Below are 115,343 nucleotides of genomic sequence, written 5' to 3'. Positions count from 1 at the left end.
TGCTTGGTGATCGCTGTCGAGACATCCGGTGGTTGCAGACCCTCGGCGATATCGCCGCGCACCGTGATCGTGGGCACTCGATCGCGCCAGCGCATGATCGGCTCCTCCATCCGCACGTCGACCTTGCCGACCTGCGACAGCGGAATGCGCTGCCCGTTCGCGCCGGCGAGCGTGAAGTCGCCGAGGCGGGCCGGGTCGAGCCGCGCATCGCCGGCCGAGCGCGCGACGACCTGCACGGTCCGAATATCCTCGCGCACGGCAGTGACCGGCACGCCGGTGAGCAGGAACTGCAGTTGCTGCGCGACGGCGCTGGACGTCAGCCCCACCGCCTGCAAGCGATCCTGCTGCAACGTGAAGTGCAGCGTCGGCGCACGCGTGCCCCAGTCGGCATTGACCGTGCGCATCATCGGGCTGCCTGCCATCAGGTGCTGAACCTCGACTGCGATATCACGCAGCTTGTCCGGATCGGGGCCCGTGATCCGGTAGGCTACCGGGAACGGCGAATACGGGCCGAACACGAGTTGCGTGACGCGCACCCGTGCTTCGGGTGCAAGACCGTCGGCGATCGTCCGCCGCAGTCGCGCCTTCAGCGCATCGCGTTCCTCCTGACTGTCCGTGCGAATCACGATCTTCGCGAACGACGGATCGGGCAGTTCCGGTCCCATTGCCAGGAAAAAGCGTGGCGCACCCTGGCCGACATAGGCGGTAACGATCCTCGCTTCCTTTTGCTTGGCGAGCCATGCCTCGACCTTTGCCGTCGCGGCGCTCGTTTGCGTGATCGAAGTGCCGTACGGCATCTGCACTTCGACCAGCACTTCGGGTCGATCGGAGATCGGGAAGAACTGCTTCTTGACGACCGCCATGCCGAGAATGGCCAGCACGAACAGGCCGACGACCGACCCGGCGACCAGCCATTTGCGCGCGATCACGCGTGCGAGCACCTGGCGGAAACGGTTGTAGCGGGGCGTGTCGTAGATCGCGTCGTGACCGCCGTCGACCTTCTTGAAGTCCGGTAGCATCTTCACGCCGAGGTACGGCGTGAAGACCACCGCGACGATCCACGATGCGATCAGCGCGATTCCCACGATCCAGAACATGTTGCTGGTGTATTCGCCGGCGGTGGAGCGTGCGAAGCCGTTCGGCATGAAGCCGACCGCGGTCACCAGCGTGCCGGCCAGCATCGGCGCGGCCGTATGGCTCCACGCATAGGCCGACGCGGCCACGCGGCCGTAGCCTTCCTCCATCTTCACGACCATCATTTCGATCGCGATGATCGCGTCGTCCACCAGCAGCCCCAGCGCGAGGATCAGCGAGCCGAGCGTGATGCGGTCGAAGTTCTTGCCGGTCGCGGCCATCACGACGAACACGACGGCCAGCGTCAGCGGCACGGCCGCGGCGACGACGAGGCCCACGCGCCAGCCCATGCTGACGAAGCTCACCAGCATGACCACCAGCAGCGCGGCGAAGAACTTGACCATGAACTCGTCGACGGCCGAGCTGATGTTTACGGCCTGATCGGTGACCTTGGTGAGGCTCATGCCGAGCGGCAGCGCGCCATTGATCGCGCCGACTTCGCTGTCCAGCGCGTGGCCGAGATCGAGCCCGTTCCAGCCGTCGCGCATCACGATGCCCAGCAGCAGCGCGGGTTCGCCGTTGTTGCGGATCATGAACGTCGCCGGATCTTCGTAACCGCGCTCGACGGTGGCGATGTCCGACAGTTTCAGCGTGCGGCCCTGCGAGACGATCGGCGTGTCGCGAATCTTCTGCAGCTTGTCGAACGCGCCGTCCAGCCGAATGAAGATCTCCGGCCCGCGGGTCTCGACGGAGCCGGCGGGCGTCAGCGCATTCTGGCCGTTGAGCGCGGCGAACACGTCCTGCGGGCTGACGCCGAGCGTCGCGAGCCGGTCGTGCGACAACTGCACGTAGATGCGTTCGGCCTGCTCGCCGACGATGTTGACCTTCTTCACGCCCGGCACATGCAGCAGCCGCTGGCGCAGCGTTTCCGCATCGCGCACCAGCAGGCGCTGCGGTTCGCCCTTCGCCTTCAGCGCGAACAGCGCAAAGGTGACGTCCGCGTATTCGTCGTTGACCAGCGGCCCGATCACGCCGGCCGGAAGGTTGCTCGCCTCGTCGCCGATCTTTTTCCGCGCCTGATAGAACTGCTCCTGCACTTCCGACGGGGGCGTGCTGTCGAGCAAGGTCAGCGTCGTGAACGCGAGGCCGGGCCGCGTATAGGTTTCGGTCCGGTCGTACCAGCGCAGCTCCTGCATGCGCTTCTCGATCTTTTCGGCAACCTGGTCGTGCATTTCCTGCGCGGTGGCGCCCGGCCATGCGGTGACGATCGTCATCACCTTGACCGTGAACGCCGGGTCTTCCGCGCGGCCGAGCTTGAAGAACGAAACGAGCCCGGCCAGCGAGATCAGGCAGATCAGGAACAGCGTGATCGCGCGCTCGCGCACGGCGAGCGCCGACAGATTGAATCGACCTTCGCTCACGGCCGTGCTCCCTCGTTGGCCGCCGCGACGGTCTGACCGGACATCCGGACCTGTGCGCCTTCGTGCAGCAACTGCGCGCCGAGCGCGACGACCCGGTCCCCTTGCTTCAATGCGCCGGACACGCGGGCGCTGTCGTCGTCCAGACGCTCGACCGCGACCGGCCGCCACGCCACCCTGGCCGGCTCGCCCGCGACCACCCACACGCCGGGCCCTTTGCCGGCGTCGAGCAGCGCGCCGATCGGCACCTGCAGGCCGCCCGCCAGCGTCGCACGCGCGTCGGGGATCTCGATCGTGACGGTCGTGCCCAATGGGGCGTCGGCCAGCGCGCCTTGCAGCACATAGCGCGCTTCGAAGGTGCGCGTGCGGATATCCGCGGTATCGGAGAGCTGGCGCAGCGTCGCGGGAACGCTCACGCCCGGCTTGCCGAACAGCTCGGCTTGCGCGGCCGAGCCGATGGCGGGGCGCAGGGTTTCCGGCAGCTGGATCACGGCTTCCCGGCTACCGGCGTGGGCGATGCGTACCACCGGCTGGCCCGCGCTGACGACCTGGCCCGGCTCCGCCAGCGTTTCCATGACGACGCCGTCGCCGTCCGCGACGAGCTGCGCATAGCCGGTCGCGTTGCGCGCGACGTCGGCGTCGGCCCCGGCAGCGCTCAGCTGCGCTTTCGCGGCATCGGCCGCCGCCTTGACCTGGTCATACGCCGATGCCGAGATTGCGCCGGTGCCGCGCAGGTCGCGGTAGCGGGCTTCGTCCTCGGCAGTCTGCCGCGCGCGTGCCCGCGCGGCCGCGACGGCCTCGTCGCGTGCGCGCGCCGCGAGTTTCAGGTCGACGGGATCGATCCGCATCAGCGGCTGGCCGCGCCTGACGGTTTGCCCGGCGTCCACGAGCCGCTCGAGCACCTTGCCGGACACACGAAACCCGAGGTCGCTCTGCACGCGGGCGGCGACGGTGCCGGTAAACGAGCGGGACGCGGGAGCCGCTGCCTGCACGATGGCGGTACGCACGAGCGGCGCCTCCGTGCGCGGATCGGAAGGCGCTTTTCCGCTGCAAGCGACTAGCGCAAAGGGCAGTGCGGAAGCGAGTGCGGAGAGAGCGAGGCGACGCCGAAGCATGAAAGTCCCATTGGCGAAGTGATCGGGACTTTCATTGTGGTTCCAGTGACCAAATTAGTCAATAGTCACAAACGGTGCCGCATCACGGCGACAGGCTGCGAAGCACGAGGCTGGACAGTTGGGCGGGCGCGACGTCGGTCGTGTCGAGGTTGTACTGCAACAGCAGCGGATTGAGATACGGCCGCATGACCAGGTAGATCGCCATCGCGGTTTCATCGAGCGGCGTCTTGCGCTCGAAGTCGCCGCTTTGGCGGCCTTCCTGCAGCACGTCCTGCAGCAGCGTCTGCACGCGCGCTTCGTACGCCTGCACCGACTGCCAGTTCCCGGTGGCGGCCGATGCGGCGATGTCGTACAGCTTCCGATCGCGGAAAAACAGCCGGAGGCTCGCTTCGGTAAAGACCCGGAACATCCGCCGCAGCTTTTCGGTCGGCAGGCCGGCGTCGGCCACGGCCGCCCGGACGTCGGTTTCGATCTGGTGCAGGCAGTTCGCGCAGATCATTTCGCCGATCGCCTGCTTCGACTCGAAGAACTTGTAGATATATGCCTTCGAAAAGCCGATGGACTTGGCGAGATCGGACACGGTCGTTTTTTCATAGCCGTACCGGCTGAAGTGCTCGGTGGCGGCGGCCACGATCTGATCCCGTACGTCATGGTCGGCCGGACCGCGTGCGGGGATCGGGGAAGGGGCGTCTTTTTTCATGGGCTGCGGGCTGACAGGAATGGACAACGAGTGACTATTTGGTATTATAGTCACTACCGGATTCTTGCGAAGACCCTCATGCTACCCAAACCCATCGTTGCCGCGGTTCTTGCCGCTGCTCTGTCGGCCGGCTGCGCCGTCGGGCCCGACTACGTGCAGCCGGATCCGGCCATGCCGGAGCGGTTCCAGGGCCAGGCCGCCGTGGAGCAGCGGCACGCGGCCGCCGAAGCCGAACTCGCGACGTGGTGGACGGGTTTCGGCGATCCGCAATTGACGCAGTTCGTCACGCTCGCGCTCGCGCAGAACCTCGATCTTGCGCAGGCCGCAGCTCGCGTCGCGCAGGCCCGCGCGGCGCTAGGGTCGGCGAACGCCGCGCTGTTGCCGTCCGGCAATGTCAGCGGCCAGGCCGCGCGCGTTTACCAGTCTGTCGAGACCCCGTTGGGACGGGTGTTGAATTCGACGCCCGGTTTCGACCGTTACGGCAACGACTATGAGGCCAATTTCAGCGCGAGCTGGGAACTCGACGTGTTCGGCGGCCTGCGCCGCGGCCGGGAAGCGGCGCTCGCCGACTATCGGGCCTCGGAAGCGGGGGCGGTGGCGACGCGGCTGGCCGTCGCGGCGCAGACCGCGGACATTTACATCGTCATTCGCGGGTTGCAGGGCCGTCTGAAGGTCGCGCGGCGCCAGGTGCAGACGCAGCAGGATCTGCTGTCGACCATCAATCTGTTGTATGGAAAAGGTCTGGCGGCGGAGCTTCAGGTCAGGCAGGCCGAAGGCGCGCTGGCCCAGGTTCGCGCATCTGTCCCGGTGCTGGAAGCGGCGCTGGACGCGTCGATGAATGCGCTCGATGTGATGCTCGGTTCGCAGCCCGGCACGCATCGGGCTGAACTTCTGGACGACGGTGATATCCCGGTTGCTCCGCAGATCGCGACGATGGGATCCCCGCGAGAGCTGCTCAGGCGCCGGCCCGACCTGCTCGTGGCCGAGCGTCGCGTCGCGGCGTCGAACGCGCGCATCGGTGTGGCCATTGCCGAGTATTACCCGAAGTTCTCGCTGAGCGGGCTGATCGGCAGCGCAACGACAATCGGCGCGGGCAACCTGTTTTCCGGCGGCGCGAATCAGGCTGCCGGCGTGCTCGGCTTGCGCTGGCGTCTGTTCGACTTCGGCCGGATCAATGCGCAGATCGCGCAGGCAAAAGGACAGGAGGCCGAAATGCTGGCCGCCTACCGGCTCGCCGCGCTGCACGCCACCGAGGACGTCGAAAACGCGTTCTCGGCGCTCGTCAAGCGCGAGGAGCAGGCTACCGTTCTGGCCGACGGAGTGAACTCGCTCGGCAGGGCGCGGGCGGCATCGTTTGCGGCCTACCAGAAAGGCGTCGTCAGTCTGATCGAGGTCTTGCAGGCCGATGAAAGCTTGCTGCGTGCCTCCGATGAGCGCGTGCAGGCGCAAACAGAATCGGCACGAGCAGCGGTTGCCGCGTTCAAGGCACTCGGTGGCGGCTGGCAACCTGGCGCATTCGAAGCGGTCGCCGCTCGATAGCGGCCGTATATGCCAGGGAGTTACCGGGAACGCGGCTCTTGTTCCTTGCCGGGATGAGGACTTTGCCGCAGCGCTACCGCGATAGCGCCCACTATGTCATCTGTGCCGTGCGTGGCACTGCGCGGCGAGGCGACCGGGCATGCGACCTGCTCCTGGGTGTGCAGCGCTTGCATACGGGACCGAACCCCGGGCATGCGTCGCGATCCGACATTCATATCCGGGAGGCGCCATGCAAGAATCGAACGATCCTTCCCGCGTCCGGCAGGACGCGGGCGGCGAACTCAGAGCCGGCGTCGCAGCGGCGTACCGGCCGGCGCGCCATCCCGTCACGCGCCTCTTCGAACGCTTTGCGTCGCACGTGACCGTGTGGGCCGGTTCGCCGGTCGCGTTCGGCAGCGCGGTCGCCGTCACGGTGATGTGGCTCTTCACCGGGCCGCTCTTTCACTATTCGGATGCGTGGCAGCTCGTCATCAATACCGGGACGACGATCATCACGTTCCTGATGGTGTTCCTGCTTCAACGCAACCAGAACCGCGACAGCGTCGCGCTGCATCTGAAGCTCGACGAGCTTCTCGCGGTCACGCACGCGGCGAGCGACCGGCTGATCGGGATCGAGGACGCATCGGAGGAAGAATTGCGCGCACTCGCGCAGACCTACCTCGACATGGCGAAGCGGGCCGCCGAGCGGGAAGGCGAGCCGGCCGGCAATCCGCCCGAATCGTGACGGGGAGAATGGGGGCGCGGTACGGCTGCGGAACGACCGGCACGAGAGCTGCGGACGTTTTTTCAACCGGTTGTCATTTCTGTTGCGGCATCGCAGATCGCAACGCATCCGCGCGGTGAATGCCGGTTGCGCGTCGGTTGCAGTCGGCGTGTTCGTGCGGGGGAAGTCGCGCTGCAGACGACCGATCTCTGCCTGTTGCACAAGGCGCCGGGCGGAGGATGGCAGACCGGCGGCGCGTAAGGGGCGGCACGCGCGCAACAGCCGGTGGGCAGTTGATCGACGCGTGCGCTCGTGCGGCGCACATGTGGCACGCGACGCAACGCGCCGGCACGGATTCGGCGCTAATCCCAAGCGTGCTTGCTGAACTGATAACCCTTGCCGCGGATCGTTTTGATTCGCTTCGGTTCGAGCGCGTCGTCACGCAGTTTGCGGCGCAGCTTCGAGATGTGACAGTCGATCGTGCGATCGAGGCCGTCGAACTCGATGCGGCGTAACAGCCGCGTCAGGTCTTCCCGGCTGACCACCTCGCCGGCGCGGCTGGCAAGGGCCCACAGCAGGTCGAATTCGGCCGAGGTAAGGCGAGGCGCGCTACCGTCAGGAAGATGAGCTTGGCGATCCGACCGGTCGATGGAGAACTTGCCGAACGCGAATCGCTGGGGCGATTCCGGCGCGCAGTCGGCCGGCCGCATGCGTAGCCGTCGCAACTGCGCGTTGATCCGCGCGAGCAGAATGCGTGGCTCGATCGGCTTGCGGAGAAAGTCGTCCGCGCCGAATTCCAGGCCGAGCAACTCGTCGAACTTTTCGTCGCGTGCCGTCACCATGATGACGATGCCGCCATATTGCGTGCGTGCCTCGCGGCAAATCTCGAAGCCGTCCTTGCCCGGCAGGTTGATGTCGAGAAGCACGAGGTCGGGGCAACTCGCGACGATCGTGGATACGGCGTCGGTACCGTCGAACAGCGTGTCCACCTTGTACCGATGCTTGCGCAGATAGTCTGCGATCAGCGCGGACAAATGGACGTCGTCTTCGACGAGCAGGATTCGGATGGGCATCGGTAAACGAGGAGGCAATGCGGGAAAATGGCCGGCGGTTAGTGCCAGTCCGAACGCGTGGTAGCCGAAGCAAGTTGCATGATACTGCGCAAGATTCCGACAGAATGTGACGAAATATGCACCGTTCTTTGAACAGATATGAACGGAAATCATCACGCCGCCTTGCGGAAAAGCGAATGGATGACGGTGTGGAATCGTGTCGTCCGCGAACGGCTCGATGTTCGGGTGAAAAGAGTCTGAGCGACATCCGGCGCGGAGCCGGCAGGGAATCCTGACGAGACGTCGTTCGGGCGAAAACGTTTGCGGAAAACCGCTTGCGCGAACGTCACTTGTGCTGGCCAGCCCGAGGCCCGTAAAGTTGTTCGACATATCATTACAAAATATTACGTACGCAGCGGCGTATGGCTCCCTACAATCCTCGCAACTGATGGGCGTGCATGCTGCATTGCGGCTTCCGCTTTGTCGTCAAAGGGCTTGCGGCGACGAAAGAGGTCGCCGATAACACGCAATTGCCCGCATCAGCACGCTACTGCCGGCATTGAACGCATGTGGATCGGTGCTGACGTCGCATGAGCCTTCGAGGAGCAAGCATCCGGACCGTACGATGTATTAACAGGAGTGCGAAATGACGCCGCTGCAAATCATCCAGAATCTCGACGTGCTCACGAACGCGATCGAAGTCGCGGTCGCCCGGGCCGACTGGAGCGAGGCTGTCCGGGCTGCTGAAGCACGTTCAACGTTCGTGATGACGCTTGCGCCGGATCAACCGGACGAGGTTCGTGCGGCGATCGGGAGAATGCAGGAGACTGATATCCGGATTTCCATCGTCGCACGGGAAACGTTGGTGGCACTCGTCACCGAGGGCTGGATTGCGCGGTGCGGAGCCCGGCTGCCGACGCATGCGCTGGCGGCGAAGCCGATGTCGCCCGGGGCGGATGCCGTGGCATCCCGAAACCCTTCATTTCCCGCATGAGCGTTACTGCCCGGGCGACGCACATGCTCAATACGCGGACAGGTCTCTGGAAGTGCCTGTCGCGGGTCAACGTTTCGGTGGCGGTATGCGATTGCGAAAACGCGTCAATTATGTCGATGCGACACGGTGGTTCGTCGCCGGCGACCATGATCGAGTGGAGAACCGTCAACGCATGTGGGCGGTCGCCACACCGGAAGGTTGGCGTTCGGTGAAGCCTGGTGGCCAGATATTGACGGACGAAACGGGAATCCCGTGACCGATGGCGATCAGGATGCCGTTATCGCCATGAGCCTCCCGAGGGCCTGTCATGTAGCCCGTACCTGGCTAGTTACCTAACGATGATCTGATCTTCGATCAGAGCGGGTTGCCCTGGTTCCGGCACTCACCCTGGAATTGCCCGGAACCCCTTTCGCCGGCCCCGAAACGGGCCGGCTTTTTTTCAGAGGTTCGATCAACGATAAAAATATGATCATGTAGGACGCCAAACCATATGGCGAGTGCGTCTGAATTGTCTGCGGCAAGCGATGATGACTGTTTTGATATTCAAGGTAAGTAAGGCCATCCATGGAATCGTACGCACGATCGGTACCAGTGGTGATGTACCGACACGTTTCACCATCGCCCGGCGAGTTCAGCATAACCCCGGAGCACTTCGAATCGCAGATGCACTGGCTGGCGCGTAACGGATACGTCACGTTAACGGCGGACGAATTCGCGTGCTTTCTACACGGCGCGGCCATGCCCGAGAAGTCGATCCTGCTGACGTTCGACGGCGGTTATCTGGACAACTATGTGCATGCTCATCCGTGCCTTGTGCGCTATGGCCTTAACGCGATCATGTTTCTTGTAACCAGTCGTGTCCAGGACGGGCCCGCTAGATCCTTTTTCAGTCGTGCTTCCGGTGAGGAACATTCTCATGCGGAGTGCGAACGCCTCGTTCTGATCGGGCAAGCCGACGATGTAACGGTACGCTGGAGTGAGATCGACATCATGCGGGCGGCTGGTACGTTCGAATTTCACAGTCACACGCACAGTCACCTGCGGTGGGGCCAGTTGTGTACCGATCCGGGCGACAAAATCGATCGCATCCGCACGGACATCGAGACTTCAAAGCGTACCCTGACCGAGAAAATGGGCGTGGCATCAGCGCATTTGTGCTGGCCAGAAGGCTGCTACGACGGTGACTGTATCGACGCTGCCCGAGCGGCCGGGTTCGAATACCTCTACACGACACGCAACACTCAGCGCAACGTTCCGGGTAGCGCCCCGTACCAGATTCATCGCATGACCGATAACGGAAAGAATGGAGAGTGGCTGGCGCGAAAGGTGCAGCAATACCAGCACGAGCAGTGGGGGCGATTGTCGTAAACCCCGAAGCAAACGATTGGCGGCCGTCACGTCATTCAGGCTGCACGGCGCGGGACGATAAAGAAGGAAACCGAACTTTATTCCGCTTAACGGGGAGAAACATCATGAATGTCAGACCGATGACGGTACGGGCAAAACTCGCGGTTGCCTTTGGTCTGCTCGCCGGGCTGGTGGTGCTGGTATCGGGATTGGCGTTGCACGCGTTAAGCGACGCAAATGACAAGTTCGCCCTGTATGTGCATGGCGTGACCGCGCGCGCCAATGCCGTGGGACGGGTACGCAGTGCGGTCGACCGACGCGCGATCGCCGCGCGCAATCTGGTCCTGGTTACCAAGCCTGCCGATCTGGAAATGGAAAAGGCTGCCGTAACGCAGGCGCATGAGGACGTGCGGGTACGTTTGAAGCAACTGAACGATCTGATGGCCGGCGCAACAGACACGACGGACCAGGCTCGTAGCCTGGTGGCCGATATCAATCGCGTGGAGAGCGAGTACGGTCCGGTGGCGACCGACATCGTGAGCCTTGCGCTTGACAACAAACGCGACGAAGCGATCATGAAGATGAACGACCAGTGCCGTCCGCTGCTCGCAGCGCTGGCCAAGGCGACCAGAGCGTATGCGGAATACACGAACGAGCGTGCCGAGCACCGGGTTCAGGAGGCAGCAGACCAGTATGCCGCGCAGCGCGCGCTGCTCGTCGGCATCTGTCTGGCCGCGCTCGCCGCAGCTGCTGTTGCAGCGCTGCTGATCACCCGCAGCGTGACGCGGGCACTCGGCGCGGAGCCGGCCGAGCTCGGCGGCGTCACGCGGCGCGTGGCGGGCGGAGATCTGAGCCCGGTGCCGGGTGCACGGGTCGCGCCACGTGGGAGCGTGCTCGCCTCGATGGGCGAGATGCAGACGAGCCTCGTGCGCCTGATCGGTCAGGTCAGAACCTCGGCGGACAATATTGCCACTGGCACGAGCCAGATCGCTTCGGGTAACCAGGACCTGTCGTCGCGTACCGAGCAGCAAGCGTCGTCGCTGCAGGAGACCGCCTCGAGCATGGAGGAACTGACCTCTACGGTGAAACAGAACGCGGAAAACGCGCAGCAGGCAAGCGCGCTGGCTACGAATGCATCCGCGGTCGCGCACAAGGGTAGCGCCGTGGTCGGACAGGTCGTGGAGACCATGACCAACCTCAGTCATAGTTCGACGAAGGTCGCGGAGATCACCGGAATCATCGAGGGCATCGCGTTCCAGACCAACATCCTGGCCCTGAACGCCGCAGTGGAAGCCGCGCGCGCGGGCGAGCAGGGGCGCGGCTTCGCGGTTGTGGCGAGCGAGGTTCGAAGTCTCGCGCAGCGATCGTCGAGCGCTGCGAAGGAGATCAAGGACCTGATCAATGCGTCGGTGCAGAAGATCCACGACGGCTCGACGCTCGCGGGTGAGGCTGGCAAAACGATGGTCGAAGTCACGCAGGCGGTGGCCCGCGTAACCGATATCATGGGCGAGATCGCAGCGGCCTCGAGCGAACAGAGCCGGGGTATCGAGCAGGTCAACCAGGCGATCACTCAGATGGACGAAGTCACGCAGCAGAACGCCGCGCTCGTGGAGGAGGCGACAGCGGCCTCGAAGTCGCTGGAGGACCAGGGCCGTCAGTTGACCGAGGCGGTGGCGTTCTTCCGTGTCGATGGCGCGCCTGCCGGCATGCCGGTGCGATCGCAGCCGGAGCCGGTGCGGCCTGCAGCTCCTCGGGCCCTGGCCGGCAGGAAGACCTCTGCGTCGGTCGTGCGGACGTCCGTGCCGGCAATGTCCGCTGCCGGCGCGGCTGATGCCTGACACGCCTTCCAGGCGGCCCTGCCGCCGACAAACGGGGAAAGACCGATGGATGGCGTAGTGAAGGGGCCGCGGAAGAACGTCCACAACAGGAAGCGCCGACGGAATCACGCCGCGTGCTCCGAGATCAGGCGTCGTAGCCCACACGCTCGAAGGCCTTCACGCGCGCCCGATCGATGCCCTGCACGATCGCGCCAAGCAGTACCGCGTCCGTTCCCGTCGCGGAGATCGCGAAGTCGGGTACCGGGATCGGCAGCGACGCCGACAGGTGTGCGCGGATCGCTGGCAGAAGCAGCGCACCGCTGCGACCAATGCCGCCCGCCAGCACGACGAGCGCGGGATCGAGCACGGGAATGATCGACGTGAGTCCCCAGGCGAGCTGACGCGCTTCTTCGGCCACGCATCGTTGTGCGCGCTCGTCTCCGGCATTGGCCGCGACGAAGACTTCCTCGGCACTCGACACCTCGAGTCCGCATCGCCGCGCATCGGCGACGATGCCGTTTGCCGCCGCGAATGATTCGAAGCCGTGTCGTGGGCCGTCGCCAGTGCCCCCGCCGACGGAGGGCGCGGGGGGAAGCACCGCGATCTCGCCCGCGAACCCGTGCGCGCCCCGATGCAACCTGCCCCCGGCCACGATGCCGATACGGATACCGGTACCAATCGACATGAACACGAAATTTTCGACGTCGCGCCCGAGTCCGTACCGCTGCTCGCCCAGCGTCGCCAGGTTGATGTCGTTCTCGATCACGATACCGGCGCCGAGCGCCTCGCGCAGTGACGGGATCAGCCCCGGGCGCTCCCAGTCCGGCAGGTTCGGCGCAAGGCGCAACCGGTCGCTGGCCGCGTCGAGCACCCCGGGTGAACCGATTACGGTCACCAGTACGTCGTCGCGCGGCACCTTCTGTTCGTCGAGCATGGCGTCCACGATCTCGACGATGCGCGCGACCAGTTGCGTCACGCGCGAGGGTGTGCGCTTTTCCAGCCGCGCGATGACGGTACCCGTCAGATCGGCAACCGCACCGCGAATCCATTTTGCGCCGACGTCGATGGCGACCACGAACCCGGCCCGCGCGCGCGGCGCATACAGCCGCGGCGAACGCCCTGCGTTGCCGGCACGCACGCCGGTCTGTTCGACCAGACCCAGGCGTTCAAGATTGCCGAGCGCAGCCGACACCGTGACCTTCGATAGGCCAGTGCTCGCGGCCAGCTGCGGACTGGATGCGGGGGCGAGCGACAGCAGGTGCTGGTAGATCGCCCATTCATTGCCCTGACGGACGAATACCGGCCCCCGGGTAACAGGGACGGTCTGGATAGCTTTCGGGGTGTGGTGGTTCATGCGGGGCGTGATTTGCGGGATGGCCGATCCTATCAACGACCCGTCACGCGGGGCAAGCCAATCCCGTGATCAGGATGCGTGAGCGGGCGCGGTAGTCGGAAGGCAACCAGGTTATTTTGGCGCAATTGCATTTGTAAAGAATCTTTCCTATCATTCGTGGCGTGACACCGACAGCGAGAAGCGGTGCCGACCGGAGCAGTTCCGAACGATGAGACGCGGTACGAGCCATATGGAGACACGATGAGCGATTCAACCTGGCAGGACCCCGCCGGTACGCGTGCAAACCCCGCGCAGGCACCCGGAGACGACGGGCCGCAGTTTCGACGGTCGGTCGGACTGTTCCCGGCGATTGCCGTCAACATGATCCAGATTTGCGGCGTGGGTCCGTTTCTGACCATCCCGGCGATCGTCGCGGTGATGAATGGACCGCTCGCCGTGATCGGCTGGATTTTCGGTGCGCTGCTCGCGATGAGCGATGGACTGGTATGGGCGGAACTCGGCGCAGCGATGCCCGGGGCAGGGGGCACGTACCTGTACGTGCGCGAGGCGTTCCAGTACCGCACCGGCAAACTGATGCCGTTCCTGTTCGTCTGGACCGCGATGCTGTCGATCCCGCTGATCATGAGTACTGGCGTCATCGGCTTTGTCCAGTACCTCGGATTTTTCCTGCCGAACCTCGCGCCTTGGCAGACGCATGCCATCAGTATCGCCGTCGTCGCGGTCGTGGTTCTGGCGCTGTATCGCCGTATCGAATCGATCCGTGCGCTGAGCGCGGTGCTGTGGATCATCATGGTCCTCGCCGTCGGCCTGACGACCGCTGCCGCCTATTCCGATTTCCACCTGGACCTCGCCATGTCGCTGCCGCCGGATGCGGGCGATATCGGCAAGTTCTTTACCGGCCTCGGCGCGGGCCTGATCATCGCCATCTATGACTATGCCGGCTATAACACCACCGCGTACATGGGCGACGAACTGAAGAACCCCGGCCGCGTGATGCCGCGTTCGATCATCGTCTCGATCATCGCCATGATGGTGTTCTATCTCGCGATGAACATCGGCGTCATCGGCACGGTGCGGTGGCAGGACGTCGCGAAGTCGACCTCCGTTGCATCGCTCGTCGTGTCGCGCAATTGGGGGCATGGGGCTGCGGCGTTCGTCACGGTCCTGATTCTGATAGCGGCGTTCGCCTCGGTGTTCGCCGGCTTGCTCGGAGGTTCGCGAGTGCCGTTCCATGCAGCACGCGACGGCGTGTTTCTCTCCGCGTTCGGCCGACTGCATCCGCAACACAACTTCCCCCATGTGGCGTTGCTGGTCATGGGCGTAGTGACGGCGGCCGGAACGTTCTTCGACCTGACCACGGTGATCAATATGCTGATCGCAGTGGCGGTGTTGCTCCAGGCGGTCGCCCAGATTGCGGCGCTGACCGTGCTGCGCAGGCGTCAGCCGGCCCTGCACCGCCCGTACCGACAATGGCTGTACCCGATACCGAGTCTCGTCGCGCTGGTTGGATGGCTGTACGTCTTCTACGCGACCGATCACCGGTCGCAGCTCATGTCGACAATCTGGATCGCGCTGGGCCTGATCGCATTCTTGATTTGGGCGCGCGTCGCACGGCAGTGGCCGTTCGGCCCGAAGCATATTCGCGAAACCTTCCTCGAGCGACAAAAGTCCGCCGCCAGCCACTGAGCCTCCGATGAACGCATACGACCTCCCGGCAGACCGGCCTGTCAATACCAGCGACGACGGCTTCGCACTGGCTATCGATTTCGGCGGCACAAAGATCGCGATGGCCACGACCACGCAGTCGGGACACCGTCTGCACGAGACCGAAATCCCGACCCTGGCCCAACAGGGTGCGGATGCGGTGATGCGGCGGATGTTCGAAGCCGCATGGGGACTGATCTCCCGGACCGTCGTCACGCTCGGTGCGCCGCTTCGTGCGGTCGCCGCCGTGACGCCCGGCATCGTCGAGCGGGACGGCATCCGCCTTGCGCCGAACAACCCCGGCTGGGAGCGGCTCGTGCTCGCGGACCAGCTGCGCGAAGGCTTCGAGGTCGAATGCGTGGGCGTCGAAACTGATGTCAAGGCTGCGGCGCTCGCCGAGGCGCGATGCGGCGCACTCGTCGGTATCGATTGCGGCTTGTATCTGAACCTGGGAACCGGACTGGCAGCCGCTGCGGTCATCGGCGGAAAGGTGCTGCGCGGGTCGCACGGTGCCGCCGGCGAGATCGGATATCAGTTGCGCGGAGTGCCGGGGGAAGCGCCATTTGCGGAAGGGGGCGCTCCGCTCGAAGATTTCGTGTCAGGTCGGGCGATCGGCGACCGGGCCAGCAGGATGCTCGGTCGCCCGGTTACGACGCGTGACGTGTTCGACCTGAGCCTGACGGATCCGCAGATGGCACGCCTGCTCGACGATACGCTCGCGGGCCTGAGCGCACATGTGGCGAATATGGTGCTTCTTCTCGATCCATCGCGGGTCGTTATCGGCGGCGGTATGTCACGGATACCGCGGGTCGCGGATGAAATCCGGACCTGCCTCGCGCGCGCCGTTCCCTACCCGCCCGAGGTAACGGTTTCGGCCTTCGGGCGTGGCGCGGCGCTGCGAGGCGCGGTCGCGCTCGCGCGGGACATCTGGAACTCCCGTCATCCGTCATTGCCGCTGCCTGCTCAACCCGAAGGCCGGTTTCAAGTACTCCTCTCTTAGAGAGGGGCTCGACAAGAGCCAATGGGTTGTTGGCTTTTTCAGCATCCTGTTCACCTTGGTCATCGCGACAGACGGGCAGGGGGATATGCTGACCAGTCTGCTCTGACGTCGCCGCTGCGGCCGTTGGCATGGTGCCGGTGGCCACGGCGGCGACGCGTGCCGTTATCAGAACTTCTGGACGAGCGCGACGCGACCGACGAACTGGTTCTTGCTCGTTGACGAGCCGTTCGAACCGACGATGGCCGGCTGATCGAGACCGGTGCCGGTGTTCGAGTTCGCGTGCTGCCACGCGCCCTGGACGTAGACGGACGTGCGCTTGCTGAGGCTGTAGTTCGCCATCAGGGCAAGTTGAATCCAGTTGGCGGTGGCGTCCCCGCCAGCGCCGTTGAAATGAGCGTTCGTGTACGCGGCCGAACCGGCCAGGTAAAATTCCGGACGCACGAAATACTGCCCGTTTACCTCGAAGTTGTTGAACTTCCACGAATTCCAGCCGGTGCCGATGCTGGATACGTACGCGTTTGCGACTGGGTTGTATACGTCGGTGTGCGAATACGCGAACGCGACGTTCGCGTTGTTCGCGAACGTCCACTTGACGCCAGCGTCGATGTTCTGCTGCGACGTTGCGGTGAAGACGGCGTCGCTGGTCAGCGCGCCGCTCTGGTTCGGGGCCTGCGCACCGCCGTTGTTCGTTTTCATGTATGCGGCGGCAGCCGAGAAGGCACCCATCGTATAGCTCAGCGCGGTGCTGTAGTTGCGGTTGTTCGCGGAGCCTGGCGTGTTGCTGAAACTGTACGTCGCTTCAGCCTGCAGGCCGGCGAACACGGGCGACACGTACTTGATCGTGTTGTTCGGACGAAAGCTGGTGTCGGCGTTGTCGTTGTCGAACGGATGCGCAGCGAAGTCGCCGATCGCGCCGCCGGCTCCGGTGAACGGGGCCCACAAGTCGACAGTCGCGTCGTTCTGGCGACCCAGCGTCAGCGTGCCCGCCTGCGTCGACGCCAGACCTACGTATGCATTGCGGCCGAACAGGCGGCCACCTTCGTTCGACTGGCCGTTACTACCGTTGAACCCGCTTTCCAACGTGAACAGTGCGCTCAGGCCGCCGCCGAGATTCTCGGTGCCCTTCATCCCGAACATCGATTCCTGCGTGTTGCCGCTGACCATCGCGAATGCGTGACTCCCCTGGGCGTTCGACGTGAAGTTCACGCCCATGTCCATTGCGCCGTATAGCGTCACGCTACTCTGCGCATGCGCCGTACCGGCCGCGAGCGATGCCGCCAAGGCGACTTCCGCCGTGAGATATGCCTTCTTCATGCTTTACTCCTCCTGTTTGACTGACCCCGTTGACGTCCACGGTGGCAACACCGGGAGATCGACTGCTTTGTTTGAAGCGTCACTGCAAACTTGTTGCCGGATACTTCGGCATCGACGTGTCAGGCCCTCTGCGGGTGAAGCAGAGAGATCGCGGCGGCGACCGGCCATGGTCGTGCGCCGTCGTTGACTTACAACCCGCCCTAAAAGGCAGAAGCGAGGAACGCTCGTTCTCCGCGGGCAATTTAGTTCAACGAAGTTATCGGCATCGACGTACTCCAGTTGGTCGAGGGCGGGCCTCAACAATCGAACCCGGGGATACGGAGCGACCTTTTCGAACCGGCCACCAGACAAGATCAATAGGCGCCACGCTATCAGTCAAAAAAATCCAATGCAATCACAATCGTGATGTTTTTTGATCCGATTGAGGTCGCCGGATGAGTGGTGCCTGCGCTTCGTGCTCGAAAGGCCTCGGTTCCACGGCGAAGTCGATCGTCGAAACGCGAGAAGCAGCGCCACAAGATCGGTCGATACGTCAGACGTTTCCACGCCGTCTCTCTCGAAGTGGAGCTTGCCAGCCGGCGCTGTCGCACTGGTCCGCGGCTGCCTGCGCCGCTTGGACTTGGGCCTTGCGGGATGAAGGCAACCTCGCTGCCGGCCTCTTGAATCAAATAAAGTCAAAATACTGATTGAATTTGATTTTTCTGGGGTGTATCTTTCCCTTCCATCACCCCCACAACCAGTACAGGAGGCAGCAAGATGAAAAGAAAAATGCTTATGGCGGCCATCGTGGCCGTCGTGCTTTCCGCCGCTCTGCCGGTCGGCGCTCAAGCGGCAGTGCCACTGACGGGGGAGACGGTTACCGTTTTGCTGCCGCCGTGGGCGACGTTGCCGAAAGGGATGACCGACCGTTTTACTGCGCAGACCGGCATCAAGCTGAGTCTGCAAACGCTGGGCTGGGACGAAATCAGAACGAAAATCATCACGGCATCGATCGCCGGCAGCCCGCCCGCCGACGTCACCGAAATCGACTGGTCGTGGGTGGGTCAATTCGGTTCGTCGGGCTGGTATGCCCCCTTGAATGCTTCTGTTGATGCGGCAACGGCCAAGGACTTGCCTGCAACCTCGATTTTTACCTATGACAAGAAACTAATCGGCGTTCCTTATAACAACGATTTTCGCCTTCTCATCTTCAATCGCGAGCAGTTGAGCGCGGCCGGTATCGCCCAGCCGCCGAAGACGCTGGCTGAATTGCTTGCCGATGCCAAGACCATCAAGGAAAAAGGGATAGCGAAGTTTCCGATTGCGCTTCCACTCTCGGCGACGGAAGGCACCGCGACGGCCTGGTACCTGCTCACCAAGGCCTTCGGCGGGGACCTCTTCGATAACGATCTGAAGCCGTCGTTCACGTCGCCCGACTCTGCCGGCTACAAGGCGCTGGCATGGGAAATTGGCGCGCTCAAGGCAGGGCTTGTCGATCCAGCGTCGACCGGCCTGAAGGACGTCGAGGTTCAGGAGCTCTTCAAAAACGGGCAGGCGAGCTTTGACGTTGCGGGTTGGGCCGGAAATCTTTCCGTCTACACGGATCCGTCGAAGTCGAAGGTGGCGAAAGCAGCCGAAGGCGCGCTTATGCCGACGGTGTCCGGAAAGACGCGAACGTTTGGGTTGCCGGAGGCTATCGGCATTCCTGCGGCATCTACGCACAAGAAAGCGGCTGAAGTCTTCATTCGCTGGTTCGTCGCGCCCGAGAACCAGATGGAAAGCTACACGGCTCTTGGAAACTTGCCGACTCGTACCAGTGTACTGAAATCGCTCGACGACAGCGGCAAGCTCGCCAGCGGAAAGACACTCCTCGCCCAGGCCGCCGTCGTCGAACCGCTTTTCAAACAGGGAACGCCCGGATGGTATCCGCAGTTCAGCAGCGCGGTTTCCACCGCGATCAATCAAGCCGCGAAAGGGCAGCTCACTGTCGATGCCGCCATCAAGCAAATTGCTGCTCAAACGGCTGAAGCCAAAAAGCAGTGAGCTGATCGCTTAGGAACAGAGCCATGACCTCCGAAGTCGTCACCTCCGAGACCGTCCCATTTCAGGTTGACAAGCGTTCGACCTTCAACGGCGAACGCTGGTTGGGATTAGCCTTCGCGGCGCCCATCGTCCTCATCATGGGATTACTGGTCTTCGGTCCCGTTTTAGTCACTCTGTGGGATAGCTTGCACAGGGTCGACCCCATGCGGCCTGGAACGCCGTTCATCGGCCTCGCGAATTACTGGGCATTGATGAGCGACTCCCGCGTGCGGCATGCGTGGGTCAATACGATGGAATATGTCGTATTTGCAGTCGTTCTGGAAACGGTAGGAGGTCTGGCTGCAGCTTTATTGCTGAACAGGATTACCTGGGGCCGACGTTGGCTGCTGGCCGCCGTGGTTCTGCCGTGGGCGTTGCCGCCGGTAGTCAACGCAATCGTGTGGTCGTGGATTTACAACCCGAGCTATGGGCTCCTCAACGGTGCCCTGCAATCCGCCGGACTGATCGGTTCGTATCACGTCTGGTTCAACGACCGCACAACAGCATTGCTGCTTGTGGCGCTGGTCCACGTCTGGCGAATGCTGCCGCTGACAGCGGTTATCTTGCTGGCGGCATTGCAGAGCATCCCCGCGGAACTCTATCAGGCGGCTCGTCTCGATGGCGCTGGTCCAATTCGCATGTTTTCAAAAGTGACCTTACCGCTGATTTCGGGTGGACTCGCTATCGCGCTGAGTCAATCGACGGTTTTCGCATTCAATCTGTTCGATGAGGCATGGATCCTGAATGGATCAAGCCTGGACACTCGCCCGGTGCTTGTTCAGGTCTACATGTCCGCTTTTCAGGACCTTCGATTTTCGTACGGCATGGCGCTGTCGGTTCTCGTCATGTTTGCTTCCCTGTTGATCTCGCTTGTCTATGTTTTGCGCGTCTATCGCGAAACGAGGTACGACTGATGCGCGGCTCATTTCTTTCCCGCTTTGGCTTGCTGATTTGCGCGACTGCTTTGTTGATATGGTCGCTAGGGCCCGTGTATTGGGCGCTTGTCACAAGCTTGACGGCGCCGACGGACCTGGTATCGGCGTCGCCGCACTTCTTTCCGCCGCATGTGACGTTCGAGCACTATCGCGAACTTCTTGGAGCATCCAGTTCGTTTCAGGGAAGCGCGGTGCAATCCGTATGGCCGCAGTTCAGTCGGGCGCTTGTCAATAGTCTGATTACGTCCCTGCTGGCAACGGTCGTCACCGTCGCGCTTGCCGCGATTGGGGCTTACGCGTTTGTTCGTCTCAAGTTCCCAGGTCGAAATGTCATTTTCGTCATGGTGGTCGCGTCTCTGGCTATTCCGGCTTATACGGTCATGATTCCGCTTTACAGGCTCATGGTGTCGTTGAAGCTTATCGATACCTACTTTGGCGTCACGATGATTTATGTGTCAGCGTTTCTGCCGCTTGCGCTCTGGCTTATGCGAAGCGTGTACCAGTCGCTGCCGTTGTCGTTGGAGGAGGCCGCGTGGATGGACGGCGCAGGTCGTACGTACACGCTGTTCAAGATCGTCCTTCCGCTGGCTGCGCCGGGACTGATAGCCAGTGCGATTCTCACGTTCCTGAGTGCCTGGGGGCAGTTCATGATTCCGCTGGTTTTTTCGCCGACCCTGGCGACCAAGCCCCTGACCGTCCTCATTCCGGAATTTGTCAGTCGCAACTATGTCGACTACGGGCTGATGAATGCGGCCGGCATGCTCGCCATCATTCCTCCGATCATCGTCGTGCTTTTTTTGAACCGCTTCCTTGTTCAGGGCCTCATGGCCGGATCAGGCAAGTAGCGTCTCTTTGCAAAAAGGAATTAACCAATGAATGTGACCGAACGCGTTATCCAGGAACAGTTTCAATTCTGGCCGGCGGCACTTGCCACGCCGTCTCTTGAACCGACCGATTGCAAGTTCGTGATCGTCGGCTGCGGCACTTCGTATCATCTCGCTCAAAGTATTGCCGCGTCGTTCAGTCTTCGCGGGTCGAGTGCGATCGCCGTGCCCGGAGGGGAGTGGGCACGGCGCCGGCGCGCCTATGTTGCGAGCGATGCGAATGTTCACGTCATTGCGTTGTCGCGAAGTGGCGAGTCGACCGAGACGGTACAGGCGCTTGAAGTCAGCCGGGCCGCCGGTATTAAGACGACCGCGATCACGTGCGAAGCCGACAGCAGCATTACCCGTCATGCGGACTCGGTTGTCTTTGCAGAGACCCATCCGGGCGAAGGCATCGTGATGACGTCATCGGCGAGCTTGATGTTGATAATGGGTTTGCGTCTGGCGGGCGTGACGCTCGAAGGTAGCGTCGTGAACGACGCCATGGCGACGATGGGAAAACTTGACAGGGCTCTTCCCGGTGCGTTGGCGGGACGATCCCACTTCGTCTATCTGGGTGCGGGCCCGATGTATGGAATTGCAGGTGAAGGCAGCATCAAAGTACAAGAGATGAGTCTGAGCTATGCCCATACCTATCACACGATGGAGTACCGGCACGGGCCTGTCAGCCTTGTGGACGACAAAACGCTGGCCGTTCTGCTTTACAGCCCGGACACTCGTGACGAGGAGGCAAAGCTGGCGGAGGAGTTGATTGAAAAGGGAGCGATGGTCTTGGGTTTCGGCGGGCCTGGAAGTGTAGAAATCGAACTCCCGGGGGCGGCTGAAAGCCGGGCAATCATGGTGCTTCCCGCCCTGCAGATTCTGGGCGAGCGAGTCGCCGAACTGCGCGGCCTCGACACAACCGCTCCGCGTCATTTGAACAAGGTCGTCACGCTATAACACCTGACAAGGGTGGTGTGTTGGTGTGCATCCAAGCCACCATCGTAAAACTTTGAAAGGAGGTGTCTCGTGGCAAATGTCGAGATCACCAACGTTAGAAAGAATTATGGAAACCAGTCGGTCATCGAAAGCGCGAACATTTCGATTCGGGACGGCGAATTTGTGGCGCTTGTCGGCGCATCCGGCAGCGGTAAATCGACGCTGTTGCGCATGATTGCCGGCCTGGAAAGCATCACGGATGGAAAGATCTTCATTGGTGAACGGTTGATCAACAATCTTCCGGCCAAAGATCGGGACATCGCCATGGTTTTTCAGAGCTACGCACTCTATCCTCATCTGAGCGTAGCGGAAAACATGGGGTTCAGCCTTCAAATTCGCGGAACGGCGAAGGACGAAATTAAAAAGGCAATCGGTGAAGCCGCGGAAATACTGGGGCTTACCCCTTATCTGCATCGCCTTCCCAAACAATTGTCGGGCGGCCAACGTCAGCGCGTGGCGATGGGGCGCGCGATCGTCCGCAAGCCCCAGGTGTTCCTGTTCGACGAGCCTCTATCGAACCTGGACGCGCAGCTACGGGTGCAAATGCGCCGGGAAGTCAAATCCCTCCAGCAGCGGCTCGGGACAACCTCGATCTATGTCACGCACGATCAGATCGAAGCGATGACGATGGCCGACAGGATCGTCCTGTTGAACCACGGTCATATTGAACAGGTGGGTGTCCCGCTCGACCTTTACGATCGCCCGGCGAATCTGTTTGTTGCGCGATTCATCGGCTCTCCCGCAATGAACCTGATGGAAGGATCGATCGTGCAACAGCAGGGGCAAACGTATGTCGACATCGATGATGGAATCGTCATCGCGCTCGGAAAGGATGTGCCGGTTGAATCCGGTACGAAAGTCGTTTGCGGCATCAGACCCGAGCATTTCAATATCGCCGAAGGAAAGAGTGCGCTAAGCATCGACGTTTCCACCATTGAGGCAACCGGGGCGGAGTCGCATCTGCACGGGACAATCGGCCGGCACCCGGCCACGCTGATTCTCGGGGGGCGGAATCGTATCACGCATGGCGGCTCGATCCCGTTGACTGTCGCCGCCGAGGACATTCACCTTTTTGATCTGAAAACAGGTCGACGCTTCGATTTCGCACCGGGATGCAGAACATGAACAGTACTCTGGTGCAATCCATGACGGGCCGAGCTGGCAACGTCGGGCGCCTGGGTTTTTTCTCCGTCTGTACGGCCCATCCGGTAGTGATCGAGGCGGCGCTTCGGCACGCACTCGTTCACGACGTAGACGTGCTGATCGAAGCGACTTGCAATCAGGTAAACCAGGAGGGCGGTTATACGGGAATGACCCCTGCCGCCTTCCGGCAGTTTGTCGCGCAAATCGCGCTAAAGGTTGGCTTCAATACGGAACGCCTGATCCTGGGCGGCGACCATTTGGGACCGACCCCGTGGAAGAAACTTTCGTCTGATGTTGCGATGGCGCGCGCCGAGGTGATGATTGCCGATTATGTACACGCGGGGTTCCGCAAGTTACACATCGACGCCAGCATGGGCTGTCACGGAGAGCCTGAGATGCTGTCGGACGAAGTCGTTGCTCAGCGTGCAGTGCGGCTGGTTCGCTCCGCAGAAGCCGCCGCTTCTCGGGAGGCCCCGCCGCTATATGTGATCGGTACAGAGGTTCCGGTACCAGGCGGGGCGCTTGAGGTAATCGATCATCTTGAAGTAACGCGACCGTCAGCTGCAAAGCGGACGATCGACGTCCATCGCGCGGCATTTGAACAAGCTGGACTCTCTGCGGCTTTCGATCGGGTAATCGGCGTAGTCGTCCAACCCGGCGTCGAATTTGGCCACCAGAACGTCATCGTGTATCGCCCGGAGCGAGCACGTGATCTTGGCGCGTTGCTTTCAACGGGACATGGGTACGTCTTCGAGGCGCATTCGACGGATTATCAGCCGGCCGGCGCATTGGCCGAACTGGTTCGAGATGGATTCGCCATCCTGAAGGTTGGTCCGGGTCTTACCTTTGCGTACCGCGAAGCGCTCTATGGGCTCGACGCGATTGCGCAAGTGCTCGCTCCGGTGCCGGAATCGGAAACGTTGACGGCGTCGATGGAACGCCTCATGGTAGCCAGGCCGGAACACTGGGAGAAGTACTATCACGGTACCGAGGATGAAATTCGCGTACAGCGGCACTTCAGTTACAGCGACCGTATCCGTTACTATTGGGCATTGCCGGAAGCGCAGGCAGCGGTGAACGCGTTGCTGGAACGTCTTGATGGCATGACGGTACCCGAGACGCTGGTCAGCCAATACCTGAGTGCGCTATATCCGGCCGTCCGGTCAGGCGCTATCCAGGCGACGCCCGCGGTTTTGCTGGAATATGCGGTCAGCCAGGTATTCGACACCTACCACAAAGCGGTGACTGGTCCCTAACGCGCGCCGGCATCGAATAGCGTGGTGAAGCCAGGGCTTGAAGCTTGCTATTGATGCTGTCTGTATATCGCGATGAGATATGAAAACGAACCGATTAGATGCCATTAGGCACCATTTGTATTCGAACGGCGAAACCTCGATTCAGGCGCTTGCCGAAGGGGTTGGCGCATCCTTGGCGACTATCCGACGGGATCTTCAGATTCTTGAGGAGCAAGGCGTCATCGAACGTAGCCATGGTGGCGCTCGCATCTCGAAGGGAGTGGATACCGAGGTCGCATTCGAAGTCCGCGAAAATCAGCATCTGCGCGAAAAAAGAGCAATCGCGGCGGCGGCTTATGACCTCTTGACGCCGAATAGTGCTGTGTTCCTCGATGCCGGAACGACTGTCTTGCAACTGGCTCACCTGTTACGGGTCAATCCGATCCCGTTGACCGTCGTGACAAATGGTCTGGTCGTTGCGCACCGATTGATGAATGTGCCGAAGGTGCGCGTCTCGCTCATAGGCGGACAACTGCGTAACGAGAATGCGTCGATGGTGGGTCCGGCGGCCGAGTTGGCGCTCGATCGACTGTGGCTGGATCAGTTGTTCCTGGGAGCCGGTGCAATTGGCGACGATCACAAAATCTACAGCATGGATTCCGCCGAAGCCAGCATCAACGAACATATGATCGAAAGAGCGGCGAGTACGATCGTTCTTGCCGATGCGAGCAAATTCAGTCGGCGCTCCACATTCCTGGTCGCAGAGCTGAATAGTCGAATGCGCGTGATTTCGGATGCGTCCTTGCCTGCGGAGGAGCAGTCGAGGCTGAGGAAGGCGGGCATCAATTTAATTACCGTCGAGAGCACGGGAACAGATTCCGGCCATCGGGCGAGTGGTTCATGATGTCTGCCCCGGAGTTCGTGTTGGGGATTGATGCCGGGGGCACAAAGACGTTGCTGGCGATTGCCGACCGTTCAGGTGTAGTCCCGTTTGTTACCCAAGGGTCTACGCTTGATCCGAACGGCGGCCCTGTTTGGATCCGGGAAATCGCGCGTCTCGTCGATTCTGCTGCCCGTTATATGCCCCACGTATGCGCCGCAGCGGTGGGGCTCCCGTTCTTCGGGGAGGTGGAAACAATTTCTCAGGCACAACGTGACACGTGTGCCGGCCTGTTTCCCATGAACCACGAGGTCGTCAACGATGTTCAGGTGGCCTTCGACGGGGCCTTTGCGGGCCGGGGCGGGGTTTTGCTTTTGGCTGGCACAGGCTCGATGGCGTGGGCCGGTGACGGCAGCGGTGCAGACATAAGGATTGGCGGTTGGGGCGACGCATTTGGCGACGAAGGAAGCGCGTATTGGATTGGTCGGGAGGCGCTGTCGGAAGCCACACGCGCATTGGATGGGCGTGGACTTGATGTCGACTTTGCGCACTTGCTGCTTGACGGGCTGCGTCTTGCCGAAGCGGATCTGATTGGCTGGTCGTATGCCGATGCGGCGCGGAGATCGCGGATTGCAGGCGTGGCAAAACTCGTAAGCGAGATTGCGCTGGTCAACGAGACAGCGCGCTCAATCCTGGCGCGTGCAGGTGATCAGCTTTACGAGCACGCGAAAGTGGGCTTCGAGCGAAGCGGTTTGCCGAAGTCTGCCGACTGGAGTTATGCCGGGGGCGTGTTCGCCAGTGAAGTGGTTCTGAGTCACCTGATTTCCCGGATTGGCCGCGCGCCTACGCTACCGTCGTTGCCGCCAATCGGGGGCGCACTGTTGAGAGCCGCGCGTATTTGCAGATGGGACACAGACGCTGCATGGGTTGGCAGTTTGGCGAGATCGCTTGTAAGCGCTTACTAGATTCCGCGTCCGGAAAATGTCGAAGTCATAGTACGCGACCATCTGGAGTCAAATGCGAGAGCCTTTGACATTCTACTCATTGCGCGCAACCTGAAGGCGCTCGAGCGGGAGCCCGCCTAGTCACACAGTTGTGAGAAGACGCGCGCAAACGTCGCGTCTTGTCAATAACGGAGGCGAAACTCATGGACTGTCAGAGGGGACCTCGGGGCGCCGCGTGTGGCAACCGGGACCTATGCCGCCGCGACTTTCCATGCCATACGGCGTAACATTTTCCTAGCCAGAGAATCTGGCCGTCATCTGGATTTGAAAATCTCAGCTGTTCAGCGCGGAGGTAGGTCCCATGCATGTGCCCCCTGGCTTTTCGATTGTTACGCCATACATCTTTGTCGATGGTGCCGAGGCGTATATCGCTTTTCTTGAGCATGCCCTCGGCGGGAGGGAGAGAGGGCGCAGCTTGCGCCCCGATGGCAAGATCGCGAATGCCCAGATTTCCTTCGGGCCCTCGACGGTGATGGTAAGTGAGGCCTTGACTGAGTTTCCGGCGAGCAGCGCGGCATTTTACCTTTATGTCGAGGATGCCGATCGCGCGGTCAAACAAGCCGTTGCCAGTGGTGCGGAACTCGTGATGGCGGTCGCTGACATGCCCTACGGCGATCGCCAGGGGGGCGTCCGCGACATTGCTGGCAATATCTGGTGGGTTTCGCAGCGTCTTACGGCTGAGCCATACTTCAAAGCCTGATCGAGTCACGAATCCAACAGGTATCCGCCGATCTTGGGTTTCCTGATTGAACGAATGATCGAGTTCAGTGCGGCTGTGTCTTCTCTTTGGGGTAATCGTACTTTTCATGCGAAAAATGGCGGTTTGGACGGAAAATCCCACACAGGAATTTCCGTAGTCGCCGTGTGCCATCGTTCGATGCGGACGTGTTGAAGTCGGTAGCCTCGGTGGGTATTCCGGCAGAATGTGACGAAATCTGCATCGTTCGTTGAACATATCTGAACGAAAATCATCGCTGCCGTGCGGAAACGCAAATGGATGACGGTGTGGAATCGTGACGTCGAACGGTTCGGTGTTCGGGTGAAGTGATTCAGAGCGAGATCCAGCGCGTAGCCGGTAGGGAGCCCCGACGAGGCGTCATTCGGGCGGAGATGTTTGCGGAATACCGCTTGCGCGAACGTCGCCTACGCGGGCCTCAATCCGAAGCCCGGTAAAGTTACTCGACATATCATCACAAAATATTACGTACGTAGCGACCTATGGCTCCCTACAATCCTCGCAACTGACGGACGTGCATGCCTTGCAGCGGTTTCCGCTCTGTCGTCAAAGGGCTTGCAGCGACGAAGGCGGTGACCGATACACGCGGTTGCCCGCATTCGGCGCGCCACAGCCGGCATTGAACGCATGTGGAGGTGTTGACGTCGCACGGGCCTTCGAGGGGCAAGCATCCGGACCGTACGATGTATTGACAGGAGTGCGAAATGGAACCGCTGCAAGTCATCCAGAATCTCGATGTGCTCACGAATGCGATCGAAGTCGCGGTCGCCCGGGCTGACTGGAGCGAGGCCGTCCGGGCCGCGGAAACACGTTCAAGGTTTGTGATTGCGCTTGCGCCCGATCAACCGGACGAGGTTCGCGCGGCGATCGGGAGAATGCAGGAGATCGATGTCCGGATCTCCACCGTTGCCCGGGAAACGTTCGAGGCACTCATCGCCGAGGGCTGGATTGCGTTGTACGAAACCGGGCCGGCGACGCAGGTGTTGGCGGCGCAGCCGCTATCGCCCGGGGCGGATGCGATGGCATCCCGGTCCCCTTCTTTTCCCGCATGAGCGTCACTACCCGGGCGCCCATGCTCAATACGCGGACAGATCTTTGGAAGTGCCTGTCACGGGTTAACGTTTCGGTGGCGGTATGCGATTTCGAAAACGCACCAATTATGTCGATGCAACACGGTGGTTCGCCGATGGCGACCATGATCGAGTGGAGAACCGTGAAGGCGTGTGGGCGGTCGCCACGCCGGAGGGTTGGCGTTCGGTGAAGCCTGGCGACTGGATATTGCTCGACGAGCGCGGCAACTGCTGGCCGATGGACGACAGGCTCTTTGCGAATTTCTACGAACCGGTTGCGGAGTGAGTGCGGCTGAAGCACACGGGCCGCAAGCGGATGCGGCACGCCCGCGATAGCGGGTGCGCCGTCGTGCTTACCGGCTCGCGCGTGAAAACAGCAACGAATCGGTGTCGTTGAACCTGATGCGCACCGGATCGCCATAACCGGTTTTCTCCGCGACGCGGATCGACGCGACGTTGGTCGGCGCGATCAGACACACGCTGCGTTCGAACCGCTGCTGCGCATCGAGCCACGCGAGCGCGGCCGCGAGCGCCTCGGTCGCATAGCCGTTGCCGTGCGCCCACGTCGCCAGCGCCCAGCCGGCTTCCGGCACACCGCGAATCGACGGCTCGACGAGCCGGTGGAAATCGGCGAAGCCGAGATCGCCGACGTAACGGCCCGACGCCTTTTCGCGAATCGCCCAGTAGCCGTAGCCCAGCAGCGGCCACAGTCCGCGATATGCGAGCAGGCGCATCCACGAGTCGCGCGGCGCGGACGGCTCGCCGTTGAAGATGTGCGCGACGACGTCCGGCTCGGCCCACATCGCGGCGAGCGCGTCGAAGTCGCCGAGCGGATGGCCCTCGAGGACGAGGCGCGGCGTGTCGAGGACGGGCGGGGAGGCGACGGGCGGCGGGACGTTCGACGTCATCGGGCATTCCATGGGCAGGAAGGGGGGAAGGCACGCGGGCCGGCCGCGCGGAACGTGCCGGTACGATACCGCGGAATCCGCCCGCGCGGCCGCTACTTCAGGCTTTTCAGGAAGGACCGTCCTGCGGACGTGATCGAAATGCCGGAGCGGCCGTGCGGCGGATGGCTGGCGAAGCCCGCACCGACGAGTTCCCGCGCGATCGACCAGCCGAGCGCCGGCGCATCCCGGCCGTAGCGAACGTCGGCGAGGCGTTCGAGTGCCCAGACGGCGGACGCCGACAGGTTGGGGGCGTTTGACGTGTGTTGGTCGCTCATGACTTCCTCCGGGAATGGGTGTGCGGTGTGGATCGCGGCAGCGCGGCTGCGGAATGCGGCGGCGGGCATTCCGTCATCGGGCGCGTGTCTCGCGGCGTGAGCGCATCGGCAGCAGCAGGTCGACGCGCGACGGGGCGGAGGGCGGCACGCGGGTCAGCCCTCCTGCAGCAACGGCAGCAGCGCCTGAAGCGCCGCTTCCTCATCGGGCCCGGCGGCCAGCACCTGGGCGGACGTGCCGCCGCGCAACTCCAGCGCCGCGATCGCGGCGTCGTTTTTCGCGTTGCCGCGGCACCCGTTCACGATCAGCACGATGTCGCTTTCGAAGCGGCGTGCCGCTGCGACGACCGCGTCCCTGGCCGCGCCCGCGCGGGTCCGGTTCCACGCGGTGCCGATTTGAAGGTAGACGACGGTTGCCACGTTTTTTTACGAAAGCCTCTGGTTGAGTCGTCGGGGGCAGTGCGCGGCGCCGAGCCCGCAGTGCGCGAGAAACGCGCGAAACGCGGTTTCCCACGCGGCGTCGCGCAAGTCGATGTCGATGCCGGCGAGTCGTTCCATTTCCGGGTTGACGAACACGGCGCGCAGCGATCGAGGCGGCACGCCGCGCGCGAAGCAATGGTCGTCGGCATCGAGCAGCAGGTGCGGATGGCGCCGGAACCGCACGCAGGCGACCGAGATCGGGTCCGTCACGTGCCGGGCCGATTCCGCCGGATACACGAAAGCCAGGTGGATCTCGGCCGCCGCGAGCTGAGCGCCGACGTCGTGGAAGCGATGAATCAACTGGAAGCCGCGTTCGACGCCGCGCCCGACGCCCACGACGACGATCGGCCGGTTTTCCGTGATTTCCCGAAGCGTAACGGGGCGCCGATCGGGCCGCAGTAGTGCACCATCCAGCTCGAACATGTCGACATCCTCAGCGAAACCGCCTGCAAGTCCGATGAACGGCGGAAAGCGAGGATTATAGTACAGCGATGGAGAACATGTGTATTGTATTATAATGCCGTGTGCAGCAAATGCTGCACGCACCCGTTTTTTCGACTCGAACCTTACCCGATGGATGCTGCAATGAACGCCGCCCCTGCCTGCCCGCAATGCGCGATGGAAAACACCTACCCGGACGGCACGCTCTACGTGTGCCCGGACTGCGGTCACGAATGGTCGGCGACGGCCGGTGCCGAAGCCGGCGATGAAGCGGCCGGCGACGTCGTCAGGGACGCGAACGGCAACGTGCTGTCGGACGGCGATTCGGTCGTGCTGATCAAGGACCTGCGCGTGAAGGGCTCGTCGATCACGCTGAAGATGGGCACCAAGGTCAAGAGCATCCGGATCGTCGGCGGCGATCACGAAGTCGACTGCAAGACGGACGCCGGCGGCTTCATGCTGAAGGCCTGTTTCCTGAAGAAGGTGTGATTGCGCGCGTGCGCCGCCGCGGCGGCGCTTCGTTCGCGCGGCCGGCCGCCCGTGCTTCGGGCGGCTTCGACTGTTTGACTACCCGGGCATAACAAGCATGGCAGAGGATCGAACCTCCTACGATGCGTTCGTCAGATTCCTGTCGACGCCGTTGCGCGATGGCCGGCCGTTCGTGCTGGAGACGCGCCATGCGGTGTCGCTGCACTTCGATCATCTCGCCACGCAGAGCTTCATGTCGCTGAAGAATCCGGCCGCGCTCGCGCTCGGCTATACGCGCGTGATGATGGGCTTCCTGTTGCTGCAGCCCGCGCCCGTGCGCATCTGCATGCTCGGGCTCGGCGGTGGCTCGCTGGCGAAATACTGCCACCGGCATCTGCCCGATACGGCGATCGATGCGGTCGAGATCAATCCCGAGGTGATCGCGCTGCGCGACGTATTCAGGATTCCTGCGGACGATGCGCGCTTCAGGGTGGTGTGTGCCGACGGCGCGGACTACATGACGGAGGCGGACGTGCGCACGGACGTGATCCTGCACGACGCGTTCGTCGCCGAAGGCATGCCGGGCCGGTGCACGAGCGCCGCCTTCTTCGCGACGTGCCGCGAGCGGCTGAACGACGCGGGTGTGCTCGCGATCAACTTCACCGACGACGATCCGGCGCTGCCGCTGTACCTCGAGCGGCTGCGCGCCGTGTTCGGTGCGTCGTATGCGCTGGTCCCGTGCGGTGACGACAACAACTTCATCGCGTTCGCATGGAAGGGCGGCGATCGCTTGCCGTCGTTGCGCATCCTGCTCGAGCGCGCGCTTCAGTTCGCCGTTGCCGGCGAACTGAAGCTGGCTTCCACGGCCCGGCGGCTGAAGAGCGGCGCGGGCATCGATCCGGCGCGGCTGGTCTGGCGCGAGCAAGCGCCCGGGCGCTGGGAAATCGGGGCTTGACCCGCGGTTACTTCATGCGCTTGCCGAGCGGGCTCTTGGTCTTGTAGGTCACGCCGTGATGCTCGAGATACTCGCGGATCAACTGACGTACGACTTGCGACGGCGTGAGATCCTGCGCCGCGCAGAGCATCTCGAATGCTTCCTTCTTGGCGGGATCGATCAGGACGGTCAGGCGGGCGGTTTTCGTTTCCATTGCGCGGACAGGTCGGCGGATATGTTAATCAAATTATAATACATCTGCTTTCGGCGTCACGGCCGAAACGGGTTGTCCGGCCGGTTGCCGTGCGGTCCGGTCATCCATCCGGACGGCCCGCCGGGATGCGCCCGCACGGGTCGGGTTTTGCGCCGGCTCAGGGCCGGCGATCGAGCCGGCAGAACCAGGTCAGCACGTCGTCGGCCACGGGCACGATCGCGAGCATGACGAGCATGCCGGCGAGCGGTACCGTCGACACGTAGCCGACATACTTGAAGCCGATCGCGCCGGCCAGGCCGCCGACGAAGAACGACGCCAGCATCGTGGCGTGAATCCTCAGCTTCGCGCGGTTGGCGACAACCGCATGCATGTCCACGTCAATGGCCGAGCGGTTCCAGTAAAACAGCTTGCCCAGTTCGATGCCGAGGTCGGTCACGATGCCGGTCATGTGCGTCGTGCGGATCTCCGCGCCCGACAGCTTCGTGATCATCGCGTTTTGCAGCCCCATGATGAAGCACAGCAGGATCACGGTCACGGGCACGAAGAACGCCTCCCACAGCGCGAGGTGGCTGCCGAGCAGCCCGAACAGCAGGAGCAGCACGGCCTCGACCAGCAGCGGCAGCACGTACTGGCTGTGCAGGCCGCGGCGGCGCCCCCAGTTGACGAGCACCGCCGAGCAGCCGGCGCCGACGAGAAACGACGCCAGCGAACTGATGCCGGCCAGCGCGAGCGGTATGTCGCCGAGCGCCGCCTGGTCGGCGATCGCCGAGACGATGCCGCTCATGTGCGACGTGTATTGCCTGACCGCAAGGAAGCCGCCCGCGTTGGTCGCGCCGGCGACGAACGCGAGCGAAAAGCCGAGCTGGCGGTTCGCGGTTGCGCTGCGGTGTTTACCCGTCAGGCTTCGAAAGTACTGCGCTGGCATAGGGGCTTCGCTCAATCGCCGGGATCGCGGGCGCGGACATGGCCGGACGGCGCCCTTCGGGCCGAACGGGCGGCCCGCGAAGGCGCCGGCTTCCTCGAATCATGTGGCTTGTATGATAATGCCATTATCATATCCTGTTAGCCAGCTTTGGCTTTCGATGCAATAATGCAAGTGGAGCCGGCGCGCCTGCCGTCGCCGTTCCATGCCCCCGTTCAACCCGAGCGTACTGGAGACAATCCGGATGGCACCCGTGCCGGTCGTCCATTTCGTGCTGCTGGTCGTGGCTGCCTGGCTCGCGATCGGCGCGCTGGGGCTCGGGGCGCTGCATCGCACGCGGGTCGTCGCGCACGGGCTGTTTCCGCTCGGTGCGCTGGGCGGGCTGCTGCTGGCGGCCGCGGGGCTCGCGGGCGTGTTTGCCGAGCCGTCCGTCGCGGTGCTGCCGATCGGGCTGCCCGACCTGCCGTTCCATCTGCGGCTCGACCGCCTGTCCGGCTATTTCCTGTTCGTGCTCGGCCTCGTCAGTGCCGGGATCGGCGCGTTTTCCGCCGGCTACTTCCGCAAGGGCGAGGGCGCCGCGCCCGGGCTCATCTGCTGCGAATATCACGTGTGCGTCGCGAGCATCGCGCTCGTGCTCGTCGCGGACGACGCGTATGCGTTCATGGTCGCGTGGGAAACGCTGACGCTGTCCGCGACCTTCCTCGTGATGACCAACCACCGGATCGGCGAAATCCGCCGTGCGGGCTACCTGTATTTCCTGATTTCGCATGTCGGCGCGCTCGCGCTGCTGCTGTGCTTCGGCATCCTGCAGGCGCGCACCGGCGATTACACGTTCGCGAACATGCGCACCCAGTCGCTCGATGCAACCTGGGCGTCGCTCGCGTTCCTGCTCGCGCTCGTCGGCTTCGGCGCGAAGGCGGGCGTATTTCCGCTGCATGTGTGGCTGCCCGATGCGCATCCGGCCGCACCGTCCCCCGTGTCGGCGCTCCTGAGCGGGTTCGTGCTGAAGGTGGGGCTCTACGGGCTGCTGCGCACCGTGTTCGACCTGCTGCACGTGCAGATCGCGTGGTGGGGCGTGCTGCTGCTCGTGCTCGGCGGCGGCACCGCGCTGCTCGGCGTGGTCTTCAGCACGATCCAGGTCGACATGAAGCGCCTGCTCGCCTATTCGTCGATCGACAACATCGGCCTGATGTTCGTGTCGCTCGGGCTCGCGGTGCTGTTTCGCGCGTTCGGCATGACGACCCTGGCGGCGCTCGCGCTGACCGCGATGCTCTATCAGGTCGTCGCGCATGCGGCATACAAGAGCCTGCTGTTCCTGGGGACGGGCGCCGTGCTGCACGCCACCGGCGAGCGCAATCTCGGCAAGCTCGGCGGGTTGATCCGTTTCATGCCGTGGACGGCCTGGGCCGTGCTCGCTGGCGTCGCGGCGAGCGCGGGCCTGCCGCCGATGAGCGGTTTCGTCGCGGAGTGGCTGTTGCTGCAGGCGTTTCTGTTTACGCCGGGCCTGCCGGATTCGGTGCTGGCGATGACGGTGCCGATCGCGGCCGCGCTGGTGGCGATGTCGGCCGCGCTCGCCGGCTACACGATGGTCAAGTTCTTCGGCATCGTGTTTCTCGGGCAGCCGAGGGAAGCCAAACTGAGCCGCGCCCGCGACGCGAATGCGTGGGAGCGGCTCGCGTTCTGCTGGTTCGCGGCGCTCAGCGTGCTGCTCGGGCTGATGCCCGCGCAGTTCGTCAAGCTGCTGGATCCGGTCACGCGCGGGCTCGTCGGCGCCGGCGTCGGCGCGGACAATCACGGCTGGCTGCTGCTCGTGCCGGTGTCGACCGCGCGCGCAAGCTACATGCCGGCCGTGTTCATGCTGTTTTTCGTCGCGTGCTGCGGGCTTGCGTGGCTGCTGGTGCGGCGCTTCTACCACGGCCGGCTGCGCCGCGCCGCGCCGTGGGGTTGCGGTTTCCCGTTTCCGACCACGCGGATGCAGGACACGGCCGAGGGGTTCGGGCAGCCGATCCGCGAGATCTTCGCGCCGCTGCTGCGCATCGAGCGGCAGGTGCCGTCGCCGTTCGACGCGCAGCCCGCGTACCGGGTGTCGGTCGCCGATCGCACCTGGCTGCTCTACGAGCGCATCGCGGCGATCACGCTGCGCGCGGCCGAATGGGCGGGCCGGCTGCAGACAGGCCGGATCGCCGTCTACCTGACCTACAGCTTCGCGGTGCTGATCCTGCTCCTGATGCTGGTGAGAAGATGGTGACCGTCTCCGGCGTGGCATCGCAGATCCTCGAGATCGTGGTGGCGCTCGCCGCCGCGCCGCTGCTGTCCGGCTGGATCAACCAGTGCCGCGCGTGGCTGCAGAACCGGCGCGCGCCGTCGGTCTGGCAGCCGTACCGGATGCTCCACAAGCTTTTCAACAAGGAATCGGTCGTCGCGCATGGCGCGAGCGCGGTGTTCCGCGGCGCGCCCTACGTCGTCTGGGCCGCGATGACGCTCGCGTGCGCGATCGTGCCGACGCTGTCGACGGAGCTGCCGCTGTCGCCCGCCGCGGACGCGATCGCGCTCGTCGGCCTGTTCGCGCTCGCGCGCGTCGCGCTGTCGCTCGCCGCGATGGACATCGGCACGGCATTCGGCACGCTCGGTGCGCGGCGCGAGATGCTGATCGGCTTCCTCGCGGAGCCGGCGTTGCTGATGGTTCTGCTGTCCGCGTCGCTGATCACGCAGTCGACGCTGCTGACGAGCATCGTCGGCACGCTCGGGCGCGGCGAGCTCACGCTCTATCCGAGCCTGGCGTTTGCCGGCATCGCGTTCACGCTGGTGTCGCTCGCCGAAAACGCACGGCTGCCCGTCGACAATCCGACTACCCACCTCGAACTGACGATGATCCACGAGGCACTGCTGCTCGAATACTCGGGGCGTCATCTCGCGCTGATGGAATGGGCGGCGAGCCTCAAGCTGTTCGCCTATTCGTGCATCGGCCTCGCGCTGTTCGTCCCGTGGGGCATTGCCGAGGCGGGTAATCCGCTCGCGCTGCTGCTGGCGGTGCCGGTGCTGTTCGTCAAGCTGATGGCGGGCGGCGCGGCGCTCGCCGCGGTCGAGACCGTCAATGCGAAGATGCGGCTGTTCAGGGTGCCCGAGTTTCTCGCCACCGCGTTCCTGCTCGCGGTGATCGGCATGCTCGTGCACATCCTGCTGGGGGCGTGAATGCACGGCTACGCGACGCAACTGATCAACTTCCTGGCGGCGCTGCTGCTGATCCTGTCGTTCGCGATGCTGAGCCAGCGACGCACGCTGTCGCTGATCCATCTCTATACGCTGCAGGGCGTCGCGCTCGTGTCGGCCAACCTGATTCTCGGCGTGCTGACGGGCGACGCGCACCTGTTCGTGTCCGCCGGGCTGACGCTCGTGCTGAAGGTCGGCGTGATCCCGTGGCTCCTGTATCGGCTCGTGCGCCGGCTCGACGTGCGCGCCGACGTCGAACCGCTCATCAATATCCCGACCACGCAGCTGATCGGCATCGTGCTGGTGATCGTCGCGTTCAACGTCGCATCGCCGATCAGCCAGCTCGCGACCTCGGTCGCGCGCGGCGCGCTCGGTATCGCGCTCGCCTGCGTGCTGCTGTCGTTCATGGCGATGATCACGCGCGCCAAGGCGATTCCGCAGGTGATCGGCTTCCTGTCGATGGAGAACGGGCTGTTTTTCGCGGCGACGGCCGCGACCAACGGGATGCCGATGATCGTCGAGCTCGGCATCGGGCTCGACGTGCTGGTCGGCATCCTGATCCTGGGCGTGTTCATGTTCCAGATCCGCGAGCAGTTCGACAGCCTGGACATCCATCACCTCGAGACGCTCAAAGATGAATGAGGCCCATGTCGTGCTCGCCGTGCTCGGCCTGCCGCTCGCGGCCGCCGCGACGCTCGCGTGCGTGCGGTCCAGCCGCGTCGCGCGCAACCTGAACGCCGGCTTCAGTTTCGCGACGTTCGCGGCGACGCTCGCGCTCGCCGCGCACACCGTCGAAAACGGCCCGTCGAGCGTGTTCGACGGCGCGTTCTTCGTCGATCCGCTCAACGTCTACCTGGTCGCGCTGACCGCGTTCGTCGGCTGGACGACGTCGTTGTTCTCGCGTCCGTACATGCAGGTCGAGGAGGATCGCGGCCGGATGACGGCCGCGCGGATGCGGCTCTATCACGCGATGTATCAGCTCTTCATGTTCGCGATGCTGCTCGCGCTGCTGACCGACAACCTCGGCGTGCTGTGGGTCGCGATGGAGGCGGCGACGCTGGCGACCGTGCTGCTCGTCAGCGTCTACCGGACGGCCGCGAGCCTCGAGGCCGCGTGGAAGTATTTCATCCTGTGCGGCGTCGGCATCGCGCAGGCGCTGTTCGGCACGATCCTGCTGTACCTCGCCGCAAGCCGGCAGCTGGCCGGCGGGGATGCGCTGCTGTGGACGAGCCTCGTCGCGGTCAAGGCGCACCTCGACCCGACCATCGTGTCGATCGCCTTCGTGTTCCTGCTCGTCGGCTACGGCACGAAGATCGGCCTCGTGCCGATGCACAGCTGGCTGCCGGACGCGCATGCCGAAGGCCCGACGCCGATTTCGGCGGTGCTGTCCGGCCTGCTGCTGAACGTCGCGCTGTATGCGGTACTGCGCTGCAAGGTGCTGGCCGACGGCGCGCTCGGCAACGGACTGCCGGGGCGGCTGCTGGTCGGGTTCGGGCTCGTGTCGGTGCTGGTCGCGTCGTTCTCGCTGTTCCGGCAGAAGGACGTGAAGCGGCTGTTCTCGTATTCGTCGATCGAGCACATGGGGCTGGTGACGTTCGCCTTCGGCCTCGGCGGCCCGGTCGCGACCTTCGCCGGATTGCTGCACATGACGGTGCACTCGCTCGTCAAGTCGGCGATCTTCTTCGCGGTCGGCCATGCGGCGCAGAAGGCCGGCACGCAGGCGATCGACGGCATTCGCGGGCTGCTGCAGGTCAGCCCGACCGTCGGCTGGGGGATGATGCTCGGCACGCTCGCGATTCTCGGCCTGCCGCCGTTCGGCGTGTTCGCGAGCGAATTCCTGATCCTGACGACCGCGATGAACACGCTGCCGTGGACCGCGCCGCTGCTGCTGCTCGGGCTCGCCGTCGCCTTCGCGGCGATCTTCGCGCGCGTGCAGCGGATGGTATTCGGCGGCACGACGACGGCGAAACCGCTCGGACACCGGCCGGCGCTGTTGCCGGTGTTCGTCCATCTGGCGCTCGGCCTGATGCTCGGCCTGTACGTGCCGCCTTATCTGGCGACCTGGTATCGCCAGGCCGCGACGATGCTGGCGGGGTGACGCATGCGACTCGAATCGATACCCAGGGAGGCCGCGGTCCCGCTCGAATGCCGGGCGGGCCAGGTGCGCGCGGCGCTGATGGAAGTCGACCCGGCGGGGTGGCTCGAGACGGCGCGCGTCGCACGGTCGGAGCGGAGCCGGCTCGTCGCGATGTGGGGCGGCGAAGCGCGCGACGCGGGTTTCGCGGTGAATGCCGCGTACGAATGCGACGACGGCATCCTGTGGGTGCGTCTCGCGACCGGGCGGCAGCCCGACGCCGGCGGGGATTTCCCCGACCTGGCGCCGCTGTTTCCGTCCGCCGCCCGGATGCAGCGGGCGATCTTCGACCTGACCGGCCTGAGCGCGCGCGGCGCGCAGGACGCGCGGCCGTGGCTCAATCACGGCAATTGGCCCGACGACTATTTTCCACTGCAACGATCGGCGACCGGTGTCGAGGCGTTCGAATCGAACGAGGCGAACTACCGGTTCGTGCCGGTGGCCGGCGACGGCGTGCACGAGATCGCGGTCGGGCCGATCCACGCCGGCATCATCGAGCCGGGACATTTCCGGTTTTCGGTCGTCGGAGAGAAGGTGCTGCGCCTCGAGGAACGCCTCGGCTACGCGCATCGCGGCGTCGAGCGACTGTTCGAGCGGACGGCCGCGTCGAACGGCCATCGGGTCGCGGGCCGGATCGCCGGCGATTCGACCGTCGCGTTCTCGTGGGCCTACTGCATGGCGCTCGAGCACGCGTGCCGCACCGCAGTGCCTAAGCGCGCGCTGTATCTGCGCGCGCTCCTGCTCGAACGCGAACGCGTGGCGAATCACCTGGGCGATCTCGGCGCGCTCGGCAACGATGCCGGGTTCGGGTTCGGTCTCGCGCAGTTTTCCCGGCTCAAGGAGGACTGGGTCCGGATGAACGATCGCGCGTTCGGACATCGATACCTGATGGACCGGATCGTGCCCGGCGGCGTGGCGGTCGACGTCGGGCACGACAGCGTCGCGAGCCTGTCGGACGCGTGCGAACGCATCGAACATGACGTGCGCGTCATGCGGACAATCTACGAAGACCAGTCGGGGCTGCAGGACCGGTTCGTGGGCACCGGCAGATTGACCGCCGAGGTCGCTGCGCACTTCGGCGTGCGCGGCCTGGCCGCCCGTGCCAGCGCTCACGCGTTCGACGTGCGCGCGGCGATGCGGTCCGCGCCGTACGACGAGGTCGCCGTCAACGCGGCGAGCGATCCGCGCGGCGACGTCGCCGCACGCGTGGCCGTGCGGTTCGCCGAGATCGACGAATCGGTGCGCGTGATGCGCGTGCTGCTGGCGAATCTGCCGGCGGGCCCGGTCGCCGTCGAGGTGGCGCCCGCCGCGGCGCCTGCCCGCGGGATCGGCTGGGTCGAGGGATGGCGCGGCGATATATTCGTCGCGCTCGAGACGGAAGCGGACGATGCGATCGCGCGGTGCCATTGCCACGATCCGTCGTGGCAGAACTGGCCGGCGCTCGAACATGCGATCATCGGCAATATCGTTGCCGATTTTCCGTTGATCAACAAATCGTTCAACCTGAATTACGCGGGGCACGACCTCTGATGTGGCAGCTTATCCGGCAATTTGCGCGCACCGATTTTCCCGACGAGCCCGTGCCGGCAGCGGAGGACGCGTGGCGTCGCGAGGAGGGGCGCATCCGGCAGGACATTCTCGATCTGCTCGGGCGAGCGCTCTGCATCCGGCAGATCGACGCGGGATCCTGCAACGGCTGCGAGCTGGAGATCCATGCGCTGAACAACGCCTACTACAACATCGAGGGGCTCGGCATCAAGTTCGTCGCGAGTCCCCGCCATGCGGACCTGCTGCTCGTGACCGGGCCCGTGACGCTGAACATGCGGGCAGCCGTGCTCGCCGCATACGACGCGACGCCGGCGCCGAAGCTCGTCGTCGCGGCCGGCGAGTGCGCGTGCACGGGCGGCATCTTTGCCGACAGTTATGCGGTGTGCGGCCCGGTTGCGTCGATCCTGCCGGTCGACGTGACGATTCCCGGCTGCCCGCCGCCGCCTCGCGACTTGCTGCGCGGGATCCTGACGGCCTGCCGGGCGCGCGGCGCTTGATGAGGCGGACCGTGGCGATTTTCAGCGCGTTCGTTCGGGGATCCTACGATCATCGTGCCGCGGCAGGGCGTGCGACGCGACGGGCGCCGGGAACGCGGCAGAATCCTGTTTTCATCCCCGCTTTTATCGGCTGGCGAGCCGGATATCCGGCTCGTTCGCCATGACTTCGACTCCTGCTTCATGACACCTGTCAAATTCATTCTTCGCTACACGGCGATCCCTTTCACGGCCATCGTGGCCGTGGTGATCTGGACCGTCATACCATCGTCGAAAGAGATCGATGCGAGACAATATGCGGCGCTGTCGCGTGCGTATGCAAGTTTCCCGCTGCCGTTCCGGCACGAGATCTCGGAAGCGATGGACCACGGCCGGATCAACGACCGGCGCTACCAGGCACTCGTGCGCGATTCGCTGGGCAACGGCGTCGCGCTGGACTGGCCGGCATCAGGCGTCGGCGGCATCGCGGACGAACGACAAAAACTGGCCGAACTGATTCAGGCCGATTCGGATCTTCAAAGGCAACACCCATGAAAACCCTGCTGGTCTCCGTGGCATTCGCGATGATCATCGCGAGCCTGATTTTCGCGCTGTATTTCATGAATCACGATCGCGGCAAGTCCAAGCGAATGGCGTGGTCGCTCGCGGCACGCGTCGGGCTGTCGGTCACGCTGTTTCTGTCGCTGCTGATCGCGTACAAGCTCGGCTGGATCGAACCGACCGGATTGCCGATAGGGCGTTGAGCGGGCGTTGAGCGGGGCATGCCCCGCTGCATGCGGGGCGTTTTCTCAAATGCAAGTTTGATTCAGTAATCGAGGTGTTGTGATAAGAATACTTATCCCGATGCGATTGATGCGAATGAAGGCGATTGACGGAATTGCAGCAACGCTTGCGCGGCTGAAGCGGGTTTCGGGTTTCAACAGAAGCGGTAACGACCGGCGCAACGGCGCTAGCTGCCCGACTCGTTGGTCATGTCATGGCGATACGCGCGTGGCGAGCAGCCCACGATGCGCTTGAACGCATGGCCGAACGCGCTATCCGAGTCGTAGCCGAGCGTCTGCGCGATTGCCGATATCGATGCGCTGGAGCGTCTCAGCTCCCGCATCGCGAGCTGTATCCGCCAGCGCAGCACGTATTCGAGCGGCCCGAATCCCAGCCGCCGCTTGAAATGCAGCGCGAACGTCGAACGCGATATGTGGCAGCAGGTCGCGAGTTCGTCGACGGTCCAGCGTCGCGCGGGGGCCGCATGAATGGCGGCAAGCGCCGCGCTCACCCTCGAATCCGCGAACCCGGCGAGCCATCCGACATCGCCGTTCGCGCCGTCGTCCACGTAGCGCCGCAGGATCTGCACCAGCATCATGTGTCCGAGATGCCGAACCATCAACGACCCGCCCGGCGGCGACGCGACGAATTCATGCGCGAGTTGCTGCAGCGCCCAGCGCAGCACGGCCGCCTGCTCGGAGTCGCCGCTCACGACGACCACGGGCGGCAGGCTGCCGAGCAGCAACGGCATGCTCTCTTCGTACGAGAAGCGGCCGCCGATCAGGAAGCAATCCGCCGGCTCGCCATAGTGTGCGATACCGCGATCGACATGCCGGTACACGTCGGCGGCCGGCACCGGCGCGACCGACGGATCGCTCGCCAGCGAAAATGCCCGCGGCGCCGCCAGCAGGAAACAGTCCCCCGTGCGCAGCCGGATGGGTGGCCCCGCGCCGTCGACGCTCAGCCAGCAGCTCCCTTCGACGACCGCGTTGAACTTGATTCCGTCGGGCGGCGGAATGGCGACCGCCCAATCGCCGCCGGCTCGCAAGCCGATGAAATACGAATCGCGCGTTTCCAGCAGCGACAGCACCTCGGATAGTGGATCCACGCGTTATCTCCGGACGATCTCGACGAAAAACCGGATTCTATTGCATTCACAGTCCGGGTGCGTGATCGGAGAATGACTTCGTGCAGCGACGTGACCGACGGGCGGTCGCGTGCTTCACGCATCGTTCCTGGAGCCTTCAATGACGAGCAGGCAGCAACCCCTTCATTCCGGATTCGGCGCCGCGTCGACGGCAAGCGACGTGCTGGCCGATCTCGACCTCAGCGGCAAAACCGCGATCGTCACGGGCGGCCATTCGGGCCTCGGCCTGGAAACGACGCGCGCGCTGGCGCAGGCCGGCGCGAACGTCGTCGTTGGCGCACGCAACCCCGCTGCCGCGCGCGAAGCGACGCGCGGCTTGCCCGGCGTGGAGATTGCGGCACTCGACCTCGCCGATCTCGCGAGCGTGGCCGCATTCGCCGCGCGGTTCGTCGATGCGCGGCGCGACGTGCATATCGTGATCAACAGCGCGGGCATCATGGCGTGTCCCGAGACGCGGGTCGGCAATGGCCGGGAAGCGCAGATGGCCGTCAATCATCTCGGTCATTACGCACTCGTCAACCGGCTGTGGCCTGCGCTCGCGCACGGCCACGGCGCCCGCGTGGTCGCGGTGTCGTCGCTCGGGCATCGGCTGTCGCCGATTCGCTGGGATGACATTCAGTTCGCGCACGGCTACGACAAATGGCTTGCGTACGGACAGTCGAAGACCGCAAACGCGCTGTTTGCGGTGCAACTCGATGTGCTCGGCGCCCGGTTCGGCGTCCGCGCCTATTCGCTGCATCCGGGCAAGATCGCGACGCCGCTGCAGCGACATCTGACACGCGAAGAGATGATGGCGCAAGGCTGGGTGGACGAGCACGGGGCACCCATCGATCCGACTTTCAAGACACCTGCGCAGGGTGCGGCGACGCAGGTATGGGCAGCAACGTCGCCGCGCCTCGCCGGTATCGGCGGCGTCTACTGCGAGGATTGCGACGTCGCGGTGGTCACGCGGGGAAACGAGGAAGCGGGCGTGCGGCCACATGCGATCGATCCCGAGGAGGCGGCACGTCTGTGGACATGGTCGGCGGAATTGACGGGCGTCGATGCCTTTGCGGTGCGCCGCTGACGCAAGTGTTCACGCGGATCAACGCGTTGAAACCGGACGCTGAGCGACACCTTCGGTCGTGCGGCCGATGCGCGAGAGCAGAAAGCCGCTTATCCGCGCGCCTGAAGAAGCGCGCGGCTCATCTCAGCGATCGGCATCGACGCAATCGAGTTCAGCAGGCGGATTTCCCCGGCATCGGGGCGGGCGATCTCGCGCACTTCGTCGAGCGTCTGCGCGACGCTGCGATCGAGCGGTTCGAGAAAGCGCCGGAGCTCGCTTTCGGCCGCCTTCTCCTTGAGCCCGAGCGCATTGCCGAACGCGATCAGCGCGCCCATGTCGATATCGGAGAACCGCGTCGCCGTGCCGAGCGGCATCGTCAGTTCGCAGTGCGGCCAGTGATCGCCGCGATGGTCGGGCCGGTGCGTGGGCGTGTGATAGACGACCGTGCTGACGATGTCGTAGAACGGCGCAAGCCGGTAGCCGCGCGCGTCGACGAAGAACGACAGGTTTTTCAGGTGCGCGTCGCCATTGCCGATCACCACGTTGAAGATCGTCCAGCGGAACACCGACAGGCGCGCGCGTGCGCGCGTGCTGGTCTGCCCGATCGCGCGGCCGAGTTCCTCCGCGTTCGCGCGCTGGTACTTGAAGCCGCGATCGTAGTTCAGCAACTGCATCGCATCGATCGTGTGCAGGCGACTGGCCGGCTCCGACGCGGTATCGCGGTCGAAGCGGTCGATCACGTAGCACGCGGACGGCGCGCGAAGAAAATGCACGTCCGGAACGTCGAGGCCCATCCGCTTCGCGAGCTTCATGCAGAAGAACTCGTTGATCGCCGAATGCGGATAGCCGGCGGCGCGCATGTCCGGCTTCAGCAGATGCATCGACGGCTCGCTGCCGACCGGTTCGAACAGCGCATAGTCCGGCGCGTCGCCGCGCAGGATCAGCAGCAGCTTCTGCTGCGCGCCGGCCGCCGACATGCGCTTGGGCGCGGTGGCCGTCAGCGCGTGCTCGGGCATCGCCTGGATGCGGCGCTCGAGTTCGTCGAGCCCAAGCGGCTGCATGCTGCCGGCCGCTTCGTGCTCGCCTTCGGCCAGCAGCGTGAGCGCGCCGGCCGATTCGCGCCCGAAGTAGGCGAGCAGGCCCCATGCGTCGGCGGCATCGACCTGCGCCTCGCGCGCGAGCGACGTCCGCATGCCTTCTTCGGGCAGCAGGTTGTCGAAGAACCACTGGACCGGGCGATCGGTCGAGCTGTCGGTGAAGGTACCGGCGCGCAGCGCGAACGCGGGCGACAGCGGGTACGCGTGCGGCGAGGCGAGCCACTGCGCGTCGTACGCGAACGACCAGATGCCTTTGTCGTCGGTCAGCCTGCCCATGCGCAGCCCGTTCGCGGACGCGATCAACGTTCTAGCCGCCATGGCTGCTCCTGCGGCGTCGAGCGGCCTTGAGCGCGTTTTCCGCCGAAATCTCGATCGACGATTGCGCGAGCAGACTTACGCCGAGCTCGCCGAGCAGCAGCAGCACCTTGCCGATCTGGGCGGTCGGCTTCCCGGCTTCCACCTGGCTGATGAATTTCGGCGAAAGCCCCGTGGCGTTCGCGAGTTCGTCGCGCGTGAACCCCTGCTGGAGCCGCACGGCGCGAATGAGGTTGGCGAGGGCGCCGATCGTGTTGACGGACCGAGTCTCCGGCATGACGTTCTCCGTGCTTCGTATCTGAGCGGGAACAGTATTGCACAATTTGCGGGTTCGGGCATTGATTCGTATTCGTTCGGAAACGAAAGCGCTCAGCAGGTGACTGGATAATTGTTTCGTTCCCGATCGGGAACCGGATGGCACGGAATCGCGGGCGGCGGCACTTCCGTATCCGGGCGGATACGTGATTGGCGCGCACGACGGGGCCGGCCTGCCGCGCGTGCAACCCGGGCACGGGACGGCGTGCATCGACGCTGACGCGACGTTGTGTTCGTCCGGACCGACATGAGCGTGCACGCCAGTCCGACGATCGTACGGCGCGCGTCAATGCCGCCGTGCAGCGGTCGGCAACGCGCGTCGACATCGTTGGAATGGCCGCGGCACGTCAGTCCATTCCGTGACCCGTCACCCGATCGACATGACTGAAGGTTCCGATCGGACGGTTTCGCGCGCGGCGCAACCGCCCGTTGCCGCACGTATGCCCGAGCAGCGATCTTTATGACCGCGGCAGATAAACGTATCCGAATCGCTTCGTTGACGCATCCCGGCACGCACTCGTAGATTCGCGTTTTGACCGAATCAGGGGCCGTGCCGTGACGACTACCGCCATCCGCGACGCCGCAACGCTTTCCGCCGGGCATCCGCCCGCATCGCGGCCAGGCGGTGCGGCGCAGCGCTTCGACATCGTTCCGTTCGACGCGCCGCTCGGCGCCGAAGTGGTCGGCCTCGACCTGTCGCGGCCGCTGGACGCCGACGGTTTCGCGCGTATCCATCGCGCGCATCTCGACCATCACGTGCTGGTGTTTCGCGACCAGCGCATCACGCCGGACGAGCACATCGCATTCAGCCGCCGCTTCGGCCCGCTGCAGATCCATGTGCTGCACCAGTTCGCGCTTGCCGGCCACCCGGAGGTGCTGATCGTGTCGAACATCGTCGAGAACGGCAAGCCGATCGGGCTCGGCGACGCGGGCCATTTCTGGCATTCCGACCTGTCGTACAAGGAGAAGCCGAGCCTCGGTTCGCTGCTGCACGCGCAGGAATTGCCGGCGGAGGGCGGCGACACGCTGTTCGCGAACATGCATCTCGCGTGGGACACGCTGCCGGCCCATCTGCGCCGCGCGATCGAAGGGCGGCGCGCCGAGCATACGTATCTCGCGCGCTATGCGGAACTGCAGGCGCGCAGCCCGTGGCGGCCGAACCTGTCGCCCGAGCAGATCGCGCAGGTCGATGCGGTCGTCCATCCGGTCGTGCGCACGCATCCCGAAACGGGCCGCAACGCGCTGTTCGTCAGCGAGCATTTCACGACGCGCATCGTGGGCCTGCCCGACGACGAAAGCCGCGCGCTGCTCGACGAACTGTTCGAGCACAGCGTGCGCGCCGAACACCTGTACCGGCACCGGTGGCGCGAGCACGATCTCGTGTTCTGGGACAACCGTTCGCTGATGCATCTCGCCGCCGGCACGCCCGACCATCTGCGCCGCAAGCTGTACCGCACGACGATCGAAGGCGACGCGCCTTTCTGAGCCGCGTGCCGCGTCATTCTTCCGCCCCATTCCGACCGGAGTTCCGATGTCGTTTTCGTTTTTGCCGGCGCGCCGCGCGCTGGCGGCCACGCTCACCGCCGCGCTCGCGTTTGCGGGCACGCTCGCACCGCATGCGGCGCACGCGGAAGGCCGCATCCGCATCGCCGAGCAGTTCGGCGTCGTCTACCTGATGCTGAACGTCGCGCGCGACCAGCAACTGATCGAAAAGGAAGGGCGCAAGGCCGGCATCGACATCAAGGTCGACTGGGTGCGGCTGTCGGGCGGCGCGGCCGTGAACGACGCGCTGCTGTCCGGCGCGGTCGATATCGCGGGAGCGGGCGTCGGGCCGCTGCTGACCGTGTGGGACCGCACGCGCGGCCGGCAGAACGTGAAGGGCGTCGCGTCGCTCGGCAATTTCCCGTATTACCTCGTCAGCAGCAATCCGAACGTGAAGACGATCGCCGACCTCGGCGCGAAGGACCGCATCGCGGTGCCGGCGGTCGGCGTGTCGGTGCAGTCGCGCGTGCTGCAGTACGCGGCCGCGAAGCAGTGGGGCGACAAGCAGTTCGACAAGCTCGACGCGCTCACGCAGGCGATTCCGCACCCCGACGCGACGGCCGCGATCCTCGCGAACAGCAGCGTGATCACCGGTCACTTCGGCAATCCTCCGTTCCAGGAGCAGGAGCTTGCCGGCAACCCGAACGCGCATATCGTGCTGAACTCCTATGACGTGCTCGGCGGCCCGAGCTCGGCGACCGTGCTGTACGCCACCGAGAAATTCCGCGACGACAACCCGAAGACCTACCGCGCGTTCGTCGCCGCGCTGGCCGACGCCGCGCGGCAGATCGCGGCCGACCCCGAGCGCGCGGCCGATACCTATATCCGCGTGAACGCATCGAAGATCGATCGTGCGCTGCTGTTGAAGATCCTGCGCAATCCGCAGGTGCAGTTCAAGACCGCGCCGCAGAACACGCTGCCGCTCGCGCAGTTCATGCATCGCACCGGCGCGATCCGCAACGAGCCGAAGTCGTGGCGCGACTACTTCTTCGACGATCCGGCAACCGCCGGCGGCAGTTGAGCGGTGCCGCCGCTTCGACGCCGCGATCGACGCTTATGCGTCGGCACGGTTTCGATATGCGCAATCGTTGGTTGGTCCGCGCGACGCCCGGCCGTATGTTGACGCTTTACCCGCAAGAGATTCGATCGTGAACGCCACCTCTCCCCGAACCTGGCTGCCGCCGTATGCGGCGCGCGGCGGCGCGTCGCCCGCCGCCCAGGCCGCGCCCGACGCGCGCGCGGCGATCCGGCCCGCGCAGGCCGGCGCGCACAGCGAACGCCTGCTCGCCATCGACCGCGTGAATCTCGCATACCGGAGCGGCGCGCGGATCGTTCGCGCGACGCACCAGGTGAGCTTCGACGTGTACGGCAGCGACCGCTTCGTGCTGCTCGGCCCGTCGGGTTGCGGGAAGTCGACGCTGCTGAAGGCGATTGCCGGCTTCATCGAGCCCGTGTCGGGTTCGATCGCGCTCGACGGCCGGCCCGTGCGCGGGCCGGGGCCCGACCGCATCGTGGTGTTTCAGGAGTTCGACCAGTTGCCGCCTTGGAAGACGGTCGTCGAGAACGTCGCGTTTCCGTTGCGCGCCGCCGCGAAGCTGTCGCGTGCCGAAGCACGCGAACGTGCGCTGCACTATCTCGACAAGGTCGGGCTGGGCGCATTCGCCGAAGCGTATCCGCACACGCTGTCGGGCGGCATGAAGCAGCGCGTCGCGATCGCGCGCGCACTGGCGATGCAGCCGCGCGTGCTGCTGATGGACGAACCGTTCGCCGCGCTCGACGCGCTCACGCGTCGCAAGATGCAGCAGGAACTGTTGCGGCTATGGGACGAGTTTCGCTTCACGCTGCTGTTCGTCACGCATTCGATCGAGGAAGCGCTCGTCGTCGGCAACCGGATCCTGCTGCTGTCGCCGCATCCGGGCCGCGTGCGCGCGGAACTCAACAGTCACGAGCATTCGCTCGACAGCGTCGACACCGGCGACTTCCGCGACAACGTCGCGCGGATCCATCGCCTGCTGTTCGATACCGATGCAACGAACGCGCCGACGACGGAGGATGCCGCATCATGAGCACGATCGATCCGGTCCTGCCGCCCGTTCGCGCCGAATACGAACGCACGCTCGACACGCTGCCCGACGCCGAACGCGCGGCGCCGGCCCCGCTGTTGCGCCGCATCGCCGGCGCGGGCTGGTTTCGCCGCAGCGTCATCGCGCTCGTGCTGATCGCCGCATGGGAGATCGTCGCGCGCATCGTCGCGAACGATCTGCTCGTGCCGACCTTCGGCGCGACGCTGGCCGCGTTCGTGCAGGGCATCGAGTCGGGCGAACTGCTCGTGAAGACGGGCATCTCGATGTCGGTGCTGCTGCGCGGCTACGCGCTGGGCGTGTTCTTCGCGTTTGCGCTGACGTCGCTCGCGGTATCGACGCGCATCGGCCGCGACCTGCTGACGATGCTCACGTCGATGTTCAATCCGCTGCCGTCGATCGCGTTGCTGCCGATCGCGCTGCTGTGGTTCGGGCTCGGCACCGGCAGCCTGCTGTTCGTGCTCGTGCACGCGGTGCTGTGGCCGCTCGCGCTCAGCATGTACACGGGTTTCGCCGGCGTGCCGGCCACGCTGAGGATGGCCGGGCGCAACTACGGCCTCACGGGCCTGCGCCAGATCGCGCTGATCCTCGTGCCGGCCGCGCTGCCGTCGATCCTGTCGGGCCTGCGCGTCGGCTGGGCGTTCGCGTGGCGCACGCTGATCGCGGCCGAGCTCGTGTTCGGTGCGAGCGCGGGGCAGGGCGGGCTCGGCTGGTACATCTTCCAGAACCGCAACGAGCTGTATACCGACCGCGTGTTCGCGGGTCTCGCGGCCGTCATCGTGATCGGCCTGCTCGTCGAGAACCTCGTGTTCGACACGCTCGAACGCGCGACCGTGCGGCGCTGGGGCATCCAGCACTGACGCGATGGTGCGCCGCCATTCCCGGCGCGCGCATAACAAAAGCTGAAATCGGTTTTTCGCGCGCGTCGGGTGCGTCCCTATACTTTGCGATGCCGCGCGTGCGCCGTGTCGCGAATGCCTCGACCACGCGACGCAGCGACGCTCCCGATCTTCTCGCATAAGGAACCGCCGAATGACTGCCCGTGATGCCGTCGACCCGCGCGACGCGTTGCACGACGCGCTTGCCGCACTGCCCGATCTCGCGAACGCGATCGGGCAGGATGCCGCGCAACGCGAGGCGCGTCGCGAGCTGCCGTTCGAAGGCTTCGCGATCTTCCGGCGCTCGGCGTTGGGCGTGCTGCGGATTCCTGTGGCGCGCGGCGGCCTCGGCGGCACGCTGGTCGATCTGTTCGACACGATCGCGACGCTGGCCGCGGCCGATTCGAATCTCGCACACGCGCTGCGCATCCACTACGACATGACCGAGACGCTGCGGCTGTCGCCGCGCACGCCGTTCAACGACGTGCAGCTCGAACGCGCGCTGGCCGGCGCGATCTTCGGCGGTGCGTCGACCGAGCGCGGCACGTCGCGGCCCGGCGAGAACACGACCGTACTGCGCCGGGACGGCGCTCATCATCGCGTGACGGGGCGCAAATACTATTCGACGGGCACCGCGTTTGCCGATTTCGCGCGCATCAACGTGGAGAACGAGCAGGGTGATGCGCTTGCCGTGATCATTCCGGTCGCGCGCGACGGCGTGCAGGTGCTCGACGACTGGGACGGGATGGGGCAGCGCATGACCGCGAGCGGCAGCCTGCTGCTCGACGACGTGCAGGTGTTCGCGGACGAAGTGGCCGCGCGCGACGGTGCGTCGCTCGTCGGCCGCCATTGCGGCGCGCTGCGGCAGCTTCATCTCGTCGCGACGGGTGCGGGCATCGTGCGCAACGTGGTCGCCGATGCGCGCCGCTACGTGCTCGCGCACGGCCGCCCGGCGCTGCACAGCCCGGCGCCGACCGCGCGCGACGATCATTTCATCCAGCAGATCGTCGGTGAACTGTCCGCGCACAGTCACGCGATCGATGGGCTCGTGCGCGAAAACGCGCGGGCGCTCGACCGCTCCGCCGACGCGATCGAGGCCGGCGACGCCGATGCGCATGTGCTCGTGCTCGACAGCGCGCTCGCGACCGCGCGCACGCAGTTGATCGTCAGCAAGCTCGCGTTGCATGCGGCCGAGCGGCTGTTCGAAGTCGGCGGCGCGTCGGCGACGGCGCGCGAACACAACCTCGATCGGCACTGGCGCAACCTGCGCACGATCTTCAGCCACAACCCGTTGCTGCACAAGGCGCGCGTGATCGGCGACTACGAACTGAACGGCGTGACGACGCACCTGACCGAAGGGCGCGTGTTCTGATCCTGCCGCGCGCGGCCATTGGCAGCTCGTCGGCACGGCGGGGCAGATCGTCGACCAGCTCGAGGAGCGGTTCGTGTGCTACGGCGCCGACGGCTACAACGTGATGGCACCGACGCTACCCGGCGGGCTCGACGGTTTCATCGCGCTGGTGCTGCCCGAACTGCGCCGCCGCCGGTTGTTTCGCAGCGACTATGCGGGTCGCACGCTGCGTGACCACTTCGGGTTGTAGCGGCCAGTGCGTCGCGCTGCAGCGGCGCGCGAGGTGTCCGGCGCCTGACTGACTTCAGCGCCGCAACCCGGCGTCGCGCAGCAGCGGCAGCACGCGCTCGCCGAAGAAGTCGAGATCGGGCTTGAAGTCGTAGAAGCTCAACTGGATCCCGTCGATGCCCGCGCGGTGCAGTCGCACGATGGTGTCGGCGACTTCGTCGGGCGAGCCCGTGATCGAGATATTGCCGCCGATCGCGCGTGCCGCTGCCTGCGAGCGCTGTTCGAAGCCGCCGCGCCACGCATGCGCGTCGCTGTCGAAGCGGTGGAAGCTGCCTTCGTCCGCGTGCGCGACGATCGCGTCGCGGTACGCGCGCGCTTCGGCCGCCGTCTCGCGGCAGATCACGAGCGGATTGAGCAGCGTGCGGATCGTCCGGCCGCGTGCCGCGGCGGCCGCCTTCACGCGTGCGGTATGCGCAGGCAGCGCGTCGAGCGCGAGGGCGACGTCGGGGCCGGCCGGGCTCGTGACGAACACGATGTCCGAATAGCGCGCCGCGAAATCGATGCCGGCGTCGGAGCCGGTCGCGTTGATCAGCAGCGGGCGGCCGTAGCGCGGCTTCGGCGTCACGAATGCGCCGCCCAGGCGCCAGCTCGACAGTGCGGGCGCGTAGCTGAAATTGTCCGGTTGCGCCCACAACTGCTGGACCGCGTCGAGGAATTCGGCGGCCATCTCGTAGCGCCGGTCGTGCTCGATCCGGTTCCAGCCGAACATCTCGTGCTCGATCGCGCGATGGCCGGTCACGACGTTGATGCCCCAGCGCCCGCGCGAGATGTGATCGAGCGTCGCGGTGAACTTCGCGAAATGCAGCGGATGCCACGGCCCGTAGAGCACATGGCTCGTCGCGACGAGGATGATCCGCTCGGTGCGCGCGGTCAGCGCGGCCAGCGTCATGAACGAGTCGAGTGCCTGGCCGTCGAACACGCCGCCGTAGCCGCCTTTCGGCAGCCACTGCGACAGCGCGAACACGAGATCGAAACCGAGCGCCTCGGCGCGCGCGACCAGGTCGGCGTTGTAGTCGAAGGTCCAGTCGGTCGAGCGCGGCAGCGTCGATGCGCTCCATCCGCCGGCCTGGATCGGCAGGAACAGCCCGAGCATCAGCGGCTGCGCGAGCGCGCGCGACACGGGGCTGTCGGGGAAGTCCGCCGGCGAGCGGACGTCGACGAACGGCGACGGTGCGACGGGCGCGGCGAGGGTGGTTTCGCTCATGACGGGTTCCTTGCGGGGTGTGTGCGCGCTGAAGCCGCACGAAGACGATACGCACGCGCTGCGGCGGTTCGCGCAGGAGCGATTGCGGATTGCACGGAGAGCGGATCGCGCCGCGTCATAACCGGCCCGGCCTCGGATCGGGCACGAAGCCGTCGCGGTTCGGCATCTTCACGCGCGGCAGCGTGCGCGCATCGAGCCGCGCGTCATCGGGCACGATGCCGTTCAGGTGCAGCACGTATGCGGTGACCGCGTAGACGTCGTCCGCGCTCAGCGATTGCGGCGCGTTGTACGGCATCGCACGGCGGATGTAGTCGAACAGCGTGGTCGCATACGGCCAGTAGCTGCCGACGGTCTTTTTCGGTTTTGCACCCGCGAGCGAGCCGAGGCCGCCGACGAGCGGATCGCCGACGCCGCCTTCGCCGCCGGCGCCGTGGCACATCGCGCACTTGTCCGCGAACACATGGCCGCCGCGCGCAACCGTGCCCGCGCCGGGCGGCAGGCCGCTGCCGTCGGGCGCGACGTCGATGTCCCACGCGGCGAGCGCCGCGCGGTCGACCGGCTGCCCGAGGCCGAAGCCTGTGCCGAATGCGTTCGACACGACCACGGACGCAGCGAGCAGGCAGGCGAGCGGCTTACGCATTGCGCACCTCGCCGTCCGTGCCGACGCGCCAGTTCTGGATGCCGTTGTAGTGATACTGCGAATTGAGCCCGCGCGCGGCGACGAGCGCGTCGCGGGTCGGCTGCACGTAGCCCGTGTCGTCGGTCGCGCGGCTTTGCAGGTCGGCCGGCTCGCCGTTCCAGACCCAGTCGGCCTCGAAGCGCGTCAATGCGCGATCGCGCACGTCGCCGGCGAGCCGCGCGGGTCGCCACGTGCGGCCGCCGTCGGTCGATACGTCGACCGCGCGAATCCGGCCGCGGCCCGACCACGCATAGCCGCCGATCGGGTGATAGCCGTGCGCAGCGAGCCGATGGCCGGCCGACGGCCGCGTGATCACCGACTTCGCGTCCATCTCGAACACGAACTGGCGCGCGCAGCCGCCGGGCAGCAGGTTCGTATATTTCGACGTTTCCTCGCGCGTCATCTCCGGCGCGCGAACCAGCTTCAGCCGCCGCAGCCACTTGATGTTCGTGTTGCCTTCGAAGCCCGGCACGATCAGCCGCACCGGGTAGCCGTTCTCGGGGCGCAGCCGCTCGCCGTTCTGCGCATAGACGACGAGCGCGCGCTCGAGGATCCGGTCGAGCGGCAGGCTGCGTGTCATCGCCGCGCCGTCGGCGCCTTCGGCGAGCAGCCAGCGCGCGGACGGGTCGATGCCGGTTTCGTCGAGCAGCGTCGACAGCCGGACGCCCGTCCATTCGCAACACGACAGCAGCCCGTGCGTGAACTGGACGGGCAGCCCGCTCGGGCCGTTCCATTCGCTGCCGGTGTTGCCCGAGCATTCGAGGAAGTGGATCCGCGATTCGGACGGGAAGCGCAGCAGGTCGTCGAGCGTGAACACGCGCGGCTCGCGCACGAGGCCGTGCACGACGACGCGATGGCGCTGCGCATCGATCTCGGGCACCCCGGCGTGATGACGCTCGTACACGAGGCCGTTCGGCGTGAGGTCGCCGAACAGGTCGGCGAGCGGCGTCATCGACGAGCCGGAGCCGGGCAGCACAGGCGTGCGGGCGCTGCGGCGGATCACGTCGCGTTCGTGCGGGCCCGGCACGCCGTACGGCGGCGACAGCAGCGGCGCGCCCGGCGAACGGGTCCACGGCGGCACGTCCAGCGGGGAGAGCGGCTGGCTTGCGAGCGCGCCGCCGGCAGGCAGCAGCGCGGCGGCCCATCCGCCGGCGAGCTGGTGCAGCGCCGCGCGCCGGCCGGGGCGCGGCGGGCGGGAAGGAACACGGGAATCGGTCATGGTCGAACGCGTATCGCGTGCGGCGGCCGCACGCGGGGAAACGGACATTCTCGGCAACCGGGCGCAACGCGGCAAACAACGATTCCCGCTTTGCTTATCGTGCTTATCGCGCCGCGCCCGATGCGCGTGCCGTCAGAACTTCACGCGCAGCCCGCTGACGATCGCGACCTGGCGGTTCGTCGACGACGCGCTGCCGATGTTCGAGATCGCCGCGACCTTGCGATAGCCGCCCGACGTTGCCGTGCTCGGATCGCCGGCCGCGAGCTGGTAGATGCCGGACAGGTAGAGATCGGTGCGCTTCGACAACGCGTAGTCGAACCCGAGCGTGAACTGGTGCCAGCGCGGCTTCAGCGTCTGGCCGCCGGTGCCCGGCAAGCCGCTCGCGCGCCCGTCGGTGAACGTATAGACGCCGATCAGCGTGGCCGCCGGCGTGATCTGGACACGCGCGTTCACGTCGTAGTTGTTGAACTTGCGCGACGAGCCGTCGACATAGTCGAGCTGCGTGTGGCTCCATGCGAAGCCGAGCGTCGCGCGGCCGAGCGCGTAGTTCGCGCCGACGGCGCCGATCTGCTGCCTGAGCACGCCGCCGTTCAGCCCGTAGAAGAACGCGCCGCTGTAGTCGTTGCCGGTGGTCGAGGTCGCGCCGCCCACCGCGCCGCTGGTATTCGACGTCGCGTTCGGATGATTGAGCCGCACGTAGCCGCCGCCGACCGACAGCGGGCCGTTCACGTAGTTCGCCGACACGCCCCACGCGTTGTTGTTCGAGAAACCGGTGCCCGCGCCGCCGTTCGCCTGGTTGCTGAACGCATAGAGCAGGTCGGCCGTGAAGCCGGCGATCGTGTCGCTGCGGAACTTCACCGCGTTGTTGAGCCGGAAGCTCTGGTTCAGGTTGTCGTTGTCGCCTACGTGCGTGGCCGGCGACCAGAAGCCGGACCCCGAGTACTGCGCGACGAGATCGGTGATCGGCTCGTACTGGCGGCCGAACGTCAGCGTGCCGAGCCCCTTCTTCGCGAGGCCCACGTACGCGGAGCGGCCGAACAGGCGGCCGCCCTGGCCGAGCCCGCCGTCGCTCGGCCGGAACCCGCTTTCGAGCGTGAAGACCGCCTGCAGGCCGCCGCCGAGATCCTCCGCGCCTTTCAGGCCCCAGCGGCTGCCGCTCAGCTTGCCGCTCGTCTGCTGGATGTTGCTCGCGCCGCCCTGGTTGTTCGTATAGGCGATACCGGCATCGACGACGCCGTACAACGTGACGGAACTCTGCGCATGCGCGCCGACCGAACCGATCGAAACCAAACCCAGGACTACCGATTTTTTGATCATGACCATCCTCTGTTTTTATGACTACGTCTGCGAGGATCACGATGCTATTGACGACGGGCGCCGCGCTGAACGGTCGATCCGTGGTTTGCAAATCGCTGCGCGGCGGATTTGCAATGTGCGTCGCCGCACGCTCGACACGTGCGTCGCGATCGCGTCCGGCGCACATGCTGCGGCGAACGCATCGCACCGACGGCGAACGTCGAGCGCTGCAAACGTGCGGCTGCCGTCATATCGATCGATGAAATCGTTCGATGTCCGCAATGCATGCGGTTCGGCTCGCGATGCTTTTATGCAACGCCCCCTGTGCGGCGAATGGCCGATGCGCTATGCACGGCCGCATATCGATTTCGCAAAACGTTGGTAGGGCAGCGCGATGCGTGACGGTAGAGTCGGGCATCCGGTCGCGGGCCGGCATGCTCCGGGAACACGAGGGCGCCGACGCGCGCGTTCGTCCCGGTCGTACAACGAACACGGGAGCCGTTTGACATGAGTCGCGATGTGCTGTTTTTGCTGGAGCCGGGCTTTAGCGATCCGAAGCATCCGGGCCGACGCTTCGTCTGTCCGCATGGACTGTCGATCGAAGGGCTGCTGGCGAGCGCGCCCGACCGCGCCGGCCGCATCGACGTGAAGCGAATCGGTTTCGAGCGGCCGCGGCACGCGGTGATCGACGCGCTCGACGACGCGCACCAGGGCCTGCCGGTGCTCGTGCTCGGCCGCGACCAGCCGGCGCCCGACGACGCGCAGACGCTCGGCGACGTGCGCTTCGTCACCGACGCGCGGCGCATCCTCGAACTGCTGGCCGAACGCCACGGGTTTCCGGTGCTTCATTGATGCGGTGGTTTTCACTTCTGATCCGATTCCGATCCGACTGACAGGAGCATCCGATGTCGTCAATTTCGGCGGCGCGCCGCCGCCTGCTGCTCGCCGGTGCCGCGGTCGTGTCGGCCCCGTTTTCCTCAAGGGCCGCGTTCGCCGCGCCGGCCGTCAATGCCGATCTCGCCGGCACGACGTTGCGCGTCGCGACCTACAAGGGCGGCTGGCGCGCGCTGCTGCAGGCGGCCGGCCTCGGCGACACGCCGTACCGGATCGAATGGCGCGAGCTGAACAACGGCGTGCTGCACATCGAGGCGCTCAATGCGGATGCGCTCGATATCGGTTCGGGTAGCGAAATTCCGGCGGTGTTCGCCGCGCGCCAGAAGGCCAATGTGCGGTTCATCTCCCGCGCACGCGAAGACCTGAACAACCAGGTCACGCTCGCGCGCAAGGACACGCCGATCCGGAGCATCGCGGAACTGAAGGGCAAGCGCGTCGGCTACGTGCGCGCGACGACGTCGCACTATTTCCTGTATCGCCAGCTGGCGGAGGCCGGCCTGAGCTTCGACGACATCCAGCCGATCAACCTGTCGCCGACGGATGGCCTGTCCGCATACGATCGCGGCGACATCGACGCGTGGGCGATCTACGGCTACAACGGCCAGCTCGCGCGCAATCGCTACGGCGCGCGCGTGCTGAAGACGGGGAAGGGTTATCTGTCGGGCAATTTTCCGGTTTACGCGAACCCGCGCACGCTCGACGATGCGCGCCGTCGTGCCGCGACGGGCGATTTGCTGCTGCGGTTCCGGCACGCGTATGCGTGGGCGAACGGGCGTTTCCGCGACTATGCGCTCGTGCAGAATCGCGAGACGCGCGTGCCGGTTGCCGATCTCGTCGCGATGTTCGAGCAGCGCAGCGACGACTATGCGCTGCTGCCGGTGACGCCCGACGTGGTGGCGCAGCATCAGCAGGTCGCGGATGTGTTCGCTCGTATCGGCGTGCTGGACGGACCGGCGAATGTCGCGCCGTTCTGGGATACGTCGTTCAATTCGCTGGTTGCGGCGGGTACATGACCGGTCCCGGCGCTCGAATGAAACCGGCGCCTGGTTCAAGCACTTGAAAAATAAAAGGTTGCGCCGACGCTTCGCCAGTCGACGGCGACGTGGCGGAGACCATCGCATGATCGAACGATGCACCGCGCATCCGATGGCCGGTCACGCGCGCCCCATGATCCGGGTGCCGAGCGAGATGCCGAGTTCGGACAGCGACGCATTGGCGGCAAGCTGACGGGCCTCCCAGCGCGACAGCGCGGCGTCGAACGCGGGGCCGTGCACGACGCCGCGCAGCGCATCGGCGAGACCGACCGCATTCTCAGCCGCTTTCGCGACGCCGGCGGCCGTATGCGGCCGGACGAGGCAGGCCGCGTCGCCGAGCAACACCGCGCGGCCGAAAGCCATGCGGTCGACCGCGAGATCCAGGATCGCCTGCGCGAACGGCGCTTGCGTCGCATCGACGAGCGCGGCGAGCGTCGGCGCAAGCATCCGGCGGCCGGCATCCACGAGTTCGAGCCGGTTGTCGTCCCGCATCGCGCCGGGCGGCAGCGACCCGTCGCGCTGCGTGCCGTCCTGCGCGAGGAACAGCGACGGCAGGCGATCCGCTGCGAGCCGCCGGTACCAGACCCAGTTCACGCGCCGCTTGCCCGGTTCGATCGCGCCGTCGCGGCCGGGCACCAGATAGGTCAGGAACAGATGCGCGTCGCCTTGCTGAAACGTGAAGCGGTCGCGCAGCACCCGCAGCACCGTGTCGGGAAGCAGGTGCTCGTCGACGAGCCCGCGCCACGCGACATAACCCGCGTACGCGGGCCGCGTTTCGGGAAGCAGTTGCGCGCGGACGTTCGAGCGGCCGCCGTCGGCGCCGACCAGCAGGTCGGCCTGCTCGACGCGGCCGTCCGCGAAATGCGCGATCACGCGGTCGCCTTCCTGCGCGAACCGCTCGAACGATACGCCGGCGTGCACGACGCCGGCCGGCAGCGCGCGCTTCAGGGTCGTGTAGATCACGTTCCACGCGGTCTGCGTTTGCGGCATGTGCAGGCGTTGCACGATCCGGTCGTGCTCGTCGAGATAGATCCGGTCGACCGAATCGACGCCCGCATCGCGCGGCACGGGCACGCCGCCGAACGTGAATGCGCGTTCGATCGGCGCTTGCAGCACGATGCCGCCGCCGCGGCTGTCGAGGTCGTTCGGCGATTGCTCGAAGACCTTGACGCGCCATCCGGCCGCGCGCAGCGCGGTGGCCGTGAAAAGGCCGCCCACCGATCCGCCGATGACGACCGCCAGCGGGCCCGAAACGTCGCTCATGGTTCCTTCCTCCCGATGATCCGTCGCGCGCGGCGGTTCAGCCTTCCCAGTGCTTCAGGAAGTCGAGCAGCAGCGCGTTCACGCGCTCCGGCTGCTCCTCCTGCGGCAAGTGCCCGCACTGCGCGATCGGCTCGGCACGCAGGTTCGTCGCCATGCTCTCCCATACGGATTTCATGTCGAACATCTTGCCGACCGCATAGAAATCCTCGCCCCAGATGGCCATGGTCGGGCATGCGATCCGGACGTCCGCATCGACGAGATCCTGCTTCACGTCCTCCGCGTTCGCGCGATAGTCGGCCAGCGCGCCGCGCACGGCGCCCGGACGCCGATACGCACGCACGTACGTGTCGAACGCGTCGCCGGAGATCGCGTGCGGGTTGTAGCACCAGTCGGAGAAGAAATAGCTCAGCCATTCGGCCTCTTTGCCGGCGATCAACGCCTCGGGCAAATCCGGCACCTGGTGGAACAGGAAGAACCAGTACGCGCGCGCCGTTTGCGCGGTCATGTTCTGCGCGACGATGCGCGTCGGCACGTTGTCCATCACGACGAGCCGCTCGACGCGCTCGGGGAAGTCTTTCGAGAAACGCGTCGCGACGCGCGCGCCGCGATCGTGCCCGACGAGCGCGATGCGGCCGATGCCGAGCGTGTCGAGCAGTTCGGCGAGGTCGCGCGCCATGTTGCGTTTGTCGTAACCGGCGGCCGGCTTGTCGGTTTCGCCGTAGCCGCGCAGGTCGGGCGCGATCACGCGGTAGCGCTGCGCCAGCGCGGGGATCTGGAAGCGCCACGCGAAGCTGGTTTCCGGGAAGCCGTGCAGCAGGACGACGACGGGCCCGCTGCCGGCATCGATGTAGTGCTGGCGGATGCCGTTCGCGGTGACGGTGTGATGGGTGATCGAAGGCGTGGCGATGGTCATGTGACGGTCCCTGTTCGGTTCGTCCCGCGCACGGCAGGCGTGGGCGCGAATGCCTGTCGAGGATAGGCGAAGCGCGCGGTGCGCCGGATAAATTGTTCTGAATTCGTCTGGCGGCGCGCACGGCCGGCATCGGCCGCTTCGTCACGATCGCGCCCTGGCAGGATGGCCGGTGTCCGCTGATCCTCGCGTGATTCGCGCCGCAAACGGCGGTCCGACGATCGGCACGACCAACGAAGGCGCCAAGGCGTAAAAATGCAGGATGCGAATTCGACCGTCGTCGAGCGTCGCGCCGCGATTGCACGCGATCCGAGCGCGATCGCCGGCCGCCGCCGCGTCACGCGCGCCGGCGGCGCCGGCCGGTCGCGCCCGACGCGAGCTGCTTCAGCGCGGCGGGTGTGCCGTGCAGGAATGCGTCGATCAGCCGTTCGATTTCGGTGTCGAGATCGTCGGGCACCGGCAGGCCGTAGACCCATTTGCGGACGCCGAAATAGAAGATGCTCGCGTGCAGGCTCCAGACCAGTTCGATTTCCGCATTGCGCTGGGCCTCCGTCGCAGGCGTGGCGATGTCGTATTCGTACCGCAGCTCGCGCAGCACCGGCAGGAATACGCGTTCGCGCAGCCGCGACAGGTAGCGCGTGTTGAACCCCTCGCGGCTGAGCCCCGCGAAGATGAAGGTGCGGATCCATTCGCGCCGCAGGATGGTTTGCGCGTACGCGCGGTAGAACGCGACGAGCCGCTCCTGCAGCGGCACCGCGCGATCGGAGATCAGCTTTTCCCAGTCGGGATCCCACGTGTAGATCTCGTCGTAGACACGGTCGATCAGCGCTTCCTTGCTCGGAAAGTACCGGTACAGCAGCGGCTGGGTGACACCGATCTGCCGCGCGAGCTCGCGCGTGCTGCCGGAGAAGCCGTGCGTCGCGAAGTGCTCGATCGCCTTCTCGACGATCTGACGCTCGCGCGCTTCCGGCGCGAGCCGGCGGCCCGGCGCGACGGCGTTGCCGTCGGTATCGGTCCCGGGCTCGCGGGCCGGCGTGCTGCGTTTTCTTTCGGTCATTCCTCGGCTCCTGATGGCGCGCATGCCTAAACTATCGATCGAAAAATAGCACGATCGGGGCCGCGAATACGGTTTGCGGCGCGGCTTTTGTTGCGGCGCTGAATTCCTTGCGGGATCTCCCTGCGTCGAACCGGACCGGCGCCCCCGTCCTGCGCTCGAGCCGGCGGATTCAGAAAATTTCAGGCCGCCGCCAAGACATTTAGGCCGGCCTTCACTACTCTAGCTTCCGAACCGCCGCACGGGCCGGATGCCAGTCGGCAAGCCGGACCGGTCGGCGAAACCGGAGCGGAACATGCTTTATCTGATCTCGTCGGGCGCCGGCATTGCGGGCGCCGGCGCAGCCGACACATTCCAGGAAACCGGCTCATGCCTTCGCAGCAAGTAACCGCGGGCGTCGCCGCCGCGCCCGATCACGTGCGCGGCGAGGACGTGTTTCTCGCGTCGATCGCCGGTTATGTCGACACGCTCGGCTTCGTCGCGCTGTTCGGCCTGTTCACCGCGCACGTCACCGGCAACTTCATCCTGATCGGTTCGGGGCTGGCCGGCGTCGGGCAAGGGCTCGTGATCAAGTGGCTCGCGTTTCCGGCCTTCATCGCCGGCATCGTCGGCGCGCGCGTGCTCGACCATCGGATGCGCGCGCTGGGCCATGGCGTGCGCGCACGTTCGCTGTATGCGCTGCAGGCCGTGCTGCTGGCCGGGTTCATGCTGGCCGGCGTGATGGCATCGCCGATCGCCGACGCCGACGCGCCGAGGACGATCCTGTGCGGCCTGCTCGGCGCCGCGGCGATGGGCGTCCAGAACGCGCACGGCCGGCTGACGGCCCGCTCGGTCGTCGCCAACACGGTGATGACGGGCAATGTCACGCAGGCGGTGATCGATGCGTTCGACTGGCTCGTGCCGCTCGCAGCTCCTGCCGAACGGGACGCCGCGCGGGCACGGCTGCGGCGCACGCTGCCGCCGGTCGCGGGCTTTGCGCTCGGGGCCGGCGCGGGGGCGGCGGCTTATGTGTTCGCCGCCTTCTGGGCACTGGCGCTGCCGCTCGCGGCGCTGTGCTTCCTCGCCTATCAATCCGGTCGGCCCGATGCGGGGCCGACGTCACGCTGAATGCGCGCGCAGCATACGGCTGCGCTTGCCACTTTCAAGGAGAATTCGATGATTGCACTGAAGTTGCGACAAGTATTGCGGATGACGGCCGCGTCGACGGCCGTGCTCGGCGCTTTGCTGGCGACCGCGCCGGCCCATGCCGACGAGACGCGCCTGCTCCAGTCCTCGTCCGCGCGCGTGCCGGCCGTCGCGGTCGGCCCGCAATACGACACGACGCACGTGTGCGTCGCGCCGGAAGATTTCGACCGCTTCACCGACAGCTTCGTCGCGACGTTCGGCGGCAAGAAGTCGCAGCAGGGCGTGTTCCAGGTCACGCCGACGCCGAGCCAGACGATGTCGCAGCTGGTGCTGACGCCGGTCGGCACGATCTCGGTGTTCGGCTTCAAGACGCCGATCCCGTATCCGTTCTGCGAGGAGCGCACCGGCTATCTCGTCACCGACATGGACGTCGCGGTGAAGTCGGCGCGCGCGCACGGCGCGGACGTGATCGTCGACACGTTCCCCGACCCGATCGGCCGCGACGCGATCGTCCGCTGGCCGGGCGGCGTGAACATGCAGCTGTACTGGCACACCCAGGCGCCGAAGTATGACCCGCTGCAGACGGTGCCGGAAAACCGCGTGTACGTGTCGCCGGAAAGCGCGAGCAAGCTGGTGCACGACTTCGTCGCGTTCTCGCGCGGCAAGGTCGTGTCCGACGTGCGCAAGGCGCCGGGCATCGAGATCGGCCGGCCGAACGACACGTATCGCCGCATCCGCATCGAGTCGGGCTTCGGCAAGATGACCGTGCTGGCTACTGACGGCCATCTGCCTTACCCGTTCGGCCGCGAGATGACCGGCTACGAAGTGCAGGATCTGGCCGCGACGCTGAAGCAGGCGCAGGCAGCGGGCGTGACCGTGCTGGTGCCGACCTTCACGTCGGACGGGCGCGATGCGGCGCTCGTGCAGTTCCCGGGCGGCTACGTCGCCGAGATCCACGCGCGGTCGAAATGATGGACCGCCGGCCGATGAGACGGGCGTGGCGGGGCGTGCTGCCGGCCGCCGTGCTGGCGGGCGGCGTCGCGACGTACGCCGGGACGGCGGCCGGCGCCGAGGAAGCCGCGGCGGCCGATGCCGCGGCGCCGGCCTCGACCGCCGGCGCGACGTGCACCGCAAAGCGCCCCACGTTGCTGTTCAATCGCTGGCAGGAAGACTGGTCGGTACTCGCGGATCCGTGCGTGCCGCGCAAGCCGCTCGATGCGCTGAAGTACATCCCGCTGGGCGCCGACCCGTCGACCTACCTGTCGCTCGGCGCGAACCTGCGCGAGCGCTTCGAGCTGAACAACGCGCCGCTGTTCGGGCTCGGCGCCGCGCATGACGACAATTACGTGATCCAGCGCGCGACGGTGCACGCGGATCTGCGTTATGCCGGGCATTTCCAGGCGTTCGTCCAGTTCGTCGATGCGCGGCCGTTCGGCAAGGATACGGTCGGCCCCGTCGACAAGGATCAGCTCGATATCGAGCAGGCGTTCGTCGCGTATGTCGACCAGGTGGGCGGCGGCACGCTCAAGACCCGCATCGGCCGGCAGGAGATGGCGTTCGACTTGCAGCGGTTCGTGTCGGTGCGCGACGGGCCGAACGTGCGCCAGGCGTTCGACGCGCTGTGGGCGAACTACGAAATCGGCAAATGGCGGCTGATCGGCTATGTGACGCGCCCGGTGCAATATCGCAACGACGCGGTGTTCGACGACGTGTCGAACCGGCACCTGAGATTCGACGGCGTGCGCGTCGAGCGCAGCGGCACGGGCCCCGGCGACCTGTCGGCCTACTGGTCGCGCTATACGCGCGACAACGCACGTTATCTCGCCGGAGCCGGCACCGAGCGGCGCGACGTGTTCGACATGCGCTACGCGGGCAAATCCGGCCGGCTCGACTGGGACGTCGAGGCGATGCTCCAGACGGGGCACATCGGACAGGACACGATCGGTGCGTGGGCGTTCGGCGCGCTGGGCGGCTACACGTTCACGAAGACGGCGGGCACGCCGCGCATCGGCATCCAGGTCGACGGCGCGTCGGGCGACAAGCATCCCGGCGACGGGCGCATGGGCACCTTCAACCCGCTGTTTCCGAACGGCTATTACTTCACGCTCGCCGGCTACACCGGCTACAGCAACCTGATTCACGTGAAGCCTTCGCTGACGTTCAAGCCGGCCAGCACCGTGACGGTGCTGACCGCGGTCGGTTTCCAGTGGCGCGAGACGACGGCCGACGCGATCTACGGGCAAGGGATGTCGGCGGTGCCGGGCACGGCCGGCAAGGGCGGTTCGTGGACGGGCATGTATGCGCAGGCCCGTGTGGACTGGCTCGTCAATGCGAACGTGGCGCTGGCCGTCGAGGCCGTGCACTTCCAGGTCGCCAACTCGATTCGCGCGCTCGGTGCGCGCAATGCCGACTATGTCGGCATGGAAGCGAAGTTCGGCTGGTAACGCGGCGCGCCGCGCGGCTCAGTGCTGCGCGCGCGCCAGCGCCTCGACAAAATCGATGAACGCCGTGACGCGCTTCGAGCCGCGCTGATTCGGCAGGTAGAGCGCGGTGACGACCGAGCGCGCCGCATCGGGCGTGACGTCGTACTGTTCGAAGAGCCTGCGCAGGCGGCCCGACTGGACGTCGGCGTCGACCAGCCAGTCGGGCAGCAGCGCGATGCCTGCGCCGTCGAGCACGGCATCGCGCAACACCTCGCTGTGATTCGACTTCAGGCGCCCGGCGACCAGCACTTTCGTCGTGCCGTGCGCATCGGCAAACGTCCACGCCTGCTGGTCGCCGCCGAAGTGAAAGCGCAGACACCCGTGATCGACCAGCTCGCCCGGCACCGATGGCGTGCCGTGCGCGTCGAGGTAGTCGTGGCTCGCGACGACATAGCGCTGGAACGTGCCGAGCTGCCGCGCGACGACTTCCGCGGACGGCGCCGCTTCGCCGAGCCGGATCGCGACGTCGATCCGGCCGGCGACGAGATCGACGCGTTCGTCGGTGAGCTGCAGGTCGAGGTCGAGCTTCGGATAGCGCGCAAGAAATGCCGCGACGTGCGGCGCGATGCGGCGCACGCCGTACGCGACCGGCACCGACACGCGCAGCGGTCCGGACGGCTCGTCGCCGCGATCGGAAACCAGTGCGTCGGCTTCCGCGAGTTCCTCGAGCAGCCGCTTCGCGCGTGCGTAGTACACGGAGCCGGCATCGGACAGCGTGACCTGTCGCGTCGTGCGGTTCAGCAGCACGGTGCCGAGCGACGCCTCGAGCGCATCCACCGCGCGCACCACCGACGACGCCGCGAGTTCGAGGCGCCGTCCCGCGCTCGAGAAGCCGCCGGCTTCCGCTACTTCCACGAACGCGCGCAGCGCGGAGAATTTGTCCATGTCGTCGCCTTTGTGACTTCGTGTCTTCGTGCCTTTGTGCGCGCCGCAACGATGCATTGCGTGCCGTTCGCATTCTATCGTCGGCCCGCACGCGCTATCTTCCGGACTGCAATGTACAGGAAGGAGCCTGCGATGAAACCCCTCGAAGTAACGATGACCTACGACCTCATCTGCCCGTGGTGCTGGATCGCGGAGCACCGGCTCGCGGAGGCGCTTGACGAAGCCGGCCTGGCCGGCCACGTGAGCGTCCGGTTCGTGCCGTTCGAACTGAACCCGTCGATGCCGGCCGGCGGCATGGACCGCAAGGCGTACCGGAGCGCGAAGTTCGGCAGCTGGGCGCGCTCGCAGGCACTCGACGCGCACGTGGCCGAAGCCGGCCGGGCGGCCGGCCTCGTGTTCGATCATGCGCGGATCGCACGCACGCCGAACACGCGGCTTGCACACCGGCTCGTCTGGTTCGCTCAACAACGCGGCAGCGCGGTCGCGCTCGTCGACGCGCTGTTTGCCGCGTATTTCCGCGACGGCCGCGATATCGGCGACGCGGACGTGCTGGTCGAGATGGCGGCCGGCGCCGGTTTGCCGGGCGACGCGGTGCGTGCGTTCCTGGCGTCCGGCGAAGGGCTCGATGCGGTGGTCGCGCTCGAAGCGCAGGCGGTGCGCGAAGGCGTCGCGTCGGTGCCGTCGACGCGCATCGGGCTGTCGGTCGTCAGCGGCGCGCAGCCGGCCGCCGTCTTTCGCGATGCGTTGATTGCCGCGCAGCACGCGCGTGACCGGGCCGCCTGAATCCGGGCCGGCGCCGCCGAGGCCCGGCCTTCAGAACGATTCATGTCCCGCTCAGGACTATTGCGAATCCGGCCGGTAAGCTCGGTGTCGCGCGCATCCATGCCGGCTGGACCGGCAAGCCGGCGCGCGCCACGTCGATACGCAACCGGGGAACGGACATGAAGAACTTGAACTGGCGCGCGCGCGCGGCGCGCTCGGGCCGCATGCTGCTCATCGCGTGGTGCGCCGGCATCGTCGCATCGGTCGCGTTGGCCGGCGAGCCGGGCGGCGGGAACCAGGCCCCTGGCTTCTATCGGCAGAAGCTCGGCAACCTTCGGATCGTCGCGCTGTCCGACGGCACGCATCCGTTTCCGGTCGATACGGTCTTCCGCGATGTGTCGAAGGACGACATCCGGCGCGATCTCGATCGCGAGTTTCTGGAGCCGCCCGTCCAGGGTTCGATCAACGCGTTCCTGGTCGATACGGGATCGATGCGGATTCTCGTCGATACGGGCGCCGGCGTGCTGTATGGCGACTGCTGCGGCAAGCTGCTCGCGAACCTGCGCGCGGCAGGCTATGCGCCGGAGCAGATCGACGAAGTGTTGCTCACGCACCTGCACAAGGATCACGTCGGCGGCATTGCGTCGAACGGCAGGATGACCTTTCCGAACGCGGTCGTTCGCGTGAACGAGATCGAAGCGAATTACTGGCTCGATCCGGACAACAAGGCACAGGCACCGGCGTTCCTGGCGTCGTTTTTCGATGCGGCGGCCGCGTCGGTCGCACCGTACGTCGCGGCCGGACGCTTCAAGACGTTTCGCGGCGAAGCGACGCTCGCCCCCGGCATTCGCGCGGTGCCGCTGCCCGGCCATACGCCGGGGCATACGGCCTATCTGATCGAGAGCGGCGACGCCGGGCTGCTCGCGTGGGGCGACATCGTGCACGTCGCGGCGATCCAGTTGCAGGATCCGGACGCGACCGTCCAGTACGACAGCGATGCCGACGCGGCGCGCCGCACCCGGCGCGATACGCTGAAGCGCGTTGCGGACAAGCGTTATCTGGTCGGTGCCGCGCACATCGCGTTTCCCGGGCTCGGGCATTTGCGCAGGGACGGGGAGCAGTACGACTGGGTGCCGGTCAACTACGACGCGACGCCGCTTCAATGACGAGCATGGCGCGCGCGCGGCGGCCGTTTCAGCGCGACAGTTCGCGCCGCCATGCGCCCGGCGGATGGCCGACGATGCGCACGAACACGCGGTTCAGGTGGCTCTGGTCCGCGAAGCCGCAGGTGGCCGCGATTTCCGCGAGCGTCATGTCGGTCGTCTCGATCAGTTGCCGGGCGCGGATCACGCGCTGTTCGAGCAGCCATTGATGCGGCGTGCGCCCCGTCGTGCGCGAGAACGCGCGGATGAAATAGCCGCGCGACAGATCGCATTCGGTGGCCACTTCCTCGATCGACACGCCGAGGTTCGCCTTTTCCATCAGGAGTTCCTTGGCGAGCGCCGCCTTGGCCGGCGACAGCAGGCCCTTTCGCTGCAGGTCGCGCGCGTGCGCATTGCCGTAGCGGCATGCGAGATGCGTGCCGATCGCGAGCCCCATCTGCTCGACGAACAGCGTGTTCAGCGCGCCCGGCGCGTCGAGGCTGTTGGCGACGGCGTGCGCGAGATGGCCCAGCACCGCGTCCTGCACGTCGGGTGCGCAGGTCAGGCCGCCGATTTCCGTTCCGCCGTGCTCGCGGCCGAGGCGGTCGAGGTAGCTGCGCGACAGCTCGACGAGCAGGAAGTCGAATTTGCCGTACAGGTCGGCGCGGAAATTCCGGGAAAAGTCGCGAATGTAGATCGAGTTGTGCTGAAACCGCCGCTCGGATTTGCCGGCCCCGCCGTAGATCGTGCGCCGGTGCCCGCCATTCAGCGACACGCCGATCAGGAAGCCGCGATCGCTGGCCGCCATCTCGATGCGCTCGAATTGCTCGTCGCGCATGCATTTGCGGTGGAGCGTCAGGCCGCCGACCGACCTTTCAATATCCTTGGATAGCAGGCTCGAGATGCATCCGAGCGTGTCTTTCGGCGCCGCAGGCGGCGCGACGAGGGGGGCTGGCATGGTGGAGCAATCCTTCGATGGGGTATGGCGCGCGAGCATCCTGATTGCGTGCAGTGTATACGGCGCGCCCGACAGGCCCAAGATAACTTGAATAAATGTCCGCTGGCTGACGAAATGCATCGTGAGGGCCGAACCGCGCTGCGCCAGGCCCGGCCGGCGCATGAATGCCGCATTCCGATCGATCCTGCTCCCGTTGTATTCGCGCCGTCAGGCTTCCGCCGAGCGCCCAAGCGCCGGGTGTCAGCGCATTTTCCTTCAAGATTTTTGTATTTGCGGCGTTTACACTCGGCCCACTTTTTGAGACTTTGCGCCGGCCTGCAACGCAGGCCGGATGCGGACTCCCGCCCCGGTGAACCGCGCGTTCACATGGCGGTCATCGTGGGGAACCTGGAGGCGGCCATGATCCAGATCGGGAATTTGTCGGTGGATTTCGAGCAGCGCGACATTCGCCATCACGGCGCGTCGCTGCGTATCGGCGCACGCGCGCTCGACATCCTTGAAGTACTGCATCGCGCGAACGGTTCCGTCGTGTCGAAGGACGACATCATGGATGCCGTCTGGCCGGGCCTGATCGTCGAGGAAAACCGGCTGCAGGTCCATGTCGCGACGTTGCGCAAGGCACTGGGCGCGAATCGCGACCTGATCAAGACGGTGCCGGGCCGCGGCTACCTGCTGATCGCGCAGCCGCCGGTCGCGCACTCGGCGGCGCCGCGCGCGGCCGAATGTCCGCCCGAGGTTGCCGCTGCCTTTCATCCGGTTCCGCTGGTCGGGCGTCAGGCCGAGATCGAGCAGATCGTCGACATGATCGGACGTGCGCCGGTCGTCACGCTGGTCGGCGCGGGCGGCATCGGCAAGACCAGCCTGGCCAACCGCGTCGCGCACGAGCTGCGCGGCCGGTCCGGCGAGCGTGGCCTGTTCGTGGAGCTGGCCAGTGCCGCGACGCGCGACGACGTGCTGCTCGCGATTGCCGCGGAACTCGGGCTCGAGACGGACGGCGTGCCTGCCGCCGACCGTATCGGCGACGCGTGCGCCGCTTCGCGCGGCCTGCTCGTGCTCGACAACGCGGAGCACGTCGTCGACCTGGTGGCCGACCTCGTCGAAACGCTGACGTCGCGCGCCGCGCCGCTGCGCGTGCTGGTGACGAGCCGCGAGCCGCTTCATATCTCGGTCGAAGCCGTATTTCGCGTGGCCCCGCTGGCGGTGCCGGACGGCAGTGAGTCGGTCGACGAGATCGTGCGCCATTCGGCCGTCGAGCTGTTTCTGGCGCGGATTCGCGCCGCCACGCCCGATTGCGAGGTCGACGCGGCCGGCGTCAGGCTGATCGGCGACATCTGCCGGCGCCTCGACGGGCTGCCGCTGGCGATCGAGCTGGCCGCCGCGCGCGTCGCGACGCTCGGGCTCGAGGTCGTCGCGTCGCGACTCGACGACCGGCTGAACCTGCTGACGGGCGGGCTGCGCTCGGCGCTGCCGCGCCACCAGACGCTGCGAGCGACGTTCGACTGGAGCTACGTGCTGCTGGATGCGGCCGCCCGGTCGCTGTTTCGTCGCATGGCGTGCTTCATCGGCCCGTTTACGTTCGATGCGGCCCGCGAGGTGGCGATGGATCCCGGCATGTCGGCCGCCGCGATGATCGCGGTGCTCGGCGAACTGGTCGCGAAGTCGCTGGTGACCGTCGAGTTCGACGGCGCGCAGGCGCGCTACCGGTTGACGGAATCGACGCGCGCGTATGCGCTCGAGAAACTGCACAACGAGGGCGAATTCGAAGTCGTCGCCGAGCGTCATGCGCGCTACGAACGCGAGCAGGGGGAAGCGCGGATGCTGACGCACGCACAAGCCGCGGACCTCGCGAGCCTGCGTCTCGCCGCGGGCGAGCCGGCGCCGCGCGAACCCGCGGCGGCCGAGCCGCACGCGCTGGAAGTGGACGCGCTGACGCTCGCGTTGCGGGAGCCGGCGCGGATGCGCGAATGTTCGATACCGGCGAGGCGAGCGCTCGACGCAATCGAGGCCGGGGCGGCCGAGGGCATCGATGCGGCGCGCGAAATGCGCTTGCGCGCGGCCTATGCGGCGGCGCTGCTGCATACCGATGGCGATACGCACACGGCCGCGGCGATGTGGGACCGGACGCTCGGTCTCGCGGGCCGGATCGGCGACGAGGCGTTCGACGCGCGCGCGCTGGTCGGGCTGTGGAACACGATGCTGACGCGCTCCGACATCCACGAATCGCTGCGCTACGCGACGCGCTTCGAGCGCGCCGCGGAGCGGCGGGGCGACCGGTCGCAGCGGCTGCTGGCGAACGCGATGGTCGCGACCTCGCTGCATTACTTCGGCGAGCATGCGCAGGCGCGCGAGCGGCTGGAGGCGGCGATGGCCGAACTGGCCGAGGTCGGCGAACCGTCCTGCGCAGAAGCGGTGCTTGGGGTCGACGTCGCGACGCTTGGCCGGACGATGCTGACGCGGCTCGTGTGGATGCAGGGCGACCCGGAATATGCGATGCGACTGGCGGCTCAGGCGGTCGAATGCGCGCGCCGCAGCGGTTCGGCGCCGGCATTGTGCGTGGTGCTCGGCGCCGCGGCCGTGCCGATTGCATTGCGCTATGGCGATCACGACGTGATTTCCGATTATCTCGGGACGCTGCGATCGACCGCAGAGGCGAACGGGTTCGACATCTGGCTCAGCCACGCGGAATGCCTTGCCGGGCAGTTCGACATGCAGACCGGGCATCCCGGTGCCGGTCTTGCGCGGCTCGAGCCCGCGCTGCGGCGCATCGAAGCGAGCGGCTTTCAGCGCGCGCTCGCGCCGCTGATCGTCGCGTACGCGGAAGCGCTGACGCGCACGGGCCGCGCGGCCGAGGCATGCACGAAGCTCGACGCGACGCTCGCGCGCTGCCGCACGCACGGCGAGCATCTGTTCGTGCCCGAGCTGCTGCGCGCCAGGGGGCTGGCGATGCTCGAACAGGCACGCACCGCCGATGCGGACCTCGCGATCGCGTGCGAAGCCGACGGGCACCGTCATCTGCTGATGGGGATTCATACCGCGAACGGGCAAGGGGCAGCCATGTGGGCGCTGCGCGGCACGCTCGATCTCGCGGATCACCTGATCGAGCGCGGACGGACCGGGCAGGCTTCGTCGCTGCTGGCCGGTCTGTCAGGGCATTTCGATCCGCAATCGCGTGCGTTCGACGTGCGCCGGCTGGCGCGCGTGCAGAACTTCGTCCGGCCGGAGACGACGCCGTCGACGGGCCGTACGCGGATGCGGCATGAGGCGGCGGATGCGATGCAGCAGGTGGCGTAACGGCGCGCCCGGCCCGCGCAGGACGCAGCCGCGCCATCGCGCCGCCGCCTGCCGGTCCGATCGATCAACGTTCAAGGGGAAGTGGATGGTCCGTGTATCGTCAATCCGGGTGCATGCCGCGTGCGGCCGTGTGCCGGCTTTCGGCGCAAACAGGAGGCCGGACGGTGCTTAAGGCGACGGAATCCGCCGAAACGGCGGACCTCATCGTATGCAACGGCAAGATCGCGACGCAGGATGACCGGCAGTCGTTCGTGACCGCGCTCGCGGTGAAGGACGGCCGGATCCTCGCGACCGGCAGCGGGCACGAGGTGATGCGCCATGCGCGCGCCGACACGCTGCGCATCGACCTGAATGGCCGCACCGTGATCCCGGGGCTGAACGATTCGCACCTGCACGTGATCCGCGGCGGCCTGAACTTCAACCTGGAACTGCGCTGGGACGGCGTGCCGACGCTCGCCGATGCGCTCTGCATGCTGCGTCGCCAGGTGCTGCGCACGCCTGCGCCGCAGTGGGTGCGCGTCGTCGGCGGCTGGACCGAATTCCAGTTCGCGGAAAAGCGCGGGCCGACGGCGGCCGAACTCAACGCGATCGCGCCCGACACGCCGGTCTTCATCATGCACCTGGGCGACAGCGCGCTGCTGAACGCGGCCGCGCTGCGCGCGATCGGCTATGGCCGCGATACGTCCGATCCGCCCGGCGGCGAGATCCAGCGCGATCGCCTCGGCAGGCCGACCGGCATGCTGATCGCGCGCCCGGACATGGGCATCCTGCATGCGGCGCTCGAGAAGGGCCCGAAGCTCGGCCACGACGAGCAGATGAATTCGATGCGGCACTTCCTGCGCGAACTGAACCGCCTCGGCGTGACGAGCGCGATCGACGCGGGCGGCGATTTCCAGGCCTATCCGGACGACTATGGCGCGATCATGGCGCTCGCGAAGCGCGGCGAACTGACGGTGCGCATCGCCTACAGCCTGTTCGTGCAGCATGCCGGACAGGAACTCGACGACTACGCGCGATGGGTAACGCTGGCGCGGCCCGGCGACGGCGACGGGTTCCTGCGGATGAACGGCGCCGGCGAACTGCTGGTGTATTCGGCAGCCGATTTCGGGAATTTTCTCGAACCGCGCCCCGATCTGCCCGCGGCGCTCGAGGCCGAACTGGCCGCGGTGGTCCGGCTGCTGGTGCGGCACCGCTGGCCGTTCCGGCTGCACGCGACCTACGACGAATCGATCGGCCGCTTCCTGAACGTGCTCGAAGCCGTGAACCGCGACATCCCGTTCGACGGGCTGCGCTGGTTCTTCGATCACTGCGAGACGATTTCGGATGCGAACATCGCGCGCATCGCCGCGCTCGGCGGCGGCGTGACGGTCCAGCACCGGATGGCGTTCCAGGGCGAGTACTTCATTGCACGCTACGGCGCGGAAGCGGCCGCGCGCACGCCGCCGATCCGCGCGATGCTGGCGGCCGGGCTGCCGGTCGGCGCGGGCACCGATGCGACGCGCATCGCGAGCTACAACCCGTTCGTGTCGCTGTACTGGATGGTGTCCGGGCGCACGGTCGGTGGCACGGCGCTCTATCCCGAACGCAACCGGCTCAGCCGGATGGAAGCGCTGCGCCGCTACACGGTCGGCAGCGCATGGTTCTCGAACGAGGACGACCGCAAGGGCGCGCTGGTGCCCGGCCAGTACGCGGATTTCGCGGTGCTGACGGACGACTACTTCACGATCGACGAGGCGCGGATCAAGTTCCTTTCGTCGGTGCTGACGGTCGTCGACGGCAAGGTCGTGCATGCTGACGACGAGTTCGCGCCGCTTGCGCCGCCGCCGCTGGCGGTCCGCCCCGCGTGGTCGCCGGTGGCCGAATTCGGCGGTGTCGGCGGATTCGGCCAGTGCCGTCCGGCCGCGCCGGCACAGCCGCGTGCGGCGGCCGACGCTGGCCCGGATGCCGGTTCCGTGCGCGGTTACGGGCGTCGTTTCGCGCAGTGCCTGCATGCGGCCGCGACAGAGTCCGTCAAGCAGTGCGAAGCATCCGGTCAACCCGGTGTCGTCTTTTAGGATGGCGTCGCTCAGCGGGCAGGCCGGCGCCCCCGGCGCGTGCCGCGCGATGAATGGACAATTTCCCGCCCCGGCGCGGGGCAGAAGGAGACGAGATGAATTCTGCGCACACGTGCGCATCGGCCCATGACGAAGTCGCCGGCGTTCGCATTCCCCGGACGCCGATGGCGATCGAAGCCGCCGAAGCGGCATGCGCGTCGCTGCCGCGGGTGATTACCGACCACGCGCGCCGGGTGTTCGTCCTCGCGTCGCTTGCCGCGCGACGTGCAAGCGAGACCTGCGATGCCGATACGCTGTACGTGGCCGCGATGTACGCGAACATGGGCTTGAGCACCGCGTATTGCCGCTCGACCGAGCGCTACGAGATCGACAGCGCCGATGCCGCGCAGGCGTTCCTGCTGCGCCATCGGATGCCGCAGCGCATGCGCGACGACGTGTGGCACGCGATCGCGCTGCACACGACGCCCGGTGTGGCCGCGCGCGTGTCGCCGCTTGCGCGCGTGCTGGCGTCCGCCATATCGACCGACCTGATGGCAACCGGCGTCGATGCGTATTCGGTCGACGCGCGGCGGGCGCTGCTCGCCGCGTACCCGCGAGGCGATGGGTTCGGCGACGCGTTTCTCGACGCGATCGCCCGCGGGGTCGCGCACCGGCCGGCGTCGACGTTCGGCACATGGAGCGCCGACGTGCTCGAGCGCGCCGATCCGGATTTTCACCGGCCGAACTTCTGCGGACGCGTGCTGGGCGCGCGCTGGAACGACGCGTGAGCGGGTCCGCCCGACGGGTTTGACGACGGTCGGCGACGGCCTGAGCGAGGCTGCATCGGGCCGCCGCCGGAGCGGGGCTCAGGTCCCCCGGCTGGCCGCGTCGTGACGCGCATAGTCGACGTATCCCGTGCGGTCGCCGCCATACCAGCCGACCGGCTTCGGCGCGGCGAGCGGCGTATTCGCCGCGATGCGCTCGACGAGATCGGGGTTCGCGATGTACGCGCGCGCAAACGCGACGAGATCGGCGTCGCCGGCATCGATCAGCGCGTTCGCGGCCTCCGGCGCGATGCCGCCGTTGACGATCAGCGTGCCGCCGAAGGTCTTGCGCGTGTTCTCGACGATGCGCGGCAGGTCGGGCTCGCCGCTCCAGCCGTTGGTGTCGGCCGCGTGCAGATAGGCGATGCCGGCTTCGTCGAGCATGCGGCCGACGTACGCGTACGTCGCGTCCGGATCCGCGTCGCGCACGTTGTTGTACTTCGCGTACGGCGAGATGCGCACGCCCACGCGGTCGAGCGGCATCACGCCGCCGACCGCGTCGACGATTTCCTCGAGGAAGCGCGCGCGGTTCGCGACCGAGCCGCCGTAACGGTCGTCGCGGCGGTTCAGCGTCGACGACAGGAACTGGTGCGGCAGGTAGCCGTTGGCCGCGTGGATCTCGACGCCGTCGAAGCCGGCCGCCATCGCGCGGATGGCCGCCTGGCGGAATTCGTCGACCGTCCCGGCGACTTCGTCCGTCGTCATCGCGCGCGACGGTGTCGCGTGAATCTTCGTGTAATAGCCGTTCTGCAACTGCGCCCACACCTGCAATTGCTCGAGATCGTCGTTGACGCCGGACGGCGACAGCGGCGCATCGCCGCCGAGCAGCGTCAGCGAGCTGACCCGGCCGCCGTGCCACAGCTGCGCGAAGATCCGGCCGCCGTTCGCGTGGACCGCGTCCGTGATCTGCTTCCAGCCGGCCGCCTGTTCGTCGGTGACGAGCCCCGGCGTCAGTTCGAACGACGCGGAGGCCGGGCTGACGTTGGTCGCTTCGGTCACGATCAGGCCGGCGGACGCGCGCTGCGCGTAGTACTCGGCCATGAGCTCGGTCGGCTGGCCGCGCGACGGCGCGCGCGAACGCGTCATCGGCCCCATCACGACACGGTTGGGAAGCGGCAGGCCGCGCAGATCGTAGTGGCTGAGCAGGGAAGACATGATGGATTCCTTTTGCGTGGAGCAGGGCGGCGCCGCTTATCGTGCGATAGCGTCCGGTTGCGACCGGCGCAACGGCGGGCCCTGCGGAAAGTTCGGGAGTGACGCGGGTGACGTGCCGGCAGCGTTCCGGCGCGCGAACGGCCCGGGCGGGATTCGCGCGTGAACCGGTGCCGGCGCCGGTTCAGGTCCGTGCGTGGCGTTCCGCGTGCGGACGCCCGATCGCGAGGTAGTGTGCGAGCGCGACGATCGGGAACGCGCCGGCGACGGCGGCGACGAGCGGCCAGCCGCCATGCTCGTACAGCGGGCTCGCGAGCGCGGAGCCGATGGCGCCGCCGACGAAGATGCTCGTCATGTACAGCGCGTTCAGGCGGTTGCGGCTCGCCGCGTGCAGCGCGTAGATCTCGCGCTGGCCGAGCACCATGTTCATCTGCACCGCGAAATCGAGCACGATACCCGTGACGACCAGCCCATACAGGCCGGCGCCATGGATCAGCGCGACCGCGTACGACAGGGCGCCGGCGACCAGCGCGATCAGCGTCGCCCGCACGGTATGGCCGGCATCCGCGAGGCGGCCCGCGACCGGTGCCGACGTCGCGCCGATTGCGCCGACGAGCGCGAACAGGCCGATGGCCGACTGCGACAGCCCGAAGTGACGCGTCAGCTCGACCGGCACGGCGGTCCAGAACAGGCTGAACGACGCGAACATCAGGCCCTGGTAGAACGCGCGATGGCGCAGCACCGGCATCGTGCGGACCAGATGCAGCAGCGAGCCGATCAGCTCGAAGTAGGTCGCGCGATGATCGGGCTGGCGCGACGGAATCGTCAGCGCGAGCACGGCCGTCACGAGCGTCATCAGCACGGCGGCGGCCGCGAACACGAAGCGCCAGCCGAACGCGTCGGCCACCACGCTCGACAGCGGGCGCGCGAGCAGGATGCCGAGCAGCAGCCCGCTCATGATCGTGCCGACCACGCGGCCGCGCGAATGATCCGGCGCGAGGTGCGCGGCGAGCGGCACCAGGATCTGCACGGCAACCGAGCTGAAGCCGACCAGCAGCGAAATCGCGAGGAACAGCCCGGGCGTCTGGACGACCGCGGCGGCAGCGAGGCTCGCGATCGACACGACGGCCGTGACGATCATCAGCTTGCGGTTCTCGAGCAGGTCGCCGAGCGGCACGATGAAGAACAGGCCGAGCGCGTAGCCGATCTGGGTCAGCGATACGATGAGGCTCGCGGTTTCGCCGGACATGTGCAGGCTCGGCGCGATGAGTTCGGTGATCGGTTGCGCGTAGTACAGGTTCGCGACGATCGCGCCGCAACTGAACGCGAACAGCAGGATGAGGCCCTGCGTAAGCTTGGCCGTGTGCCCGTGGGGCGCGAGCGGGGTGGATTCTGCTGACATGGTCGACTCCTTGGAAAGAGATGTCGGGTGCCCGTTCGCCGGGCGGGCGTTGCGATTGCCGTCGCGGCGAAACGGAAGCCGCCGCATTGCCGTCAAGATTATTGATCGATCGATAACAAGGGAATACGTCCGGGGCGCAATCAAGCATTGCGCGCCACGCAAAGGGGTGGATCGTGCGCGGGTTTATGCGCGTCGGGCGGCCGCGCCCGCGCGAGGAGGGGCCGCGTCGGCGACTAGCGCGATGCGGCCGCTGGCGAAGGCGGGGCTGGGGACATCGAAAACGGCCAGGACGGACCGCGCGGCGGTCACGATTTTCATGATGTGCGTCTCGAAACGGGCCTCCGGCGCGGATATCGCGAATCGCGAAGCCCGATGAGGCCAGTCTGGATCGACAGGACGGAATAGTCCTGAACGCCGTCTTAAATCATGTGATTCATGCTGTGCGCACGGCGGCGCGGACGATCAGTTGCAACTGCGGGTTTCAACAGCGGCGGGTTTCAACAGCGCTTGCCCTGCAGCGTCGGAATCTCCGCGAACAGCCCCGCGAGCCAGTCGACGAAGACCTTGAGCTTGACGGGCGTATGCCGATTGGGCGGATACAGGATCGAGATCGGCCGGGGCGGCGTGTTGAAATCGGTCAGCACCTCGCGCAGGCGCCCCGATTTCAGATATGGCTCGACCAGGTACAGCGAGGTCTTGATCAGGCCGATCCCCGCGACGCCGCACTCGATGTAAGTGTCGGCATCGTTGACCGCGACCGTGCCGCACATCTGCACGATGCGCGTTTCGCCGTCGACGACGTAGTCCCAGGGGCGCGGGCGGCCCGTATCGGCCGAGATGTGGCTGATCGCGACGTGCTGGGCGAGATCGTCCACCGTGTCGGGCGCGCCGCATCGGTCGAGATACGTGGGGGACGCGCAGGTGCAGGTCGTCAGGCTGCCGATCCGTTTCGCGACCATCCCCGAATCGTCGAGCGCGCCGATTCGCACCACGCAGTCGACGCCTTCGCCGACGAGATCGATCTGGCGATCGGTCACGCCGAGCTCGACCATGATGCCCGGATGGGCGGCGAGAAATTCGGGCAGCGCGGGCACCATGATCTGCTTCGCCATGGCCGGCGGCAGGTTCACTTTCAGACGGCCGCGCGGCACGTTGCGCGCTTGCGATACCGATGCCTCCATGTCGTCGATCTCGCGCAGCACCGCGACCGAGCGTTCGTAGTACGCCTGCCCGTCCTCGGTGAGCGAGATCCGGCGCGTGGTGCGGTTCAGCAGCCGGCAGCCGAGATGCTGTTCGAGCGCGCTCAGCAGCGCGGACACGCGCGGCGTCGTGAGACCGGTCGTGTCGGACGCGCGCGTGAAGCTGCCTGTCTCGACGATGCGCGTAAACACGCGCATTGAAAGCAAGGTATCCATCGTTCCGAAATCTCCAGCCTGTTTGTTGTCCGCGCCGGTTCATGCCGGCGCGATGTGTCGTGTCGTGCCGCTAGGCGTCGATGCGTTTCCTGAGCGCGTCGCCCGCAAACGGCATTTCGCGCAGGCGCTGGCCGGTCGCGTCGAAGATCGCGTTGGCAAGCGCGCCGGCGGTCGGTCCCATCGACGCCTCGGCCGCGCCGAGGAACGGCGCGCCGGGGCGATTGATCAGATTGACCCGCACGCTTTGCGGCGCCGCCGAGAAGCGCAGGATCGGATAGCTGCTCCAGTCGAAGCTGCGCACGCGCTGCGTATCGTATTTCAGCGCCTCGTACAGCGTCCAGCTCGCGGACTGGATGATACCGCCCTCGATCTGGTTGCGAATGCCGTCCGGCGACACGATCTGGCCCGCGTCGACGGCCGCTTCCGCATGTTCGAGCGTCACCTGGCCGGTTTCAGGCACGACCGACACCTCGACCGCGATCGCGACGTAGGCCATCAGGTTCTTGTATTTGCCGAATGCGAAGCCGACGCCGCGGTTGCGTTCGCGCGGCGGCCGCGGCCAGCCGAATTTCGTCGCGGCGAGCTTGATCACCTGGCTCGCGCGGTGATCCTGCATGTGACGCAGCCTGAATTCGACAGGATCGACGCCGGCCGCGTGCGCGAGCTCGTCCATGAAGCTTTCGATCGACCAGACGTTCGTGTGCGCGCCGAGCGAGCGCATCGCCGACGTCTGCAGCGGCATCGTCGGCGAGAAGTTGTTGACGATGTGCATGTTCGGCAGCGCATACAGCGGGATCGCGTTGCGGTCGCCGCCGCCCTCGGGCTGCAGCATCGGCGTCGACGGTGCGGGCACGAACGGCGGCTCGAGCATGCGCGCGGGCAGCAGCCGGCCGGCGTTGACGATCCGCTCGTTGTGCGAACTGCTCCACAGCGCGTATTTCCAGTCGACGATGCGGCCGCTCGCGTCGAGCGACGCGCTGAGCTCGGTGACCATCGCCGGCGTGAAGTGGTCCCACGTATGTTCCTGTTCGCGCATCCACTGGACGCGGATCGGCTTGCCGGGCATCGCGGCCGCGATCAGCGCCGCATGCGCGGCCGCGTCGTCCGCGCCGTTGTGCCCGTAGCAGCCGGAGCCCTCGGTGTGAATGCAGCGGACGTTCGCCTTCGGCATCGACAGCATCTCGGCGAGCGCGTCGCGCAGCGGGTAGACGCCTTGCGAGTGGGTCCACACGGTCAGCATGCCGTTCTCGAGATGCGCGACCGAGCAGGACGGCCCGATCGAGCCGTGCAGCAGGTAGTTCTTCAGGAACGTGGCGGACAGCGTCTTCGTCGCCGGCGCGGTTTGCGCATGCGTATCGGCGATCTCGATGCGCTGCGTCGAGATTCGTTTCAGGTCCTCGTGAACCGTGTCGCGATCGGGCAGCGCCCGGCCGGGCGACCAGCGGCAGCCGGCGGCCAGTGCGCGCTGCGCGACGACCGCCTGCCATTCGCCCTGCGCGACCACCGCGAGCATGCTGCCGTTGCGCACGATCCGCACGACACCCGGCATCTTCAGGATCGCGGCTTCGTCGAACGACAGCAGCTTCGCGTCGTACACCGGCGGCATCACGGCGCGCGCATGCAGCATGCCGGGCAGCGTCATGTCCTGCACGTAGCTGACGCCGCCCGTGACCTTGTTCGGAATGTCGACGCGCGGCAGCGACGTGCCGATCACGGCGAACGTGCCCGGACTCTTCAACGGCGACGTCGGCGTCGCGCGGCGATGCAGGTCGACGGTGCGGACCGCGTCGCCGTAGCGCATCGTGCGGCCGTCCGGCGCCTTGATGACCGCGTCGGCGACGGTGAGCAGGCGCGCCTCGACGCCGAACTGCTTCGCCGCGCCGTCGACCAGCAGCCCGCGCACCTGCGCGGCGGCGTTCAGCAGCGCGGAGCCGCTGTCCGCCATCGTGTGGCTGCCGGCCGTCAAGCCCTCGTCCGGCGACGCGCCGGTGTCGGCGGTCAAGAACGTGATCAGCGAGGGCTTCATGTTCAGCTCCTCGGCGGCCACCTGCAGCAACGCGGTGCGCACGCCGGTGCCGAGCTCGACCTTGCCCGTGAACACGGTGACCTTGCCGTCGGGCGTGATCTTGATCCACGCGTCCAGCAGCGGATTGGTCTTCAGGCTGCCGGCCAGCGTTTCGGTGGCCCCGGACACGTGGACGGCCGCACCTTCGTCCGCGATCACGACCTCGGCGGCGGCGCGCGCGGCCGGTGCGAGGCTGAACGCGACGAAGAGCGCGCCGGAAACCATGAAGTGCCGGCGGCCTTCGTCGATATCGTCGGGTGGGTTCATCAGAGTCCCTTGCTGATCGTGACGGGAGCGGCGGCCGGTTCCGGGTCCGGCAGGCCCGCGACCTGGCGCACGGCCGCCAGGATCCGCATGTGCGTGCCGCAACGGCACAGATTCGGTTCCATGTGCGTGCGCAGCTCGTGTTCGGTGGGTTTCGGCTTGCGTTCCAGCAGCGCCTGCGCGCGCATGATCATGCCCGCGATGCAATAACCGCACTGCGCCGCCTGATGATCGATGAACGCTTGCTGAAGCTTGCCCGGATGCTCGGCGGTGCCGAGGCTCTCGAGGGTCCTGACGCGGCGCTCGCCGACCGCGGCGACCGGAATCAGGCACGAGAACATCGGCTTGTCGTCGACGATCACGGTGCACGCGCCGCATTGCCCGAGGCCGCAGCCGAACTTCGCGCCGTGCAGGTGCAGGTCGTTGCGCAGCGCGTAAAGGAGCGGCGTGGACGGATCGATGTCGAGCGTGTGCCGCACGCCATTCACGGTGAGGGTGATCATCGCGCGCTGTCCTCCTTTCTGAGTTTCGCGGCCAGGGTGTCGATGCCGCTCCACGCGGGGCGATCGGTGTACGTTTCGCGGAGGTACGCGGCGAGGTCCGCGATCTGCGCGTCGTCGTACTGGTCGAGGTAAGACGGCATGTAGTTCAGCGTGTCCTCGCCGTGCCAGCCGATCCCGTTGAACATCATCTGGATCGCGTTGCGCGGCGTGTCGGCGGCGACTGCCGTGCCGAACGCGAGCGTCGGCCGTTCGCCGATCGACTGCATCGGCGATGCAGGCCCGTGGCACTGCGCGCACGATGCCTGGAACAGCACCGCGCCGCGCTGGCCGGCTGGCGTCGTCGCATGGCGTTCGGCGGCGGTCGTCGCAGGCCGCGGGGCAGCCGGCTTCTGGATCGACAGGATGTAGGCCGCGATGGCCTCGACATCCTCGGCCGGCACGGTCGCGAGATCGCGCGTGACGGGCAGCATCGGTCCGGCGGCCGCGCCGTGCTCGCTCGCGCGGCCGGTGCGCAGGTACGTGACGAGTTGCGCCTGCGTCCACGGCCGCACCGCGTTGCCGAGCGTATTGAGCGGCGGTGCTTCCCAGCCGTCGACGATGCCGCCGTCGAATGCCTTGCCCGACTGTTCGCCGCCGATCGCATTCAGCGGCGAATGGCAGGACGCGCAGTGGCCGAGGCCGTCGACGAGCGCCTTGCCGCGATTCCATTGCGCGGATTGCGACGGGTCCGGCCGGTATGCGCCTTCGCGCAGGAACAGCACGTTCCAGAACGCGACCAGCGGCCGGAAGTTGAGCGGGAAGATCAGGTCGTTCGCCGGCGTCTTCGTTCGAACCGGCTCGCGGGTCATCAGGTACGCGTAAGCGGCTGCGATGTCGTCGTCGGACATCCGCGTGAAGTGAATGTACGGAAAGGCCGGGTAGAGCGGATGGCCGTCGCGGGCGATGCCGCTGCGCAGCGCGCGCGCGAACGCGTCACGCGACCAGCGGCCGATACCGGTGTCGGCATCCGGCGTGATGTTGGTCGCGTAGATCGTGCCGAACGGCGTCGCGAGCGGCAGCCCGCCCGCGAACGGCTTGCCGTCCTTCGCGGTGTGGCAGACGACGCAATCGCCGAGCGCGACCACGCGCGCACCGGCCTTGATCAGTTGTGGATCGAACGATGCGCGGGCAGGCGGATCGATCGGCGCGATCGACGGCCGAACCATGATGCCGATCGCGACCGCCAGGCCGGCGATCGCGACGCCTGCGGCGCCCAACCAGAGTCGCTTGTGCTTCATGCGCGCTCCACGCGAACCGGTTCGTCCGGCGTCATTCGACAGGCGGGGCAATAGACGGCGCGTCGGCCGCGCACGTCCGCATGACGATCGCGCGCGGCAGCGCGGATCCGGTTGTCGCGACAGGCGGGCCCACGAGCGTGGCCCGGCTTGCGCGTGTTCGCGACGGATGTTCGGCGGCACAGCATTGCCGATCGATTCGGCGATGACAAGCCTGTCCGGCGACAGCGATTCGCGGCGGAGATCATGTCGTTACTCCATGGGTGGGGGCCGCGCGTGGGCTGTTTGCCCGCGCGGTGGATGATGGGAGGCAGTCTACGCGGGCGCCGACGCCATTTCCTGAAGCTGCGCTGAAACGTTCTGAACGCGCGCATGCTGCATCCCGGCGCCAGTGCACATGCGTCAGCGCGGCGTGCCGAGGCCGAACGACGCGGCAAGTTGCGGACCCTTGTCGAGCAGCGACGTCACTTCCTCCCGCCGCCGGGCAGACCATTGCGCGAGGCGCTCGACGACATCGGTCGCATCGGCCGGCAGCGCTTCGGCGAGCGATACGGCATCGCTCGCCGCCTTCGACGTGCCGGATGCCGTATGGGGGCGCACGGTGCAGGCCGCGTCGCCGATCAGCGCGACGCGGCCGTCGACGAAGCCGGGGCTCAGTGCGTCGAAAATCGCCTGGTTGAATGGCGCGCGCGTCGCAAGCACCAGTTGCGACAGGGAAGCAGGCAAGCGTTCGCCCGCGAGCTGCCGCAGCGTCGCGACGGTGTCGTCGGAAAGCTGCCCCGGATGCACGGACGCGTGATGGAGCTGGCCGTCCCGATCCGTCAGGTGCCGGCGCAGCGCATCCGGATCGGCTTCGTTGCGATACCACAGCCAGTTGAACCGGCGCGTGCCCGGCACGAGCGAGCCGTCGAGCGCGGGAATCAGGAACGCCATGAACAGCTCGCTCGGCGCCTTGTGAAGCGTCATGTTCTCGACCAGCGATGCGATCGACGCGGCGTCGAATTCGGCTTCGTCGACGATGCCGCGCCATGCGAGGTAGCCGGCAAACGACGGCGTATAGCCGGGGAAGAGGTGCGCGCGCAGGTTCGAGCCGGAGCCGTCGGCTGCAATCAGCACATCCGCGCGGATGCGTTCGTCTGCGAGGTATACGTCGACACCGTCCGCGTCCTGGTCGAAGCCGGTGACCGTGCGGCCGTAATGGATGCGCCCGCGCGGCAGCGTCTCGCACAGCGAGCGGTAGACGGCGTCCCACGACGAAAACGGCAGCATTTCGGGTTCGTCCCGCGTGACGACGCCGTCGCGATCGATCCAGCGCCGCCGATGCGTCGGCACGCTGATCGTCTGGCGGCAATGCCGGCCATGCCGTTCGAGAAACGCCATCATCCGGCGCAACACGGCCACGCCGCCGCCCTGGCCGCGCAGCGGCGTCGGCGAGCGCTCGCAGACCATGACGTCGTGTCCGATGCAATCGAGCGTCAGCGCGGCCGCGAGACCCGCGATCGATCCGCCTGCAATGACTATCTTCATCGTGCGTGATTCCCGTGTTCGGCCGGCGGCGTGCGTCGCCGGTCGTCCGTCGTGATGCGTGGCGCTGCATGCCGGCACGCACCGGTTCGCCGGATGATGCCAGGTCCGGCAACGGCCTGCGCCGACGGTGCAGGCGCGGGTCGAAAGTTTCCATATGGCTGCTTGCCCGCTAGATCCCGAGCAGCTGGCCCGCATTGCCGCCGAGTATCATCGAACGCTGTTCCGCCGTCAGGTCGAGCCGGTCGAGAAAGCGGACCGGCTGCTCGTAGCCCATGTCGAAGCAGTAGTCGCTGCCGAGTACGAGCCGGTCGACCCCGACGTTCTCCATAAGGAACTTCAGCACGGGCCCCGAATGGGACACCGTGTCGTAGCTGAAGCGCCGCAGATAGCTGCTGGGCTTGTGCGCGAGCCGGCGCGTTTCGGGGCGCACGGTCCAGCCCGCGTCCAGGCGCCCGACGAGGATCGGCAGCGCGCCGCCCGCATGCGGCAACGTGACGTGCAGGTTCGGGTGGCGGTCGAGCACGCCGCCCAGGATCAGGTGCGAGCCCGCGATCGCCGTATCGAACGGATTGCCGAGCAGGTTGCTCAGGTAGAAATCGCCGAGCCGCGCGCCGCCGACGGTTTGCTGCGGATGCAGGAACACGGGCAGGCCCAGTTGCTCGATGCGCGCGAACACCGGCGCGAACAGCGGATCGTCGAGATCGCGGTTGTCGATGTTGGTGCCCATGTACACGCCGCGCACGCCCGGCAACTGCGCAGCGCGCTCGAGTTCGTCGATCGCATCGGTCGCGTTCAGCATCGGCAGCGTCGCGAGTACGACGAACCGCGTCGGGTGCCGCCGGTAGACGCGCGACGCGGCCGAATTCCAGTCGCGCGCGAGCTTCGCGTTGAACGGCCGGTCGCCCCAGTACGCCATCGGCACGCTGAGCGACAGCGCCTGGACGTCGACGCCGGATGCATCCATGTCCTTGAGCCGCGCGTCGACGTCGATGAACTTCATCGGCAGCGGCCCGAGGCCGCCGGCGGGCGTCCGGAACGTGAACGACGCATCGTCGCACGCGAACGACCCGCCAAAGCGCTTGCCTTCGCCGCCGACCAGATCGCAAAAGCTTTCAGGGTAGTAGTGCGCGTGGATGTCGATCGAGCGCGGCCGGTGCCGCGGCACGGCGGCCGAGGCGGCCGGTGCGCTCGCGGTGTCGGCTGCGGATGCGGTGCGTCCGGCGACGGCCGTGCCGGCGAGCGCGGCCAACGCGCCGAGCAGGCGGCGCCGTGCCGGCGACATGCAGCAGGTGCAGTTCAACATGGTGTCTCCCACGGGATATCGATTTTTTCGGGGCGTGCGGCTCAGCCGCGTTGCGTCATGCCCATTTCGCAGGCGACGAGCTGCGTGTCGAACTGCTCGCGTTCTCGTTGCGCACGGGCCGAGCGGTCGGTGACGGAGAACAGGACGACGCCGGCAAATGCCGCCGCCATCGAGAACAGCGCCGGATATTCGTACGGATAGACCGCATGCGCATGACCGAGCACCTGGACCCAGACGGTCGGGCTCAGCACGGTGAGCGTCACGGCGGTGGCGAGCCCGGTCAGGCCGCCCAGCACCGCGCCGCGCGTCGTCAGGCCGCGCCAGTAGATCGAGAGCAGCAGCACGGGAAAGTTCGAGCTTGCCGCGATCGAGAACGTGAGGCTGACGATGAACGCGATGTTCTGCTTTTCGAACGCGATGCCGAGCAGGATCGCGAGCACGCCGAGCACCAGGGTCGTCCCGCGCGCCACGCGCATTTCCTCTTGATCCGAAGCGCGGCCGCGACGCAGCACGTTCGCATACAGGTCGTGCGAGATCGCCGACGAACCCGCGAGCGTCAGTCCGGCGACCACGGCCAGGATGGTCGAGAATGCGACCGCGCAGATGAAGCCGAGGAACACGTCGCCGCCGACCGCATGCGCGAGATGGACCGCGACCATGTTCGCGCCGCCCGCGATGGCGCCGGATGCGTCGCGGTACTGCGGGTCCGACGCGACGAGCGCGATGGTGCCGAAGCCGATGATGACGATCAGCACATAGCCGGCGCCGACGATGCCGGTCGCATAGAGGATGCTCTTGCGGGCCGCGTTGACGTCGCCGACCGTGAAGAAGCGCATCAGGATGTGCGGCAGGCCTGCCGTGCCGAAGATCAGCGCGAGACCGAGCGACACGGCCGAGACCGGATCGGATACCAGGCCGCCGGGGCGCATGATCGCCGCATGTTTCGGATGCACGAGAATCGCCTGCGCGAACAGCGCATCGAGGCTGAAGCCGAAACGGCTCAGCACCATGATCGCCATGAAGGCCGCGCCGGCGAGCAGCAGCACGGCCTTGATGATCTGGATCCAGGTCGTCGCCAGCATCCCGCCGAAGAACACGTAGACGACCATCAGCACGCCGACGATCAGCACCGCGACCGTGTAGTTCAGGCCGAACAGCAGCTCGACCAGCTTGCCCGCGCCGACCATCTGCGACACGAGGTACAGCAGCACGATGACGATCGAGCTCGACGCCGCGAACGCGCGGATCGGCCGTTGCCGGAGGCGATAGGACACGACGTCGGCGAGCGTGTACCTGCCGAGGTTGCGCAGCGGCTCGGCGATCAGGAACAGGATGATCGGCCAGCTCGCGAGAAAGCCGACCGAATAGATCAGGCCGTCGTAGCCGCTCGTGAACACCAGCGCGGAGATGCCGAGCAGCGACGCCGCCGACATGTAGTCGCCGGCGATCGCCCAGCCGTTCTGGAACGCGGTGATCTTGCCGCCCGCGGCGTAGTGGTCGGCCACGCTGTTGTTCTTGCGCGCGGCCCAGCGCGTGATGAAAAGCGTCGACGCGACGAACAGCAGGAACATGCCGATCGCGACCGGATTATGCCCGTGCGCCAGCGCCGCGGGGCCGGCCGCGAATGCCGGTGCCGGGCCGACGGCGGCGACGGCGGCGATCGATGCGATGAGCAGGCGTTTCATTGATCGCCTCCGTGACGAATCGACGCGACGATCGTGTCGTGCACCGAATTGGCCCGATACACGTAAAGCGCGACCAGCGCGAACGTGACGACGAACATGCCGAAACCGACCGGGATGCCCCACGGGGTAGGCCGGCCCTGCACGATCGGCTGTCCGAGCAGCGTCGGCGAAAACGCCAGCGTGAGGATGAACGCGAAATAGAGGGCGAGCATGACGAGCGTCAGCGACCAGGCGAACAGCCTTCTGCGCCTGACGAGATCGCGAAAGCGGGCATCGCGCAGCAGCGGGTGCGTGGCCTGTGCCGGCGCGTCCAGGTCGGATGCGGTGCCGGCGGCAGCCGGAATCGGGTGGTTCACGGTGTCTCCTTCTGGTTTGGGTATCCGGGCCGGGCAGCGGGCGCCGCGCGTCTCGCACGCGGCGCCCGCCCGCGCTCAGAAATGCGGCGGAACGGCGGTTTCCCGCATCACGACTTCCGGCGTGCGATAGCGTTCGGCCATAGCGCGCTCGGTGTCGTCCTTCAGTTGCGCCTGCATGTAGGCGCCGAGATGGCGCGCGTGCTGCACGATCGCGGCACCGAACGCGGTGCGCGTTTCGCTGTATTCGCACAGTGCGTCGAGCGGGTCGGTGCGCGTGGCGAGTGCCGTGACGAGGGCGAGCGCATCGCCGGCGGCTTTCGTGACGCCCATCCCGCAATGCGGCCGTGCGACGAACGCGGCGTCGCCGAGCAGCGCGATCCGGCCGAACGCCATGTTCGGCACTTCGAGGTCGTAGATCGGCTGGAACAGCGGTTGCGTCGCACGCGCCACGACCTCGGCGAACTGCGGCGCAAGCAGCGCGTGCGCCGCGTCTTCCATGTCGTCGAGGACGTCGCGGCGGATCAGCGTCGGCGGAATGCCGCCCGCCCACAGCTTGCCGGTCTCGTCGGTCAGCAGGTTCGGCAGGTCGGTGTCTTCGCGGGTCGCGCGATACCAGACGAAGTTGTAGCGGCGCTCGCCGGGCTTCGTGCTGTTGCCCTGGCCGGCGACCGGATAGCCGAGGATCTGCTCGTGCGGCGGCAGCCCGAACGCGAATTTACCGAACAGCGTCGCGTGGGTCGCGTCCGACAGGCCGGCTTCGTCGACCAGCCCGCGCCAGGCGACGTAGCCCGCGTACTGCAACCGTGCGTCCGGCAGGAATTTATCGCGGATCGCGGAGCGGAATCCGTCGGCCGCGATCACGAGATCGGCGTGCACGACCGAGTCGTCGGACAACGTGACCGATGCGCGATCAGGCCCGTCCGCGACATCTGCGACGACGGCGCCCGAGTGGTAATGCTGGTCGGGCAGTGCCGCGCGCAGCACGTGGTACATCTTGCTCCACGCGGTCAGCGTCTGCGGCAGCCCGCGTTCCGACGCCACGGTGCCGTCCCTGGCCAGCGTGATGCGCGATTCGACCTTCACGCCGATCGATTCGTCGATGCGCACGCCCGCCGCGAGCATCACGTCGAACAGTTCCGGATGCGTGACGATGCCGGCGCCGCGACCCGAGAGCGCCTCGGGCACGCGTTCGAACACGTCCACGTCCCAGCCGTTGCGCAGCAGGAGATTCGCGGCAAACAGGCCGCCCAGCGAGCCGCCGATGATGGCGGCCTTGCGGTTCGTCGAAGTGCTGTCGTTCATGTCAGTCTCCGTGGGGGGCGCCGGCCGATCCGGCCGCGGCGGGAAGCGCCAGGCCGGCGACCTCGGCGGCAGGGTAGTTGAGCTCGATCGTCACGCCGGACGGATCCTCGATGAAGACCTGGTGCAGCCCGAGGCTCGGCACCGTGCGGTCGCGCCACGCGATGCCTTGCACGCGCAGCGTGTTCCACATCGCTTCGACGCCGGTCGCGAGGAACGCGATGTGGTCGACGGTGCCGGTGCCCGTCGTGGGCAGGTCCTTGTCGCCGAGATAGGCCGCGAGCCCGTCGGGGTTCGCCGGATCGACGCCGATGATGTGGACCGTGCCGTAATCGGCTTCGTCGCCGCCCTTGTAGAGCCATGCGCCGGGAAAGTCGAACGGCGGCCGGTAGCCGCGCTTGAAGCCGAGCACACGTTCGTAGAAGCGACACGATTTCTCGAGATCGAGCGTGCGGATCGAGTAGTGCGCGAGTCTGGATACGGGCATGGGAGACTCCTTGTTTATCGATAGATAAGTTATCGTTCGATAAACTATAGCCGAAAAGATCGGCATGACAAAGGCGCGATCGAACGGTGTTAACCCGCGGTCCGGAAAGGTGCCGGATCGATGTCGGCAGGTGGGGGCGACGGGCGGCCCGTCGTGGGACACGGGCGCGCGCGGGCGCCGGATTCCGGCGCGCGGCGCGTTACGACGCGATCTCGCCGGCCATCACGTCGTCCGCATAACACCAGACCCAGCGCTCGCCGGGTTCGATCGAACGCGCGAGCGGGTGGCCGGTTTCATGAAAATGCCGGCTGGCGTGGCGATTCGGCGACGAGTCGCAACAGCCGACGTGCCCGCATGTCAGGCACAGGCGCAAATGCACCCACTGGCTGCCGGACTTCACGCATTCCTCGCAGTAGTCCTTGTCGGTGGTCAGGATGCGCGCTTCGCCGAGATGGGTGCAGGTCGTGGTCATCTTCCGCTCCGATGCCGGCGCCGGAGATCGCTCGCAGCGCGGCCGGCGCGAAGCTGCGAGCGTGGTTGGATACGGTGCATTGTGGACGGTCGTGTCGCGCGCGGACCTTAATTCTTATTAAGCATGTCAACCCGGGCGGCAAGCGGACGTACAGTCGCAAGTGCGCCCGGCGCGAGGTCCGGGCGAGATCCGACACGACGGTCACCGGGAGGCGTTCATGACTCAGCCGCAGCATGTCAAGGTAATCGGTTTGCCGAACAGCAAGGAGGCCTACGCAATCCGCGACTTCCTGAAGCGCGGCGTGATCGAGTACGAATGGTGCGAGTTGACGTCCGACACCGATTGCGCGCGCGAGCTGGGCATCGCGCCGCTGCGCGATATCCGCTTGCCGGTCGTCATCTTTCCGGACGGCTCGCGCATCTACCAGCCGACGCTGCCGGAGATTGCCGCGAAGCTCGGCTGGGTCGCACGGCCGCGCTTCATCGAGTACGACGTATCGATTTACGGCGCCGGTCCCGCCGGCCTGTCGGCGGCCGTCTACGCGGCGTCGGAAGGGCTGCGCGCCGTCGTGATCGAACGCGATGCGATCGGCGGGCAGGCGGGAACGAGTTCGCTGATCGAGAATTACATGGGGTTCCCGGAGGGCATTCCGGGCGCCGAGCTGGCCGAGCGCGCGCGCCGGCAGGCGGTCAAGTTCGGCGTCGAGCTGCTGATGATGCGCGAGGGCGTGCACGCGACGTTCGTCGACGGCAAGATTCGCGTCGACCTGGCCGACGGCTCGATCCTGACCGCGCGCTCGAACATCTGCGCGACCGGGATCGAATACCGCAGTCTCGGCCTGCCCGACGAACGGAAGTTTCTCAACGCCGGCCTGTTCTACGGCGCGGGATCGAGCGAAGCGCCGATGTGCGAAGGCAAGCACGTGTTCATCGTCGGCGGCGGCAATTCGGCGGGCCAGGCCGCGATGAACTTCGCGCGGCACGCGCGCGAAGTCACGATGATCGTCAGGGGCGCGTCGCTGGCGGCGACGCTGTCGCGCTACCTGATCGACCGGATCGAGCGCACGCCGAACGTGACGGTACGGTACGGCACGACCGTCGATGCGCTGCACGGCGACGGCCGGCTCGAAGCGATCGTGCTGCGTTCGGAAGACGGCGCGCGCGACGTGCTGCCGGCCACGCACCTGTTCGTCTGCATCGGCGGTGCGCCGAACACCGATTGGGCCCGGGATACGAACATCATTCGCAATCCGGGCGGCTATCTGGTGACCGGCAGCGACCTGTACGACTGCCCGGCATTCGAGCGCGTGTGGCCGCTCGAGCGCCGGCCCTACTATCTGGAAACGAGCGTGCCCGGCTCGTTCGCGGCGGGCGACGTGCGGTCGGGTTCGGTCAAGCGGGTGGCGTCGGCGGTCGGCGAAGGGGCGATGGCCGTGACGTTCGTGCACCGGTTCCTCGGCGAAGACGCGCATCGGCCGAGCGGCACCCGAGCCTGAGCCGAGCCCGAGCCCGAGCCGCGCGCCGGTTCCGCCGCGCGCTCGACCCGTGCGTCAGCGTGCCGTCGAAATCGGCAGCCGGAACGTCAGCACGGTGCCGTTCCCGTCGCGCATGGCGGCTTCGAGCGTGCCGCCATGCGCTTCGACGATCGAGCGGCAGATCGCCAGGCCCATCCCCATGCCGTGCGATTTCGTCGTGAAGAACGGATCGAAGATCCGGTTCGCGATGTCGGCATCGATGCCGGCGCCGCGGTCGGCAACGGAGACGACCGCGTAATCGTCGCCGACCTGCGACGCGATCTCGAGTTCGCGCGCCGCGGCCAGTCCGTCCATCGCGTCGAGCGCGTTGGTGACCAGGTTCAGGATCACCTGCTGGAGCTGCGTGCGATCCGCCATCACGCGGATGTCGCTGCAATGCAGGTCGACGCGCAGCGCGACCTGCTTCGCGTCGATTTCGGTCGCGGTGAGATGCAGCATGTCGCGAATCAGGTCGTCGATCGCGAGCGGCGCCAGCGCGGGCGGTGCCTGGCGTGCGAGCGATCGCAACGCGCGGACGATGTCGGCCGCACGCACGCCGGACGCACGGATGTCTTCGAGGCTCGCGAGCGCTTCGCCGAGATCGGGTTGCGCGCCGCGCAGCCAGCGCATGCACGCGCCGACGCTCGACACGATGCTCGTCAGCGGCTGATTGATCTCATGCGCGATCGACGCGGCCAGTTCTCCCATCACCGTCATGTGCGCGGTGCGCGCGAGCTCGGTCCGTGCATGCCGCAGCGCGGCCTCGGTCTCGAGCCGGCGCGTGTTTTCGTCGATCAGTTCCGCGTAGAGCCGCGCGGATTCGAGCGCATTGGCCGCCTGCGGCGCGAGCACTTCCAGCATCGCGATGCGCCGCGGCGAAAACACGCCGTTGGACAATGCATTCTCGAGATACAGCACGCCGATCAGCGCCCCCTGCTTCAACAGCGGCAGGCAGAACAGCGAGCGCGTCGGGTGCGCGCGCAGGCTGTCGGCGTGGTCGGGAACGCCCTCGCGCTGCGCGTTCGCGAGCACGACCGGCTTGCGGGTCCGGGCGACGGTGTTCAGGATCGACAGCGGGACATCCTGCTCGGTGGGTTCGCTGCGGGCAATGTCGACGATCACGTCGCTGCCGACGGTCCGCGCGGCGGCCTCGATCGTCAGCCGGTCGTGCCGGGCGAGCAGCAGCAGGCCATAACGCGCGCCGGCATACACGATCATGTTGCGCATCAGCGTCTGGATCAGGCGCTCCAGCACGATTTCCTCTGACAGCGAATGGGCCGCTCGCATCGCGAGCGAGAAATCGAGATCTTCGCGCGCGGGCATGGCCGGGCCGCCCGGCGACGGGTCCATCACGAGGAACGGATGCTGTGCTTCCAGCGCCTGCGCCTTGCCGGCCGCACCCCAGCGCCGGTAGCACGCATGGGCGAGCCGCAACTGATGACGGGCGGGGCCGGCGAGCCCGAGCGACGTGGCGTGATGCGCGGCCAGTTCGTGCGCGAGCGCCTGTTCGTGCACGAAACCGTGTTCCGCCGCGAGGCTGGCCGAGGCCTCGTACTGCTGCATCGCGACGATATGTTCGCCGCGCACGCGTGCGAATTCGGCATCGATCAGCGCGAGCTTGTTGCGGAACGTGCCCGGGTTGCGTTCGCTCCACGCGGCGAAGCGGGCGCGTTGCGGCGCATGGCGTTCGAGCAGCCGCTCGGGCGGCGTGGCGCCGCGGTCGCTCGCGATGCCGGCCAGCACGCCGAACAGGTGGAAGTCGGACAGCATGATGTGCGCGGGAGTGGACCACGCGCTCGATGCGGCTGCGTCGAGCGACGCGCGCGCCGCGTCCGCGTCGCCGAAAATGAAGGCCGCCTGGCCGGCGAGCACGTCGGTCCAGAACTGCAGGACCGACATCGGCGTCTTCGTCGACGCACGGGCACGCCAGGTGCCGATCGGCCGGTGGTAGCCGAGCTGCAGCGCGTCGACGAATTCCGACTGGGTGGAAACGAGGTCGACGATGTCGTCGTAACGCGCACCGCGTGCGATCTGCAGCAGCGGATCGATCTCGTCGCGGATCGCCGGCAGCGCTTCGCCCATCGCGAGCAGATCGCTGACGATGTGGTTGCAGCTGTAGCACATCCAGCGCAGCTCGGCGCTCGCATTGCCCGCCGCTTTCGCATCGCGCGCGCGCTCGAGCGCGTACGACAGCGGCCGGGTCCAGACGCTCACCTGGTCGAGCGCGATCAGCGTCGCGGAGCGGTAGCGCTCGAAGCCGTGGCGATCGACCAGCGCGAGCGCGACCTTCGCGAATTCGAGGCCGTCCTCATACGCGTCGTGGTGCCCGGCAATGCTGACGCCGTACCACGCGAGCCCCTGCACCGACGCGGCGGTGACGCCGTGGCGCAGGGTCAGCCGGACCATCGTCGCGAAATGCAGCAGCATCAGCCCGCCGCTCGGATAGAACATCGCGGCTTCGAGTGCGGTCAGCAGCGCCATCGCGGCTTCGACGCGCGTGTCCGTCATCACGGGCAGGTCGACGAGTTCGCCGATGGCGCGGCCATCGAGCGCATCGCGCACGGCGTCGCACGCCGCTGCGAGATCGGCCTCGACCGGCTCGGCCGGCAGTACGACGCCGAGCAGCGCGAGCCCGGCCAGCGCGACGTCGACGGCCTGCCGGTAGCGCGACTCCACCGTGAGCTGCGCGGCCTTCAGCCGGTGGGCCTCGGCGCGATCGGCCGGCGTGCGCGTCCGCGCCATGAGCTCGTCGATCGCTTCGGATGCCTGTGCGGTTTCGCCGGTCGCGAGCAGCAGGCCGCTGCGCAGGATGCCGATCCGGCTCGCGAGACCGTAGTGTTGCGACCATGCGTGAGGACCGAGCAGCGATTGCGCGGTCGCGAGAAACGACAGCGCGCGATCGCGCGCGGCGACGATCGCCGCGGCCTCGGCAGCCGCGACCAGGGCATCCGCGAATGCGAGTGCCAGCGCGCCGTCGAGCGGTGCGGTTTTCGCCTGCTCGATCTGGGCGGCGAGTTCCAGCCGGGATTCGGTCGACTGCGCGTCCGCGCGCCCGAGCATCGCGGCGGCGATCCGGGCATGGCACAGCGCGCGCTCCGCCCGCCCGACGACCGCGTAGACGGCCTCGAGGATGCGGTCGTGAACGAAGCGCCAGCGGTTGCCGGAGAGCGACACGAGGCCCGCCTGGCGCGCGGGGTCCAGCCAGAAGCGGAGTTCGGCCCACGTCTTGCCGGCGGCGGCGCACAACAGCGCGTCGTCGGCGTCGGTGCCGATACAGGCCAGCAGCGACAGCAGCGTTCTCGATTCGTGCGGCAGCCGCTGCATCCGGATCGCGAGCAGGCTCACGACATTCTCGGTCGGGCGGCGCGCGTCGATGTCGGCCGCATCCCATTGCCACGTTTGTCGCACCGGGTCGTAGCCGAGGAGCCGCTCGTCGATCAGCGTGCGCAGCAACTGCTGGATGTGGAACGGATTGCCGCCCGTCCTGCGGTGAACGATGTCGCCGAGCCCGGACAGCCGGTCCGGTGCCTCGCCGAGCAGGCCGGCCAGCATGCGCGTGACGTCGGGTGCGTCGAGCGGCGCCAGCGTCAGGGCCGACAGGCGGGTGGGGTCGAGCTGGCGCAGGAAGCGGCGGAATGCCGGCGGGTGGTCGTGCTGCGGCCCGCTTCGATAACCGGCAACGACGCAGATATTGGCCGGCGGATCGACAGCGATCGACGCGAGAAACGCGAGCGTCGCGTCGTCGGCCCACTGGATGTCGTCCAGCGCCATGACGAGCGGTTCGGCCGGCGCCGCGAACGCACGGAACGCATTCACGACGATCTGGCATAGGTGAAATTCCGGAATCGCACCGGTATGGTCGAACGCGACGGGCTCGACATCGAGCAACCACGCGATCTCCGGGAAGATGCCTGACAGCAGGTTGGCCTGACGGCCCACGCAGTCGCGCAGCCGCGCGGCAATCGCCGCGATTTCGTCGTCGCGCCTGGCCAGCGCGCTGCCGAACAGCGCGCGCAGGGCCTGCAGCACGGGCGCGTAGGGCCGCGCGGGCTGGAACTGATCGATCTTCGCCGACGTGCACCAGGCCGTGCGCGACGCCGCCCGCGCATGGCGCATGAAGTCCTCGGCCAGCGCGGTCTTGCCGACGCCGGCCGGCCCGTCGATCAGCACGATGGCCGTCTCGCCGGTTTGCGATACGGCCGCCAGCACCGCCTCGAGCCGGCGGGATTCGGCTTCACGGCCGACCAGCAGGTCGGGCGCGTGCAACCCGGCGAGCGGATCGCTGCCGCCGAGCGCGAACGGCTCGACGCGGCCTGCCGCCAGCCAGTCGCGCCGGATACGTTCGAGATCGTGCTGCACCGCTTCGCAGGACGGGTAGCGATCGGCGGGCTCCTTGGCGATCAGTTTCAGGATCAGGTCGTTCAGGATCGCAGGCAGGTCGTCGCGAAAGGTCGTGGCCGGCGACGGCTGCATCGCGACGTGCGCGTGGATCCATTCGGACGTCGACGTGGCCTTGTAAGGCATCGCGCCCGTCAGCAGGCGGAACAGCGTGATGCCGAACGCGTACAGGTCGGAGCGCTCGTCGACGCATGAGCCTTCGGATACTTCGGGCGCCGCGTAGGCGGCGAAATCCGTGCGCATCGTACTCGCCGCGGCGCGTTCCGTCCGACGATTCCACGCATGGGCGAACGAGCGGAGCATGACCGTACCGTCCGGCGCGATGGCGAAACTGGCCGGTTGCAGATCGCCATGCAGCCAGCCGCGCCGATGAAGCTGCCCGAGCGTGCGCGCGGCCTGGATCGCGGCGTCGAGAAAGACGTCGAGCGGCAGCCGCCCGTCCGCCAGCGTGTCGAACGCACGCACGTCCGGGCGAGGATAGACGAGCACCGGGCCGTCCGCGGCGCGGATCAGCGCAACCGGCATGATCGCCCACGCAGGTTCCAGCGCTTCGTTCAATGCGTATTCGTGCTCGAATTGCCGGCAGCGCTGGTCGGATTCCCACCCGGTCTGGCACGCGGACCATACGCGCCTCGTCCCGGCGTCGGTGAGGTCGAACCACAGCACGTCGCCCGAACGGAGCGCATTCGACATGCGGGCGCGCGCCAGCCAGTCGGCATCCATTCGCTTCGTGTCGTCCGGGTCTCGCAAGGGTTGGTTCACGGTGGGGTCAGGCTGGGTGAGCAGGGCGAAACCGGCGCGTAAAACGGGGGCGGCCGGGCTGGGTTGCGCGCGTCTGGGCGGCGCCGTGCATTGTCCGCCAGCCTGAGGAAATTTGCAGTACCCCCGGCACACGCCGTTCCCGACGACCGGGCCGGCCGGTACCCGACTAAACCTATAGATAATGGTCGGCGCGCCTGTCGCGCCATACCATGGGTTCAGGCCTTCCGAAACGCATCGGTGCGACTGGGCGGCCGGAACAGAGGGCGTCGCCTCGCGAGGCGGCGCAAGGTGCGGAGCAGCATAAGCGAGTGCGGATCATGTACACGTTCGGGCGGGTGACGGTTTCCCTTGAGTGCCGCGAAGTCTGCGTCGACGGGCAGCCCCGGTATATCGGCGCCCGGGCATTCGAGATTCTCGAGCTGCTGGTGAAGGCGGCCGGCAGGCTCGTGTCGAAGGACGAGATCATGCAAGCCGTGTGGCCGAACACGATCGTGGTCGAGAACAACATCCAGGTGCACATCTCGACGCTGCGCAAGCTGTTCGGCGGCAAGCACGGGTGGATACGGACCGAATCGGGCCGCGGTTATCGGCTCGCTCCGCCGGTCGACCCGGACCACGCCGAGCGCCTGCCGGCCGGATTCGAGCCGGCAGGCGGCGTCCGTGCGGGCGCGGTGCCGCGCAAATGTCCGCTGATCGGCCGGGAGCAGGAAGCGGCCGAGTTGCACGTGCTGCTCGAGCGAGAGGCGCTCGTCACGCTGGTCGGCCCCGGCGGCGTCGGCAAGACGCATCTCGCGCTGGATGTCGCCACGGCCTGGTCGGCGGTGCGCGGCATCGAGATGGTCCGGATCGATCTCGCCGGCTGGCAGGGCGACGCGACGGTGGCGTCGGCGGTGCTGGACGCGCTCGACCTGCCGGGCAGCCCCGGCGCCGAACCCGCCGACGTCGTGCGTGCGATCGGCGAGCAGCGCGTCATGCTGGTGCTCGACAATGCCGAGCAGCACGTCGACGATCTGGCGGACCTCTGCGAAGCGATCGCGCAGGCGAATGCCGGCGCGACACTCGTCGTGACCAGCCGCGAACCCTTGCGTGTCGCGGGCGAACGCGTTTATCGCGTCGGCCCGCTGCCGGCGCCGCCGGCCGGCGCGAACGACGGCGAGATCGTCGCGTGCGGCGCCGTCCGCATGTTTCTGGCGCGGGCTCGCGCGATGGGCACCGACATGCCCGCGGACACGAAGACGCTGGACGCGATCGCGACCATCTGCCGCCGCCTGAGCGGCCTGCCGCTCGCGCTCGAGCTCGGCGCGGCCCGGGTCGCGTTGCTCGGGATCCAGGGGCTGGCAGCCGATCTCGACAAGTCCGTCCTGTCGTTGTCCGGCGGCCTGCGTACGGCCCATCCGCGCCAGCAGACCCTCAGGGCCACGATCGAATGGAGCTATCGGCTGCTCGACGATGCGGAGCGCACCGTGCTGTGCCGCATCGCGGTGTTTCCGGATGCGTTCCGGCTCGATGCGGCGTGCGCGCTGGCTGCCTGCGACGAACTGGGCGCCGCCCGGGTGCTCGACTGCCTGGCCAGTCTTGCATCGAAATCGCTGCTGGTCGTTCATTCGGTCGGGCTCTCGAAGCGCTATTCGCTGCTGGAGGTCGTGCGCGCGTATGCGCTCGAGAAGCTGGCGGAGTCGGGCGAGGCCGGCCGCGTCCATGCCCGGTGTGCGTCCTTCGTCGGCGAGGAACGCGCGGATACACTGCCGCCGACGCCGGCAGCGCCCGCGCAACCGCTGCTGGTGGCAGGACCGTGGGCATGACACACGGGTTGTGCGGGCGTCGCGCGCGGCGGTGACGCCTGTCGATGCGGCGCAAGCCGCGTCGCGATGTTCTGGATTGACAAAATTTTCAGGTTCTCATTTCATGGCCATTGTTTGCATCATCGATGACGATGCGTCGGTCCGTAAGAGTCTTGCCAGCTTGCTGAAATCGGCTGGCCATACCGCACTGCCATTCGCGTCGGGCGAGGAATTCCTCGCGGCCGGCCCGCTGGACGGCGCGGCTTGCGTGCTGGTCGATCTGAAGATGAAGGGTATGAGCGGTCTCGACGTTCAACGCCTGCTGGTTCAGCGCAAGGCGATGCTTCCGGTCATCTTGATGTCGGCGCACGGCGACGACGAGTCGGTGCGCCGCGCGCTCGCGCAAGGCGCGGTCGCGTTCCTGCGCAAGCCGTTTCCATCGGACGATATGCTCAACCTGATCGATCAGGTCGCATCCGGCGCGCCTCCCGCGTGAGCGGCGGCCCGTCGACCGGCCGCGCCGCGTGAGGCGTGGCGGTTCCGCTCGGCTTTTTCTTAGTTTATCATTCGATAATGAAGCGGATGCATACACAGGGAATGCAATGACGAGCACGCTGGACATGACGTCGGCCGGCAACCGGGGCGCGGGCGATTCCGCGCCGATCGTCTATGTGGTCGACGACGACGAAACGCTGCGGCGCGCGTTGAGCGCACTGTTGCGTTCGGCGGGGTTTCGCGTCGAGACGTTCGCGTCGTCGCGGGCGTTTCTCGCGTTCGAGCGGCCCGACGTGCCGAGCTGCCTGATCCTCGACGTGCGTCTTGTCGACGAGAGCGGGCTGGCCGTTCAGGAGGAAGCGGTACGTGCGGGCCTGAACGTGCCGATCCTGTTCATGACCGGTTACGGCGACGTGGCCACGACGGTCAAGGCGATGAAGGGCGGCGCGCTCGACTTCCTGACGAAGCCGTTCGACGACGAAGCGATGCTCGATGCCGTCGGCCATGCGCTGGCCCGCGACGGCGAGCGCCTCGAGCGCGAGCGCGCGCTGGACGCGGTGCGCCAGGCCTATGCGTCGTTGACGCCGCGCGAACGCGAAGTGATGAGCCAGGTGGTCGCGGGCCTGATGAACAAGCAGATCGCGGCGAATCTCGGCCTGCAGGAAATCACGGTGAAGGTGCATCGGGCCCAGGTGATGAAGAAGATGCAGGTTCGCACGCTGCCGGATCTCGTGCGGCAAGCCGAAGCGCTGGGCGTGCGCCCGGCCGGCGCACGCGACTGAGCGGGCGTGCCGGCGCGGTCGACGTAACGGCGCCGGCTTCGGCGGGCAGGGCCGCGATGACGCGGGCGACGGCGTTCATGCGGCCACTTCGCTGTCGGCATCCGCGGCGTGCGTGACGACGTGCGCGTCGCGCCGCGCTGCCGGTCGGGCGTCGGGGCTGCCGTCGAACGCGGCGACGAGATGTTCGGCGAGCGTTCTGATGCGCACGGGCAGGTTCCGGCGCGAGTGATAGAGCAGCGACGCGCCGAGATCGCCGACCTGCCAGTCGGGCAGCAGGCGAACGAGTTCGCCGTCGCGCTCGAGCGGCCGCGCGAGATGCTCCGGAAGCACGGCGAAGCCGGTGCCGCGCGTCGTCGCGAGAATCAGCGTATCGAGGCAGTTCGAGCGGATCGCGCCGGCCAGCCGTATCTCGGCGGTCGCGCCGGTACGCCGGTGCCGCAGCGGCCATGCCGAGCCGCCGCTACCCGGTTTGCTGCCGTGCGCATCCATGCGTTCGAGCGCCTGCGGCGTGTCCGCCGTGCCGCCTGCGGCCCGATACCGCGGGCTCGCGTATAGGCCCATCGGGATGCGCCCGAGGTCCCGCTCGACGCACGTCAGACTCGACGTTCGTTCGGTGACGATCGACAGATCCGTTGCGCCGCTCAGGGCCGCGCTCGGGTGATCGACCCAGTCGACGCGGATTCGCACGAGCGGATGCTGCCGATTGAACTCGGCCAGGACGGGCACCAGGCGATCTACGCCGAACAGGTTCGAGACCTCGATCGAGATATCGCCTTGCATCTCGCTTGCATTGGCGTGACAGCATACGGAAAAGTGCTCGTACTGCTGCAGCAACGCGAGCGCCTGCTCGAGCACGTCCTGACCCACGCGCGTCAGCGTCACTTTGCGCGTCGTGCGGTGAAACAGCAGCACGCCGAGCGACGTCTCGAGGCACCGGATCGCGCGGCTGATGCAGGGGACGCCGAGCCGGTGGGCCTCGGCGGCTTTCGTGAAGCTGCCTTGTTCGGCAACCGTCTTGAGTATCTCGAGTGTTTTCAGGCGATCCATGACAGGTCTCGCTTCCGTGGATTCGTATGTGACCAATCTATGCGGCACACCGGTACCGGGCAACACAAAAAACGTTAGGTAAGCTTAAGAGCGATATGAAAATACGTGAGACCGTTTGAACGGAAGTCGAGGGCGCGTTGATGTTTTTTTCAGAACCGGTCCGCGCGATTCGCGACGTCCGACGGTCTCGCCGCGGGCGGTGTCCACCCGCCGCCCAGCGCGCGCACGAGATTGACCGTCGCGATCGCGAGTGCCTGGCGGCTATGAATCAGCTGGCGCCGCGCATTCAGTGCGTCCCGGTCCGCGTCGATGACCTCGAGATAACTGACGTAGCCGTGCCCGTAACGGTTCAGCGACAATCGCGCCGCCGCTTCGGTGGCGCGCGCCGCGCTGTCGTAGCGAACGATCCGCTCTTTCTGCGCGGCGATGTCGTTGAGTGCGTCCTGAACCTCGCGCAGCGCGCTCAGCGCGGTCGCGCGATAGTTCGCGTCGGCGAGTTCCGCGCCTGCCTTCGCGGCGGCCACCGCGGCTTCGCGCTTGCCGCCGTCGAATACCGTTTCGGCCACGCTCGCGCCGAGGCCCCATAGCGAACTGTTGCGGTCGAGAAACGTGCCGAGGTCGCGGCTGGCGAACCCGCCCTGGGCGGTCAGCGTCAAGGTCGGAAGCCACGCGGTGCGGGCGACGCCGATTTCGAGCGATGCCGCGTCGACGCGGCGCGCCGCCGCATAGACGTCCGGCCGTTGCGCGAGCAGCGCGGACGGCAGGCCGGGCGGCACCTCCGGCACGCGCATGGCGGAGGCGGTCGGCGCGACCGAGAATGCGCTCGGCGAGACGCCGGTCAGCACGGCGAGCGCGTCGACGAGGTTTTCGCGCAGCCGCCGGCTGTCCGCGAGATCGGCGCGAGCCGTATCGAGATCGGCTGCCGCACGCAGCGCATCGAGATCGCTTGCCGCGCCGGCCCGCACGCGCGCGGCGATCACATCGAGTGCGGTGCGTCGCAGTTCGATCGCGCGGGCCAGCGTCGCGAGATCCTGCTCGACGAAATGGAGCGTCAGGTAATCGCTCGCGACGTCGGTCGCGACGCGCAGGCGAACGGCCGCGCGATCCGCGTCTGCCTGCAGCACGTTCTGCCGGCCGATCTCCGCATCGCCGCGCAGGCGCCCCCACAGATCGACTTCATAGCTGGCGTTGAACGGCACCGACCAGTTGTGCATCGTGCGTTTCGGCAACGCGTTGTCGACCGTGCCGGATACGCGCGAGCGGCTGAACGACGGATCGACGCCGACGGTCGGCGCCAGTGCGGCTTCGCGCACGCCGAGCAGCGCCTGCGCCTGGTCGACGCGCGCCGCGGCGGCGCGGATGTCGTGGTTGCCGGCGAGCGCGGCATCGACGAGCGCGACGAGCGGCGGAGCGCCGAACGATGCGGGCCATTCGACGAGCGACGGTGCGGGTTCGTCGGGCCCATCCGCATGGCGGAACCGGTCGGCTCCGACCGCGACGGGGGCGAGCGGCTGCGGCGCGATCGTGCACGCGCTCAGTAGGCCGGCGGCGAGCAGGGCGGCGATGCGGGTCATGGCTGCGTGCGGCCGCGTTGCAGCGAGACGACGACCGACAGGCCGGGCCGAATGCGCGGTTCGGCCGAGGCCGGGCCGTCCAGCAGGATCTTGACCGGCACCCGCTGCGTGACCTTCGTGAAGTTGCCGGTCGCGTTGTCGGGCGGCAACAGCGCAAATTGCCCGCCGGTCGCGGGCGACAGGCTGTCGACGTGCCCGCTGAAGGTCCGGTCCGGCAGCGCGTCGAAGCGCAACTGCACGACGTCGCCGGCGCGAACGTGCCGGAGCTGGGTTTCGCGGAAGTTCGCGACCACCCACGGGTGCGGTTCGACGAGCGTGAGCAGCGCCTGGCCGGGCGCGACATGCTCGCCGGTCTCGACGGTCTTCTTGCCGACGTAGCCGTCCGACGGCGCCACGACGGTCGTGTACTGGCGCTGGAGCTCCGCATCGCGCAACTCGGCGTCGTTCTGGTTCGACACGGCATCGGCGGCCTGCCGCGCGGCCTGCGCGCTGCGCCGCTGCGCGTCGGCCGCCTCGATGCGTGCGCGGGCGGACTTGCGCGCCGCGTTGGCGGCGTCGAATTCCTGCTGCGACAATCCGCGCGGGGTTTCGCGGGTCAGTTCGCGTGCCCGTGCGTAGTCGAGCTCGGCCTTTTCGGCGTCGGCATGCGCCGACACGAGCGTCGCTTCCGCTTGCTCGACCAGCGCCTTCGCGCGGCTCGCATCGGAGCGCGCCTGCGCGACGCGGGCCCGCTGCAGCGCGACGCGCACGTCGAAATCGCGCGGGTCGAGCCGCACGAGCGGGGCGCCCGCGTGCACGAACTGGTTGTCGTTCACCAGCACGCGCTCGACCGTGCCGGCCACGCGCGGCGAGATCACGTGCAGGTGGCCCGTCACGTACGCGTCGTCGGTGCCGCGATCATGCGCGTCGAATTCATAGACCAGCAGCGCGACGAGCAACAGCGCGCATCCGGCGATCGATACGATCGGCCATTTGCGCGAGCGCGCGGCGGAAGTGGGCGGCGTGTCCGGCGGGTTCGTGGTCACGATCGGGATACTCCATCGAAAAGACAGGGTTTGTCGCATCGCGCTATGCTTGCGCGAGCTTTTTGTGCGGGAGCCGCTCGACGATGAACACCACGTTCGCCCCCGGTGGCGCGACACCGGGGCCGGCCGCAGCGCCGGCCTCCGACATACCGACGTTTCGTTCGATCGCCGCGATCGCGGCCGTGCTGCTCGGCGCGATCATCGCAACCTTGACGTCGCGCATCACGTCGCTCGGGCTCGCCGACATACGCGGTGCGCTCGGCGTCGGGTTCGACGAGGGCGCATGGATCAACACCGCGTTCATCGCGTCGCAGATGTTCGTCGGGCCGCTCGCGATCGCGGCGGCCTTCGTGTTCGGCACGCGTCGCGTGCTGCTGGCGGGCGCCGCGGTATTTCTGGTCGTCGAAAGCGTGCTGCCGCTGTGCACGAACTTCGGCACGTTCATCGTGTTCCAGAGCCTGGCCGGTTTCGCGTCCGGCGTGTTCGTGCCGCTGACCGTCGGGTTCGTCGTCCGCACGCTGCCGCCGCGGCTGATTCCGTTCGGCATCGCCGCGTATGCGATGAACCTCGAGATGTCGCTCAACCTGTCGGCGACGCTCGAAGGGTGGTACAGCGAACACCTGAGCTGGCGCTGGCTGTTCTGGCAGAACGCATTGCTGACCGTGCCGTTCATCGTCTGCCTGATGCTGTCGCTGTCCACCGAGCCGATCAAGCGCATCGCGTCCGGTATCGATACGCGCGGCATGCTGCTCGGCGCCGGCGGGTTCGCGTGCCTGTGCATCGCGCTCGATCAGGGCGAGCGGCTGTTCTGGTTCCAGTCGCCGCTGATCGTCGCGCTGCTGTGCATCGGCATCGTGATGGTGGCCGCGTTCCTGATCCACGAACTGACGTCGCGACGGGCCGGGCTCGATCTCGGCTACCTCGCGCTGCCCAACGTCGCGTTGCTGATCCTGCTCGTCGGCCTCGTGCGCTTTACCGTGCTCAACACGAGCTTCATTCCGTCGGCGTTTCTCGCGAGCACCTACGGGCTTCGACCGCTGCAGATCGGCGATACGCTGCGCTGGATCGCGATGCCGCAGCTGCTGTTCGCGCCGTGCGTGGCGTGGCTGCTGCAACGCGTCGATCCGCGCCGGCTGATCGTGGCCGGCTTCGCGATGGTGGCGGTCGCGTTCGCGCTCGGCGCGCGCCTCACGCCCGTCTGGGCCGAACCCGATTTCATCCCGTCGCAGCTGCTGCAGGCGCTGGGGCAGACGATGGCACTCACGTCGGTCGTGTTCTTTTTCGGCAAGCACGCGACGGCCGAGCATGTACTGACGTTCGGCGCCGTCGTGCAGACGACGCGCCTGCTGAGCGGGCAGCTCGGCACGACGTCGATCGCGGTGATCCAGCGCATCATGGAGGCTACCCATTCGAATCTCGTCGGTCTGCATGTCACGCTGTCGGATCCGCAAACGCTGGAGCGCCTGCGGGCCGGCGCGGCGTTGCTCGTGTCGCACGGCGCGACCTTCGCGACCGGCGACCAGGCGGCTTATGCGCTGCTCGACCGGGCGGTTCGCATCCAGGCGACCACGCTCGCACTGGCCGACAATTTTCGTGTCGCGACGGCTTTCGCGGTCGCGGGGGTGTTGATCGGCTTGCTGCTCAGGCCGGCGCGTGCGTCGTGAGCGTGCGGCGCCGGATCGGCGGATATGCCGCATCGACGATCCTGGCGATCGCGCCCGCCGCAACGCAACGGCGGCGACCTGAAAAATCCTGAAACGTGCTGAAGGGCGCGCCGGCCTGAAGGCCGGGCGGCCGGGCGGCCGGGCGCGCCGTGCCGCGATGCTTACGCCTTCAGGAACGCGAGCAGTTCGGCATTGATCCGGTCGGCGTTGACGACGCACATCCCGTGCGCGCCGCCGGGGATCACCTTGAGTTGCGCGTGCTTCACGATCTTCGCGGACAGGCGGGCCGAATCGTCGATCGGCACGATCTGGTCGTCGTCGCCGTGCAGGATCAGCGTCGGGACGTCGATCTTCTTCAGGTCTTCGGTGTAGTCGACCTCGGAGAATTCCTTGACGCACAGATACTGGCCATAGACGCCGCCCATCATGCCCTGCGCCCAGAATGCGTCGATCGTGCCCTGCGACACCTTGGCGTCCGGACGGTTGAAGCCGAAGAACGGCACGGCGAGATCCTTGTAGAACTGCGAGCGGTTCTCGGCGACGTTCTTGCGGATCCCGTCGAATACGTCCATCGGCAGGCCGCCGGGATTGGACGCCGATTTCACCATCTGCGGCGGCACGGCGCCGATCAGCACGGCCTTCGACACGCGCTTCGTGCCGTGGCGCCCGATGTAGTGCGCGACTTCCCCGCCGCCGGTGGAATGGCCGACGAGCGTGGCTTCGCGCAGGTCGAGCGCATCCATCAGCGCCGCCAGATCGTCGGCATACGTGTCCATGTCGTTGCCGTGCGACGGCTGGCTCGAGCGGCCGTGACCGCGGCGATCGTGCGCGATCACGCGATAGCCGTGCTGCACGAGGAACAGCATCTGCGGGTCCCACGCGTCGGCGCACAGCGGCCAGCCGTGCGAGAAGACGACCGGGCGGCCGCTGCCCCAGTCCTTGAAGTAAATCTGCGTACCGTCTTTGGTGGTGATCGTGTTCATCGCATGAGCTCCTTGATGGGCGGAAGCGGCGTGTTTGGGGGCGGCAGCGGCGGCAGCAGCCGGCAGCGCGGCGGCTGCAACGGCGGTCGCGCCGGCAAGCAGCATGTCTCGGCGACGCGCCGAGGGAACGGCGTCGATATCTGCTGGACGCATTGGGACTCCTTGAACGTGCGGTGGAACGATGCCGCGTTGGATGGATGGTGCGGACCTGCCCGCATGCGGCAATCGCGCCGGCAGCCGGCGTGGGTTCGCGGTCGCGGGCCGGCAGGCGCGCAAGTGTTAGCGAACGAACGCCGACAGGAGCCTATCGCGGGGTCATGCAGCCTGTACTGAAATCGCGCTGAATTTTCATGAAGGCGGTCGCGGCGCAAGCCGCGCGAACGCACCGGCCAGAAAAATTAAGCCCGGAATCAAGACTCTTCAGCGGCGGCTCGCTATTGTCAGCATCAGGTCATCCCGTCGCGGGTCTTGCCGGTTCGTGCCGGCGGATGACGACCGCAATGCGGGCGGGTGCGATACATCCGCGCCCTTTGCCACTTGCCTGGGTACGCCGCCATGGACGAATTCAATCGCTGGGAACACGTGATGACGCTGCTCGACCCGTCGCCGGCTGCGAGCCGCTGTGCGCCGTCGCATCTTCGCGACCCGGAACCCGTACGCCGTCGCCATCGCGACGATGCGCCGCCCGCGTCGAGCGGCGGCGTGCGCCGCCGTTGCGCGATCGTCGCCGCCGAGCGGCAGACCGATTCGTCGGTGTTGATATCGTGGAGCGATCCGACCCGCTGCCGCTACGACGAGCAGCGCTGGATCAGCGCAAAATCCCGCGCCCTCGGCCGCTGCGCGCTGACCGGCATCACGATTCATACCGGCGATGCAATCTACAAGCCGCAGTGGCGCGGAGCGAAGCGCCCCGCGAACTACCGGGAGGTGATCCTCGCGTCCGAACTGGATCGGTTCATCGTCAGGCTGTCCCGTTCGTGACCCGGAACGGTGCGCCCCATCCGTCGGCCATCGCCGGCGGCCGCTGCTTTTTCACCGCTGAGGAATCTTCATGAGCACGTTCACGACACGCGACGGCGTTTCGATCCACTACAAGGACTGGGGCGCAGGGCGCCCGGTCGTATTCATTCACGGCTGGCCGTTGAATGCGGACATGTGGGACGTCCAGATGCATCATCTCGCATCGAACGGCTTTCGCTGCATCGCCTACGACCGGCGCGGCTTCGGCCGATCCGGCCAGCCGTGGACGGGATACGACTACGACACGCTGGCGGACGATCTCGCGACGCTGATCGAGACGCTCGGGCTGCGCGACGTGACGCTCGTCGGCTTTTCGATGGGCGGCGGCGAAGTGGCACGCTACATCGGCCGGCACGGCACGCGACACATCGCGAAGGCCGTGCTGGTCGGGTCGGTGACGCCGCTGGTCGCGCGGCGCGACGACCATCCGGACGGTGTCGACGTGGCCGTGTTCGACGGTATTCGCGCGGGCATCGTGGCCGACCGCGCGGCCTTCTTCGAGAACTTCTGGCCGCTGTTCACCGGTTCGAACCGGGCCGCTTCGACGATCTCGCGCGCCGCGCTCGACTGGACGTCGTTCATGGCGCTGCAGGGCGGATTGAAGGGGACGCTCGATTGCGTCGGCGCGTTTTCCGAAACCGATTTCAGGGCGGATCTCGACAAGTTCGACGTGCCGACGCTCGTGATTCACGGCGACGACGACCAGACGGTGCCGCTCGCGCTCACGGGCGCCGCCGCCGCGAAGCGCGTGCCGCACGCGACGCTGAGCGTCTACGAGGGCGGACCGCATGCGCTGTATCTGACGCACGCGCAACGATTGAACGACGAACTGCTGGCGTTCGCCCGCGCATGACCCGGCGGGGATGACGCGGCGGAGTGGGCCCGGCCGACCGGACAGCTCACTCCGTCCATTTCGACCCGAGCACCAGGCCGCAGAAATTCGTCCGACGATAGTCCGGGTCGCAACGCTCGAGCACGTCGGCGCCGACGTTGCCGAACGCAGCGGCAGGGCGATGCGCGGTGCCCGCGGCGAGCACTTCGAGGAACAGCTCCTTGAAACACGGGCCGCGCGGCCACGCGTTCACGATCTCGTCGCGTTCGGATCGGCTCACTTCGTCGAAATGACGCGCAAAGAGATCCGTCTCGACACCTGCGCCGAGCAACGCCGTCAACGGCGTCATGTACGGGTGAATGCCGAAGGTCGTGTGCAGCGCAATCGCACGCCAGACCTCTTCCGCATCGCCGGCGGCGACGCCGTATCCGCAGAGGAATGCGTGGGCGGCATTCGCGCCGTCGATTTCGAAGCGCCGGCGCGAATCCCGGTAGCGCTCCGTCAGCCCGAAGTCATGGAACAGCGCGGCGACGTACAGCAGCTCGGCGTCGAATGCGATGCCGCGACGCAGCCCGATGATCGACGCAAACGCGAACACGCGCATCGCGTGCCGGAACAGGAGTTCCGGTTCGCCGGCGCGCACGGTCGCGGCGGCCTCCCGTGCGATCGGGCCGTCGGGAATCCGGATGCCGGCGATACGGTTGCCCATGGTCGTGTTCCTCGCGGCGTGACGGCGGTCGCTCGACGCTGGCGCCATCGAACCATCGTCGCGCGCCGCGCCGCTGAATGTCCTGAGCGGCGCCTGAATCGTTCTGAACGGAAAATCCGACCGGCGCTCGCGCCCGGAATCGATTTCACCGCGCTTTGCACGTCGCTTTTACCTGGTTTTTTCGCAAGTCATTCGAACTGCGATTTCAATTAACGAGATCACGAAATCGATTCCGGCCAATCGGCCGTTTTATCCGATAAATGAGTTCACGAATGAACGAATGTTTCGCACATTAAAAGTGCGGGATGTCATGGTGCGCCGTGCCGGACGGCGTGCATGTCCGGGAGGCGTCGCGGCGATCGCGGCTCTCGTCGATTCAAAAAATTTGCTCCTTCCGTTCTGATAATTTGAATCACCTCATTAGACAAATGCCGTAGCATGGCACCCAACCGGTGTCATTTCTGACAGGGCATCAATGAATGAAGTCGATTAAGAATTTCCATGATCAGGATTGGAACACTTCACGTTTTTCTCGACAGACGTGAAATTCGCTCGAACGGCAAACTGCTGCGCATCGGCAGCCGCGCATTCGAAATTCTCGAACTCCTGATTCGGGCGAATGGCGCATTGGTATCGAAAGACGAAATCATGCAGCGTGTGTGGCCGCACACGATCGTGGAGGAAAACAACCTGCAGGTGCATATCGCCGCGTTGCGCAAGGCGCTGGCCGGCGACCGGAACCTGATCGTCACGGTGCCGGGGCGCGGCTATCGGCTGGTCGGCGCCCAGGCCGAAGGCGCGGCGGCCGTGCGTCCCGCGGCGTCGCGGCTGACCGCCGCGCCGACCGCGCTCGTCGGCCGCGAGCAGACCGTCGCCGACGTCCTCGCGGCGCTCGACACCGCGCGCGTCGTGACGCTGGTCGGGGCGGGCGGCATCGGCAAGACGCGGGTCGCGCTCGAAGCGGCCATGCGGGCCGAGGCGAGTTTTCCGGAGGGTGCCGCGTTCGTGTCGCTGGCCACGGTTGCGTGTCCGCAATTCGTGCCCGCCGCGCTGGCGGGTGCGTTCGGCATCGTGCAGCCGGCCGGATCGCTGACGCTCGAAGCCGTGCTGGCCAGCGTGGCGAACCGCCGGATGCTGCTGGTGCTCGACAATTGCGAACATCTGCTCGATGCCGCCGCGCAGATCGCGACTGCATTGACCGAGTCCGACGCCGGATTGTGCGTCCTCGCGACCAGCCGCGAGGCGCTGCGTATCCAGGGCGAGCGGCTGTGTCCGATTCCGCCGCTCGATGTGCCCTGCGAAGGCGCCGACGATGCCGAGATCCTGCGCGCAAGCGCGGTGCAACTGTTCTCGGCGCGCGCGCGCGCCGCCGACCCTCGCTTTCCGCTCCATGGACGCAGCGTGTCGCTGATGGCGTCGGTATGCCGGCGTCTCGACGGTCTCCCGCTCGCCATCGAACTGGCTGCGGCCCGAGCGGCCGTGCTCGGCATCGATGTGCTGGCCGCGCATCTCGACGATCACTTCAGGTTGCTGACCGGCGGTTTTCGTACGGCATTGCCGCGTCATCAGACGCTGCAGGCGATGTACGACTGGAGCTACCGCCTGCTCGGGGACGCGGAGCGCCTGCTGTTGCGGTGGCTCGGCGTGTTCCGCGACAGCTTCTCGATCGACGCGGTGCAGGAGATCGTCGGCACGAAGGGGCTGGTCGATGCGGACCTGCTCGACACGATCGCCGGCCTCGTCTCGAAGTCGCTCCTGAGCCTCGAGAGCGCGCACGGCGCGCCGCGCTACCGGCTGCTGACCACGACGCGCGCGTATGCGCTGCAGCAGCTCGCGAACAACGGCGAATGCGCGGCCGCGGCACTCGCGCATGCGAACTACTTCCATAGGTTGTTCAGGCTTGCACCCGGTGGCGACGACGCGCCGCGGGCCGAATCGCGGCTCGACGTGATCCGGCGCGAACTCGGCAATCTGCGCGCGGCGCTCGACTGGGCGTTTTCGCCGAACGGCGATGCGGAGGTCGGCATCGCAATGGCGGCTGTCGCGGTCCCGTGCCTGTTCGACCTGTCGCTGGTGGACGAATGTCGCGAACGGGCGCGCGCGGCGCTCGATGCAATGCGGAATATGGACGAGACGCGGGCGCGCGAGGATGCGCGCGTGCGCCTGCTGGCCGCCTATGCCGCCGCGCTCGCCCATACGTCGGGGCCGACGCGGGTCGTGCACGACGCATGGTCCGAACTGCACGCGCTCGGGGTCGACGCGGACGAGGCCGGGTTGCCGGCGCGCGAACCGTAACGGCGCGCGCCGCTGCCGAATTCAGAACGTTTCAGCCTGAACTCAGGACTTGGCCGGCCGGTGCGTCTACATTGCATGCATGGAGACCGTCGGCGATTGGCGCGCGGGCAGCAGACCGGCTCGCACCGCCGCTTGTCGATATCCCGATGCCACCGAATGCCGGCGTGGGGCGGCGATCGGCACATGTCGTGCCGCGGCGACTTCGCGCGTCATCGAACGACTACCGCATGAAACCTGTCCAGTCCGACCTTTCACGCCACGATTCGCCGCGGGCGGCCGCTCGCCGGATCGGGTAGCGCGAGCCATGCGATCGCGCGGGTTTCCCGCCAGTCGCGCAGCGCGCACGCGGCCCGTTCCGGCATGCTGAACCTGTCCGTCACGGTCGCCTACGGCGCACCGATCGTCGTTGCCGATCTCGTTGCATGGCGGTTGCTCGGGCCTGGCCGTTCGACGACGAAAGCGGTCTGGCGCTGCGCGTCGTTCGCCGCGCTGACCTATGTGCTGTTCGCCACCGGCGTGAGCCCGCTCGCGGTGCCACCGTCGCCCGACCGGTTCGACCGGTTGGCCATCCAGGCGATCGGTGTCGCATGGTGGCTGCAATGCGCGCTGGTGTTCAGCCTGATGCTCGATCATTTGCTGCTGCCGCGCGCATGGCGCAACCAGCGGCTGTTTCACGACATCGCCGCGGGCGCCGTGTTCGGTGCGGCCGCGGTGGCCGCGCTGGGCTACGTACTGGGCCTGCCGCTGAGCGGCCTGGTCGCGACCTCGGGCGCCGTGGCCGTGATCCTCGGCCTGGCCGTCCAGAACACGCTGAACGACGTGTTCTCGGGCCTTGTGCTGAATACCACCCAGCCGTTTCGCCTGGGCGATACGGTGGCCATCGGCGAACTGGAAGGGCGGATAGTCGAAAGCAACTGGCGCGCGACCAAGCTGATCAACAGCCTCGGCAACCTGGTCGTCGTGCCGAACAGCACGGCGGCGAAGGCGACGATCGTCAACCTGAGCGAACCCGCGAGCGTGCACGGCGTGACACTGACGATCGAGATCGATCCGGCGGTTAGGCCGGCCGTCGTCGTCGATGCGCTCGACCGCGCTGCCGCCAGTTCGCTGGACGTGCTGGCCAGTCCCGCACCGATCTCGGTCGTCAAGGCCTTCAAGACCAATTCCGTCGAATACGAACTCGTCTGTTACGTCGACGCGCTGCAAAAAAAGGTGGCGGTGCGTAACCGGCTCTACGATCTGGCCCACCGGCATCTCGCCGCCGCGGACATCGCGCTGCGCCCGCTCGGCGGGATGGCCGAGGCGCACCGGCCGGCTTCGAGCGGTCAACGGCTGCTGCGCGCGGTCGAACTCTTCAGGCAACTCGGCGACGAGGATCTGGCGGTGCTGGCCAATGCGCTGGCGTCGCGCGTATTTCACAAGGGGGAGGTGATCTACGCATCGAATTCCGATACGCGCCTGCTGACGATCGTCGGGTCCGGTGTCGCGTCGGTGTTCGTGCCGGGCGCGACGGGCGACATCGAGGTCAGGCGGATGGTGCCCGGCGACGCGATCGGCCAGTCCGTCGTGCTGGCCGGCACGCAACTTCATGCGAGCGTCTACGCGGTGACGGCCGTGACGGCCTATCAGTTGAGCAGCCGCGACCTGTCGCCGCTGCTCGCGAGGAAACCCGAACTCGGACGGCTGATGTGCGAATCCCTTAACGAACACATCGCGACCGAGGAAAAGATGATGATCCCGCCGGCCGCGAAGGCGCATGCGTCGTTCAATCTGATCGAGTGGCTCGAGAAGGAGATGAAGCGCCTTCACGATTCGTTCGGCTGACGCGGCGGGAGATCGCGGGAAAAGGCCGATCGAGCGGTGCGGCCGGCGTGCGGCGGAATCAGGCGAGCGCGGTGAACCGGTCGACGAGATCGGGGCGGTCGAGCTGCTCGACCCACCAGTGCAGCGCGCGTCCGGCCTCGTCGCCGCGCCACGCGATATAGCAATGTGTCGTGTCGCGCATGCCGGTCACCTGGCGCGCGACGAGCTTGCCCTGCGAGATCGCGCGTGCCGCGACGCAATCCGGCAGCGTGCCCACCGCGAGTCCTTCGCACTGCGCGGCCAGTTTTGCGGCGAGCGTGGGGACCGCGAGATACGGCTGCCCGGCATCGACGTTGACCGAGCGCGGCTGCAACTCGCGCGAGGTATCGCTGATGACGGCGCCGCGATACTCGACCACCGACGCCATCGACAGCGGTTCGGGCAACGCCGCGAGCGGATGGGTGGGGGCGACGGCGAACACGTGCCTGAGCGTGCCGATCGGCCGCGCGACGATGTTCGGCAGCTCCGGCGGCTCGCCCACCGCGCCGACGACGAGATCCGCGCGGCGCGAAATCAGCGCATCCCAGGTGCCGCCGAGCACTTCGGTGGACAGGCGCAGCCGCGTGTTCATCTCGAGCCCGTAGAACGTATGCACGTACGGCCACAACGCGTCGAACGGCAGGATCTCGTCGATACAGATGCGAACCTCGGTTTCCCAGCCTTGCTGTGCACGCAGTGCCTTGAGTTCGATCTGTTGGGCGGCATGCAGCAGCCGGCGGCCCTCTTCGACGACCACGCGGCCCGCGTGCGTGAGCTTCGCACGGCGCCCGCTGCGGTCGAACAGCGCGACGTCGAGGTCGCTTTCGAGTTTTTGTACGAGATAGGTCAGCGCAGACGGTACACGGTGCAGGAGCTCCGCGGCTTCGGCGAACGTGCCGGTGCGATCGATCGCGTCCAGTGCTTCGAGCGCTTCGAATGACAGCTTCATGATGGAATCCACGCGGGCGTCGGGCTGTCATGTTATCGCCAAGCGCCGCGGAGACCAATACGATTCAGAACAATTAATCCGGTTGCCGGAGCCGGGGGCGCTATCCTTTTTCGGGCAGGATTGCCTCGCGCGAATTCAGCGTCCGATCGGTATTGGCGATGTGCGCCATTTCCGCAGCGTCAGCGCACGGGGGAGCCGTGCCGAATGGGCCCGGGTTTCGCGGCTGCTTCGCGTTCCGGCTTGCCTGCGTGTGGTCGGCGTCGGGAGATTGGCCGGCACGCCGGTCGGCCTCCCCGAATCCGGTCAGTCAACGTGGGTCACGACGGCGTCGATTAACGTTTCTTCGCGGCGGCATCGGATGCCTGGGCGCCGGGCAGGGAGCCGAACATGTGCTGGCTGCACTTCGCTTCGTTCCACGCGGTTCTCAGATGAATTCCAGCGAGCATTCTCCGTGCGATCGGCAGGATCTGTTCGCCGGCAAGAATGCCCAGCAGGCCGGCCAGCGCGATCGTGGGCGGAGCGGGCGATTGCACGCCGATCAGGAAGTAGACGACGCCGGCGAGAATCCCGGCAAGCAGCGATGAAATATACGGCTTCATGATTCGGATGTAAGTGAATGACAACCGTGTGAAAAATACGGATAACTACTGATCCGCGGGCGATCCCGAATTCATTCGATAGCGTAGCAGGTCTTTTTTGATGTGATCATTCAATTCGATGGTTTTAAGATCTTTTAAGGCCTGTTTTTAGGGATTTTATTAATCGATTTGATTAAGTGGCGTTACCATGAAATCGCGTGTTGAATGGCACCGGCTGGCAGGAAAACCTGCCGGCACAGCGCATTGGGCGCCTCCCGGCTTGCCGGCGAGACAGGCAATTTTTTCTCCGCGTCAAAGGACATGACCACCATGAGCAATCCGAAGCTTGAAGTACTCACCCCCCATAACAGCCAGCTGATCTTCATCGACCAGCAGCCGCAGATGGCGTTCGGCGTGCAGTCGATCGATCGTCAGGTGCTGAAGAACAACGTCGTCGGGCTCGCGAAGGCCGCGAAGGTATTCAACATCCCGACCACGATCACGACGGTTGAAAGCGACAGCTTCTCGGGTCACACCTATCCCGAGCTGCTCGACGTGTTCCCGAACCAGAAGACGCTCGAACGCACGTCGATGAACTCGTGGGATGACCAGAAGGTGCGCGACGCGCTGGCCGCGAACGGCCGCAAGAAGGTGGTCGTGTCGGGCCTGTGGACGGAGGTCTGCAATACGACGTTCGCGCTGTGCGCGATGCTCGAAGGTGACTACGAAATCTACATGGTCGCCGACGCATCGGGCGGCACGTCGAAGGACGCGCACGACTTCGCGATGCAGCGGATGGTGCAGGCCGGCGTGGTGCCCGTGACTTGGCAGCAGGTCCTGCTCGAGTGGCAGCGTGACTGGGCACACCGCGAGACTTACGACGCCGTGATGGCGATCGCGAAGGAGCACTCGGGCGCGTACGGGATGGGTGTCGATTACGCGTACACGATGGTCCACAAGGCCGCGCAGCGTACCGCGACGCCGCACGAGTCGATCCCGCCCGTGCCGGCGAAGTGACCGAAGGCAGTCGCGACTGTCGATGCTGATGCGGCGTGTTCCCCGCGAACACGCGGCATCGGCAATATGAAATCGCGGGCGGCGTACGTGGTCGATTCACGGATGCCGCCCGCAGCGTGTTTGCCAGGACGTTACGACCTGCATTCCAACCTGTCCGAGAAATTGATCGTATGGAACCTTATCTGGTTTCCCTTGGTGCGGGCTTGCTGATCGGTGTCATTTACAGCGCAATCAAGGTCCGTTCTCCGGCGCCGCCGCTGATCGCGCTTGTCGGGTTGCTCGGCATGTTGATCGGCGTGCAGGCCATCCCCACCCTCAAACAGCTCTTTGGCTTCTGATCGAAACGAGGTGACGTATATGACCGCAACCGAGTCCCAACCGGATCTGATCCTTCACAACGGAAGGTTCACGACCCTCGACCGCGCCAACCCCACCGCGACGGCGGTGGCGATAGCCGCCGGCCGCTTCGTTGCGGTCGGCAATGAAGCGGACGTCATGCGGCTCGCCGGGCGCGCGACGAAGGTCGTCGACCTCGACGGCCGCACCGTGCTGCCGGGCCTGATCGACAACCACTGCCACGTGATTCGCGGCGGCCTGAACTACAACATGGAACTGCGCTGGGACGGTGTGCCGTCGCTCGCGGTCGCGATGGACATGCTCAGGCGGCAGGTCGCGATCACGCCCGCGCCGCAATGGGTGCGCGTGGTCGGCGGCTTCACCGAGCACCAGTTCGCCGAGAAGCGCCTGCCGACGATCGAGGAGCTCAACGCCGCCGCGCCCGATACGCCGGTGTTCATCCTGCACCTGTACGACCGCGCGCTGCTGAACGCGGCCGCGCTGCGCGTGGTCGGCTACACGAAGGACACGCCCGAGCC

At 66.6% G+C, this 115,343-nt stretch carries 102 protein-coding genes and 1 pseudogene (1 of these 103 running past the window's edge); 58 read left to right on the top strand and 45 right to left on the bottom strand.

Features of this window, described 5'->3' with window-relative positions; translation table 11 throughout:
• From BT264_RS14400 to BT264_RS14390, 3 genes are all read right to left on the bottom strand, one after another.
• Positions 1–2,495 carry the 5' portion of an efflux RND transporter permease subunit gene (locus tag BT264_RS14400; protein ID WP_072437888.1) on the bottom strand. The gene continues 637 nt to the left of window position 1, outside the view, so the window shows 2,495 of its 3,132 coding nt (coding positions 1–2,495); its start codon is at positions 2,493–2,495; its stop codon lies beyond the left edge, outside the window.
• Positions 2,492–3,607, bottom strand: a complete 1,116-nt coding sequence (locus BT264_RS14395) for an efflux RND transporter periplasmic adaptor subunit (protein ID WP_072437889.1) — start codon at positions 3,605–3,607, stop codon at positions 2,492–2,494. Before BT264_RS14395 ends, BT264_RS14400 begins: the two co-directional genes overlap by 4 nt.
• An 82-nt stretch (positions 3,608–3,689) precedes the next feature.
• Complete coding sequence (locus BT264_RS14390; protein WP_072437890.1) at positions 3,690–4,307, bottom strand: TetR/AcrR family transcriptional regulator; 618 nt, start codon at positions 4,305–4,307, stop codon at positions 3,690–3,692.
• Between the two features lie 78 nt (positions 4,308–4,385).
• On the opposite strand from BT264_RS14390, the gene BT264_RS14385 reads away from it, so the two are divergent.
• Complete coding sequence (locus tag BT264_RS14385) at positions 4,386–5,846, top strand: efflux transporter outer membrane subunit (RefSeq protein ID WP_072437891.1); 1,461 nt, start codon at positions 4,386–4,388, stop codon at positions 5,844–5,846.
• A 229-nt stretch (positions 5,847–6,075) separates the two neighbouring features.
• Positions 6,076–6,570 carry a low affinity iron permease family protein gene (locus tag BT264_RS14380; RefSeq protein WP_072437892.1) on the top strand — a complete coding sequence of 165 codons (495 nt, stop codon included), beginning with the start codon at positions 6,076–6,078 and terminating at the stop codon, positions 6,568–6,570.
• A gap of 341 nt (positions 6,571–6,911) precedes the next feature.
• On the opposite strand, the gene BT264_RS14375 is transcribed toward BT264_RS14380, so the two are convergent.
• Complete coding sequence (locus BT264_RS14375; protein WP_072437893.1) at positions 6,912–7,622, bottom strand: response regulator; 711 nt, start codon at positions 7,620–7,622, stop codon at positions 6,912–6,914.
• Between the two features lie 625 nt (positions 7,623–8,247).
• On the opposite strand from BT264_RS14375, the gene BT264_RS14370 reads away from it, so the two are divergent.
• The 3 genes from BT264_RS14370 to BT264_RS14360 all read left to right on the top strand — a co-directional run bounded on the left by BT264_RS14370 (position 8,248) and on the right by BT264_RS14360 (position 11,780).
• Positions 8,248–8,595: a hypothetical protein gene (locus BT264_RS14370; RefSeq protein WP_072437894.1), complete on the top strand. Its 348-nt coding sequence runs from the start codon at positions 8,248–8,250 to the stop codon at positions 8,593–8,595.
• A 564-nt stretch (positions 8,596–9,159) separates the two neighbouring features.
• On the top strand, positions 9,160–9,963 hold the full coding sequence (locus tag BT264_RS14365; protein ID WP_072437895.1) for a polysaccharide deacetylase family protein: 804 nt from the start codon (positions 9,160–9,162) through the stop codon (positions 9,961–9,963).
• A 104-nt stretch (positions 9,964–10,067) separates the two neighbouring features.
• On the top strand, positions 10,068–11,780 hold the full coding sequence (locus BT264_RS14360; protein ID WP_072437896.1) for a methyl-accepting chemotaxis protein: 1,713 nt from the start codon (positions 10,068–10,070) through the stop codon (positions 11,778–11,780).
• A gap of 124 nt (positions 11,781–11,904) precedes the next feature.
• On the opposite strand, the gene BT264_RS14355 is transcribed toward BT264_RS14360, so the two are convergent.
• Positions 11,905–13,113, bottom strand: a complete 1,209-nt coding sequence (locus BT264_RS14355; RefSeq protein ID WP_072437897.1) for an ROK family transcriptional regulator — start codon at positions 13,111–13,113, stop codon at positions 11,905–11,907.
• 240 nt (positions 13,114–13,353) lie between these two features.
• Between BT264_RS14355 and BT264_RS14350 the strand changes: the two genes are divergently transcribed.
• Together BT264_RS14350 and BT264_RS14345 are read left to right on the top strand one after the other, a co-directional pair.
• The gene (locus tag BT264_RS14350; RefSeq protein ID WP_072437898.1) at positions 13,354–14,799 is read left to right on the top strand and encodes an APC family permease; all 1,446 of its coding nucleotides are present in this window, start codon (positions 13,354–13,356) and stop codon (positions 14,797–14,799) included.
• A gap of 7 nt (positions 14,800–14,806) precedes the next feature.
• On the top strand, positions 14,807–15,817 hold the full coding sequence (locus tag BT264_RS14345; protein WP_072437899.1) for an ROK family protein: 1,011 nt from the start codon (positions 14,807–14,809) through the stop codon (positions 15,815–15,817).
• Between the two features lie 165 nt (positions 15,818–15,982).
• On the opposite strand, the gene BT264_RS14340 is transcribed toward BT264_RS14345, so the two are convergent.
• Positions 15,983–17,131, bottom strand: a complete 1,149-nt coding sequence (locus tag BT264_RS14340) for a porin (protein WP_072437900.1) — start codon at positions 17,129–17,131, stop codon at positions 15,983–15,985.
• Positions 17,132–17,887: 756 nt separating this feature from the next.
• Here BT264_RS14340 and BT264_RS14335 point away from each other — a divergent pair.
• The 11 genes from BT264_RS14335 to BT264_RS14285 all read left to right on the top strand — a co-directional run bounded on the left by BT264_RS14335 (position 17,888) and on the right by BT264_RS14285 (position 28,343).
• On the top strand, positions 17,888–19,153 hold the full coding sequence (locus tag BT264_RS14335; protein ID WP_072437901.1) for an extracellular solute-binding protein: 1,266 nt from the start codon (positions 17,888–17,890) through the stop codon (positions 19,151–19,153).
• A 23-nt stretch (positions 19,154–19,176) separates the two neighbouring features.
• Positions 19,177–20,106, top strand: a complete 930-nt coding sequence (locus tag BT264_RS14330; protein WP_072437902.1) for a carbohydrate ABC transporter permease — start codon at positions 19,177–19,179, stop codon at positions 20,104–20,106.
• The gene (locus tag BT264_RS14325) at positions 20,106–20,972 is read left to right on the top strand and encodes a carbohydrate ABC transporter permease (protein WP_072437903.1); all 867 of its coding nucleotides are present in this window, start codon (positions 20,106–20,108) and stop codon (positions 20,970–20,972) included. Before BT264_RS14330 ends, BT264_RS14325 begins: the two co-directional genes overlap by 1 nt.
• A 27-nt stretch (positions 20,973–20,999) precedes the next feature.
• Positions 21,000–21,950: an SIS domain-containing protein gene (locus BT264_RS14320; RefSeq protein WP_072437904.1), complete on the top strand. Its 951-nt coding sequence runs from the start codon at positions 21,000–21,002 to the stop codon at positions 21,948–21,950.
• A 69-nt stretch (positions 21,951–22,019) separates the two neighbouring features.
• On the top strand, positions 22,020–23,114 hold the full coding sequence (locus BT264_RS14315) for an ABC transporter ATP-binding protein (protein WP_072437905.1): 1,095 nt from the start codon (positions 22,020–22,022) through the stop codon (positions 23,112–23,114).
• Positions 23,111–24,388: a D-tagatose-bisphosphate aldolase, class II, non-catalytic subunit gene (locus BT264_RS14310; RefSeq protein WP_072437996.1), complete on the top strand. Its 1,278-nt coding sequence runs from the start codon at positions 23,111–23,113 to the stop codon at positions 24,386–24,388. Before BT264_RS14315 ends, BT264_RS14310 begins: the two co-directional genes overlap by 4 nt.
• A 79-nt stretch (positions 24,389–24,467) precedes the next feature.
• Entirely contained in the window at positions 24,468–25,271 is an 804-nt protein-coding gene (locus BT264_RS14305; RefSeq protein ID WP_072437906.1) for a DeoR/GlpR family DNA-binding transcription regulator, read from the top strand.
• A complete protein-coding gene (locus BT264_RS14300; RefSeq protein ID WP_083534014.1) occupies positions 25,268–26,212 on the top strand; it encodes an N-acetylglucosamine kinase in 945 nt (314 codons plus the stop codon). Before BT264_RS14305 ends, BT264_RS14300 begins: the two co-directional genes overlap by 4 nt.
• Before the next feature lie 340 nt (positions 26,213–26,552).
• The gene (locus tag BT264_RS14295; protein ID WP_072437907.1) at positions 26,553–26,951 is read left to right on the top strand and encodes a VOC family protein; all 399 of its coding nucleotides are present in this window, start codon (positions 26,553–26,555) and stop codon (positions 26,949–26,951) included.
• A 740-nt stretch (positions 26,952–27,691) separates the two neighbouring features.
• Positions 27,692–28,039 (top strand): hypothetical protein, encoded by a 348-nt coding sequence (locus BT264_RS14290; RefSeq protein ID WP_072437908.1) that lies wholly within the window; start codon positions 27,692–27,694, stop codon positions 28,037–28,039.
• 82 nt (positions 28,040–28,121) lie between these two features.
• The gene (locus BT264_RS14285) at positions 28,122–28,343 is read left to right on the top strand and encodes a hypothetical protein (protein ID WP_072437909.1); all 222 of its coding nucleotides are present in this window, start codon (positions 28,122–28,124) and stop codon (positions 28,341–28,343) included.
• A gap of 67 nt (positions 28,344–28,410) precedes the next feature.
• Here BT264_RS14285 and BT264_RS14280 read toward each other — a convergent pair whose 3' ends face one another.
• From BT264_RS14280 to BT264_RS14265, 4 genes are all read right to left on the bottom strand, one after another.
• Complete coding sequence (locus tag BT264_RS14280) at positions 28,411–28,965, bottom strand: GNAT family N-acetyltransferase (protein ID WP_256260629.1); 555 nt, start codon at positions 28,963–28,965, stop codon at positions 28,411–28,413.
• Positions 28,966–29,057: 92 nt separating this feature from the next.
• The gene (locus tag BT264_RS14275) at positions 29,058–29,279 is read right to left on the bottom strand and encodes a hypothetical protein (protein WP_072437911.1); all 222 of its coding nucleotides are present in this window, start codon (positions 29,277–29,279) and stop codon (positions 29,058–29,060) included.
• Between the two features lie 153 nt (positions 29,280–29,432).
• Positions 29,433–29,696, bottom strand: a complete 264-nt coding sequence (locus tag BT264_RS14270) for an HPr family phosphocarrier protein (protein WP_072437912.1) — start codon at positions 29,694–29,696, stop codon at positions 29,433–29,435.
• A 6-nt stretch (positions 29,697–29,702) separates the two neighbouring features.
• Complete coding sequence (locus BT264_RS14265) at positions 29,703–30,302, bottom strand: hypothetical protein (protein ID WP_256260628.1); 600 nt, start codon at positions 30,300–30,302, stop codon at positions 29,703–29,705.
• A gap of 39 nt (positions 30,303–30,341) precedes the next feature.
• Between BT264_RS14265 and BT264_RS14260 the strand changes: the two genes are divergently transcribed.
• Both BT264_RS14260 and BT264_RS14255 read left to right on the top strand, forming a co-directional pair.
• Entirely contained in the window at positions 30,342–30,686 is a 345-nt protein-coding gene (locus BT264_RS14260) for a zinc ribbon domain-containing protein YjdM (RefSeq protein WP_034184663.1), read from the top strand.
• A gap of 97 nt (positions 30,687–30,783) precedes the next feature.
• Entirely contained in the window at positions 30,784–31,620 is an 837-nt protein-coding gene (locus BT264_RS14255; protein ID WP_072437914.1) for a fused MFS/spermidine synthase, read from the top strand.
• Positions 31,621–31,627: 7 nt separating this feature from the next.
• Here the strand turns inward: BT264_RS14255 and BT264_RS14250 are convergent, their stop codons facing one another.
• Both BT264_RS14250 and BT264_RS14245 read right to left on the bottom strand, forming a co-directional pair.
• A complete protein-coding gene (locus tag BT264_RS14250) occupies positions 31,628–31,813 on the bottom strand; it encodes a ribbon-helix-helix protein, CopG family (protein ID WP_034184418.1) in 186 nt (61 codons plus the stop codon).
• Positions 31,814–31,970: 157 nt separating this feature from the next.
• Positions 31,971–32,738: a YoaK family protein gene (locus BT264_RS14245; RefSeq protein ID WP_072437915.1), complete on the bottom strand. Its 768-nt coding sequence runs from the start codon at positions 32,736–32,738 to the stop codon at positions 31,971–31,973.
• Positions 32,739–32,979: 241 nt separating this feature from the next.
• On the opposite strand from BT264_RS14245, the gene hyfB reads away from it, so the two are divergent.
• The 8 genes from hyfB (at position 32,980) to BT264_RS14205 (ending at position 40,864) form a co-directional block, all read left to right on the top strand.
• Entirely contained in the window at positions 32,980–34,983 is a 2,004-nt protein-coding gene (hyfB, locus tag BT264_RS14240; protein ID WP_072437916.1) for a hydrogenase 4 subunit B, read from the top strand.
• Positions 34,977–35,927: a respiratory chain complex I subunit 1 family protein gene (locus tag BT264_RS14235; protein WP_072437917.1), complete on the top strand. Its 951-nt coding sequence runs from the start codon at positions 34,977–34,979 to the stop codon at positions 35,925–35,927. Before hyfB ends, BT264_RS14235 begins: the two co-directional genes overlap by 7 nt.
• Entirely contained in the window at positions 35,928–36,587 is a 660-nt protein-coding gene (locus BT264_RS14230; protein ID WP_072437918.1) for a formate hydrogenlyase, read from the top strand.
• Positions 36,580–38,043 carry a hydrogenase 4 subunit F gene (locus BT264_RS14225; RefSeq protein WP_072437919.1) on the top strand — a complete coding sequence of 488 codons (1,464 nt, stop codon included), beginning with the start codon at positions 36,580–36,582 and terminating at the stop codon, positions 38,041–38,043. The genes BT264_RS14230 and BT264_RS14225 overlap by 8 nt, the downstream gene beginning before the upstream one ends.
• Before the next feature lie 3 nt (positions 38,044–38,046).
• Positions 38,047–39,609: a hydrogenase large subunit gene (locus BT264_RS14220; RefSeq protein WP_072437920.1), complete on the top strand. Its 1,563-nt coding sequence runs from the start codon at positions 38,047–38,049 to the stop codon at positions 39,607–39,609.
• Entirely contained in the window at positions 39,609–40,124 is a 516-nt protein-coding gene (locus BT264_RS14215; RefSeq protein WP_072437921.1) for an NADH-quinone oxidoreductase subunit B family protein, read from the top strand. The genes BT264_RS14220 and BT264_RS14215 overlap by 1 nt, the downstream gene beginning before the upstream one ends.
• A gap of 180 nt (positions 40,125–40,304) precedes the next feature.
• Positions 40,305–40,655 (top strand): hypothetical protein, encoded by a 351-nt coding sequence (locus BT264_RS14210; RefSeq protein ID WP_072437922.1) that lies wholly within the window; start codon positions 40,305–40,307, stop codon positions 40,653–40,655.
• Positions 40,652–40,864: a twin transmembrane helix small protein gene (locus tag BT264_RS14205; RefSeq protein WP_006489184.1), complete on the top strand. Its 213-nt coding sequence runs from the start codon at positions 40,652–40,654 to the stop codon at positions 40,862–40,864. The genes BT264_RS14210 and BT264_RS14205 overlap by 4 nt, the downstream gene beginning before the upstream one ends.
• Before the next feature lie 206 nt (positions 40,865–41,070).
• Here BT264_RS14205 and BT264_RS14200 read toward each other — a convergent pair whose 3' ends face one another.
• Positions 41,071–41,991 (bottom strand): AraC family transcriptional regulator, encoded by a 921-nt coding sequence (locus tag BT264_RS14200; protein WP_072437923.1) that lies wholly within the window; start codon positions 41,989–41,991, stop codon positions 41,071–41,073.
• 139 nt (positions 41,992–42,130) lie between these two features.
• Here BT264_RS14200 and BT264_RS14195 point away from each other — a divergent pair, with 139 nt between their 5' ends.
• Positions 42,131–43,096, top strand: coding sequence for an SDR family NAD(P)-dependent oxidoreductase (locus BT264_RS14195; RefSeq protein WP_072437924.1), 966 nt, complete (start codon positions 42,131–42,133; stop codon positions 43,094–43,096).
• Between the two features lie 89 nt (positions 43,097–43,185).
• Here the strand turns inward: BT264_RS14195 and BT264_RS14190 are convergent, their stop codons facing one another.
• Both BT264_RS14190 and BT264_RS14185 read right to left on the bottom strand, forming a co-directional pair.
• Positions 43,186–44,490, bottom strand: a complete 1,305-nt coding sequence (locus BT264_RS14190) for a HipA domain-containing protein (RefSeq protein ID WP_072437925.1) — start codon at positions 44,488–44,490, stop codon at positions 43,186–43,188.
• The gene (locus BT264_RS14185) at positions 44,480–44,764 is read right to left on the bottom strand and encodes a helix-turn-helix domain-containing protein (protein ID WP_072437926.1); all 285 of its coding nucleotides are present in this window, start codon (positions 44,762–44,764) and stop codon (positions 44,480–44,482) included. The genes BT264_RS14190 and BT264_RS14185 overlap by 11 nt, the downstream gene beginning before the upstream one ends.
• 593 nt (positions 44,765–45,357) lie before the next feature.
• Between BT264_RS14185 and BT264_RS14180 the strand changes: the two genes are divergently transcribed.
• The 6 genes and pseudogenes from BT264_RS14180 to BT264_RS14155 all read left to right on the top strand — a co-directional run.
• Entirely contained in the window at positions 45,358–46,287 is a 930-nt protein-coding gene (locus BT264_RS14180) for a TauD/TfdA dioxygenase family protein (protein WP_072437927.1), read from the top strand.
• Between the two features lie 46 nt (positions 46,288–46,333).
• Positions 46,334–47,365 carry an ABC transporter substrate-binding protein gene (locus tag BT264_RS14175; RefSeq protein ID WP_072437928.1) on the top strand — a complete coding sequence of 344 codons (1,032 nt, stop codon included), beginning with the start codon at positions 46,334–46,336 and terminating at the stop codon, positions 47,363–47,365.
• Positions 47,366–47,432: 67 nt separating this feature from the next.
• Positions 47,433–48,410 carry an ABC transporter ATP-binding protein gene (locus tag BT264_RS14170; protein WP_072437929.1) on the top strand — a complete coding sequence of 326 codons (978 nt, stop codon included), beginning with the start codon at positions 47,433–47,435 and terminating at the stop codon, positions 48,408–48,410.
• The gene (locus tag BT264_RS14165) at positions 48,407–49,285 is read left to right on the top strand and encodes an ABC transporter permease (RefSeq protein WP_072437930.1); all 879 of its coding nucleotides are present in this window, start codon (positions 48,407–48,409) and stop codon (positions 49,283–49,285) included. Before BT264_RS14170 ends, BT264_RS14165 begins: the two co-directional genes overlap by 4 nt.
• A 172-nt stretch (positions 49,286–49,457) precedes the next feature.
• Entirely contained in the window at positions 49,458–50,675 is a 1,218-nt protein-coding gene (locus BT264_RS14160) for an acyl-CoA dehydrogenase family protein (RefSeq protein ID WP_072437931.1), read from the top strand.
• 7 nt (positions 50,676–50,682) lie between these two features.
• Positions 50,683–50,904: pseudogene (locus BT264_RS14155) on the top strand (nitrilotriacetate monooxygenase); the annotation flags it as partial.
• A gap of 54 nt (positions 50,905–50,958) precedes the next feature.
• Here BT264_RS14155 and BT264_RS14150 read toward each other — a convergent pair.
• The 4 genes from BT264_RS14150 to BT264_RS14135 form a co-directional block, all read right to left on the bottom strand.
• Positions 50,959–52,146 carry an LLM class flavin-dependent oxidoreductase gene (locus BT264_RS14150; RefSeq protein ID WP_072437932.1) on the bottom strand — a complete coding sequence of 396 codons (1,188 nt, stop codon included), beginning with the start codon at positions 52,144–52,146 and terminating at the stop codon, positions 50,959–50,961.
• Between the two features lie 115 nt (positions 52,147–52,261).
• A complete protein-coding gene (locus BT264_RS14145) occupies positions 52,262–52,786 on the bottom strand; it encodes a c-type cytochrome (RefSeq protein WP_072437933.1) in 525 nt (174 codons plus the stop codon).
• Entirely contained in the window at positions 52,779–54,044 is a 1,266-nt protein-coding gene (soxC, locus tag BT264_RS14140; RefSeq protein ID WP_072437998.1) for a sulfite dehydrogenase, read from the bottom strand. Before soxC ends, BT264_RS14145 begins: the two co-directional genes overlap by 8 nt.
• Before the next feature lie 132 nt (positions 54,045–54,176).
• On the bottom strand, positions 54,177–55,361 hold the full coding sequence (locus BT264_RS14135) for a porin (protein ID WP_072437999.1): 1,185 nt from the start codon (positions 55,359–55,361) through the stop codon (positions 54,177–54,179).
• Here BT264_RS14135 and BT264_RS39175 point away from each other — a divergent pair.
• From BT264_RS39175 to BT264_RS14120, 3 genes are all read left to right on the top strand, one after another.
• Entirely contained in the window at positions 55,360–55,725 is a 366-nt protein-coding gene (locus BT264_RS39175; RefSeq protein ID WP_177318357.1) for a hypothetical protein, read from the top strand. The genes BT264_RS14135 and BT264_RS39175 overlap by 2 nt on opposite strands.
• 122 nt (positions 55,726–55,847) lie before the next feature.
• On the top strand, positions 55,848–56,192 hold the full coding sequence (locus BT264_RS14125; protein WP_072437935.1) for a DUF3088 domain-containing protein: 345 nt from the start codon (positions 55,848–55,850) through the stop codon (positions 56,190–56,192).
• A gap of 53 nt (positions 56,193–56,245) precedes the next feature.
• On the top strand, positions 56,246–57,247 hold the full coding sequence (locus BT264_RS14120) for an ABC transporter substrate-binding protein (RefSeq protein ID WP_072437936.1): 1,002 nt from the start codon (positions 56,246–56,248) through the stop codon (positions 57,245–57,247).
• 141 nt (positions 57,248–57,388) lie between these two features.
• Here the strand turns inward: BT264_RS14120 and BT264_RS14115 are convergent, their stop codons facing one another.
• From BT264_RS14115 to BT264_RS14105, 3 genes are all read right to left on the bottom strand, one after another.
• Complete coding sequence (locus BT264_RS14115; RefSeq protein WP_072437937.1) at positions 57,389–58,531, bottom strand: FAD binding domain-containing protein; 1,143 nt, start codon at positions 58,529–58,531, stop codon at positions 57,389–57,391.
• 37 nt (positions 58,532–58,568) lie between these two features.
• Entirely contained in the window at positions 58,569–59,444 is an 876-nt protein-coding gene (locus BT264_RS14110; protein WP_072437938.1) for an alpha/beta fold hydrolase, read from the bottom strand.
• A 334-nt stretch (positions 59,445–59,778) separates the two neighbouring features.
• Positions 59,779–60,498 carry a TetR/AcrR family transcriptional regulator gene (locus BT264_RS14105; RefSeq protein WP_072437939.1) on the bottom strand — a complete coding sequence of 240 codons (720 nt, stop codon included), beginning with the start codon at positions 60,496–60,498 and terminating at the stop codon, positions 59,779–59,781.
• A gap of 366 nt (positions 60,499–60,864) precedes the next feature.
• On the opposite strand from BT264_RS14105, the gene BT264_RS14100 reads away from it, so the two are divergent.
• From BT264_RS14100 to BT264_RS14090, 3 genes are read left to right on the top strand one after another with little or no spacing between them, the layout of a single operon-like run.
• A complete protein-coding gene (locus tag BT264_RS14100) occupies positions 60,865–61,602 on the top strand; it encodes a YoaK family protein (protein WP_072437940.1) in 738 nt (245 codons plus the stop codon).
• Between the two features lie 48 nt (positions 61,603–61,650).
• A complete protein-coding gene (locus tag BT264_RS14095) occupies positions 61,651–62,592 on the top strand; it encodes a VOC family protein (protein ID WP_072438001.1) in 942 nt (313 codons plus the stop codon).
• Positions 62,593–62,606: 14 nt separating this feature from the next.
• On the top strand, positions 62,607–64,064 hold the full coding sequence (locus BT264_RS14090) for an alginate export family protein (RefSeq protein WP_072438000.1): 1,458 nt from the start codon (positions 62,607–62,609) through the stop codon (positions 64,062–64,064).
• 18 nt (positions 64,065–64,082) lie between these two features.
• Here the strand turns inward: BT264_RS14090 and BT264_RS14085 are convergent, their stop codons facing one another.
• Positions 64,083–64,988 carry a LysR family transcriptional regulator gene (locus BT264_RS14085; RefSeq protein ID WP_072437941.1) on the bottom strand — a complete coding sequence of 302 codons (906 nt, stop codon included), beginning with the start codon at positions 64,986–64,988 and terminating at the stop codon, positions 64,083–64,085.
• Between the two features lie 132 nt (positions 64,989–65,120).
• Between BT264_RS14085 and BT264_RS14080 the strand changes: the two genes are divergently transcribed.
• Together BT264_RS14080 and BT264_RS14075 are read left to right on the top strand one after the other, a co-directional pair.
• Positions 65,121–65,771: a DsbA family oxidoreductase gene (locus BT264_RS14080; RefSeq protein WP_072438002.1), complete on the top strand. Its 651-nt coding sequence runs from the start codon at positions 65,121–65,123 to the stop codon at positions 65,769–65,771.
• Positions 65,772–65,974: 203 nt separating this feature from the next.
• Positions 65,975–66,916, top strand: a complete 942-nt coding sequence (locus BT264_RS14075) for an MBL fold metallo-hydrolase (protein WP_371287096.1) — start codon at positions 65,975–65,977, stop codon at positions 66,914–66,916.
• Positions 66,917–66,944: 28 nt separating this feature from the next.
• Here the strand turns inward: BT264_RS14075 and BT264_RS14070 are convergent, their stop codons facing one another.
• The gene (locus BT264_RS14070; protein ID WP_072437943.1) at positions 66,945–67,850 is read right to left on the bottom strand and encodes a helix-turn-helix domain-containing protein; all 906 of its coding nucleotides are present in this window, start codon (positions 67,848–67,850) and stop codon (positions 66,945–66,947) included.
• 399 nt (positions 67,851–68,249) lie between these two features.
• Here BT264_RS14070 and BT264_RS14065 point away from each other — a divergent pair, with 399 nt between their 5' ends.
• The 3 genes from BT264_RS14065 (at position 68,250) to BT264_RS14055 (ending at position 73,962) form a co-directional block, all read left to right on the top strand.
• Positions 68,250–71,141, top strand: a complete 2,892-nt coding sequence (locus BT264_RS14065; RefSeq protein WP_072438003.1) for an ATP-binding protein — start codon at positions 68,250–68,252, stop codon at positions 71,139–71,141.
• Between the two features lie 164 nt (positions 71,142–71,305).
• Positions 71,306–73,195 carry an amidohydrolase gene (locus tag BT264_RS14060; protein ID WP_072438004.1) on the top strand — a complete coding sequence of 630 codons (1,890 nt, stop codon included), beginning with the start codon at positions 71,306–71,308 and terminating at the stop codon, positions 73,193–73,195.
• A gap of 95 nt (positions 73,196–73,290) precedes the next feature.
• On the top strand, positions 73,291–73,962 hold the full coding sequence (locus BT264_RS14055; RefSeq protein ID WP_072437944.1) for an HD domain-containing protein: 672 nt from the start codon (positions 73,291–73,293) through the stop codon (positions 73,960–73,962).
• A 78-nt stretch (positions 73,963–74,040) separates the two neighbouring features.
• Here BT264_RS14055 and BT264_RS14050 read toward each other — a convergent pair whose 3' ends face one another.
• The 13 genes from BT264_RS14050 to BT264_RS13990 form a co-directional block, all read right to left on the bottom strand.
• Positions 74,041–75,153: an alkene reductase gene (locus BT264_RS14050; RefSeq protein WP_072437945.1), complete on the bottom strand. Its 1,113-nt coding sequence runs from the start codon at positions 75,151–75,153 to the stop codon at positions 74,041–74,043.
• A 181-nt stretch (positions 75,154–75,334) separates the two neighbouring features.
• Positions 75,335–76,552, bottom strand: a complete 1,218-nt coding sequence (locus BT264_RS14045; protein ID WP_072437946.1) for an MFS transporter — start codon at positions 76,550–76,552, stop codon at positions 75,335–75,337.
• Between the two features lie 497 nt (positions 76,553–77,049).
• Positions 77,050–77,967, bottom strand: a complete 918-nt coding sequence (locus BT264_RS14040) for a LysR family transcriptional regulator (protein WP_072437947.1) — start codon at positions 77,965–77,967, stop codon at positions 77,050–77,052.
• Positions 77,968–78,037: 70 nt separating this feature from the next.
• Positions 78,038–80,299, bottom strand: a complete 2,262-nt coding sequence (locus tag BT264_RS14035) for a xanthine dehydrogenase family protein molybdopterin-binding subunit (RefSeq protein WP_072437948.1) — start codon at positions 80,297–80,299, stop codon at positions 78,038–78,040.
• Complete coding sequence (locus tag BT264_RS14030) at positions 80,299–80,799, bottom strand: (2Fe-2S)-binding protein (RefSeq protein WP_072437949.1); 501 nt, start codon at positions 80,797–80,799, stop codon at positions 80,299–80,301. Before BT264_RS14030 ends, BT264_RS14035 begins: the two co-directional genes overlap by 1 nt.
• Positions 80,796–82,076 (bottom strand): cytochrome c, encoded by a 1,281-nt coding sequence (locus tag BT264_RS14025; RefSeq protein WP_072437950.1) that lies wholly within the window; start codon positions 82,074–82,076, stop codon positions 80,796–80,798. The genes BT264_RS14030 and BT264_RS14025 overlap by 4 nt, the downstream gene beginning before the upstream one ends.
• A 399-nt stretch (positions 82,077–82,475) precedes the next feature.
• The gene (locus BT264_RS14020) at positions 82,476–83,600 is read right to left on the bottom strand and encodes an FAD binding domain-containing protein (RefSeq protein WP_072437951.1); all 1,125 of its coding nucleotides are present in this window, start codon (positions 83,598–83,600) and stop codon (positions 82,476–82,478) included.
• 169 nt (positions 83,601–83,769) lie between these two features.
• Complete coding sequence (locus tag BT264_RS14015; RefSeq protein WP_072437952.1) at positions 83,770–84,903, bottom strand: amidohydrolase family protein; 1,134 nt, start codon at positions 84,901–84,903, stop codon at positions 83,770–83,772.
• Positions 84,904–84,944: 41 nt separating this feature from the next.
• Positions 84,945–86,588 carry a cation acetate symporter gene (locus tag BT264_RS14010; protein ID WP_072437953.1) on the bottom strand — a complete coding sequence of 548 codons (1,644 nt, stop codon included), beginning with the start codon at positions 86,586–86,588 and terminating at the stop codon, positions 84,945–84,947.
• The gene (locus BT264_RS14005; RefSeq protein WP_072437954.1) at positions 86,585–86,944 is read right to left on the bottom strand and encodes a DUF485 domain-containing protein; all 360 of its coding nucleotides are present in this window, start codon (positions 86,942–86,944) and stop codon (positions 86,585–86,587) included. Before BT264_RS14005 ends, BT264_RS14010 begins: the two co-directional genes overlap by 4 nt.
• A gap of 75 nt (positions 86,945–87,019) precedes the next feature.
• The gene (locus BT264_RS14000) at positions 87,020–88,246 is read right to left on the bottom strand and encodes an FAD binding domain-containing protein (protein ID WP_072437955.1); all 1,227 of its coding nucleotides are present in this window, start codon (positions 88,244–88,246) and stop codon (positions 87,020–87,022) included.
• Position 88,247: 1 nt separating this feature from the next.
• Positions 88,248–88,730 (bottom strand): VOC family protein, encoded by a 483-nt coding sequence (locus BT264_RS13995; RefSeq protein WP_072437956.1) that lies wholly within the window; start codon positions 88,728–88,730, stop codon positions 88,248–88,250.
• 199 nt (positions 88,731–88,929) lie between these two features.
• Entirely contained in the window at positions 88,930–89,202 is a 273-nt protein-coding gene (locus tag BT264_RS13990) for a ubiquitin carboxyl-terminal hydrolase 14 (protein ID WP_034184373.1), read from the bottom strand.
• Positions 89,203–89,419: 217 nt separating this feature from the next.
• On the opposite strand from BT264_RS13990, the gene BT264_RS13985 reads away from it, so the two are divergent.
• Positions 89,420–90,697, top strand: a complete 1,278-nt coding sequence (locus BT264_RS13985) for an NAD(P)/FAD-dependent oxidoreductase (RefSeq protein WP_072437957.1) — start codon at positions 89,420–89,422, stop codon at positions 90,695–90,697.
• A gap of 54 nt (positions 90,698–90,751) precedes the next feature.
• On the opposite strand, the gene BT264_RS13980 is transcribed toward BT264_RS13985, so the two are convergent.
• Positions 90,752–95,875, bottom strand: coding sequence for a trifunctional serine/threonine-protein kinase/ATP-binding protein/sensor histidine kinase (locus BT264_RS13980; protein ID WP_218173342.1), 5,124 nt, complete (start codon positions 95,873–95,875; stop codon positions 90,752–90,754).
• Between the two features lie 317 nt (positions 95,876–96,192).
• Here BT264_RS13980 and BT264_RS13975 point away from each other — a divergent pair, with 317 nt between their 5' ends.
• The 3 genes from BT264_RS13975 to BT264_RS13965 all read left to right on the top strand — a co-directional run bounded on the left by BT264_RS13975 (position 96,193) and on the right by BT264_RS13965 (position 98,933).
• On the top strand, positions 96,193–97,677 hold the full coding sequence (locus BT264_RS13975; protein WP_072437959.1) for an ATP-binding protein: 1,485 nt from the start codon (positions 96,193–96,195) through the stop codon (positions 97,675–97,677).
• Positions 97,678–97,708: 31 nt separating this feature from the next.
• Complete coding sequence (locus BT264_RS13970; protein ID WP_256260627.1) at positions 97,709–98,152, top strand: response regulator transcription factor; 444 nt, start codon at positions 97,709–97,711, stop codon at positions 98,150–98,152.
• A gap of 106 nt (positions 98,153–98,258) precedes the next feature.
• Positions 98,259–98,933: a response regulator transcription factor gene (locus BT264_RS13965; RefSeq protein ID WP_072437961.1), complete on the top strand. Its 675-nt coding sequence runs from the start codon at positions 98,259–98,261 to the stop codon at positions 98,931–98,933.
• Positions 98,934–99,008: 75 nt separating this feature from the next.
• On the opposite strand, the gene BT264_RS13960 is transcribed toward BT264_RS13965, so the two are convergent.
• The 3 genes from BT264_RS13960 to BT264_RS13950 all read right to left on the bottom strand — a co-directional run bounded on the left by BT264_RS13960 (position 99,009) and on the right by BT264_RS13950 (position 102,618).
• Positions 99,009–100,046 (bottom strand): LysR family transcriptional regulator, encoded by a 1,038-nt coding sequence (locus BT264_RS13960; RefSeq protein WP_218173341.1) that lies wholly within the window; start codon positions 100,044–100,046, stop codon positions 99,009–99,011.
• 83 nt (positions 100,047–100,129) lie between these two features.
• A complete protein-coding gene (locus BT264_RS13955; RefSeq protein ID WP_072437963.1) occupies positions 100,130–101,554 on the bottom strand; it encodes an efflux transporter outer membrane subunit in 1,425 nt (474 codons plus the stop codon).
• On the bottom strand, positions 101,551–102,618 hold the full coding sequence (locus BT264_RS13950) for an HlyD family secretion protein (RefSeq protein ID WP_083534006.1): 1,068 nt from the start codon (positions 102,616–102,618) through the stop codon (positions 101,551–101,553). Before BT264_RS13950 ends, BT264_RS13955 begins: the two co-directional genes overlap by 4 nt.
• Before the next feature lie 44 nt (positions 102,619–102,662).
• Here BT264_RS13950 and BT264_RS13945 point away from each other — a divergent pair, with 44 nt between their 5' ends.
• Entirely contained in the window at positions 102,663–104,243 is a 1,581-nt protein-coding gene (locus BT264_RS13945; protein WP_072437965.1) for an MFS transporter, read from the top strand.
• Between the two features lie 161 nt (positions 104,244–104,404).
• Here BT264_RS13945 and BT264_RS13940 read toward each other — a convergent pair whose 3' ends face one another.
• Entirely contained in the window at positions 104,405–105,226 is an 822-nt protein-coding gene (locus BT264_RS13940; RefSeq protein ID WP_034184366.1) for an alpha/beta fold hydrolase, read from the bottom strand.
• A gap of 555 nt (positions 105,227–105,781) precedes the next feature.
• Between BT264_RS13940 and BT264_RS13935 the strand changes: the two genes are divergently transcribed.
• Positions 105,782–106,207 (top strand): DUF3331 domain-containing protein, encoded by a 426-nt coding sequence (locus BT264_RS13935; RefSeq protein WP_072437967.1) that lies wholly within the window; start codon positions 105,782–105,784, stop codon positions 106,205–106,207.
• A 70-nt stretch (positions 106,208–106,277) separates the two neighbouring features.
• Positions 106,278–107,099, top strand: a complete 822-nt coding sequence (locus BT264_RS13930) for an alpha/beta fold hydrolase (RefSeq protein WP_072437968.1) — start codon at positions 106,278–106,280, stop codon at positions 107,097–107,099.
• Between the two features lie 46 nt (positions 107,100–107,145).
• Here BT264_RS13930 and BT264_RS13925 read toward each other — a convergent pair whose 3' ends face one another.
• On the bottom strand, positions 107,146–107,787 hold the full coding sequence (locus tag BT264_RS13925) for an HD domain-containing protein (protein ID WP_072437969.1): 642 nt from the start codon (positions 107,785–107,787) through the stop codon (positions 107,146–107,148).
• Positions 107,788–108,288: 501 nt separating this feature from the next.
• Between BT264_RS13925 and BT264_RS13920 the strand changes: the two genes are divergently transcribed.
• Both BT264_RS13920 and BT264_RS13915 read left to right on the top strand, forming a co-directional pair.
• Entirely contained in the window at positions 108,289–110,082 is a 1,794-nt protein-coding gene (locus BT264_RS13920; RefSeq protein ID WP_072437970.1) for an ATP-binding protein, read from the top strand.
• 360 nt (positions 110,083–110,442) lie between these two features.
• Complete coding sequence (locus BT264_RS13915) at positions 110,443–111,906, top strand: mechanosensitive ion channel family protein (RefSeq protein WP_072437971.1); 1,464 nt, start codon at positions 110,443–110,445, stop codon at positions 111,904–111,906.
• Between the two features lie 58 nt (positions 111,907–111,964).
• Here BT264_RS13915 and BT264_RS13910 read toward each other — a convergent pair whose 3' ends face one another.
• Together BT264_RS13910 and BT264_RS13905 are read right to left on the bottom strand one after the other, a co-directional pair.
• Entirely contained in the window at positions 111,965–112,873 is a 909-nt protein-coding gene (locus BT264_RS13910) for a LysR family transcriptional regulator (protein ID WP_072437972.1), read from the bottom strand.
• Between the two features lie 332 nt (positions 112,874–113,205).
• Positions 113,206–113,472, bottom strand: a complete 267-nt coding sequence (locus BT264_RS13905; RefSeq protein ID WP_072437973.1) for a XapX domain-containing protein — start codon at positions 113,470–113,472, stop codon at positions 113,206–113,208.
• A 309-nt stretch (positions 113,473–113,781) separates the two neighbouring features.
• Between BT264_RS13905 and BT264_RS13900 the strand changes: the two genes are divergently transcribed.
• The 3 genes from BT264_RS13900 to BT264_RS13890 all read left to right on the top strand — a co-directional run.
• A complete protein-coding gene (locus BT264_RS13900) occupies positions 113,782–114,468 on the top strand; it encodes a hydrolase (RefSeq protein WP_072437974.1) in 687 nt (228 codons plus the stop codon).
• Between the two features lie 170 nt (positions 114,469–114,638).
• On the top strand, positions 114,639–114,806 hold the full coding sequence (locus BT264_RS13895) for a DUF1427 family protein (protein WP_034184358.1): 168 nt from the start codon (positions 114,639–114,641) through the stop codon (positions 114,804–114,806).
• Between the two features lie 19 nt (positions 114,807–114,825).
• Positions 114,826–115,343 (top strand): amidohydrolase family protein (locus BT264_RS13890; RefSeq protein ID WP_143156741.1); only part of this gene is annotated, 518 nt, incomplete at its 3' end.

The sequence above is a fragment of the Burkholderia sp. NFPP32 genome, assembly GCF_900119325.1.
In the GTDB taxonomy this organism is placed as follows: Bacteria; Pseudomonadota; Gammaproteobacteria; order Burkholderiales; family Burkholderiaceae; genus Burkholderia; species Burkholderia pyrrocinia_C.
Note: the sequence above shows the minus strand (reverse complement) of the source record. Positions and strands in the feature narration are given on the sequence as shown.

Coding starts and splice junctions, on each gene's coding strand:
- BT264_RS14095 (WP_072438001.1), top strand. CDS start 61,651: ATGATTGCACTGAAGTTGCGACAAGTATTGCGGATGACGGCCGCGTCG.
- BT264_RS14220 (WP_072437920.1), top strand. CDS start 38,047: ATGCGACTCGAATCGATACCCAGGGAGGCCGCGGTCCCGCTCGAATGC.
- BT264_RS14305 (WP_072437906.1), top strand. CDS start 24,468: ATGAAAACGAACCGATTAGATGCCATTAGGCACCATTTGTATTCGAAC.
- BT264_RS14045 (WP_072437946.1), bottom strand. CDS start 76,552: ATGTCAGCAGAATCCACCCCGCTCGCGCCCCACGGGCACACGGCCAAG.
- BT264_RS14365 (WP_072437895.1), top strand. CDS start 9,160: ATGGAATCGTACGCACGATCGGTACCAGTGGTGATGTACCGACACGTT.
- BT264_RS14330 (WP_072437902.1), top strand. CDS start 19,177: ATGACCTCCGAAGTCGTCACCTCCGAGACCGTCCCATTTCAGGTTGAC.
- BT264_RS14350 (WP_072437898.1), top strand. CDS start 13,354: ATGAGCGATTCAACCTGGCAGGACCCCGCCGGTACGCGTGCAAACCCC.
- hyfB (WP_072437916.1), top strand. CDS start 32,980: ATGGCACCCGTGCCGGTCGTCCATTTCGTGCTGCTGGTCGTGGCTGCC.
- BT264_RS13900 (WP_072437974.1), top strand. CDS start 113,782: ATGAGCAATCCGAAGCTTGAAGTACTCACCCCCCATAACAGCCAGCTG.
- BT264_RS14195 (WP_072437924.1), top strand. CDS start 42,131: ATGACGAGCAGGCAGCAACCCCTTCATTCCGGATTCGGCGCCGCGTCG.
- BT264_RS14185 (WP_072437926.1), bottom strand. CDS start 44,764: ATGCCGGAGACTCGGTCCGTCAACACGATCGGCGCCCTCGCCAACCTC.
- BT264_RS14085 (WP_072437941.1), bottom strand. CDS start 64,988: ATGGACAAATTCTCCGCGCTGCGCGCGTTCGTGGAAGTAGCGGAAGCC.
- BT264_RS14115 (WP_072437937.1), bottom strand. CDS start 58,531: ATGAGCGACGTTTCGGGCCCGCTGGCGGTCGTCATCGGCGGATCGGTG.
- BT264_RS14395 (WP_072437889.1), bottom strand. CDS start 3,607: ATGCTTCGGCGTCGCCTCGCTCTCTCCGCACTCGCTTCCGCACTGCCC.
- BT264_RS13935 (WP_072437967.1), top strand. CDS start 105,782: ATGGACGAATTCAATCGCTGGGAACACGTGATGACGCTGCTCGACCCG.
- BT264_RS14300 (WP_083534014.1), top strand. CDS start 25,268: ATGATGTCTGCCCCGGAGTTCGTGTTGGGGATTGATGCCGGGGGCACA.
- BT264_RS13895 (WP_034184358.1), top strand. CDS start 114,639: ATGGAACCTTATCTGGTTTCCCTTGGTGCGGGCTTGCTGATCGGTGTC.
- BT264_RS14225 (WP_072437919.1), top strand. CDS start 36,580: ATGAATGAGGCCCATGTCGTGCTCGCCGTGCTCGGCCTGCCGCTCGCG.
- BT264_RS14230 (WP_072437918.1), top strand. CDS start 35,928: ATGCACGGCTACGCGACGCAACTGATCAACTTCCTGGCGGCGCTGCTG.
- BT264_RS14215 (WP_072437921.1), top strand. CDS start 39,609: ATGTGGCAGCTTATCCGGCAATTTGCGCGCACCGATTTTCCCGACGAG.
- BT264_RS14035 (WP_072437948.1), bottom strand. CDS start 80,299: ATGAACCCACCCGACGATATCGACGAAGGCCGCCGGCACTTCATGGTT.
- BT264_RS14325 (WP_072437903.1), top strand. CDS start 20,106: ATGCGCGGCTCATTTCTTTCCCGCTTTGGCTTGCTGATTTGCGCGACT.
- BT264_RS14015 (WP_072437952.1), bottom strand. CDS start 84,903: ATGTTGAACTGCACCTGCTGCATGTCGCCGGCACGGCGCCGCCTGCTC.
- BT264_RS14255 (WP_072437914.1), top strand. CDS start 30,784: ATGGCAGAGGATCGAACCTCCTACGATGCGTTCGTCAGATTCCTGTCG.
- BT264_RS39175 (WP_177318357.1), top strand. CDS start 55,360: ATGACCATCCTCTGTTTTTATGACTACGTCTGCGAGGATCACGATGCT.
- BT264_RS14345 (WP_072437899.1), top strand. CDS start 14,807: ATGAACGCATACGACCTCCCGGCAGACCGGCCTGTCAATACCAGCGAC.
- BT264_RS14135 (WP_072437999.1), bottom strand. CDS start 55,361: ATGATCAAAAAATCGGTAGTCCTGGGTTTGGTTTCGATCGGTTCGGTC.
- BT264_RS14160 (WP_072437931.1), top strand. CDS start 49,458: ATGACTGCCCGTGATGCCGTCGACCCGCGCGACGCGTTGCACGACGCG.
- BT264_RS14055 (WP_072437944.1), top strand. CDS start 73,291: ATGAATTCTGCGCACACGTGCGCATCGGCCCATGACGAAGTCGCCGGC.
- BT264_RS13965 (WP_072437961.1), top strand. CDS start 98,259: ATGACGAGCACGCTGGACATGACGTCGGCCGGCAACCGGGGCGCGGGC.
- BT264_RS14175 (WP_072437928.1), top strand. CDS start 46,334: ATGTCGTTTTCGTTTTTGCCGGCGCGCCGCGCGCTGGCGGCCACGCTC.
- BT264_RS14370 (WP_072437894.1), top strand. CDS start 8,248: ATGACGCCGCTGCAAATCATCCAGAATCTCGACGTGCTCACGAACGCG.
- BT264_RS14385 (WP_072437891.1), top strand. CDS start 4,386: ATGCTACCCAAACCCATCGTTGCCGCGGTTCTTGCCGCTGCTCTGTCG.
- BT264_RS13910 (WP_072437972.1), bottom strand. CDS start 112,873: ATGAAGCTGTCATTCGAAGCGCTCGAAGCACTGGACGCGATCGATCGC.
- BT264_RS14070 (WP_072437943.1), bottom strand. CDS start 67,850: ATGCCAGCCCCCCTCGTCGCGCCGCCTGCGGCGCCGAAAGACACGCTC.
- BT264_RS14010 (WP_072437953.1), bottom strand. CDS start 86,588: ATGAAACGCCTGCTCATCGCATCGATCGCCGCCGTCGCCGCCGTCGGC.
- BT264_RS14335 (WP_072437901.1), top strand. CDS start 17,888: ATGAAAAGAAAAATGCTTATGGCGGCCATCGTGGCCGTCGTGCTTTCC.
- BT264_RS13940 (WP_034184366.1), bottom strand. CDS start 105,226: ATGAACACGATCACCACCAAAGACGGTACGCAGATTTACTTCAAGGAC.
- BT264_RS13955 (WP_072437963.1), bottom strand. CDS start 101,554: ATGACCCGCATCGCCGCCCTGCTCGCCGCCGGCCTACTGAGCGCGTGC.
- BT264_RS13920 (WP_072437970.1), top strand. CDS start 108,289: ATGATCAGGATTGGAACACTTCACGTTTTTCTCGACAGACGTGAAATT.
- BT264_RS14390 (WP_072437890.1), bottom strand. CDS start 4,307: ATGAAAAAAGACGCCCCTTCCCCGATCCCCGCACGCGGTCCGGCCGAC.
- BT264_RS14020 (WP_072437951.1), bottom strand. CDS start 83,600: ATGAAGATAGTCATTGCAGGCGGATCGATCGCGGGTCTCGCGGCCGCG.
- BT264_RS14110 (WP_072437938.1), bottom strand. CDS start 59,444: ATGACCATCGCCACGCCTTCGATCACCCATCACACCGTCACCGCGAAC.
- BT264_RS14290 (WP_072437908.1), top strand. CDS start 27,692: ATGGAACCGCTGCAAGTCATCCAGAATCTCGATGTGCTCACGAATGCG.
- BT264_RS14205 (WP_006489184.1), top strand. CDS start 40,652: ATGAAAACCCTGCTGGTCTCCGTGGCATTCGCGATGATCATCGCGAGC.
- BT264_RS14285 (WP_072437909.1), top strand. CDS start 28,122: ATGCGATTTCGAAAACGCACCAATTATGTCGATGCAACACGGTGGTTC.
- BT264_RS14165 (WP_072437930.1), top strand. CDS start 48,407: ATGAGCACGATCGATCCGGTCCTGCCGCCCGTTCGCGCCGAATACGAA.
- BT264_RS14025 (WP_072437950.1), bottom strand. CDS start 82,076: ATGAAGCACAAGCGACTCTGGTTGGGCGCCGCAGGCGTCGCGATCGCC.
- BT264_RS14210 (WP_072437922.1), top strand. CDS start 40,305: ATGACACCTGTCAAATTCATTCTTCGCTACACGGCGATCCCTTTCACG.
- BT264_RS14050 (WP_072437945.1), bottom strand. CDS start 75,153: ATGTCTTCCCTGCTCAGCCACTACGATCTGCGCGGCCTGCCGCTTCCC.
- BT264_RS14340 (WP_072437900.1), bottom strand. CDS start 17,131: ATGAAGAAGGCATATCTCACGGCGGAAGTCGCCTTGGCGGCATCGCTC.
- BT264_RS14310 (WP_072437996.1), top strand. CDS start 23,111: ATGAACAGTACTCTGGTGCAATCCATGACGGGCCGAGCTGGCAACGTC.
- BT264_RS13945 (WP_072437965.1), top strand. CDS start 102,663: ATGAACACCACGTTCGCCCCCGGTGGCGCGACACCGGGGCCGGCCGCA.
- BT264_RS14145 (WP_072437933.1), bottom strand. CDS start 52,786: ATGCGTAAGCCGCTCGCCTGCCTGCTCGCTGCGTCCGTGGTCGTGTCG.
- BT264_RS14150 (WP_072437932.1), bottom strand. CDS start 52,146: ATGAGCGAAACCACCCTCGCCGCGCCCGTCGCACCGTCGCCGTTCGTC.
- BT264_RS13990 (WP_034184373.1), bottom strand. CDS start 89,202: ATGACCACGACCTGCACCCATCTCGGCGAAGCGCGCATCCTGACCACC.
- BT264_RS13905 (WP_072437973.1), bottom strand. CDS start 113,472: ATGAAGCCGTATATTTCATCGCTGCTTGCCGGGATTCTCGCCGGCGTC.
- BT264_RS14320 (WP_072437904.1), top strand. CDS start 21,000: ATGAATGTGACCGAACGCGTTATCCAGGAACAGTTTCAATTCTGGCCG.
- BT264_RS14105 (WP_072437939.1), bottom strand. CDS start 60,498: ATGACCGAAAGAAAACGCAGCACGCCGGCCCGCGAGCCCGGGACCGAT.
- BT264_RS14280 (WP_256260629.1), bottom strand. CDS start 28,965: ATGACGTCGAACGTCCCGCCGCCCGTCGCCTCCCCGCCCGTCCTCGAC.
- BT264_RS14075 (WP_371287096.1), top strand. CDS start 65,975: ATGCTGCTCATCGCGTGGTGCGCCGGCATCGTCGCATCGGTCGCGTTG.
- BT264_RS13995 (WP_072437956.1), bottom strand. CDS start 88,730: ATGCCCGTATCCAGACTCGCGCACTACTCGATCCGCACGCTCGATCTC.
- BT264_RS14250 (WP_034184418.1), bottom strand. CDS start 31,813: ATGGAAACGAAAACCGCCCGCCTGACCGTCCTGATCGATCCCGCCAAG.
- BT264_RS14295 (WP_072437907.1), top strand. CDS start 26,553: ATGCATGTGCCCCCTGGCTTTTCGATTGTTACGCCATACATCTTTGTC.
- BT264_RS14275 (WP_072437911.1), bottom strand. CDS start 29,279: ATGAGCGACCAACACACGTCAAACGCCCCCAACCTGTCGGCGTCCGCC.
- BT264_RS14190 (WP_072437925.1), bottom strand. CDS start 44,490: ATGGCGGCTAGAACGTTGATCGCGTCCGCGAACGGGCTGCGCATGGGC.
- BT264_RS14260 (WP_034184663.1), top strand. CDS start 30,342: ATGAACGCCGCCCCTGCCTGCCCGCAATGCGCGATGGAAAACACCTAC.
- BT264_RS13985 (WP_072437957.1), top strand. CDS start 89,420: ATGACTCAGCCGCAGCATGTCAAGGTAATCGGTTTGCCGAACAGCAAG.
- BT264_RS14235 (WP_072437917.1), top strand. CDS start 34,977: ATGGTGACCGTCTCCGGCGTGGCATCGCAGATCCTCGAGATCGTGGTG.
- BT264_RS14030 (WP_072437949.1), bottom strand. CDS start 80,799: ATGATCACCCTCACCGTGAATGGCGTGCGGCACACGCTCGACATCGAT.
- BT264_RS14125 (WP_072437935.1), top strand. CDS start 55,848: ATGAGTCGCGATGTGCTGTTTTTGCTGGAGCCGGGCTTTAGCGATCCG.
- BT264_RS14120 (WP_072437936.1), top strand. CDS start 56,246: ATGTCGTCAATTTCGGCGGCGCGCCGCCGCCTGCTGCTCGCCGGTGCC.
- BT264_RS14000 (WP_072437955.1), bottom strand. CDS start 88,246: ATGAACGACAGCACTTCGACGAACCGCAAGGCCGCCATCATCGGCGGC.
- BT264_RS14090 (WP_072438000.1), top strand. CDS start 62,607: ATGAGACGGGCGTGGCGGGGCGTGCTGCCGGCCGCCGTGCTGGCGGGC.
- BT264_RS14080 (WP_072438002.1), top strand. CDS start 65,121: ATGAAACCCCTCGAAGTAACGATGACCTACGACCTCATCTGCCCGTGG.
- BT264_RS13915 (WP_072437971.1), top strand. CDS start 110,443: ATGCTGAACCTGTCCGTCACGGTCGCCTACGGCGCACCGATCGTCGTT.
- BT264_RS13950 (WP_083534006.1), bottom strand. CDS start 102,618: ATGCGACAAACCCTGTCTTTTCGATGGAGTATCCCGATCGTGACCACG.
- BT264_RS14375 (WP_072437893.1), bottom strand. CDS start 7,622: ATGCCCATCCGAATCCTGCTCGTCGAAGACGACGTCCATTTGTCCGCG.
- BT264_RS13925 (WP_072437969.1), bottom strand. CDS start 107,787: ATGGGCAACCGTATCGCCGGCATCCGGATTCCCGACGGCCCGATCGCA.
- BT264_RS14360 (WP_072437896.1), top strand. CDS start 10,068: ATGAATGTCAGACCGATGACGGTACGGGCAAAACTCGCGGTTGCCTTT.
- BT264_RS13975 (WP_072437959.1), top strand. CDS start 96,193: ATGTACACGTTCGGGCGGGTGACGGTTTCCCTTGAGTGCCGCGAAGTC.
- BT264_RS14065 (WP_072438003.1), top strand. CDS start 68,250: ATGATCCAGATCGGGAATTTGTCGGTGGATTTCGAGCAGCGCGACATT.
- BT264_RS14355 (WP_072437897.1), bottom strand. CDS start 13,113: ATGAACCACCACACCCCGAAAGCTATCCAGACCGTCCCTGTTACCCGG.
- BT264_RS14245 (WP_072437915.1), bottom strand. CDS start 32,738: ATGCCAGCGCAGTACTTTCGAAGCCTGACGGGTAAACACCGCAGCGCA.
- BT264_RS14040 (WP_072437947.1), bottom strand. CDS start 77,967: ATGGATACCTTGCTTTCAATGCGCGTGTTTACGCGCATCGTCGAGACA.
- soxC (WP_072437998.1), bottom strand. CDS start 54,044: ATGACCGATTCCCGTGTTCCTTCCCGCCCGCCGCGCCCCGGCCGGCGC.
- BT264_RS13930 (WP_072437968.1), top strand. CDS start 106,278: ATGAGCACGTTCACGACACGCGACGGCGTTTCGATCCACTACAAGGAC.
- BT264_RS14100 (WP_072437940.1), top strand. CDS start 60,865: ATGCCTTCGCAGCAAGTAACCGCGGGCGTCGCCGCCGCGCCCGATCAC.
- BT264_RS14380 (WP_072437892.1), top strand. CDS start 6,076: ATGCAAGAATCGAACGATCCTTCCCGCGTCCGGCAGGACGCGGGCGGC.